Raw genomic sequence first — 108,559 nt, 5'->3', positions numbered from 1 at the left:
GGCACGCCGGTGATGCAGGGACCGGACGGCAAGCCGCTGCTCGTGCTCGCGCGCGAGGGCGAAGGCCGCGTGGCGCTGCTGCTGTCGGATCACATCTGGTTGTGGGCGCGCGGCTATGAGGGCGGCGGGCCGCATCTCGATCTGTTGCGGCGCCTGTCGCACTGGCTGATGAAGCAGCCCGACCTGGAAGAAGAAGCGCTGCGCTTGCTGGTGCAGGGCCGCGACATCACCGTGCAGCGGCAGACCATGGCCGATCAGGTGAGCGACGTAACGCTGACCTCGCCGACCGGACAGAAGCGCACCTTGCAGCTCACCTCCGCCGAGCCCGGCGTCTGGCGCTCGACCGTCACCGCCAACGAACTCGGCCTGTGGCGCGCGACCGACGGCAAGCTGACCGCGCTGGTCAATGTCGGTCCCGCCAATCCGCGCGAATTCCAGGAAGTCACCTCGACCACCGACGTGCTCGGCAAGCTCGCCGCCGCGACCGGCGGCGACGCGCGCCGTCTCGACGAAGGCAGCGGCCTCACCGTGCCGCGCATCGTGCCAGTGCGCTCGAGTTCAACGTTCAAGGGCGAGGACTGGATCGGCTTGCGCATGCGCGACGTCTCGGTCGTGCGCGGCATCGGCGTCCTGCCGGTGTTCAGCGGCCTGATCGGCTTGTTGCTGATGGTCGGTGCGCTGGCGCTGACATGGGCGCGCGAAGGCCGCTAGGCTTTAACCGCGCGCTCGTCGCGATAATGACCGGCGACCGGCATTCACCTCTGCTGCGAGGAACGAATATCCGCATGGCGCGTTAAAACGCGCAGTGTGGAAATGGTTCCGATGCGCATCAAAATGGTTCGCAGTCCTGCGCACTCTTTGTCGACAGCTTCCACCTCATCGTCGTCCGCTCCGGTCCCCCTGTAGCGAGGTCGATCCATGTTTGCGTCCAAGAGCGCCCGCTTTTTCGGCAAATACGCGGCCAGCGATCCGATAAAGTTCCCCGACATGGTCCGCCGCCGCTTGGTCGAACGCTTCTCGGCGCCGCCCGCGGGATTGGTCGCGACGAACTTCCGCTCGGTGAAGTACGAGATCGACATGGATACGCATCGTTTGATGCGGAAGTATTATTTCCATACGCACGAGATGTTCCTGGAGCGGATCTTCGACCGTCATCTCAATCCGGGCGACATCTTCGTCGATATCGGGGCCAATTGCGGCTACTGGTCGGCCTATGCGCTGTCGCGCATCGGTATCCGCGGCGAAGTGCATGCCTTCGAGCCGGTGCCGCATTATTACGCCTTCGTGCGGCGGCTGGCCGAGCTCAATCCGGACTTCCGCGTCTTTGCCAATCCGGTGGCCTGCGGCGCCGAGCCGGCGCAATTGCCGATGGCGGTCGTGCCGCCGCGGCGCGAGAACTTCGAGAACTACAACACCAATATCGGCTCGAGCTCGCTCGCACCTGGCTTCCTCGATCACGCCAAGGCCTTGACCGAGAACATCACCGTGGAGGTGATCCGCTTCGACGATTACGTGGCGCGCCAGAACCTGAACCTCGATCGCGTCGGCCTGATCAAGATCGACGTCGAGGGCTTCGAAGCCGCGGTGTTCGACGGCATGCGCAAGACGCTGGAAAAGCCCGGCCGCAAGGTGCCGATCCTGTGCGAGATATTGACCGATCGCGCGCGGGAGCAGCCGCTCGACGGCGCCGCCATCATCGCGCGGCTCGAACGCGTCGGCTATCGGTGCCTCGACGCCACAAACCTCAAGCCGATCGACAAGGAAACGCTCGGCTTCGAGGAGAACATCCTCTGCGTCTGATCGCCGAGGCGTATACGCGCCAATCTCAATCCGTCATCCTGAGGTGCGAGTGCAACGCGCGAGCCTCGAAAGATGACGGGCACGGACTCCTTGGCCGTTCATCCTTCGCGGCCGCCCACGGCGGGCACCTCAGGATGACGGGACCGAGTCTTCCCAGTCCGGCCGGATGAGACCTTTGACGCCTTCGGCGGCGCCGGGCACGAGCTCGTTGACCAGCAGCCGGCCCGGATCGACGGGCCCCGGCATCTTCATCTGTCCCTTGGGCACGCGCTTGAAGCCGATCTTGCCGTAGAACGGCTCGTCGCCGACCAGCACGACCAGCTTGTGACCCTTGGCCTTGGCGTCCCTCAAGGCGCGCTCGATGAGCGTGCGGCCAATGCCGCGCGACCGGAACGGCGGCTCGACCGTCAGCGGCCCGAGCAACAGCGCCGGCGTGTCGCCGATGCAGATCGGCGTCAGCCGCACCGAGCCGACCAGCAGCGTGCCGATGCGCGCCGTGAACGAGAGGTCGAGCGCGTGGCTGCGGCCCTCGCGGATGCGGAAGGCCGTGCGGGCATAGCGGCCGGGCCCGAAAGTGCGCTCGTGCAGCCGCTCGATCGCCTGGGCGTCGTCGGCCGTCTCGGACAGGATGGTCAGCGCCAGTTCGCTCATTTCTCTTTGGGTATCCCCGGAGTTCCAGCCTGCCGATTAGCATCTGGGCCGGGTCCGGTCCATCGCCGGTGGCGCCGGACGCACGGGCGGCTTAAATGGTCGGTGGAAACACCGGAGAATATGCCCATGGGACTTCTCGTCGACGGCGTCTGGCAGCAAGAGGCGCCGCGCACCAAGGACGGCCAGTTCATCCGTCCCGCGACTCACTTCCGCAACTGGGTGACCGCCGACGGCGGCGCCGGCCCGACCGGCGAGGCGGGGTTCAAGGCCGAACCCGGGCGCTATCACCTTTACGTCGCCCTCTCCTGCCCCTGGGCGCACCGCACGATCATCTTCCGCAAGCTGAAGGGGCTCGAGAACCTCGTCTCGATGTCGGTCGTCTCGCCCGACATGTTGCAGGACGGCTGGACCTTCAACACCGACGAGGGCTCGACCGGCGACACGCTCAATGGCACGAGCAAGCTGTCGGAGATCTACGTGCTCGCCGAACCGAAATACACGGGCCGTGTCACCGTGCCGGTGCTGTGGGACAAACAGAAGAAGACGATCGTCAACAACGAGTCGTCCGAGATCATCCGCATGTTGAATACGGCGTTCGACGCCCACACCAACGTGCATACGGACTACTATCCGCAAAACTTGCGCACCGAGATCGAAAAGCTCAACGACCTCATTTACCCGAATATCAATAACGGCGTTTATCGCGCGGGCTTCGCCACCTCGCAGACAGCTTATGAAGAGGCCTTCCGCAACCTGTTCGACACGCTGGACGAGATCGAGCAGATCCTGTCGAACCAGCGTTATCTCGCCGGCGGCGCCGTCACCGAGGCTGACTGGCGGCTGTTCTGCACGCTGATCCGTTTCGATGCCGTGTACTACTCACACTTCAAATGCAACTGGCGGCACATCTACGAGTATCCGAACCTGTCGAACTACGTGCGCGATCTCTACCAGGTGCCGGGCATCGCCGAAACGGTCAGCCTCGAACAGATCAAGCGCCATTACTACTTCAGCCAGCGGCAGGTGAACCCGACCGGCATCGTGCCCGTCGGCCCGCAGCTCGACTTCTCGGCGCCGCACGACCGGGCAAGGTTCGGCTGAGCGATCGCTCCGCGGCCGGTGATGCCCCGCGAAAGCGGGGCATCCGGTAAAAACCAGCACCTCGGTGCAATCGATACGCCATGAATACTGCACCGCCCGTTGGCGCGGGCGATGACAGCCTCGATCCGTCATCCTGAGGTCCGAGCGCAGCGAGCCTCGAAGGATGATCGGCCGTCGCCCTTCGAGGCTCGGCGCAAGTGCGCCGAGCGCCTCAGGGTGACGGAGAGGGATGACCCGCGCATCCATGATGCGGTGCCAAGCGGATGCTTGTACCGATTTCCGCCGGGCGCATCATCATAGATTTCAGGTCATAAGGCGCTTACGCCCGTCGTCGACGGGATATGCCCGGCAATGACCGTGCACGGCTACGCGTGGCCGGCTTCGTTCGAGAGCATGGCGAGATCGATGCCGATCTTGCGCAGCGCGCGCTCGTATTTGTGCTCGATGTCGGTGCCGAAGATGAGATCGCTGTCGGCGGGGCAATGCAGCCAGCCGTTCTGCTGAATCTCCTGCTCGAGCTGACCCGGCGCCCAGCCGGCATAGCCGAGCGCGAGGATCGCATTGTGCGGCCCGTTGCCGCGCGCGATCGCCTTGAGGATGTCGAGCGTCGCGGTGAGGCAGATGCCGTCGTCGATCGGCAACGTCGAGTTCTCGATGAAGAAGTCGGCCGAGTGCAGCACGAAGCCCCGCCCGGTCTCGACCGGCCCGCCTTTGAGCACCTTCACCGTCTCGGCCTGGTTCGGCAATTGGATGCGTTCGCTCGCCGGGATCACCTCGAGCTGAACCAGAAGATCGGGAAATTTGATGTTCTGCGCCGGCTGATTGATGACGATGCCCATGGCGCCTTCGGTCGAATGCGCACACACATAGATCACCGAGCGCGAAAAACGCTCGTCGGCCATGGCCGGCATGGCGATCAACATCTGCCCGTCGAGATAGCCGCGGGCGGAAGGTTCTTCAGTCGAATTGCGCGTCATCTTCATGGCAAAAGGTTACCCGATCACCCCGCCTTTGCAAACGAACCACGCGCGCCGGAGTTCACGGCGCCGACCGTCATATTCGAGGCGAATTGTGGCGAAATGGCTGCCCTGATTACCATCGGGCCGGCGCTCCTCACGATGAATTCAATGGCCGGGCCGTCCATTTCCCATTAGAGCGGGCGGCCATGCACAATATGCGGCAAATTATTCCAATTCTCCTTGCGGCCTGCGGCGTCGCGGCATCCGTCGGCAACGCACGCGCCGGCGACGCCTCGACGTGGAGCGAAGACACACGGTCGGCGATGCGGCTCATCGCCGGTCGAAATGCAAAGGATGTGCCGCAGCTGCGCGCCGGCATCGAGATCAAGATGAAGCCGGGCTGGCACACTTATTGGCGCTACCCGGGCGACGCCGGCGTGCCGCCGCGGTTCGACTTCGCCGGCTCGACCAACGTGAAAGTCGCCAAGGTGCTGTATCCCGCGCCACAGGTGCACAGCGACAGCGGCGGACAATCGCTCGGCTACTCGGATAGTGTGATCTTCCCGGTCGCGGTAACGCCGAAGGACCCGGGCAAGCCCGCGACCTTGCGCGTCAAAGTCGATTACGCGGTCTGCGAAAAGCTGTGCGTGCCGGCCGAAGGCAATGCCGAGGTGACGCTGAGCGCCGGCGACAGTGCGCAAGACAGCGCCTTGCAGGCCGCCGAAGCACGCGTGCCGAAGAAAGTCGCCGCCGCCGATCTCAGCCTCACCGCCCGCCGCGTCGACGGCGGCGCCAAACCGCTGGTCATGGTCGAACTGGCGCCGCCGGATGGCGGGCCGGTGCAGATCTTCGCCGAAGGCCCGACGCCGGAATGGGCGCTGCCCATTCCGCAGCCGGCGCCGGGCGCGCCGGCCGGACGCCAGCAGTTCTCGTTCGCGCTTGATGGACTGCCGTCGGGCGTCGACCCCAAAGGTCCGTTCGACTTGACCTTCACCGTGGTGAAAGGCGAGCGCGCCTACGAAGTCACGACCCGTCTCGACTAACGCCGCCGGAGAGCGTAATTACCGCTCCCGGGAGAACGACGTAATAATTTCCACACAAGACGAGGACGCCATGACCATCAAGGTTGGTGATCGCCTGCCCGAAACGAAATTCCGCGTGATGACCGATCAAGGTCCGGCCCCCAAGACCACCGACGAGGTGTTCAAGGGCAAGAAGGTGGCGCTGTTCGCGGTGCCCGGCGCCTTCACGCCGACCTGCAGCAACCTGCACATGCCGAGCTTCCTCAACAACCTCGATGCCTTCAAGGCGAAGGGCGTCGACACCATCGCGGTAACGGCGGTCAACGATCCGTTCGTGATGAAGGCCTGGGCCAAGGCCACCGGCGGCGACGGCAAGATCGAGTTTCTCGCCGACGGTAGCGCCGACTTCGCCAAGGCGATCGGCATGGATCTCGATGCGTCGGGCGGCGGCCTCGGCATCCGTTCGAAGCGTTATTCGATGCTGGTCGAAGACGGCGTGGTGAAGCAGCTCAACCTCGAAGAAGCGCCGGGCAAGTGCGAGATCTCCGGCGGCCAGGCGCTGCTCGGGCAACTGTAAGGGTCTCGCACAACCTCTCTCCGTCACCCTGAGGTGCTCGGCGCGCTTGCGCCGAGCCTCGAAGGGCGACGGCCACCGATCTCGGGCCTGCCCGAGATCGGCAAGATAAACTGACACAAGTCGGCTGCAGCCGACTTGCGGTGGCCGCTCATCCTTCGAGGCTCGCTTCGCTCGCACCTCAGGATGACGGGTCGAGGCTGAATTTTCGGCCGATTAATTACTTACTCATCGCGCCTTTGGCGCCCGCGCCACCCCGCAAGCTGTCATCGCCCGCGAAAGCGGGCGATCCAGTATTCACGGCGCTTTGAATTCAACCGAGACATCGGCGTTTACTGGATGCCCCGCTTTCGCGGGGCATGACGCGGATGGAGGCTTTTGGCTCACAGGCCTACGAAGACTTACTCATCGCACCTTTGGCGCCGGCACGCGCCGCGATCAGGCCGTTGCGCGCCAATTCATCAGCACGCTCGTTCATCGGGTGGCCGGCATGGCCCTTCACCCAGTGCCAGTGCACCGTGTGATGATGCAGTGCCGCGTCGAGCCGCTGCCACAGATCCACGTTCTTCACCGGCTTCTTGTCGGCGGTGCGCCAGCCGTTGCGCTTCCATGAGTGGATCCAGCTCATGATGCCGTTGCGCAGATATTGGCTGTCGGTGTGGATGTCGGCGACGCATGGCCGCTTCAGCGCTTCCAGCGCCGAGATCGCGGCCATCAGCTCCATGCGGTTGTTGGTGGTGTGCTCCTCGCCCCCCATGAGCTCTTTCTCATGGTCGCCGAAAGTGAGGATCGCGCCCCAGCCGCCGGGCCCCGGATTCCCGGAGCAGGCGCCGTCGGTGTAGATGGTGACGTGCTGATCGGTCATAGCCCGTAATCCGCCGCGCTCTTCACCGTCTGATGAAAGCGCAGCTTGCGGTGATATTCGAGTGGGTCCTTGGGCTTCACCAGCGCGCCTTCCGGCACCGCGAGCCAATCGACCAGCCGCGTCAGCAGAAAACGCATCGCCGCGCCGCGGCAGAGCATCGGCAAGGCCTCACGCTCGCCGGCATCGAGCGGGCGCACCTTGTTATAGCCGCCGAGCAGCGCGCGCCCCTTGGTGACGTTGTAGGAATGATCCGGCTCGAAGCACCAGGCATTGAGGCAGATGGCGACGTCATAAGCGAGCGTGTCGGTGCAGGCGAAATAGAAGTCGATCAGCCCCGACAACGTATCGCCGAGGAAGAACACGTTGTCGGGAAACAGATCGGCGTGGATGACGCCTTGCGGCAATCCGCGCGGCCAGGACGTCTCCAGCACGTCGAGTTCGGCAACGATCTCGTTGCACAGGCCGGGACGCACGCTGTCGCCACGCGCGCCGGCATGTTCGAACAAAGGACGCCACGCATTCACCGACAACGCATTCGGCCGCGTCATCGGAAAGTCGGCGCCGTCGAGATGCAGGTTGGCGAGCGCCTCGCCGACGCCGGCACAATGCACCGCCGTCGGCTTGCGATGCCACATGCCTTCGAGGAATGTGACCATGGCGGCCGGCCGCCCGGCGACGCGGCCGAGGATGCCGCCGTCCTTGTTCTTCACCGGCTGCGGACAATTGAGCCCGCGCGCCGCCAGGTGCTCCATCAGCCCGAGAAAGAACGGCAGATCGCCTTCGGCGACGCGCTTCTCATAGAGCGTGAGGATGAAGTTGCCGGTCGAGGTGTGAACGAGGAAGTTCGAATTCTCGACGCCTTCGGCGATGCCCTTGTAGGAGAGCAGTTCGCCGATGGCATAGCCTGCGAGGAAGCGGGAGAGTTCTTCCGCCGTGACGTCGGTATAGACGGCCATGCGGAACTACTCCGCCGCCTCGGTCTCCCGCAGCGCGCGGGGCAGAGGGAAGAACATGTCTTCCACGGCGGCGGACACCGTCTCGACCCGCAATTCATAGCGCTCGGCGAACGCATCGAGGATTTCCTCGACCAGCACTTCCGGCGCCGACGCGCCGGCGGTGACGCCGAGCGAAGTGATATTGCCGTAGATATTCCAATCGATCTGGCTCGCGCGGTCGACCAGCGACGCCTTCGAACAGCCGGCGCGCATGGCGACTTCCTTGAGCCGCTGCGAGTTGGACGAATTCGGCGAGCCGACCACGACCATCGCATCGACCTGCGGCGCGACGCGCAGCACGGCTTCCTGCCGGTTGGTGGTGGCGTAGCAGATGTCTTCCTTGTGCGGACCGACGATGTTCGGAAAGCGCGACTTCAGGCGCTCCACCATGGTCGCCGTGTCGGCGACCGAGAGCGTCGTCTGCGTCACGAAAGCAAGGTTGTTCTCGTCGCGCGGCACGAAGCTGTCGACGTCGGCGATGTCCTCGACCAGCGTGATGGCGCCGGCCGGCAGCTGCCCCATGGTACCCACCACTTCCGGGTGCCCGGCATGGCCGATGAGCACGATCTCACGGCCGCGCTTGTGGTGGATCTCGGCCTCGCGGTGGACCTTGGTCACCAGCGGACAGGTGGCGTCGAGCGCCAGCATGTTCCGCCGGCCGGCCTCTTCGGGTACCGCGCGGGGCACGCCGTGGGCGGAAAAGATGACCGGCGCCCCGTTATCGGGCACCTCGTTGAGCTCCTCGACGAAAATGGCACCCTTGGCGCGCAGGCTGTCGACCACGTAACGATTGTGGACGATCTCGTGGCGCACGTAGACCGGCGCTCCGTAGCGGTCCAGAGCCCGCTCGACCGACTCGATGGCGCGCACCACGCCGGCGCAGAACCCGCGCGGCGAGCACAGCAAAACCTTCAGGGGGGGCTTGGTCTGGCCTGGGGCCATCAGGTTCCTCGAAACCTTCGCATTTGCACGGATTTGCGCCCCGACATGGGACGCGTCGGCCTCCCGTGTCAAGCCGGGACGGTTGCGTGCCCGGGGGGCACCCCTTATATTCCGCCTACTTTCCGATCATCGTCGATGATCCAAGAGCTTCGTCCGCGAGGGCGGGCGAAGCATAGAGGAGATTTTGCCCATGGCGACCGCAGCCCCCCTGATGCCGAAGGCGACCGCCGTCTGGCTTCTGGACAACACCGCGCTGTCGTTCGACCAGATCGCGGACTTCTGCAAGCTTCACCCCCTGGAGGTGAAGGCAATCGCCGACGGCGACGCCGCGCAGGGCATCAAGGGCCTCGACCCGATCACGACCGGCCAGCTCACCCGCGAGCAGATCGCGGCGGCCGAGGCCAATCCGGCGATCCGCCTGGCGCTGACCCCGCCGAAGGTCGCGGTCCACACCCCCGAGCGCGGCAAGAAAGGCCCGCGCTACACGCCGGTGTCGCGCCGCCAGGACCGTCCGAATGCGATCCTCTGGCTGGTGCGCAACCATCCCGAATTGAAGGATTCCGCGATCATGCGGCTCGTCGGCACCACCAAGTCGACGATCGCCTCGATCCGCGACCGCACGCACTGGAATTCGGCCAACCTGTCGCCGATGGATCCGGTGACGCTCGGCCTTTGCTCGCAGATCGATCTCGACCTCGAAGTCTCGCGCGCCAACAAAGAGAAGCCGCAGCTCGGCGACACCGGCGCGACTTTGCTGCCCGCCTCCGAGACCACGCGCAAGGAATCCGAAATCGTCACGCCGGCCGAGCCGGAGAAGAAGAGCGACGATCTCGACGTGTCGGCCGTGTTCGCCAAGCTCAAGCAGCTCGGTGGCAAACACGACAAGGACGAGGACGACGAATAAGCATCGGGCTCACTGCATCGCATACGCAAATGACCGGGCTTAGTCCCGGCCATTTTTGTTTCAGCAATCATCCCGGGCGAGTGAGCGCAGCGAACGAGACCCGGGATTCAGTAACCCCTGTCCTCGTCATGCGGATAGACCCGGGTTACTGGATCCCCGCTTTCGCGGGGACGGCAGCAATGGCTGCCCCCACGAACATTTTCTCGCAGCACGACCCCTCCACCGTCATTGCCGGGCTTGACCCGGCAATCCATGACGGCGCGCAACACGGAATACACGTACGGCCTTGCCGTGCTGACTCTCATCATGGATGCCCGGGTCAAGCCCGGGCATGACGAAGTGCGTGGGGTGGCACTTTGTCCCCCACTGTCGTCCGGGCGAGTGAGCGCAGCGAACGAGACCTGGGATCCAGTAACCCCTGTCCTCGTCATGCGGATAGACCGGGGTTACTGGATCCCCGCTTCCGCGGGGATGACAGCAAGGAGCAGCCCACAAACATGGGCTCGCCGCCCCACCTCGCTGTCCGTGCAGCACCGCCTCTCCGCTGTCATTGCCGGGCTTGACCCGGCAATCCATGATGAAACGCCACACTGGATGGACGTACGGCTTTGCCGCGCTGAACCTCATCATGGATGCCCGGGTCAAGCCCGGGCATGACGAAGTGCTTGGGGTGGCACTTTGTCCCCCACTGTCGTCCGGGGCGAGTGAGCGCAGCGAACGAGACCTGGGATCCAGTAACCCCTGTCCTCGTCATGCGGATAGACCGGGGTTACTGGATCCCCGCTTTCGCGGGGATGACAGCAAGGAGCACCGCACAAATGGGCTCGCCGCCCCACCTCGCTGTCCGTGCAGCACCGCCCCTCCACCGTCATTGCCGGGCTTGACCCGGCAATCCATGATGAAACGCCACACTGGATGGACGTACGGCTTTGCCGCGCTGACTCTCATCATGGATGCCCGGGTCAAGCCCGGGCATGACGAAGTGCGCGTGGCTGAGCGAGATCAGACCCGGAAAGCTAATACCCCCTTCGGCCCTCGATCGCGTCGACGTAGCGCGCGACCGATTTCTCCAGCACCTGCTTGCCGTCCTTCTCGATCACGCGATCGAAGTAGTGGCCGTAGATAACGTCGAAGGCATACGGCGCGAGCGCGTTGCCGATCGCCTCGACCTCGCGCTTTGACAGCGGAATGAAGTTCGGGTAGCTGCGCATGAACGACACCCACAGGCGATCGGTGGTGATCGACAGAATATCGCCCGCGCAGGCAATGCCCTTGCCGCCGGCCGCGCCGGCATAATGCAGCACGGTGCCGCCGGGAAAATGCCCGCCGCAACGCACCAGCGTCACGCCGTCCCACAATTGCTTCGACTCGCCATCCCAATACTGGATGACGCTGTCGGGCCGCGACACCCATTCCTTGTCCGCTGCGTGCAGATAGACCGGGCAGTCGAAGGCGCGCGCCCAGTCGACCATCGACGTGTAGAAATGCGGATGCGAGATCGCCATTGCCTTAACGCCGCCGAGCGCCTTCACCAGCGTGACCGTCGCGTCATCCAAGAGCGAGATGCAGTCCCACAACACGTTGCCGCCGGGCGTCTGCACCAGCAGCGCGCGCTGGCCGATGGCGAAGGTCGGATGCGAACCTATGCCGATGATGCCCGGCGCGTATTGGCGGAAGCCGTTCATGCGGTCGATCTTCAGCGCGTCCATCGTCGTCCAGCCCTGGCCGCGCGGCGGCACGTATTGCCGCTCTTCGGTACAGATGCGGCAGGCGGCCGGCGGCTTGTCGCTCTCCGGGAATTGCGTGCCGCAGGCGGTGCAGATGAACAGAGGCATGGCTTTTCCTTGCGCTTCGTAAGGCCGTTGTGTGGGCTGTATTGTTCCGGCGCGGCGCCGAATTTGCAAACCGCATTGCAGCTCTGCGGCGGCCCCGGCCCGCATTGACTTCGTTTGGCACGGGTCTAAATTGGCGGCGTTCCGAGGGGTGCCCGGGTTCCGGGCTGAGAGAGTCCCTTTGAACCTGATCCGGGTCATGCCGGCGAAGGGACGGACGAATGCTTCAGGCACACGTTCAATCACTGCAATCGATCAACGTCATCGGCGCCGGTATCGCCGGTACCTGGCAGGCTTTGCTGTTTGCCAAAGCCGGCCGCGATGTCGCCGTCTACGAGCGCGACGATGCGGCAATGACGCACGGCACCTCGCATTGGGCCGGCGGCATGCTGGCGCCGCACGCCGAAAGCGAAGCGGCCGAGCCGGTGATCACGCGTCTCGGTTTGCGTTCGCTCGACCTCTGGCGCGAGATGCTGCCGGACCTACCGTTCAACGGCTCGCTGGTCGTCGCGCATGGCCGCGACCGCGCCGACTTTGAACGCTTTGCCAGACTAGCGTCGGGCCACGAGCGGCTCGGCGCATCGCAGATCGCGGCGCTCGAACCCGCGCTCGCCGGACGTTTCACCGATGCGTTGTTCTTTGCCGGCGAAGGCCATGTCGAGCCGCGGCGCGTGCTGCCGGCGTTGCACGCGAAGCTGCGCGACGCCGGCGTGCCGATCACCTTCGGCGTCGACGCGCGCCCCCGCGATCTCGACGGTCTCGTCGTCGACTGCCGCGGCATCGCGGCGCGCGATGTCTGCCCGACTTTGCGCGGGGTGAAAGGCGAGACCATCCTCATCGAAACCGCCGAGATCGCGCTGTCGCGCCCGGTGCGGCTCATCCATCCGCGCTGGTCGCTCTACATCATCCCGCGCGCCGACAACCGTTTCCTCATCGGCGCCACCAGCATCGAAGCCGAGGACGAGGGCGTCAGCGTGCGCGCGGCGCTCGAACTGCTGAGCGCCGCCTATGCGGTGCATCCGGCCTTCGCCGAAGCGCGCATCGTCGAGATCGGCGCCGGCTTGCGTCCCGCCTTCCCTGACAACCTGCCGCACGTGACCGTCGACAACAGCCGCATCACCGTGAACGGCCTCTACCGCCACGGCTTCCTGATCGCGCCGGCGGTGGCCGAAGCGACCGTCGCGCATGTCGCCGGCGCGGCCAGCGACACCGAGGTGATCCGATGCATGTGATCGTCAACGGCGAGCGCACCGAGGTCGCGGCGCGCGACGTGGCCGCGCTGCTGACCGAGATGGAATACGAGTTCACGCAGCTCGCCATCGCCGTGAACCGCAAGGTCGTGCCCAAGAAGCGCTGGGCCGAAACCGCGCTCGCCAGCGGCGACGAGATCGAGATCATCACGCCCAGGCAGGGAGGATAGTCCACCGTCATGTGTGATGTTTGCGGTCCCCCACACTCCGTTCGTCCCCGCGAAAGCGGGGACCCAGCTGTGAGTCAGCGCTGGATTCCCGCTTGCGCGGGAATGAACGGAGTATGACGCGAGCGCATAGGGAACGTAACGACATGGTTCAACTCTACGGAAAGCAATTCTCCTCCCGCATGCTGATCGGCACGGCGCTCTATCCGTCGCCGGCGATCATGCAGGCGGCGATCCGCGCCTCCGGCGCGGAGATCGTCACCGTGTCGCTGCGCCGCGAGACGGCGGGCGGCCGCGTCGGCAGCAATTTCTGGGAGCTGATCCGCGAGCTCGATGTCGCCGTGCTGCCGAACACCGCCGGCTGCCGCAGTGTGCAGGAAGCCGTGACCACCGCCGAGCTGGCGCGCGAATTATTCGACACGCCGTGGATCAAGCTCGAAGTCATCGGCGACGACGAGACCTTGCAGCCCGATCCGATCGCGCTCGTCGAAGCGGCCAGCATCCTGATCAAGGACGGCTTCGAGGTCTTCCCCTATTGCACCGAGGACCTGACCGTGGCGCAGCGCCTGCGCGATCTCGGCTGCAAGGTGATCATGCCCTGGGCGGCGCCGATCGGCTCGGCGCGCGGCATCGTCAACCGCGACGCGCTGAAGCTGATGCGCGCGCGCCTGCCCGACGTGACTTTGGTGATCGACGCCGGCCTCGGCGCGCCGTCGCATGCCGCCGAAGCGCTCGAGCTCGGCTATGATGCCGTGCTGCTCAACACCGCCGTCGCCAAGGCCGCCGATCCGGTCGCCATGGCACGCGCCTTCCGTCTTGCGGTCGACGCGGGCCGCACCGGTTACGAAGCCGGGCTGATGGGCCCGCGCGATTTTGCGTCTCCCTCAACCCCTGTCGTCGGGACCCCGTTCTGGCATGCCGTATCCTGATCGCTTCTATCCTGTCGTCGACAGCGTCGCCTGGGTCAGGCGCCTCGCCGGTCTCGGCGTCGGCACCATCCAGCTGCGCGCGAAGGACCTGACGCATGCGCAGGCCGTCGCGATGATCCGCGAGGCACTGGCCGCCGCCGGCAATGCCAAGCTCGTCGTCAACGATTACTGGCAGGCCGCGATCGACGCCGGCGCGCAGCATCTGCATCTCGGCCAGGAAGATCTCGTCGAAGCCGACATCGACGCGGTGCGCAAGGCCGGGCTGACGCTCGGCCTGTCGACGCATGACGAAGCCGAGCTCGACGTCGCCATGTGCCACGATCCCGATTACATCGCGCTCGGCCCGATCTATCCGACGACGCTCAAGGCGATGCGCTTCGGCCCGCAGGGGCTCGAGCGCATCGCGCAATGGAAACAGAGCATCGGTCTCACGCCGCTGGTCGCCATCGGCGGCATCACGCTCGAACGCGCGCCCGGCGTCTATGCCGCCGGCGCCGATTCCATCGCCGTCGTCTCCGACGTCACCCAGAACACCGATCCGGACGCGCGCGTGCGCGCCTGGCTCGCTCTCGAGATTTCTCCGTTCGTCCCCGCGCAAGCGGGGACCCAGTTGTGACTCACAACTGGATTCCCGCTTACGCGGGAATGAGCGGAGCGTGCGAATAGCCCTTCAAGGAATACGAGGAGAACCATCATGAACAAGCCCGTTGCCCCCGCCGATCTCGCCACGCCGAAGGTCACCACCGGTCCCCTGTCCGCCTCGCGCAAGGTCTATTCCATCCCGGAGGCCGCGCCGGACCTGCGCGTGCCGATCCGCGAGATCATCCTCTCCCCCGAGGCCAAAGAGCCGAACCTGCCGGTCTACGACACCACCGGCCCCTACACCGACAACGACGTCGCCATCGACGTCGAGAAGGGCCTCAAGCGCACGCGCATCGAATGGGTGAAGGAGCGCGGCGGCGTCGAGGAATATGAGGGCCGGCCGATCAAGCCGGTCGATAACGGCAATGTCACCGGCAAGCACCTCGCGCGCAACTTCCCCAACACGCCGAAGCCGTGGCGCGCCTTGGACGGCAAGCCGGTCACGCAATACGAATTCGCCCGCGCCGGCATCGTCACCAAGGAAATGATCTACGTCGCCGAGCGCGAGAACCTCGGCCGCAAGAAGATGCTCGACCGCGCGCAGGCCGCGATCGCCGACGGCGAGAGCTTCGGCGCCAACGTGCCGGCCTTCATCACGCCGGAATTCGTGCGCGACGAGATCGCGCGCGGCCGCGCCATCATCCCGTCCAACATCAACCACGCCGAACTCGAGCCGATGATCATCGGCCGCAACTTCCTGGTGAAGATCAACGCCAACATCGGCAACTCGGCCGTCACCTCCTCGGTCGAAGAGGAAGTCGAGAAGATGGTGTGGGCGATCCGCTGGGGCGCCGACACGGTGATGGACCTGTCGACCGGCCGCAACATCCACAACACGCGCGAATGGATCCTGCGCAACTCGCCGGTGCCGATCGGCACCGTGCCGATCTACCAGGCGCTGGAGAAGGTCGACGGCGATCCGGTCAAGCTCGACTGGGAAGTCTACAAGGACACGCTGATCGAGCAGTGCGAACAGGGCGTCGATTACTTCACCATCCACGCCGGCGTGCGGCTCGCTTACGTGCCGCTGACCGCCAACCGCGTCACCGGCATCGTCTCGCGCGGCGGCTCGATCATGGCCAAGTGGTGCCTGTCGCGGCACAAAGAGAGCTTCCTCTACGAGCGCTTCGAGGAAATCTGCGACATCATGCGCAAATATGATGTGTCGTTCTCGCTCGGCGACGGCTTGCGCCCCGGCTCACAAGCGGATGCAAATGACCGCGCGCAGTTCGCCGAACTGGAAACGCTCGGCGAGCTGACGCAGATCGCCTGGAAGAAAGGCTGCCAGGTGATGATCGAAGGCCCCGGCCACGTGCCGATGCACAAGATCAAGATCAACATGGACAAGCAGCTCAAGGAGTGCGGCGAGGCGCCGTTCTACACGCTCGGGCCGCTGACCACCGACATCGCGCCGGGCTACGACCACATCACCTCCGGCATCGGCGCCGCCATGATCGGCTGGTTCGGCTGCGCCATGCTCTGCTATGTGACGCCGAAGGAGCATCTCGGCCTGCCCGACCGCGACGACGTCAAGGAAGGCGTCATCACCTACAAGATCGCGGCGCACGCCGCCGACCTCGCCAAGGGCCACCCCGCCGCGCAACTGCGCGACGACGCGCTCAGCCGCGCGCGCTTCGACTTCCGCTGGGAGGACCAGTTCAACCTCGGCCTCGATCCCGACACCGCGCGCGAATATCACGACGAGACGCTGCCGAAGGAAGCGCACAAGGTGGCGCACTTCTGCTCGATGTGCGGCCCGAAGTTCTGCTCGATGAAGATCACGGCCGATGTGCGCGAGTACGCGGCGTCATTGGGCAACAATGAGCAACGCGCACTGGGCCTCGACTCCCCTCCCCCCGCGAGCAACGCGAGTGGCGGGGAGGGGTCGGGGTTGGGGTTGGGGGGCCTCTCTGCGGCGGACGCGGCGCGCGGCATGGCGGAGATGAGCGACAAGTTCAACGCCATGGGCCAGCAGGTCTACATCGACGCCGATAAGGTCGGGGCGACGAAGGCGACGGCCTCGTCGTCGGAGGCGGAGCATCATGCCAAGAATGCGGGATTGGTGAAGGAGAGCAATAGGGCGTTGTCGTAAGAGGACGCACTCCCCTCTCCGTTCGTCCCCGCGAAAGCGGGGACCCAGTGCTGGATTCCCGCTTGCGCGGGAATGAGCGGAGCAGCGCTCAGACTCCCTACGTCATGGCCGGGCTTGTCCCGGCCATCCACGTGTTATCGTTCGATTCGTAGGGCGGGTTAGCCAAAGGCGTAACCCGCCTTTTCTTTACGCGCCGCGCTCGGCCGGCTGGGCAACAAAGAGAACGTGGCGAGCACGCGACGAGAACGCAGGGTTGGTGAAGGAGAGCAATAGGGCGTTGTAAATTGGCGCCCGGCCATGCGCACACCCACACTCTACAAGAGCGGGCAACACCCCGCCTTTGGCTACTTTACAATATATACCTTTGTTATATTTACTAGTGCGTTTATTTAAAAATAATTCAATCTACCTCTCATTGGAACGAGACAGAGATGACCGGAGCCTACGATAGGTGGCACGAACGCCAAGCCGTAACCGATGAGATGGAGCGTATCGCGCGATCAGATTACGACACACGGGAAGAGTGGGAAGAGGCGCAGAAAGATATTCTTGAATTAAAAGATCAATGGCACGCCATAAGACACCCCGGAAAATTTGACGAAGACGGCGATCAACATCGTCGTATGCGGGAAGCGCTCGATGATTTCTTTGAAGGAAAACGTAAATGGTTAGACGATCGGCGAGCAGCCTTCGAGGCGGCCGCCGACGAAAAGCGCTCGATAGTTGAAGCTGCGAATGATCTCTTGAGACACTACGACTTAAGAGATGCCCGAGAGAAGTACAAAGAACTACAGGCGGAATGGAAAGAAATTAGAGGCGGCGATCCGGACTCGCAGCTTTGGAACGAATTCCGATCTGTCGGAGACGAAATATACTCTCAGACCGAGGAGCGAAGACAGCATTTTGACAACGCGTCATCCTTAAAGCGCGCACTCGTCAAATCAGCAAATGACCTTCCTAGTTGGCCGGATTCAAGAGCGGCGAAGGAGAAATACAAGGGTCTTCAAGCCGAGTGGAAAGGAATTCGAGGTGGAGACCCGGATTCACAACTTTGGAATGAATTCCGATCGATTGGCGATCAATTATTCGCGAAATCTAATGCACGTCAAAATGACAATGCAAACAACGCCCCAACCAGTCCACATTCATCAGAGCTTGAAAGACTAGAGCTAACCTCGAAAATGAAAGAGCTGGCTTTGAGTGATGACCCGAAGTCGAAGACTGCAGAGGCGATAAAACTCCAAAAACGGTGGAAATCGCTCGCGGCAACCAACTCAAACTTAAGTGTCGGCTTGGCTCGGCAGTTCCGGCAAGCGGAAGAGCAATTCTGGGCCAAGGTAAAATCATCGCCTCGCTAGATCAGCGACCCGCAGGATGGGTTGAGCCCTTGCGAAACCCATCGCCTTCTGCCCACATCGCATCACGGTGGGTTTCGCTATACTCAATCCATCCTACGGCCCTTGCAGACTATAAGCGAACGCTGAGAAGCTAAATGTGGGTGTTGAAATTCTTCGGAGCCGTGGCAACTGCAGCACTCGCTGCTCTAAAGCGGCGCAATCGCGATAAAGACGCGGGAAATCCCGAAAAGCTAGAATCCTTGCTTACTGACAACAATCCAACTGCGGCGTCGGCATATCATATTCGACCAACTCGAGCACAGCGAGGCAGATCGCGCCAGCAGATTGCAGCGCGACAAGCTCGACAACACACGAAGGCTAGCCAGAGGCCCAACCGCGAAATAGCCGAGACAGGTAGCAGCTTGATTTCGACGCAATTATTATTGCGCGAAATTCAGTTTCCAAATATGGCGGGGCCTCGATACCGCATAGAGTATACCGATCACGATGGAGTAGTTACCGAAAGAGATATTATCGTGCAGTGGATAAATGCCGGAGCGAAAGGCATTTATGTTACCGCGTTCTGCGAAATGCGTGGCGAAGTTCGATCGTTTAAGGGCGAGCGCATCATTGCAATGACCGACGCCGCATCAGGCTCAAAAATCTCTCATCCGGTTAGATATCTTCATCGCTTGGGCAGAGAATTATAAGCCCATCGCTTTCGTCTCCATCCCATCACGAAGGGTTTCGCTGCGCTCAACCCATCCTACGGGCCACGGGCTCACACCATCATACATCGCGTCGCCCGCCCGGCGGATGATGGCCCACCCCATCCATCCTTTCACCCTGGCCCGCCCGGCCGATTCGCGTAAGCTAGCGGGCCAGACCCGCCGCAAGGACATGAGCCCCGCATGCCAATGACCCGGCCAGCCCCCGTCGCCAAGGTTTTCGCCTGTCTCGCGCTCGCCGCGCTCCTCGCCGGCGCCGTGCCCGCCGCCGCGCGCGCCGCATCGTCCCAGGGCACGGCCGAACAGCGCCGCGCCTGCCGCGCCGATGCGATGCGGCTGTGCCGCGAATTCATCCCCAACGTGAAACGCATCACCGCCTGCATGGAGCGCAACGTCGACAAGCTCAGCCCGCCTTGCCGCGCGCAGTTCAGATGAGCCGGGCGCGGCCTGACAAAACGCGTCGGGCGGACTAGCATTCCCCGGGGCAAGGGCGCGCCGGGACAGGCCGTTCGGGGGAGGGCATGCAGCACATCAGCGGCAATGTCGCGCACACTGTCGATTTCATGCAGGGCGCGATCACCATCATCTTCGCGCTGGCACTCGGCGAGGCGCTGAAGATGTTCGTCTCCGGCCACGACGACACGCCGATGCTGTGGAACAGGTTGCCGGCGCTGCTCTCGTTCCTGTTCGTGTTCTTCCCGTTCTTCCAGAGCATGAGCCAGTATCTCTATCTGACCTATCTCAACGAAGCGACGGCGCCGGCCTTCCGCCCGCGCTATCTCATCTTCGACGGCACGATGTACATCCTGGAGGCGGCCTGCTTCTACGTTATGTCGCGGGCGCTGGCGCCGCATCACTGGCGGCATTTCTACGGCGCGGTGCTGACGCTGATGGCGATCGACATCGTCTGGACCGGCGTCACCTGGCATCGCGGCATGCCGGTCGGCGCCTGGCTGTGGATCGACATCGCCATCGTCGCCGTGCTCGCCGGCACGTGGCTCGCCGCGCACGTGCAGCGCTGGCACGCGCAAGGCCGCCACCGATTGCCGTCCTACATCCTGACGGTCACGCTCGGCGTCACCACCGCGCTCAGCTACTGGCTCGAGGCCGAGATCTATTTCCCGTGAGCGGCGGCCCGGCCCGTCGGCTTGGAAAATGTCACAGAAGATGTTCCGGCCAGAGCTACAGCTCGCGCTCGTCAATCTCGGCCAGCTTCAGCAGGTGCCGCAACAGCCCCGTCTTCAGCGCCGCGTTGCCGTGGATCGGAATCGACAGCCGCACGACGCTACCGGGCTTGCCGTAGATATGATGACTGCCGTTCACGCGCAATAAGCCCCAGCCGCGGCGCTCGACGATGCGCGCCAACTCGCGGCCGGAGACGGATTTCATACGGCGATTTCGAGAACGCGGTCGCCGCTGCCCTTCTTCGGCTCGGCAACATCAACCGACAGGCAGCCTTCGATCGCCTCCTGAATGTTGCTCAGGAGTTCGTCCATCGTGTCGCCTTGGCTGGCGCAGCCGGGAATAGCTGGGACTTCAGCCCAGAACCCGCCCTCCTCCGCCTCGTGCACGACAACCTTGATCTTCATCGGACATCCTTCTCACCGGTCACCGCCAATGTAAGTGCCAACCGGTCGCAAGGCAAAGACGGCTCCCGTAAGCCCGCTACTTCCCGGCGACCTTCCGCAGCGCCGCGTTGATGCGCTCCTGCCAGCCCGGCCCATCCGCCTGGAAGAAATCCAACACCTCGCGGTCGAGCCGCAGGGTCACCTGCTCCTTGGCGCCGGGAACGGATGGCGCGGGCGGCGGCAGGTCCGCCGGCTTGGTGGTGGCTTTCTTGAAAGCCTTCTCGGCTTCGCTGCGGGCATCGCGGAAAGGTGGTCTGGCCATAGTGGAATTATAGCACGGCGGCGCGCGTGTGGACTATGGCCCCGCACCACGCTCCGGCGTCATGCCCAGTCATCCATGATGACGCGCAGCGCGTGAAGCCGCCTTGTTGCCATTCGGGCAACGCCTCATGGATTGCCGGGTCATAAGGGCGTTCACGCCCGTCTTCGACGGGCTATGCCCGGCAATGACCATGGGAAAGGCCTAACCCGGATGAAGCGAGCGTAATCCGGGATCGTCAGCCCCGCGTTCCGCTACGCTCCACGCGGCTGCACCCTCACCGGGCGCAAGCCTACACGAGAAACTGACACTCCTCCTTGACACAATTCCTATAGATTATATTCTTAGCTCGTCCCATCCACCGAAGGGCGTCGTCGCGAGGCGTTACGAGGACGGGGTGGGATGCGGCGCTCGCGCCCGAGGAGGAAGAACGCGCCTCCTCGCACCCGAGCGGCGGCGGTCCCCGCCCGCGGGCACTACGACCCGCTGCGAGGAGCTCGCTGACACCGAGTGCCTCACCGTTTGTCGAGGCCTCCGTTGAAAGCGCGGCCCGCCGCCGGAAGACGCCGCCACGGCGCGCCGGGAGGCGCCCGCGTTTCGTGATGAACGGAGCGCGGCATTACGGACGAACCGTCGCGCCGCTCGGCGCGCCGTCCCCTCGCGTGTTGCGAGGCCGAGAGAAGACAGGCTCACCCCGGGCCTCGCGTAAAGAACAGGGGCGGCGGAGCTTTTTCTTTTGTGTGAACTACCCGCTGCGCACAGGCGCGCAATGAGCCGATACACATCCACGCACTCGGTCATGCGCGGGCTTGACCCGCGCATCCATGATGAAGGGCCACGCATGAGCCAGTACTGCTTTCATCCGGGCGACGCCTCATGGATTGCCGGGTCATCAGGGCGTTCACGCCCGTCTTGGACGGGCTATGCCCGGCAATGACCGTGGGGAATTGCTTTGAACCCATGCTACCCTTCGCGCGACCAAACCTCATCGCGGCCGCTGCAAGGCCGCGCCGCCATTTCGTTCGGGGGGATAGGATGACCTCACTTCGCGCCTTCGCCGTCGCCGGCGCTGTTGCCGGCCTCGCCGCCGCGCTGATGCCGCACATGGCCGCCGCGCAAAACGGCCAGACGCCGTCGCTGACGCAAAAGCTCAACGCCTATGTCGGCTGCATCAACTGCCTGTCGGCGCGCGCCTACCAATCGCGCGAGCGCTATTTCAGCTGGGCGGCCAAAAGCGGCCCGACCGGCAAGGAGCGCATCATCTACGGCACCTACACGATCTACGACACGTCGGATTGCGCCAAGAACGTCGAGAAGGCGAACGCGCTGGAGCCGCGCGACGCCGAGCTCGAGGCGGCGGCGTCGGCTTATGCCGACGCGGTGAGCAAGCTCGCGCCGCTATTGAAGGACGCGGACGACTACTACACGCAGCAGAACTACAAGGACGACAAGATGGCCAAGGGCAAGGCGCTGCATCCGCAGCTCGTCGCCGCCTGGGACCAGTTCGCGGCGGCCGATCGCAAGCTGCGCGACGGCGTCGAGGCCATCAACGACAAACGCGCGTTGGAGCAGCTCGCCGAAATCGAGAAGAGCGAAGGCCGCCAGGCGCGTTATCACGTCGAGGCGCTGATGATCGGCGCCAAGCGCGTGCTGCGCGCCGAGGACAAGGAGAAACCGGATATCGCCGCGATCACGCAGGCGCTGAACGACTACGAAGCGACCGTGAAGGGCGCCGAGGCGTTCACCGGCGCCGGCGGCAAGGCCGAGATCGGCTCGATGTTCATCAGCAACGCCAAGTCGTTCCTCACCACCGCCAAGCAGCTCATGCGCCGCTATCGCGACAAGGTGCCCTATTCGAGCGGCGAGCGGATGATGCTGAACAATCAGGGCGCGGGCTGGATGGTCGAGGGCTCGCCGCCGCGGCTGATGCGCGACTACAACCAGCTCGTCGACGCCTATAACCGCGGCGCGAAGATCTGATGCGCCTGCGCCCGCACAGCCGGCGTGACGCCGTCAGCCGCGCCCTTCTCGCCCTTGCGCCGTTGGTCGCGCTGACGGCGCCGCCCGCCTCGGCCGCGCCGCTCAGCCCAGCCGACCGCGCCTGGATCGCGACCTGCGTCGATCAGCTCAAGGCCGAGCGCGGCACCGAACAATCCAAGCAGCGCTATTGCGCCTGCATGCACGAGAACTTCGACGACAACGCGAAGGTGTCGCAAACCGAGATGGAGCGCATGTTTCCGCCGTTGCACCGCGCCTGTCAGGCGGAAGCCGGGCGCGGCCGGTAGAAGCTCGCCAGCAGCACGGCGGCGATGCCGGTCAGGAAGATGCCGTCGAACGTGCCGGCGCCGCCGATGGAGGCGATCGGCGCGCCGAGGTCGCCGAGGTGACCGAGGTTCATGAGATCGGCGCCGATCAACGTGCCGAGCGAGCCGGCGACATAAGCGAGCGGCGCGGCGCGCTCGCGCGCGAGCAGCAGGGCGACGACGGAGGTGATGATGGCGGGCACGAATACCGGCACGGCAATGCCGAGGCCCGGGATCGGCGTCGCCAGCCAATGCACGACCGCGGCCACGATTGCGACGGCGATTGCGCCCCGCGCCCACAGCCCATGGTGGCCGAGCAGATACAGCGACATCGCGGTCGGGATCGCGGCGCCGCCGATATTGACCGCCAGCACGGTACCCGGCTGATCGAGCAGCACCGGCACTTGATATTGCATGCCGAAGTAATCGACCGCCGCGCCGACGATGACGCGCTGGCCGGGCAGCTCGGCGATCGGGATGTTGAAATAGCTGCCGATCAGCGAGGCGGCGAGCAGCAGCAGCGCCGTGCCCGGCGTAATGCCGAGACGAAGATAGGCGTAGCGAAAGATGCCGAGCTGCACGAGCACGAGCACGGCGATGAAGATGACGACCAGGATCGAGAAGAAGCCGGGCGTCAGCGGCAGGTAATGATAGGGCGCCATGGGCATCGGCGGCTCCTACGGCCGGTTGCGGTTCTCACCACATATGGGGGCCGGCCGCGCGACGCCCAAAAGAAATGGCCGGGGAAAATCCCCGGCCATCGCACCTTGATAGCAAGGAGCGTGCGGCGCCTAGCGGCGCAACGTCAGCGCCAGGCCGCTCAGATCGGCGCTGACGATGAGGCCGGCCTGCTCGCCGGACAGCGTCAGCACCGCGCCGGCCTGGTTGGTCAGCACCACGGCCTGCGCGCCGCGGCCCGCCGCCACGCCGGCGCCGGCCTGGGCATAGACACCCTCGATGTCGGACGGCCGGCGGATGTTGGTCACGCGGCCGCGGAAGCGTGTCTCCGAGGCGCCGATGGTGAAGCCGTAGCTGAGGCCGCCGATCGAGACCGGATAGTTGCGGCCATGGAAGCGCAGCACGCCGCTGCCCGCAGAGCCGCCGACGAAGAAGCCCGCCTTCACGATCCGCAGGCTGATCGAGCCGCTGTCGGCCAGCGCCGAGGACGACAGGCCAATGACCGCCGCGAGCACGACAAGACCTGTACGCACTGCCGATAGAATCCGCATGGTATCCCTCTCTGCGCCTTGAGGCGGCGCGATGTATGATGAATGAAACACTACCCCGCGGCCCGGAACACCGGGCCGCATTCACAATCCGCCAGACCGCAAGTCGTTCCACAAAAAACGCCGTGCGGCGCAGAAAGGCAGCTACCACAAACCGGGCGCTATGGCCCAGTCCCTCACGCGGACTTCCAGTCGCCGAGATAGTCCAGCTTGGTCAGCGGCACGCCGCTGTGGCGCAGGATGTCATAGGCCGTGGTGACGTGGAAGTAGAAGTTCGGCAGCGCGAAATTAAGCAGATAGGCCTGGCCGGCAAGTTCGATGGTGTTGTCGCGCGTCTTGATGGTGATCCTCTTTGCCTCGGTACCGTCGATCTGCTCGCGCTTCAGGCTCTGCAGAAAATCGACCGTCTTGGCGATGCGCGCATAGAGGTCGTCGAACGTCTTCTCGGTGTCGTCCATGCTCGGCGCGTCGACGCCGGCGAGGCGGGCGCCGCACCCCTTCGACGTATCGCTCGCACGCTGCACCTGCCCGACCAAGGTCAGCATGTCCGGCGCAAGCCGCGCATCGACCAGCGTCGGCGCATGCGCTTCGCCCTTCTTGAGCACGGCGGACAAAATGGTCAGCCCGCGCACCAGCGGCGGAATGGAAGCCTGATACATCGAAAGTGACATGAGATCTCCATCGGGATTGGCGGCGCGCCACGACGTGCGCGCGCGGTGAGCGGCGAATGTGGCGACGACGGGACCGGAATGGAAGCCCGGGCGGTCATCGAATTATCGAATGACGTCCATCACAGAGACGAATTTCGGCCGACGCCATCGAGCCTGACGCGAAGAAAAATGCGGCCAAATATTTTCCGGTTTCGCGCCGCGCCGGACACTAGCAGCTCCTCGCGCGATGGCTAACATCCGCGCACGCCAAATGGCGCGTGATCATCAGAGGGGCGACAATCATGAAGAAGACAATCGCAGTGTTCGGTCTCATCGCCGGCGCGATGGTGCTGTCGAGCACGCCGCCGGCCGAGGCGGCGGTGTACTGCAAATACGTAGGCTACCCGAAAGGCTGCGTGGCCAAGCCCGGCGTCGTGCTGCAGCCGATGCCGGTCGTGTATTGCAAGTATATCGGCTACCCGAAAGGCTGTGTCGCCGCGCCTGGCGTGGTCCTGCGGCCAGCGCCGCGCGGCGTCAATCTCGGCGGACCGGTGAACCGCATCGGCGTGCGCTGACGGCGTCTTGCCGCTGCGCAATACACGACTTGCGCGACCATAGCCGGCCGGGGAAAGATGATGCGAGCCGCGCCGGCCTTCGTCCGGCGCGACACCCCGGAGCGGAGCGTGACACGCATGAGCGATCGACATGGTGTGAAGGCACGCGTCGCCGGTCTGCTGCTGTTTGCCTTCGCGTTGGTGCCGCCGTCCGAAAGCCTCGCGTGCTCCTGCTGCACCAACACCGCGCAGCGCCGGATCGGCGATGTACCCCTCGATGCCGGTCGCTTCGATGAGATCGTGCGGTTGCGCTTCGAAGAGGCGGCCGATCTCTATCTGAGTGACGACGACGGCGCGACGGTGACCGGGATCGACAAGCCGGACACGCGCTATCGTCTCGCCGCGGCGTGGCAGGACGGCCGCCTCGCCCTCACCTTCCTCGACACTGCCGGCCGCACCGGCACGCTGACGCTGGCGCGGCCACAAACGATTTCGCTTTTCGAGGTCGATCCGCGTGACCCCGCACCGGCAGGCGGCGTCGGCCCGTTGCTCTACAAAGAATGGAAGCTGACGGCGCCTGCAGCCGGCAACGGCATCTTCGCGAACGGTACCCGCGATGGGCAGACCCTGACGCTGATCCTGCATGGCCGCGGCCACAACTGCGCCAATGCGGAAGACTTCACGCACTGGACGCTGACGACCCAAGGCCCGAAGGCAAACTACATATTCTACGGCGCCTTGCGGGCGGCCAAATAACGCCGCCCGCCGCATCCGCGCAGATCAACGCTTGTACAGCCCCATGATGCTAGCTTTGGCCAACGTCTTGAAATTGAGATTGAAGCCGATCTGCGCCGCCGGCGTGTCTTCCTTGACGCCGAGCACCTCGTTCACCGCGTAGACGGTGAACAGATAGCGGTGCGGATGGTCGCCCTCCGGCGGGCACGGACCGCCATAGCCGGCGAAGCCGTAATCGGTACGCGTCTGCAACGCGCCCTTGGGCAAGGCGCCGCCTTTGCTGCCGGCGCCGAGCGCCAGTTCGGTCACGTCCGGCGGGATGTTCACCACCAGCCAGTGCCAGAAGCCGGAGCCGGTCGGCGCATCCGGGTCGTAGCAGGTGACGGCGAAGCTCTTGGTCCCGGCCGGCGCGCCCGACCAGGCGAGATGGGGCGACACGTTGTCGCCAGCGCAGCCGAAGCCGGCGTCAGCCGAGACGACATGTGTCATCTTAAGATAGTCGCCGTCTTTGAAGCTGTTGCTCGAAACCGTGAAGGCCATGCCTCGTCTCCTCTTCGCCTGAACGCGGCGCAAGCCTAATCCGTCCGCGGCAATGTGCAACGGGGCTGGCGTTCGAAACCAACGACGGCATTGTTGGCAAGCCAGGGAGAATCCGGTGACCGAGAAACCGACACCGACCATCGCCCGCATCTGGCGCGGCCGCGTACGCCGCGAGCGCGCCGACGAATACGCGGCCTATCTCTACGCGCACGGCATCAAGCCGCTCGAGGAGAAGGCGCTCGCCGTGCAACAGTTGCGTGAAGATCGCGAGAACGACAGCGAGTTCATCACCATTTCATATTGGGAGAACGTCGAGGCGATGTCGCGCTTCGCCGGCAAGGATCCGCGGCGCATCCATCATCTCGCGCGCGACGAAGAGTTCCTCATCGAATTGCCGAACAGCGTGCAGGTCCTGCACATCACGGCATCGAAGGGCATGTTCGGCCCGTGATTGCGCACGTTCGCGCGATTATCACAACGAGATGACGGTCCCCGCTCTGCACCGGCGGAGCATTCGCGTCATTTGTCGTATTGCATTGCTGTCCGCGCGCTTTATATCTCGGCCCTTGCGGATTCCGCGCAACGTCCCGGGCCGCTATCCTCTTGTGTCACGAATGATTCGCCGTCGGCCTCGCCAAGGAGCCCGCGTCCATGGACCTTCCCCATATCGTTGCCGCCGGCGGCATTGTCGTTCGGAACGATCCGCAGCCGTGCATCGGCATCGTCCAGTTGCGCAAGAACCGCGCCTGGGTGCTGCCGAAGGGCAAGCTCAGCCGCAACGAAACGGCGTTGGCGGCGGCGCGGCGCGAAGTGCTCGAGGAAACCGGGCACGAAGTGTCGGTGCACGAATTCGTCGGCGCGCTGTCTTACGAATCCCGCGGCCTGCCGAAGGTCGTGCAGTTCTGGCGCATGCAGGCGCTCGACCGGCCGGTGCGCAAGCTGACGCGCGACGTGCGCGCGGTCGAATGGCTGCCGTTGCCGGACGCGATCGAGCGCCTGAGCCGTGCGCATGAGCGCGTGTTCCTGGAGCATGTCGGCCCCGTCGTGCTGCGTGCCGCAGCCGAGAAGAAGCGGTCGCGAACGGTCGTGCGTCGCAAGCCGGCGCGGCCGCGCGTGGCCGCCGCTCCGAAACGGCCGGCACGTGTGCCCGTCGGCATCGAGCCGACATTGCATGCCGAAGCGCCTGCACCGGCGGTGATCGAGAGGCCGACGCTCGGCGAGGTTCGCGCCGAAGCGCCATTGCCGGCGGCGCGGCCGGAAAAGCCGGCGATCGCGCCGCTGGCGACGACCACCAGCAACGAGCCCGCCAGCCGGCCGCGTCCCTGGCTGCGCCGCCAACTGATCGATCGTCTGCTCGGACGCTCAGCCCGCACCATGTGACGGACGCGACGGCATCCTGTGCTGGAACACCAGCACGGGCCCGCGCGTTACGTCTGCGCTTTCGCGCACCCGCCATCCCGGCGGGGGCCATTTATCGTCATATTGCGGGAGACGCCCCCATGCGCCATAGCCTCATGCTTTGCGCCGCCGCCGGTATTACGAGCCTGTTCCTCATGGGCTCCGCCAACGCGGCATCGGATTTTCGAGTGATCAAATGGAGCCTCACTGGCGTCTGCCAGATTTACGACTTCGGCTGGGGCGGAAAGCCAATTCCGTGGGACTATCGCGTTATGACGCGGCACCTGCCGAGCTTCGGCGCGGCGCTGCGCGCGAAGGATCATCTGGCGCGCAGCGGACGCTGCACGCTGTAACAGCGCGCTTCGCGCGCGCATAACCGACGTGGCGCGCCTTTGGCGCGCCTGGCGCGGGGCTATGGCCGGAATCGCATGGCGATCCGCGCTTGGCCCCGCGCTTCTGTGCTATCGCCCCCGCATCAGCTAGACTTGCCCCGTCTTTGTGCTTCGAGGGGCAAGCCATGCGGTGGTTTCATATAGCGATCGTTGTTCTGTTCGCCGGCGCGACTTTGATATTCGCGATCCAGAACTTCCAATCCGTGACGATGTCGTTCCTGGGCGTCAGCCTGCGCCTGCCGATGGCCGTGATGGCGGTCATCGTCTATCTGCTGGGCATGGCGACCGGCGGCAGCCTGTGGTCGCTGTTGCGCCGCTCGTTCGCGGGCGCGCGGCTCTAGGCCAGATCAGAGCCCGGCCGGCGCGTTAAGCGTCGCCCGCGACGGCCGACCGGGGCCGCGCATGTCATGACGCGCATCATGGCAGGTATCATGGCGCGTGGCCTGTCGTGCGCAATGACAGCCGCCTTCGCGGGACCGCGCGCAGCGGGTCCATGCGGCGGACCAGAGCGGTTTATGGTCAGGTTGAAACACTCGATTCCAGCTCAACGAGAGACGCTCTAGTACTGCCAGTTGAGGATGTTGCCGTCGCCGACCTGGCTCGACACGTCGGAGTCCATATCCTCTTCCATCAGCATCGTCGGCGTGAGGGTGGACGGCGCGATGACCGTCGGCGCCAGATCCTTCGGCGGCGAGACCATGTCGCGATAGGTCTTCATCGCGTCCTGATCGCCGACGAACACGCATTTGCAGAAATCGGGATCGGAATAGACGTAGTAGCGCTTGCCATCCTTGGTGCGGGCGATGAACTTGCGCGGCGGGATCATGCGCGCGTGCTTCAACTTCTCCGCCGTGTCGGCCACGCGCATCTTGAAGCCGGCATCCTCCATGCGCATATCGGCGCCTTCCTGGCCCGACGCCGCCGGATCGACGAACATTCCCAGCGCCAGCACGAAGGCCGCACGCGCACCGTTTAACCGCTTGTTCACCATCGCCCCCTGTCCGTGACAAGCGGCATTGGTTCCACCAACGCACGCGCAAGGCAAGCCCCACGCCGCTACCCGCGCGGGCGCCTGCGTTACTCCGCCGCGCGCCGCGCCGCCACGATCTGGTCGGCCGCGCGGCCGGTGAGCTCGGCCATATGGTCGAACTTGAAGGTGAACGAGCCGACGCCGGCGGTGCCCGAGCGCACTTCGATGATGAGATCGCCGATCTCCGACTCCGGCATCAGCGCGCGCACGCAATCCCAACCGTCCCAGCCCTCGCGCGTGTCGAAACCGAGGATCTGCCCGCGCCGCCCGGACAGGATGGCGTTCATCTTGGCGGTGGCATCGGTCGGACAGACGATCTCGACCAAGTGGATCGGCTCGAGCAGCACCGGCTGGCATTGCGGCAAGCCGTCGACGAGCGCGATGCGGCCGGCGGTGCGGAACGCCATGTCGGACGAGTCGACCGTATGGTAGGAGCCGTCGATCAACGTCACCGATACGTCGACGACGGGAAAACCGAGCGGACCGTGCTGGAGCGCGTCGGTGACGCCCTCCTCCACCGCCGGAATGTAATTGCGCGGCACCACGCCGCCGGTGATCTGCTCCTCGAAGGCGAAGCCGGTGCCGCGCGTCAGCGGCTTGATCTCCACCACCACGTCGCCGAACTGGCCATGGCCGCCGGATTGCTTCTTGTGCCGGCCGCGGATCGTGATCGGCTTGCGGATCGTCTCGCGGTAACCGACCGTCGGCGGATGCGTTACGACCGGTACGGCGAAACGGTCGGCGAGCCGCTCGGTGGCGACGCGCAGATGCATCTCGCCCTGGCCCCAGATGATCACCTCGTGGTTCTCGGCATTGTGCACCACCGTCAGCGACGGATCTTCCTCACTGAGCTTGGCGAAGGCCGCGCCGAGCTTGACGTCGTCCTTGCGCTCCTTCGCCTGCACCGCGATGGCGAGCACCGGCGGCAACGGCTTCACGTCGGCGAGCGGCGCATGCGGCTGCTTGCCGCTCGACAAGGTGTCGCCGGTCTTAGCATGATCGAGCTTGCCGAAGGCGACGGTTTCGCCCGCGCTGGCCGGCCCGCGCTTTTCGAACGACGAGCCCATCAGCTTGAACACGCCCGACACGCGATCCGCCGCGCCGGCCGAGGTCGTGAAGGTGGTGCCGTCGCCGGCCTGGCCCGCCAGCACGCGCGCGACCGACATCTTGCCGCCATGCGTCGTGTGGAAGGTCTTGAGCACCAAGGCGACGGCATCGCCGTTCGCTTGGACGCCAAGGCGCACCGCGGTCTCCGCGACGCCGGGCGCCTCGTGCCGCAGCGCCTTCAACAGCCGCAGCACGCCGTTGGCGCGCGTCGCGCAGCCGAGCAGCACCGGGCAGACGATGCGATCGCGCAAATCCCTGGCGAGATCGTCGAACACCTTGTCGCGCGGCGGCTGGATGTCCTCGAGCAGTTGCTCCATCAGCTCGTCGTCGTGATCGGCGAGCGTCTCCAGCATGGTGAAGCGCGCTTCTCTCTCGCGCGAGAGATCTTCACCGGCGAGATCGACGATCTGCGACGGCGCATATTCCTTGTAGACAAAGGCCCGCTCGAGCGCGAGATCGACGAAGCCGGCGATCAGATCGCCCTTCCAGATCGGTATCTGGCGCAACAGCAGCGGCACGCGCGAGGCCGGCTGCAACAGCTTGATCGTCTCGCGGACGCGCTTGTCGGCCTTGTCGATCTTGTTGAGAAACAGAAAGCGCGGAATGTTCTGATCTTCGAGCTCGCGCAGGATCAACTGCAGCTGCGGCACCTTCTTCTCGTCGGCCTCGCACACCACCACCGCCGCGTCGATGGCCGGCAGCACGCTGCGCATGTCGTGGATGAACTCGACGGAACCGGGGCAATCGATAAAGGTGTAACTGTCGCCCATGAACGAGGTGGTCGCGAAGGTCGCTTCCACGCTCATCTTGTGATGACGCGCTTGCGCGCTGGCGTCGCCGACGCTGCTGCCCGCGTCCACGGTACCCTGACGCTGAATGGCGCCGCTGCGCGCCAAGATGGCTTCCAGAAGTGTGGTTTTGCCGCTTTGAAATGGGCCCACCAGCGCGATGCAGCGTGGACCCAGTTTACTTATAGGATTGGCGCCAGGCGCGGGACTTGAGCCGTTGGAACCGTTTTGTCCCATGTGCAAGCCTCCCTTACCGGCCGGGAGGGTCGGACCAACAACCCGGCCCTGCACGTCATCGTCTCAGGAGAGAGCGAAGCTGGCAAGAGGCTGAATATTTGCATCGCGCCGCACAATCGCCGTCATTGCGGCACCGGCGCGCTGCGACTGCCAATCACTTGAGGAAGCTGGAATCGACCACGCCTTGCATGTCAACGCTCTGATCGATCAGACCTTGCGCCTTGTACCATTCGACTTGGCGCGCCACTTCGACCGGATCGAGCTTGCCTTGCGGGTCCATATAATAGGCGCTCGCCTCCACCGTGGCGGCGGACGTGCCGAGCGGCTTGCCCGGATAGACGTAACGCGCGATGAGCGTCGCGATCTTGCGCGACTTCTCCGTCGACACGCGCTTGCCGCGATCGAGCCTCAGCAGCACGCCATAGTCGGTAATGCCGCGCTTGTAGGCGCGCACGAACTTCTCGATCGCCGCGCGCTTGCCTTCGATTGCCTTGGCCGAGGCGAACACCGCACCGAGCTGATGTTCGTCGATCTCGGAATACCAGCCGACGAAGCGTGCCTGGCTGGCGGTCAACAGCTCGCGGGCATATTGCGGCGGCAGCAGCGCGGCGTCGACTTGCTGGGTGCCGATCGCACGCGCGATGGCGTCGAAGTTCTGCAGCGTCTTGAGCGTGATGCTCTTCGGCTCGAAGTGCTTGACCCGCGTGATCTGCCCGACCTGGTAGTGATACAGCGTGCCGAGCTTGTCGATCGCCACCGTGCGGTTGGCGAGCGCATCGAATGAACGCACCCCGTTGGCGAAGGCGACCGTCGAGGCGACCAGCACATTGCCTTCGTAGTCGCGCTTCTCGCGCACCTGCGCGGCGATGGCCTTCATGTAGCCGCGTCCGACGAAATTGAACGCCGCCGGCGTAAAGGCGGCAAGGCCGAGATCGACGCCATTGGCCGCAACCGCTTCGGCGACGTCGCTCTCGGAGGCGTAGGCGATCATGTCGACCTCCAGGCCCTCCTCCTTGAAGTAGCCCTGGGCGTCGGCGAGAAACAGCGCGCCGTTGGCGGTCTGGCGCATGGCGCCGACCCTCACGCGCTCTTGCGCGTGGGCGGAAAAGGCAAGGCTGGCGGTGATGACCAGAAGGGCGAGCGCGCGGCGAATCATGCGCGCAAGGTTAGCGCAGCGGCGTCAGCTTCACGCAAGTTTCGCGCGCATCGGAAGCGCCTAGCCGCGCCGGCCCATGACGATGCCGAGGACGACCGCCAGCGCGACGGTGCCGAACACGGCCTCCCGCGAACCGGTACGCATCGTATTCACGGTGGACTCCAAGGTCGCATTCACGGTGCGCGATTTCAGGTCCGCCGCGCTCTGCGCCAAACCGGGACCGGGCGGCGCCTTTCGCGGCTTCTCACGCCGGCTTCTTTGCACGGCGACCAATAGAAAGACCGCCGCCAGGACGAAAGTGCAGCCACCGACGGCGGCGAGCGCGTTCAGACTCCCATACTGAGGCTGTAAATACACATAGAGCGCGGCGAGCGCTGCCAGCACCGTCAGCAGGGCGAAAATGCCGGCCACGAGCGCCAGGCCGGCAATCAGCGCGAGGTCAAGCGCCTTCTCTTTGACGTCGGCGGTCGTGCGCTCCTTCAGATCGTCGACGTGCGTGCGCAACTGGGCGAGCAGGTTGCCGAGCCCGACGCTTGCGAGTCCCCCCAGCCCCGGCCGCATTAACTGCGGCCTCGCGACAGGAGACCGATCACCACGCCGACCAGCACCGCGCCGCCGATGGTGCCAAGCGGGTTGCGCCGCGCCATGCCTTCGAGCTCCGAGGCGAAGGTCTTGGCCTGCTGGGTCGCGACCGAGGCCGCCTCGCTCGCGATATCGCTGACCTGCGACGTCACGGAGGCGCCGACGTTCTGCGCCGTGCGCGCCGCCTCGCCGGCCGTCGTCGAGATGAATTGCGCCAACGTCTTCTGGATCGCGCCGATGTCGTCGCGCAGCTTGCGCACGTCACCCGCCAGATCGTCGCTGAAATTCGCCGCGTTTTCCGCGACCCGCGCGCCACCCGTTTGCGCTGCGCTCCAGGCGTCACCGCGGCTGGCCTGTTCCGTCGTGCTGCTCATGAACTTTTCCCTCGCATGGCTTCCATGCTCGGCAACGGAAGTCTCAAGGCAAAGTTCCGGCGCGCGGCAAATATACGCGCCCGCCAGCACGGCACGAAAAAGGCCGCGACCTCGGAAGGTCGCGGCCTGTCGAACCGGAACGGCGTCGGTGTTATTTCAGGTTGCCGCAGAAGCGCTGGATGCGACGGCAGGCGTCTTCCAGGTCTTCGGTCTTGGTGGCGTAGGAGATGCGGAAGGCCGGGCCGAGACCGAAGGCCGAGCCGTGCACCACCGCGACGCCTTCGGCTTCCAAGAGCTCGGACACAAAGTCCTCGTCGGTCGCCAGCGTCTTGCCGGTCGGCGTGGTCTTGCCCATCGTCCCGGCGCAGGACGGATAGACGTAGAAGGCGCCTTCCGGCATCGGGCACTTGATGCCGTTCGCCTGGTTGAGCATCGACACGACGAGGTCGCGCCGCTCCTTGAAGACGACGTTGTGCTTGGCGATGAAGTCCTGCGGGCCGGTGAGCGCCTCGACCGCCGCCCACTGCGACGCCGCCGCCGGGTTGGTGGTCGACTGCGACTGGATCATCGCCATCGCCTTGATCAGCGGCTCCGGCCCGCCGGCGTAACCGATGCGCCAGCCGGTCATGCAGTAGGCCTTGGACGTGCCGTTGATGGTCAGCGTGCGGTCGTAGAGCGAGGGCTCGACCTGCGCCGGCGTGAAGAATTTGAAGTCGTCATAGACGAGGTGCTCGTACATGTCGTCGGTCATGACATGCACATGCGGGTGCTTCACCAGCACGTCGGTGAGCGCCTTCAGCTCCGCCTGCGTGTAGGCCGCGCCGGTCGGGTTCGACGGCGAGTTGAGCAGGAACCACTTGGTCTTCGCGGTGATCGCGCGCTCGAGCTGCGCCGCGGTGATCTTGAAGCCGGAATCCATGCCGCAGACCACCTCGACCGGCTTACCGCCGGCGAGCAGCACCATGTCGGGGTAGCTGACCCAATAAGGCGCCGGGATGATCACCTCGTCACCCGGATTCAGCGTCGCCATGAAGGCGTTGTAGAGCACCTGCTTGCCGCCGGCCGAAACGGTGATCTGCGACGGCTTGTACTCGAGGCCGTTCTCGCGCTTGAACTTCTGCACCACGGCGTTCTTGAGCTCGGGAATGCCGTCGACCTGCGTGTACTTGGAGGCGCGGCCCTCGCGGATCGCCTTGATCGCGGCTTCCTTGATGTTTTCCGGGGTGTCGAAGTCCGGCTCGCCCGCGCCGAGGCCGATGATGTTGCGGCCCGCCGCCTTCAGCACGCGCGCTTTATCCGTCACCGCGATGGTCGGCGACGGCTTGATGCGCTTGAGGTGGTCGGCAAGGAAGGCCATTGGCGAGATCTCCGTTTGTGTCGCGGCAGTGATCTAAAGGCCCGCCGGGACGGGGGCAAGCCGCAATCCTTGATCGATTCATCAATCCGGTTGAGGGAAGCCGCCGGCTACAGGTGGCGCTCCGGGTCCATCCGCTCGTGCAACACCCGGACGACGCGAATACCCGCTCCGGACCTCACGTAGAAAACGGTGTGGCGCGCGTGCTCGAAACGGAAATAGCCGGGTCGCAGATGCTCGATCGGACGGCCCAGTTCGGGGAATTGGGCCAATCGGGAGAAGCATTCTTCCAGCCCGAACAGATAAGTGTCGGCCCGATCTGCGCCGAATTGACGGTACGAATAGCGATAGATGTCGGTCAGGTCCCGATCCGCGGCCTCGGATAGCTCAAATCTCGCCACGGCTGAGCTTTGCGCGTGTATCCGCGGCGATCTCGCGGACACTGCGGCGGCTGGTGCCGCTCTTTTCGCCCTCGATCAACGCCTCGACGAGCGCCTCGCGCCGTTCCTGGTCGCGCCGGATCAGATCGCGGACGTAATCGCTGGCGTTGGCGTAGCGGCCGCTTTTGACGCGGTCTTCGACCCAGTCCTTCATCGGTTCAGGCAGCGAGACGTTCATTGTCGCCATGGTCGGACTCCTGCACCACAATGTAGGGATTTTGGCAAAGTTTGCCAACCGCAAACGCTCTCTTAAGCGTCGGCGCGTAGAGATCCGGGCATGCAAAAAGGCGCTTTTCTCGCAGGTCTGCGCTCGGGCGCCTGGGTCACCACCGAACGCATGCGGCTGGTGGCGGGGATGCTGCTCGCCTTCTGTTTGATCGCCGCCGTCTTTCTCGTCACCACCGGCAACGGCCCGAACGACCGCTTCGGCCGGCCTCTCGGCACCGATTTCTCCAACGTCTATGCCGCCGGCACCTATGTGCTGGAAGGCCAGCCTGCCGTGCCGTTCGACCCGCAGCGGCAATACGCCCGCGAACAGGCGATCTTCGGCCAAAACACGCCGTTTTATGGCTGGCACTACCCGCCCTTCTTCCTCGGCCTCGCGGCGCTGCTGGCGCTGATGCCCTACGGCCTGGCGTTGCTGATATGGCAGGGCGTGACGCTGGTGCTGTATGTGCTGGCGATACGGGCAATCCTGGGTGCTCTTATCCCTCCCCCGCTTGCGGGGGAGGGTGGCCAGCGAAGCTGGCCGGGTGGGGGCGATTCAGGGCCCGCCGAAGCCACCCCACCCGGCGCGGTGCGCGCGCCACGCTCCCCTTTCAGGGGAGGGATAAAAAGCCTTTGGCTGCTTCTCGCGCTCGCCTACCCGGCCGTGTTCGTGAACCTCGGCCACGGCCACAACGGCTTTCTCACCGCCGCGCTGATGGGCGGCGCGCTCGTGACGCTGAACACGCGGCCGCTCCTCGCCGGCATCCTGTTCGGCCTCATCGCCTACAAGCCGCAGTTCGGCGTGCTGATCCCGCTGGCGCTGATCGCCGGCGGCTATTGGCGCACCGTGTTCGCCGCGGCGGCCACCGTGATCGCGCTGGCGCTCGCCGTCACGCTCGCCTTCGGCACCGAGGTCTGGACCGCCTTCTTGGCCTCCATGCACTTCACCCGCACCGTGGTGTTGGAACAGGGCGATACCGGCTGGCAGAAGATCCAGAGTGTGTTCTCCTGGGCGCGCATGTGGGGCGGCGGTATCGATCTCGCCTACGCCGCGCAGGGGCTCGTCACGCTGGCGGCCGCCGTCGCGATCGTCTGGCTGTGGCGCAGCCGCGCCAGCTTCGCGTTGAAAGCCGCCGCGCTCGCCATCGCCACGATCCTCGCGACGCCCTACTCGCTCGACTACGACTTGATGGTGCTCGCGCCGGCCATCGCCTATCTCGCGGGCGACGGTCTGACGCGCGGCTTCGCACCCTATGAGAAAACCGTGCTCGCCGCGCTGTGGCTCGCGCCGATCATCGCGCGCCCGCTGGCGCAGGCGACGCTGATCCCGCTCGCTGTTCCTTTGATGCTGCTCTGCTTCCTGCTTTTGCTGCGCCGCGCCATGAACGAGACATCCGTCGCGCGAGCCAGTGGCGTTTTGCGCGTCGAGCCTTAGAATAAGGAGTCAAAGAGCCGGACCACCGGCCGCCACTTCAGCAGGGAGGTGCGCGCTATGAAGCTTTCCGCCGAACAACTCGCCACATTCGACGAGCAAGGCTACATCTTCTTTCCGAACTGCTTCAGCGAAGACGAGATCGCGCTTCTGCGCGCTGAAGCCGACAACATCCTCAAGCTCGATCGCCCCGAAGTCTGGCGCGAGAAAACCGGCGCGCCGCGCACGGCCTTCGCCGCGCATACGTTCAGTCCGGTGTTCGAACTGCTCGCCCGCCATCCGCGTCTGATCGAACCGCTGCGGCAATTGTTCGGCGAGGACGTGTATGTCCATCAGTTCAAGCTGAACGCCAAGGCCGCGTTCGAAGGCGACGTGTGGCAGTGGCATCAGGACTACGGCACGTGGCAGCGCGACGACGGCATGCCCGCGCCGCGCGCGATGAACATCGCCGTGTTCCTCGACGAAGTCATGCCGATCAACGGACCGCTGCTGCTCATTCCGAAGAGCCATAAGCAAGGCGTCTTCGATGCCGGTCATGACAAATCGACGACATCCTATCCGCTATGGACGCTCGACAAGGACACCGTGACGAAACTCGCATCCGCCGCCGCCGATGGCAGCGGCGTCGGCATCGTCGCGCCGACGGGCAAGCCGGGCTCGGTGCTCATGTTCCACGGCAATCTCGTGCACGCGTCGCCGCCCAATATTACCCCCTACCCGCGCAAGATCGTCTATCTCACGCTCTGCGCGGTCTCCAACCACATCACGAAGTTCACCCGTCCGGCGTTCATCGCCCATCGCGACTTCACACCGATCGTACCCGCGGAAGACGACGCGTTGCGCGAATACGCGCGCGCGCACCGTGTCGCCGCGGAATAGACTTGGAATAATTTCGATCATAGCGGCATTGCGAAAGGCTACGCGTTACACACACGCATGTGTGAAGACGTTTTTATGCTCTGCTTATGCGGATGCGTTCCGTGGCCTTGCTATTGCCGGACTTTACGGGCCCTATCCGCGCACTTGCTTCGGGGGCGAGACCACACGATATCGGCTAGGATCATATGACCTCAGCATGAGATCATGCGCGACGGAAGAATGGCATGTACACGCTCTACTCGATGCAGCGCTCCGGCAACAGTTACAAGGTCCGCCTTGCGCTGGCCCGACTCGGCATTCCGTATAAGCAAGTCGAGGTCGACATCCTGCAGGGCGAAAGCCGCACGCCGGAATTCCTGACGATGAATCCGAGCGGACAGGTGCCGCTCCTCGAGGTCGCGCCCGGCCGCCATCTCGCCGAATCAAATGCGATTCTCTGGTACGTCGCCGGCGGCACGCGGCTCGCGCCGGAGGACCGCATCGAGCGCGCGCAGGCGTTGCAGTGGATGTTCTTCGAACAGCACAGCCTCGAGCCCAATATCGGCGCCGCCTATTTCTGGCTGTGCCTGATCAAGGGCGGGCGCGAGTTGCAGCAACACGCGTTGGAGGATTGGATGGAGAACGGCCATCGCGCGCTCGGCGTGATGGAAAATCATCTCACGACGAATCGCTATTTCGTCGCCGGCCATTTCACCATCGCCGACATCGCGCTCTACGCTTACACGCACGTCGCCGAGTCCTGCGACTTCGACCTTTCGCGCTTTCCCGCCATCCGCGACTGGCTGGCGCGAGTCGAGGCCGAGCCCGGTTACATACCGATGGACGAGCAGCAGGAGCCGCTGATCGTGGCCGCGCAGTAGCGTAGAGAGAGGGCGGCGCCCCCGCCTTTTACCTCTCGTTAACCAAAGTCACGAAAACGCCGCCGTTAATCTTTTTGGCCGCCTTAATCGCGACGAAACCATGCCCGGATTTTTGCGTTCTTGTAAGCAAGCGCACTTTTCCGGCTCCACCATGTCAAAGCACATTGAAAAGCCCGGCTTCTCACCTCCCACCGACCGTGTTCTCGGCCGCGAGCGTTACACGGCCACGCTCGCCGCACTCGTCACCACCATCGTGCTGACCATCTGCACGGTGATCGCCGTCACCGTGGTATCGGTCGGCATCGCCCGCGCCGACGCCGGCACCATCATCGATAACGAAGGCAGCCTGTTCGCCATCGCCCTGGTGCTCGGATTGGCTTTCGTGCTGATGGGCGGCCTGAGCGCGCTCACGCTGCCGGGTCACCGCTCCCGCAAGCCCTGAGCCGCCGTCAAAGGAACGCTCCCGGCGTGCTATCGTTGACGCTGGGGAGCCCATCCATGCGACTTGCCGCGGCTTTGATACTCGCCCTGCTGTCGACCGCCGCGCAGGCGGCCGATCCGACGTTCGACACGTCCGCCGGCCAGGTGCGCGTCGAGACCGTGGCGCGCGGCCTCGACCATCCCTGGTCCCTCGCCTTCCTGCCCGATGGCCGCATGCTGGTGACCGAGCGGCCCGGCCGCCTGCGTATCGTCGCGCGCGACGGCGCTTTGTCGCCGGCGCTGGAAGGCGTGCCGAAAGTGTTCGCCCGTTCGCAGGCGGGGCTGATGGACGTGATCCTGGCGCGCGATTTCGCGCAATCTGGCACGATCTTCTTCTGCTACGCCGAAGCCGTATCGGGCGGCGGCCGTATCGCCGTCGCGCGGGCCCGGCTCGAGCAGAGCGCGACGCCCCGTCTCGCCGACGTCACACCGATCTTCCATCAGAAAGGGCCACCGTCGACCGGCCTCAATATCGGCTGCCGCATGGCGCAGGCACCCGACGGCAATCTGTTCGTCACTTTGGGCGACCACTTCGCGCCTAAGGAAGACGCGCAGACGCTCGACAATCACATCGGCAAGATCGTGCGCATCACACCGGACGGCAAAGCGCCCGCCGACAATCCCTTCGTTGGCAAGCCGAACGCGCTGCCGGAGATCTGGGCCTATGGCCTGCGCAACGCGCAAGGCCTCGCCTTCAATCCCGCCAACGGCCAAGTGTGGGAGCAGGAACACGGGCCGATGGGCGGCGACGAGATCAACATCATGGTCAAAGGCGCCAATTACGGCTGGCCGCAGGTCAGCTTCGGCCGCAACTACGACGGCACGCCGGTCGGCACCGGCAAGGCGCACATGGACGGTGTCACCGATCCGATCTGGCATTGGACGCCGTCGATCGCGCCGTCGGGCATGGCCTTCTACACCGGCGATCTGTTTCCGGCGTGGAAGGGCAGCCTGTTCAACGGCGCGCTGAAATTCGCACTGGTGTCGCGGCTCGCGATGAAGGACGGCAAGCCGGCGAAGGAAGAGCGCATGTTGCAGGATCTCGCCGAGCGCATCCGCGACGTGCGCCAGGGGCCGGACGGCGCGCTCTACTTGCTCACCGACAACAGCGCCGGCCGCATCTTGCGCATGGTGCCGGCGCAGCGCTGATCCGCTTCAACTCGGGCGTATGCGGTCGGCCGCGACGGTGATCCGGCGCGTCGCCATCCACAGCGCGAGCGCCAGCAAAGCGATCGCGCCCAAGGCAAGGAAGGCGGTCGAATAGCCGAAAGCGTCCGCCACGGAGCCGGCCACCGCTGTGCTCAGGCTGGCGCCGATACCCTGCATGGTCATCACCGCGCCGAGCCCGGCATTGATATGGCCGGTCCCTTCGAGAATGCGCGCGACCAGCCCCGGCACCGCGACGCTCAGCAGGCCGGCACCGACGCCGTCCAGGATCTGCACCGGCACGAGCCCGGACGGGCCCGTGGCGTAAGCCGCGATCAAGCCGCGAATAGGCAAAGCGAGCAGCGCGAGCCAGAACACCAGCCAGTAGCCGCGCGTGTCGGCGAGCCGCGCCGCGAGCAAGGCCATCGGCACCATCGTCAATTGCGCGATCACGATGGTGGCCCCGGTGAAGGCGCTGCCGTCGCCCGCGCCCTGCGCCACCAGCGACTGGCCGAGCAAGGGCAGCATCGCCGCGTTGCCGAGATGAAACAGCAGCAGCGTCGCGGCGAGCACGAGCAGCGGCTTGCAGGTGACGAGCACCGACCACGCCGAGGCGGCGCTTTCCGTCTCCTGCGCCAGCCCGCGCGCGGCGCGGTAGTCGATGTGGCGCGGGTCGATCCAGGCGAGCGCGATCACCGACGTCACGGCCATCGCAGCCATCACCGCGAACACGGCGCCGAAACCGAGCCAATAACCGAAAGCGCCGGCCAGAGCAGCGGACACCACGTTGCCGGCGTGATTGTACGCCTGATTGCGGCCATTCTGGCGGGCGAAGCCCGCCTGGCCGACAAGACCGAGCGTGATCGCCGAGAGCGCCGGCCCGATCGCCGCCGCCGCGATCCCGGTGACGATCTGCGTCGACGTGACCGCGACGAAGCCCGTCGTGGTGAACACCGCGAACGACGCGAACACAATCGCCAACGCGCCGACGACCACCAGCAGGCGCTTGGCGCGAATATGATCGACCAGCGCGCCGAGCGGCGCCGTCGCCAGCATGCCGGCGAAGCCGCCAATGGTCATCGCCAGCCCGATCTGGCCCGGCGTCCAACGCTGCTGCTGCAGATAGACGCCGAGGAACGGCCCCCAGCCATCGGCAACATCCGCCACGAAGAAGTTGACGGCGCTGAGGGCGGCGAGCGAGCTGTTCATGTGGGCGGGCTCACATCAGCCAGAACAGACCGGCGGCGATGGTGATGATCGTCAGCGGCGCGCCGATCACGAAGTAGGACCAGAAGTCGAGCTCGACGCCGCGCGCCTTGGCCCGCTGCGCGACGATGAGGTTGGCGACCGAACCGACCAAAGTGAAGTTGCCGGCGAGCGTCGAGGTCATCGCGACGATCAGCCAGGCGCGCTGCGGATCCTGCAATTCGACGATGAAGGGCTTGAGCACCAGGACCGCCGGTACGTTGCTGACGATGTTGGAGAGCACCGCCGTCGCGGTGCCGAGCCACACGACGTTGTCGAGATGCAGACTGCCGAGCAAGGCCGGCAGGTTCGGCGCGATCGCCGTCTTCTCGAGGCCGGCGACGACCACGAACAGCCCGACGAACATCACGAGCAGCGGCCAGTCGATCTCCTGATAGATCTTGTGCGGACTGACGCGGCGCGTCAGCAGGAGGAAGGCGCCGCCGACGATCGCAACCTTGGCGACCGGCTGGCCGAGGAAGAACAGCGCGATCATGACCGCGACGACCAGCACGCATTTGATCATGAGCGGCTTATGCACCTGCGCCTCCACCGTCTCCTGCGGCAGCGACGCGCCGTTGAAGAATTCGCGGCGATAGACGGCGGCGATCAGGAGCCAGGTGACGACGAGGCCGAAAGCGGCAACCAGCGCCAGCGTGGCGGTGAAGGTGCTGTAGGGGATGCCCGACAGACTGCCGATGATGATGTTCTGCGGATTGCCGGTGATGGTCGCGACGCTGCCGATGTTGGACGACATGGCGATCGCCAGCAGATAAGGCAGCGGATTGCGCTTGAGCCGGGCGACGACGTCGAGCACCAGCGGCGTCAGCACGAGGCAGATTGTGTCGTTCACCAGGAACGCCGACAACAGGCCGGATGCCAGCACCACCGCCGTCAAGAGACCGAGCGGATGGCGGACATGGGTGACGATCCAGCCATTGACCAGCCGGAAGAAGCCAGACACGCGCAGATTGGCGACGACGATCATCATGCCAAGCAGCAACGTGATCGTGTTGAGGTCGATGGCGCGGTAGGCATCGTCCAGCGACAACACGCCGACGGCCACCATCAGGCTGCCGCCGAGCAGCGCGGCACCGGCGCGGTCGATGCGATAGAGCGGGATCTTGCCGAGCGCGACGACCGTATAGGTCGCCAGGAAGATCAGCACCGCAAGCGCGGTCATGAGATCGGGCATGCGGTCTCCGGGCCGGCAACGCGCCGATCGGCGGCGGCGGTCGAATGGTATGCACGCGACGTAACGCCTGTCGACGGAGAACGGCCGCGCGGAGACCGCATAAATTCTTCGTATCGAAGCCTGTCCACAGCGCGAATCCCGTCACCGGCCTGTCAAACCGGCGCGGTAACAAGAACGGGTACTGCGTTCAACAGTTCCGCGTAGCCCCTTCTTGGCGGTCCCGCCGGCGATCCGCACGGGACCGCTCGTTTTTTGCGCGCAGCCGCGACGCGCCGGGCAACGGCGGCCTGCAAAATTGTGTGATACGGCCGCCACCCCGCCCGCCGGCGCGGTATGATGGCGGCGCGGCATCGGGCCCTGCGCAAAGCCCCGTCCGCTTGGAAGAGGGAGCGACGCGATGCACATTTCACGCCCGGCGGGCTTGGCCGCCGTCCTGCTGTTGATCGGTGCCAGTGGCGCCTTGGCGCAGCCCGCGCCGCGTGGCCAGGCGCCGCAACAACAAGCGCAGCCGCCGCAGCAGCAGGCGCCGCAAATCGCGCCGGCCAAGCCCTACAAGGCAGTGGCGTTCACGCCGCCGGCCGAGATGAAGGATCCGGCGTTCGACGCCTTGCGCAAGCAGCTCGCCGACGCCGCGCAGAAAAAGGATCGCGCCGCGCTGGCGCCGCTGGTGGTGGCGAAGGGCTTCTTCTGGGAAGGCGAAAGCGGCGACCGCGCCGACAGCAAGAAGTCCGGCATCGACAATCTGGCCGCCGCGCTCGGTCTTTCGAACAAAGACAGCGCGGGATGGGACATGCTGGCGAGCTATGCCGACGATCCGACCGCCGGACCGACGGGTCCGCGCAAGGGCGTCGTCTGCGCGCCGGCCGATCCGCAGTTCGACGGCGTCGCCTTCGATGCGCTGCTCAAGGCGACGCAGACCGACATCGCCGAATGGGGCTATCCGGTCTCGCCCAACATCGAGGTGCATGCGAAGGCCGCGGCCGATGCGCCGGTGACCGGCAAGCTCGGGCAGGCCTTCGTACGCGTGATGCCGGAGGAGAAGCCGGCCTCGACCGCCTTCCTGCGCATCGTCACGCCGGACGGCAAGATCGGTTATGTCTCGACCGACAGCATCGCCCCGATCGGCAACGACCAGCTCTGCTACATGAAGGAAGGCAATGCCTGGAAGATCGGCGGCTTCGTCGGCATCGGCGGCGGGCAGTAGCGTATTTAGTTTAGCTGAATCGACTCACATCCCGCTCGTCCCCGCGGAAGCGGGGACCCAGCGCTGGATTCCCGCTTGCGCGGGAATGAACGGAGTTTGTGGCGCGGGCCGGTGAAGAGTGAGTAGCCCGGATGAATCAACGGGTCGGCGCAAAGCGCCACCCGACGATGACGCCGCAAAATCTGCGGACTGCCCCGCGTTTCGCTCCGCGCATGCGGGCGACATCGGCGCAAGCCCCCCTCACCCGTACCGCAGCTTCGTCGCCACGATGGTGAGCATCAGCGCCAAGGTAACGCTCTCCGAGCCGATCAGCGGCCAGTTGTTGAGCGCGATGCCGTAGACGAGCCACAGCGCGACGCCGAGCGTGAAGGCGAGATTGGCCGGCAGCGACAGCGCGCGCGTATCCTTGTCGCGGATCACCTTTACCGCCTGCGGCAACCAACACAATGTCGTGAGCGTGGCGCCGGCTGCGCCGACAAGTTCGATCGTGGCAGGAGACAGCATGGCCATTGCCATAGGCACGATTCGAGAATGGAATGTGACAACAGGAGCCTTCCGCCGATGACCGACGCGTCACGCCTTCCACCCCGGCAACTCGCCTGCGCGCGCTGCGGCGCGACATTCGAATGCCGTCTGGGCGGCGGCTGCTGGTGCAACGACGAAAGCGTCAAGCTGCCGCTGCCGGCGATCGGCGGCGAGGACTGCCTCTGCCCCGCCTGCTTACGCAAAGCCGCCGAGGCGCAACAACAGCAACAGCAATAGCGGCGCGTGAGACAACCTTACCCATCTTCGTCTATACAGACCGGCCCGCGCTCCCGCGGCCTTTTCCGAATGAGAAAATCCCATGATCGACTTTTATGCGCTGACCAGCCCGAACGTGCAGAAGATATTTATCATGCTCGAGGAGTGCGAACTGCCGTACAACTTGAAGACCGTGGACGTGTGGGCGAACGAGCAGTTCACCCCGGAATTCACCAAGATCAATCCGTTGCAGAAAGTCCCGGCGATCGTCGATTCCGAAGGCCCGGGCGGCAAGCCCTACACCGTGATCGAATCCGGCGCGATCCTGCTCTACCTCGCCGACAAGACCGGCAAGTTCGTGCCCAAGGATAAGACCGCCTATTTCGACATGACGCAGTGGCTGATGGTGCAGATGGCCAATCTCGGGCCGATGTGCGGCCAGCTCGTGCACTTCTCGAAATTCGCCGGCCCCGGCCAGGAATACGGCGCCAGCCGCTACCGCACCATGGTCAACAAGATCTTCGACGTCTACGAGCAGCGCCTCACCGGCCGTCCCTTCATCGCCGGCGACGAATACACCATCGCCGACATGGCCGCGTTCCCGTGGCTGCGCAACGCGGCCTTCCTCGGCCTGGACGCCGCCAAGCGCCCGCATGTGAAGGCCTGGGTCGAGAAGCTGGAAGCCCGCGACGGCGTCAAGCGCGCGCTCGCCAAGGTCGCCACCATCACGTCCGCGCGCGACACCGCCACCGACGACCAGAAAGACCGCTACTTCGGCCGCGGCAAATACGCGGTGGCGTGAGGAGCCTGACGCATTCCTTGTCCCGTCATCCTGAGGTGCGGGCGAAGCGAGCCTCGAAGGATGAACGGCCGAGGAGTCCGGGGCCGTCGCCTTTCGAGGGCCGCGCATAGACATGCGCGGCCACCTCAAGGTGACGGGACAAAGGCAGAGACAGTTTTGCTGCCAAGCGCCATGCTGTCGACACGATAGGGGTCTATTTCTTGAGGGAATCGACCCCTGAATGAGCGGCCGCGCGCGACGCCCCCGAGGCGCCGCGCGCGCTCGCGTTGGAAATGCCAGATTACGTGTCATGTTTCGCCTGTTTGAACGCACGCTGAAGCCCACCGCCACGACCGGCGCCACCGAGCCGCCGCCCGGCCTCGTCGCGTTCTATTGGCACTTCGCCCGCCAGGCCAAAGGCCTGTTCATCGGCTTGTTCGCCGCCGGCTTCGTGGTGGCGGTGCTCGACGTCACCGTGCCGGTCTTCATCGGCCGGGTGGTGACGCTGGTCACCAACACCAAGCCGGAAGAGCTTTTCACCGTCGCCTGGCCGATGCTCGCCGCCATGGCCGCGGTGCTCCTGGTCGCGCGTCCGGCCGCCTACATGACGCAGCAACTGCTGATGAACCAGGCGATCGCGGCGAACGTGTCGAACCGCATCCGCTGGCAGAACCACTGGCACGTCGTGCGCCAGTCCTGGGCCTTCTTCCAGAACGACTTCGCCGGCCGCATCGCGACGCGCGTGATGCAGACCGGCCCGGCGATCCGCGAAAGCCTGGTCGCGCTGCTCACGGCCGTCTGGTTCATCATCGTCTACGGCGCGAGCTCGCTGGTCCTGCTCGCCTCCGCCGATCCGTGGCTGGCGCTGCCGATCCTCGTCTGGTTCGCGGCCTACATCGTGATGCTGCGCATCTTCGTGCCGCGCATGCGCGACAAGTCGAAGGTGATGTCGGAAACGCGCTCGATGCTGACCGGCCGCATCGTCGACACCTACACCAACATCGTCACGGTGAAGCTGTTCGCGCGCGCCAAGGACGAGGACGCCTATGTGCGCGAGGCGATCGACCAGCACACCGGCCGCTTCCACGAGTCGCTGCGCCTGAACACCTTGTTCGCGCTGACGCTGATCCTGCTCAACGCAGCTCTGATCACCGCGACCGGCGCCTTCGCCATCGTGTTGTGGCGGCACGGCCAGGTGAGCGTCGGCACGGTCGCCATGGCGCTGCCGATGACGACGCAGATCGTCGCGGCGTCCGGCTGGGTCGCGTGGCAGATCACCTCGATCTTCGAGAACATCGGCGTGGTGCAGGAAGGCATGATGACCATCGCCCGCCCGCACACGTTGGTCGACGCGCCGGAAGCACCGGCGCTCGCGGTCTCGCAGGGCGAAGTCCGCTTCGACGACGTCTCGTTCGGCTATGGCCGCGAGAGCGGGCTGATCGAGAACTTCAACCTCACCGTCAAGCCGGGGGAGAAGATCGGCCTCGTCGGCCGCTCCGGCGCCGGCAAGTCGACCTTGGTCAACCTGCTGCTGCGGTTCTTCGAGGTCGAGGGCGGCCGCATCCTGATCGACGGCCAGGACATCGCCAAGGTGACGCAGGAGAGCCTGCGCGCGCAGATCTCGGTGGTGACGCAGGACACGTCGCTCCTGCATCGCTCGATCCGCGCCAACATCCGCTACGGCAAGCCGGAAGCGACCGAGGCCGAGATCGTCCGTGCCGCGGAGCTCGCGCACGCGCACGATTTCATTCTCGATCTCGAGGATCAGATCGGCCGCAAGGGCTACGACGCCCATGTCGGCGAACGCGGCGTCAAGCTTTCGGGCGGCCAGCGTCAGCGCGTCGCCATCGCGCGCGTGATCCTGAAGGACGCGCCGCTCCTGGTGCTCGACGAAGCGACCTCCGCGCTCGACAGCGAGGTCGAAGCGGCGATCCAATCGAGCCTTGGCACCTTGATGGCCGGCAAGACGGTGATCGCCATCGCGCACCGGCTGTCGACCATCGCGCAGATGGACCGCTTGGTGATCCTCGATCACGGCCGCATCGTCGAACAGGGCACGCACGAGGAACTGCTGCGCGCCAACGGCCATTATGCGGCGTTGTGGCGTCACCAGTCCGGCGGCTTCATCGACCTCGACGATCAACAGGCGGCGGAGTAAGGCACAGCCGGACAAACACCGGCGGCTCTCACTTGCGGCAGCTCGTCATGGATGCCCGGGTCAAGCCCGGGCATGACGGAGAATGTGGGGCGCCCCTCCCTACGGTCATTGCCGGGCATAGCCCGTCGAAGACGGGCGTGAACGCCCTGATGCCCCGGCAATCCATGATGAAGCTCAGCGCGTGATGTCGTTGTAGAGATCACGCCACTGTGGGTTCGACGCCTCGATCAATTGCAGCTTCCACAGCCGTGGCCAGTGCTTGATGTTCTTCTCGCGCTGAATGGCGTCGTACGGCGCATCGTATTGCTCGAAATGCACGAGCATCTTGAGCCCGTAACTTTGCGTGAAGCCTTTCACCAGACCTTCGCGATGTTCGTAGATGCGGCGAACAAGATCGTTCGTCACGCCCACATAAAGCGTGCTGCGCGGATTGTTGGTGAGCAAATAGACCCAATAGGCTGCCATCGCGGGACGGCATCATGGATTGCCGGGTCAAGCCCGGCAATGACCGTGTTGAAAGGCAGCCGCCCCACACTCTCCGTCATGCCCGGGCTTGACCCGGGCATCCATGATGACGTGCCGCAACCGGTAGCCCTACGTTCTCGGCAGGTGCTCACGCCTCTCGCCGGCACGGACCTTTCAACAAATAACCACCCCTTCGTCGCGTCCGGATACCGGCAGGCTCAGTCGTCCACGCCGTTGTCATCGTCCTGTCATCGGCTGGAGAACACTGCGGCACAGCGTCAAACTGCCGCGCAGCGAATAAGAGGACGAAAGCATGCGTACCGCCGACCTTGCCGATGCCCATCCGGCGACCGGGATCGTCTGGATCTATCGCTTCGGTCCGGACGGCACGGCCGCGGCGATTGCCAACGAGCAGGTCGACCAGGCCTTGACCGACCAAGGGCCCGGCTGGACCTGGGTGCATCTCGGGCTCGCCGATACGCGCTGCCGCGCCTGGATCGCGCAGAGCGCGCCGGTGTCGGACATCGCCCGCGAACTGCTCACCGGCCAGGACCGGCATCTGCAGCTCGACATCGTCGGCCAGGAAGTGATGGGCGTGCTGCCCGATCTGCACCAGGAGTTCGCCGAGCCCGGCGAGGATCTCGTCCGGTTGCGCTTCGTGCTGACCGACAAGGTTCTGCTCACCGCCCGCAACCGGCCGGCGCATTCGCTCGACGCCATCCGCCGCGCCGTCGACGCCGGCAAGCGCTTTCCCACCGCGCTATCGCTGCTCGACGCCGTGGTCGACCATTTCGCCGATGCCGTCGGCCGCATGGGCGAGAAGCTCGGCAACGAGCTCGACGATGCCGAAGATCATCTCATGCGCGACGAGCCGATCGGCGACCGCGCCGGCATCGGCCGCGTGCGCTTGCAGGCGGTGCGCGTGCACCGGCAACTGGCGCAGTTGCGCGGCATGTTCGCGCGGCTGGAAGCGCGCGTCGCCGCCGACAACGCGCAGGTCGGCCGCGCCATCCGGCGCCTCGGCCAGAAGCTCGAAGCCATCGATCACGAGATGACCACGCTGCACGAGCGCGCGCGGCTGCTGCTCGACGAGCTCGACTCCAAGATGATGGCGGTGACCAACCAGCGGCTGTTCGTGCTGTCGGTGCTCACCGCGTGCATCCTGCCGCCGACTTTGGTCACCGGCTTCTTCGGCATGAACACCAAGGACCTGCCGTTCCAAAACACCGACGCCGGCACCTGGGTGGCAGCCACCATCGCGCTGCTCGCCGGTCTGGCTTGCTATTGGGCATTGCGGCGGCTGCGCGCGTTCTGACTTCGACCTTTCCATGCGCGCGTGCGCGGCTCATAATGGCGCGGTTGCTTATTTCCACTCGTGAAAGTCCCGTCCATGATCCTTGAAATTGCGCAGATCGATGTGAAGCCCGGCACGGAAGCCGAGTTCGAAAGCGGCGTGCAGAAGGCCGCGCCTTTGTTCAAGCGCGCCAAAGGCTGCACCGGCATGGCCCTGCAGCGCTCGCACGAAAATCCGCAGCGCTATCGTCTCTTCGTGCAGTGGGCGACGCTGGAGAATCACACGGTCGACTTCCGGGGTTCCGACGACTTCCAGGAATGGCGCAAACTGGTCGGTCCGTATTTCGCCACGCCGCCGGAAGTCGAGCACGTGACGGAAGTGTTCAAGGGATTCTAGTCTCGGTCATTGCCGGGCATAGGCCGCCGAAGACGGACGTGAACGCCTTATGACCCGGCAATCCATGATGAGCCGCAACGGGCAAACCAAAATGTAAGAAGGTCATGCACGGAACTGCATCATGGATGCGCGGGTCAAGCCCGCGCATGACAGCGGAGAGGCCCATACCGGAATAGCAGGTTATGAAAGGCTGAAGCCATGCAACGCAGCGTCGACCGCATTCTCACCACGCACACCGGCAGCCTGCCACGCACCAAGGAGGTGGTCGACCTGCTGATCGCCGAGCAGCGCGAGCCGGGGCAACACAAGGCCGCCCTCGCCGCGGCGGTCGACAAGGCGGTGAAGCTCGTCATCGCCAAACAGATCGAATGCGGCATCGACATCGTCAATGACGGCGAGCAGGGCCGCACCGATTATACGGTGCATGTGCTCGACCGCCTGACCGGCTTCGAAGGCGAGAGCGCGCCGCCGATGGGCACCGGCGAGCCGGAGTTTCCCGAGCTGGCCGAAATCCTCAAGCAGTTCGCCTCGCCCTTCCAGCACCGTCCCGCCTGTTCGGGTCCCGTCGGCTGGAAGGATTTCGCCGCCGCCCAGGCCGACATCGATCTCGCCAAGCGCGCGATGGAAGGCGTCAAGGCCGCCGACATCTTCATGACCTCGCCCTCGCCCGGCCAGATCGCGCGCTATCTCAAGAACAACTTCTACAAGAACGACGAGGACTACATCTTCGCGCTCGCCGGCGTGATGCGGCAGGAATACAAGGCGATCGTCGACGCCGGCTTCATCCTGCAGCTCGATTGCCCGGACCTCGCGATGCTGCGGCACATGGTCTATCTCGATCTGCCGCTCGCCGAGTACCGCAAGATCATCGCCACCAACGTCGCCGCGCTGAACGAAGCGGTGCGCGATCTGCCGCCGGAACGCATGCGCATGCATGTGTGCTGGGGCTCGACCATGGCGCCGCGCCACACCGACGTGCCGTTGAAGGACATCGTCGACATCGTGCTCACCGGCCGTCCGGCCGCCGTCTCCTTCCCCGCCGCCAATGCGCGGCACGAGCACGAATGGAAGATCTGGCGCGACGTCAAGCTGCCCGCCGGCAAGACCATCATCCCGGGCGTGATCGACTCCACCGTCAACACCATCGAGCATCCGGAAGTGGTCTGCGACCGCATCCTGAACTTCGCCAGCGTGGTCGGCCGCGAGAACGTCATCGCCGGCGTCGACTGCGGCTTCGGCACCTTTGCCGGCCGCGTGCAGGTCGACACCAAGATCGTCTGGATGAAAATGGCCTCGCTCGCCGAAGGCGCGGCGATGGCGTCGCGGCAATTGTGGAAGAAGGCGGCGTAAGGGGCCCGAGCACGGTCCATCCGCGGCAAGAAACGACAACGCTCCACGCACGCGCCTTTTCACGGGGTTCTCACCCCCGCGCCGGCCGCCGTCGATATTGACAATTACTTGTCATTCTGACATCCTAATACCATGAATGCCGACGCCAAATCCCTCTTGCCGCTGATCGTGGCGGACATCTACGAGCTGGCCGGTCGTTTTCGCGACGGTGGCGAGGCGATCGCCGCGACCGTCGGCCAGACCCAGGCGCGTTGGCAGGTCATGAGCGCGGCCTCCGTCGATCCGCGTACCGTGCCGCAGATCGCGCGACGCCTTGGCGTGTCGCGCCAGAACGTGCAGCGCATCGCAGATCTGCTGGTGAAGGAGAACTGGGCCAGCTTCGAGACCAATCCCGATCACCGCAGTTCGCCCTTCCTCGTGCTCAATGCCCGCGGCCAGGAGGCGCTGGCCAAAATCAACAAGGCCGCCAGCCAGAGTCATGCGCAGATCGCGCGCCAGCTCGCCGGCACGCATGTCGGCGCCCTGCATCGCGGTCTGCGGCGGCTGATTCAGGCTTTGGACGACAGTAACCCCACCGTGTGAGGAGCAACCCCATGAACACCGCCACGATCGCCGAATGCATGACCGCGAGCTTTGCCGACACGCCCTTCCCGCTGGTGGTGCAGAAGCTCGCCGGCGCGGGCGTCGTCAGCTATCGCACCGATCTCATGGCGCTGCGTAACACCTATTACGACGGCGGCAGTGAATCCTTCGACGAGCGCGTGCCGCTTGCCGATGCGCCGGCGATCGCCGCGACCTTCGATGCCGGTGGCGTCGCCGAGACCGTGAAGGCGATCCAGCGCCGGGAAATCGGCTACGCCGAATTCCTGCGCCGGATCATGGCGGCCGGCTGCGCGAGCTACGAGGTCTTCTTCGGCGGCCGCAAAGCCGTCTATGTCGGACGCGACGGCAACGCCTATGTGGAGCCGTTCCCGGCGGCGAAGACCTGAGCGCGCTTATTGCGTGCTGATGCCTGCTTGCCGCGCCACCGCGGTCCAGCGCGCGACCTCCGACTTGAAGAAGGAGTCGAAGGCCGCCGCGCTGGTCGCCATCGGTTCGACGCCGACCGCGGCGACGCGCTGACGCGTCTCCGGCTGCGACATCGCGTCGACAACGGCGCGGTTGAGCGTCGCAACGATCGGCGGCGGCGTGCCGGCGCGCACCAGCACGCCCTGCCACGCCTGCACCTCGAGATCGTTGCCGAGGCCGACCTCGCCGATCGCCGGGATATCCGCGTAAGCCGGCAGGCGCGCTTGCGTCATCACGGCGAGCGCCCGCAATTTGCCCTGCGTGATGAAATCGCGCATGGCCGGCGTCGGCGTATCCCAGAGCATCTGCACCTGCCCGGCGATCAGCGCCTGCAGCGCAGGCGCGCTGCCTCGGAACGGCACGTGAATGAGGCGGATGCCGGCGCGCCGCGTGAACAGTTCGGCCGCCATATGCGCCGAAGAGCCGACGCCACCCGACGCATAGGTGATCGTGTCGGGCGCGGCTTTGGCGGCGGCAACGAGATCGGCGACGCTGCGGTACGGCGCGTTGGCGGCGGTGAGCATGAACAGCGGTACGCTCGCGACCTGCGACACCGCCGTGAGATCGCGCGTCGTGTCGTAGCTCAGCTTGGTCAGCGCGGGCGCGACCGCCAGCGAGAAGATGCCGAACAACAGCGTGTGCCCGTCCGGCTCGGCGCCGATCGCCGCATTGGCGGCGATGCTGCCGCTGCCGCCCGGCTTGTTCTCGATGATCACCTGCTGGCCGAGGATCGGGCTCATGCCGTTCGCGAGCACGCGCGCCACCGAGTCGACGGTGCCGCCGGCGGCGAAGCCGACGAGAATGCGCAGCGGCCGGTTCGGGAAGGCGGCGCGCGCGCCGCGCGGCAGAGCGGCGGTGGCGGCAGCGGCAGCCATCGCCGACAGCGTCAGGCTGCGACGCGAAAACAGGCGCGATGTCACGAAGGCAACCTCCTGGCGCGGAATCGATGACTGCGACAGACGGCGCCGCAGCCAAGACAAACATCCGACCGCCACACGGTCAATCGGCGTCGCCCGTGGCGCTCTCTGGGGCGGATGAAATCCCCGGCGCTTCTTTCTTTGGCCAAGGACTCGCCCCATATTCCGGCCATGGCGAAGTCCCCCGACACATCGAAGCCCAAAAAGTCCAAAGACCCCGCGAAACCCACGCGCTCCAAGGCGGCGCGGCCCGAGGAGCCGGCGACGCCGGACGATCTCGCGGCGCTGCTCAACCCGGGCATCGCGCGTGGCACCGCGGGCCTCGGCTCCGGCACCAATATCCAGCCGCCGGCGGACAATTCGTGGGACCGCCGCACCGGCAACGCCGCGGAACATCTGGCGCGGAAATCGACCAAGGGCTTCGACGAAGCGTCGCAGGCCGACTACACCGGCTCGCCGATCACCGGGCTCGATCCGGCGCTGGCGCAGGAACTCGGCCTCAGCGATGAACTGAAATATCGGCTGCCGCGCGCCGACCTGCCGAAGCCGGGCCACGGCCTGTCGTCGATGGGCGTCGAGGCGACCGCGCAATCCCTGGAACGCCTGCTGCGCGAGGGCCGGCCGGAATTCGCCACGGCGGAGGCCGCCTGGACGCCGCACCGCCCGCCGCGGCCGGAGAAGTCCGAAGGCGGCATCCCGCTCAAGATCAAGTCGGACTTCGAGCCCAAGGGCGACCAGCCGCAAGCGATCAAGGAACTGGTCGAGGGCGTGAAGCGCCACGACCGCACGCAGGTGCTGCTCGGCGTCACCGGCTCGGGCAAGACCTTCACCATGGCCAAGGTGATCGAGCAGACGCAGCGCCCCGCGCTCATCCTGGCGCCGAACAAGACTTTGGCCGCGCAGCTCTACGGCGAGTTCAAGTCGTTCTTCCCCGACAACGCCGTCGAGTACTTCGTCTCGTATTACGACTACTACCAGCCGGAAGCCTACGTTCCGCGCACCGACACCTATATCGAGAAAGAATCGTCGATCAACGAGCAGATCGACCGCATGCGCCACGCCGCGACGCGCGCGCTCTTGGAACGCGACGACGTCATCATCGTCGCCTCGGTGTCGTGCATCTACGGTATCGGCTCGGTCGAGACCTATTCGGCGATGACATTTACGTTGAAGCAGGGCGGGCAGATCAGCCAGCGCCAGCTGATCGCCGATCTCGTCGCCCTGCAATACAAGCGCGTGCAGCACGACTTCTCCCGCGGCACCTTCCGCGTGCGCGGCGACACCATCGACCTGTTCCCGGCGCACTATGAAGACCGCGCCTGGCGCATCCATCTGTTCGGCGACGAGATCGAGAAGATCGAGGAGATGGACCCGCTCACCGGGCAGAAGACCGACGAGTTGGCGTTCGTGAAGATCTACGCCAACTCGCACTACGTCACGCCGCGCCCGACGCTGATCCAGGCGATGGACTCGATCAAGGCCGAGCTGCGCATGCGGCTCGACCAGCTCAACGCCGCCGGCCGCCTGCTCGAAGCGCAACGGCTCGAACAGCGCACGCGCTTCGACCTCGAAATGATGGAAGCCACCGGCTCCTGCGCCGGCATCGAGAACTATTCGCGTTATCTCACCGGCCGCCGGCCGGGCGAGCCGCCGCCGACGCTGTTCGAATACGTGCCGGACAACGCCCTCGTCTTCTGCGACGAGAGCCACGTCACCGTTCCGCAGATCGGCGCCATGTTCAAAGGCGACTTCCGCCGCAAGGCGACGCTCGCCGAATACGGCTTCCGCCTGCCCTCCTGCATGGACAACCGGCCGCTGCGCTTCGAGGAATGGGACGCGATGCGCCCGCAAACGGTCGGCGTCTCGGCGACGCCCGGCGCCTGGGAGCTCAACGAATCCGGCGGCGTGTTCGTCGAGCAGGTCATCCGGCCGACCGGCCTCATCGATCCGCCGGTCGAGATCCGCCCCGCGCGCCTGCAGGTCGACGATCTCGTCGGCGAGGTGCGCGAAGTGTCGCGCAAGGGCTATCGCACGCTCATCACCGTGCTCACCAAGCGCATGGCCGAAGACCTCACCGAATATCTGCACGAGCAAGGCATCCGCGTGCGCTACATGCACTCGGACATCGACACGCTCGAGCGCATCGAGATCATCCGCGACCTGCGCTTAGGGGCCTTCGACGCGCTGGTCGGCATCAACCTGTTGCGCGAGGGCCTCGACATTCCCGAATGCGCGCTGGTCGCCATTCTCGACGCCGACAAGGAAGGCTTCCTGCGCTCGGAGACGTCGCTGGTGCAGACCATCGGCCGCGCCGCGCGCAACGTCGACGGCAAGGTGATCCTCTATGCCGACCAGATCACCGGCTCGATGCAGCGCGCCATGGACGAGACCACGCGTCGCCGCGAGAAGCAGCTCGCTTACAACGCCGAGAACGGCATCACGCCGGAGAGCGTGAAGCGCGGCATCGCCGACATTCTCGACAGCGTCTACGAGCGCGATCACGTGCTGATCGCGACCGCCGAAGGCAAGGCCGGCGAATTCGCCGAGGCGGCGACCATCGGCCACAATCTCGAAGCGGTCGTCGCCGACATGGAAACCAAGATGCGCGAAGCCGCCGCCGATCTCGACTTCGAGACCGCCGCGCGCCTGCGCGACGAGATCAAGCGTTTGCGTCAGACCGAGATGGCGGTGCTCGACAATCCCACGGCGAAGGCTCTTCCCTCCCCCCTTGCGGGGGAGGGTGGCCGCGCGAAGCGCGGCCGGGAGGGGGGTAGCGGCAAAGACACCTCCCGCCCGCACAAACCGCATCTCGACGAGATGGGCATCGCCACCTGGCACGAGTTCAAGCCGGCGCGCGATGAAAAATCCAAACCGCGCAAGCCGAACCTCGATGAAATGGGCCCGGGCGTCGAGAGCGTGCCGGCCAAGCGCGGGCCGTCACTCGAAGGCGGCCGCTCGACCATGGGACGGCCGGGCCAGCACGGCGGGTTCAAGGCGAATAAGAAGCGGCGGTGACGGTGCATGCGAATGCCGCTTGTCTGCGCTGAATGCATGAGAATCGACGTATCGAGCGCGCGCTTTATCGCCACAGCTCAGATCGAAGATAGCGGACTTTATGACGTTCAATGCCCGAAAGGACATCGATCTTACACTATACTCCAACAGCAGAAATTTGAACTTCTATTCGACATAGGGGCTTGCGCCATTCTTGACGGATATTTCCGCGAGGCTGTGAGTTCATTCGCTTCTAGTCTGGAGCGAACTTTTGAGTTCTTTGTGTGGGCAGCACTGCTAGCTACAGGTCACGTCGCTTCCGAAGTGGAGGAGTTTTGGAAATCCCTCTCTAAACATTCGGAGCGACAACTCGGTGCCTATGCATTGTTATTCTTCCAAGAGACATATGAGTCTCCGCCGATGCTCACCCGCCAGAACGTGGAGTTTAGAAACCAAGTAATCCATCAAGGACGCATTCCCACCCGGCAAGAAGCTATCGATTTCGGGAATGAGGTGCTCGCAATAGTGCGGAGAGTGATTGCCACCGGCCGAGAGCGCCACAAAAATGGGATCGAGCTGATGATTGGGAGGCATGTGATCGCCGCCCGTCAGCGAGCCGTAAGCGATCGCGCGCTGGCAGTCAGCCACATGCCGACCATCATCGGTATCGGCATAGAAGACAAAGACCACCACTTACGCAGTTTAGAAGAGGCACTTCAAAAACTCACGATGTGGAACTGGAAGCTTTGAGCACATCGACAAAACCAGCAATGGCACGACGCCACAATTGAGATTTCAACCTCCTTCAACCCCGGCGAAATCCTGCGCGAGGAGTTCTTGCGTCCGCTCGGGCTCTCTCCGGGCGCATTGGCGAAGGCGATGGGCGTGCCGCGCACGCGCGTCGCGCGCATCGCCGCCGAGACGACGGGCATCACCGCCGACACCGCGCTGCGTCTGAGCAAGGCCCTCGGCACCTCGACGCAGCTTTGGCTCAATCTGCAAAACCGTTTCGACGTTGAGACGGCCGAACGCGCGATCGGCAAAGAGCTCGCCAAGATCACGCGCGTGACCGACACGGCCTAAAGCCCCTCCCCGCCTCATCCTGAGGAGCATCGCCATCAGCGCGTTTACGCGCGTCCTCAAAGCACTATGGCGATGCGTCTCGAAAGATGGGGCGGCCCCCGGGCAACGCGCGGCGCTCACCGTAAAGAGCGGTGAAGATAAAGCGCCTCACGTATCGACAATCTCACTGAGCCTGATTTTTCTTACGCGTGAAACGGTTCTGCTCTGGCGGAAGAGGCGGCGCGTTTAGGTAGCTTCTTAACGACGCGACGTTCATCACCAAACTGCGTTGGAATCTCTTTCAGCGGTCTCGGAGAGCCCTTTCGATATGTCCGCAAGTCGTTCTTAGTTTTCTCCGGTTTTGGGTTCGCTTCAAAGCCCGGATCACAAATCAGAAGTCTTTGATTTTGCGACGGAAACGTGTCCCAAACACGCGACTCTTGTAATCTTTTCAAGTACTTAGTATATAGAGGCCGTGACACGCCGCCGGTGAGACGACGACGTGCCACGGTTCTTCATGTCACCCTATTATGGGTTGCATGTTGCACCTCCAGTTCCCGACGGTCGCCGTGTCGACCGCCGGGCAGTTGTGACCCCTCCGCGAAGAGAAGCCGTGCCGGACTATTCCGGCTGCCGACTGCAACGGGCATGCACGGCCCCAATGCAATCGGGATATTGAGAAACGCTCTCCGAAAAATCGGCGGGCGCTTTCTTTTTAGCCCTTGGCAAATCGGACGACGTTGTCTCCGTCCGTCTTGTCGCCCAGAGCTAATTCCTTCTGACGTAACTGCCCTTCTTTCTTCAGTTCTCGCTGCCTGACGCCATACTGATAAAGCGTCGGAATTGCGATGCCTAAGGCGCGGCAAGTCTCTCTCAAAGTCATGCCGCCTCGCATCATTTCTTTGGCGCGCTCGACTACTTCGGGAGTAGCTTTTTTATCGCGTCCCCACTTTTCGAGTCCCTGGCTACGGCGCTTCGCAATACCTTCCGCAGTACGCTGTCCGTGCTCTTTGGTTGAGCGGCCGCCAGTACCATTAGTTTTCGCAAACGCCTTTTCGATTTGCCTTGTTTTACGAGTCGATTTCGACCTGAGGTAATATTTGGCCCATCCAGCCGTGTAGACATCGTGGTTTGTAGCCATCGCCTTTTTGAGAGCGGCGCGGACAGCGCGCACCGGATTGTCACTCTCAAATTCCCGGCCGGCGCGCTTCAGAGTAGCCACGATCTCCTTGGCGGTCTGTGGTTCGTCGCTCAGAGCCAAGACGACAGGCATGGCGTCGGGGAGCGGCCATTTAACCAGCCGCACATCATCAGGGGTAATTTCGGTCGCCGGGAGCGTCGGGGCGGGCGCGCTCACAAGTTCTCTTTCCTTCTCTTCAAGAAGGTCGAGATATTCTCGGGTCACCCGAATGCGCTCAGCGCGCACCTCTTCGAGCGTCATATCCGATACGGTCTTACGGCCCGACATAGGTTCACCAAAGCGCGCGACGATTCGCACCCCTGGAAACACGAATAACGCCGATACCGCCTAATTGCAAGAATAGGCCGATCACGGCCTGACTTTTTCCGTTATATTTCTAATTTATGTTGCCTTTACAATGGCTTATGAGAAAAGCGGTGGAAAATCCCGCTATCTAGTATCAAATTCGTAATTAGGACTATTGACCTTTCCGCATTTAAGATCATAATCCTCTCCATCCCACCCACCAAGGGGCGTCGTCGCGAGGCGTTACGAGGACGGGGTGGGATGCGGCGCTCGCGCCCGAGGAGGAAAAACGCGCCTCCTCGCACCCGAGCGGCGGCGGTCCCCGCCCGCGGGCACTACGACCCGCTGCGAGGAGCTCGCTGACACCGAGTGCTTCGGCCTTGATGAAGCCTCCGTTGAAAGCGCGGCCCGCCGTTGGAAGACGCCGCCACGGCGCGCCGGAGGGCGCCCGCGCTTCGTGATGAACGGAGCGCGGCACAGGACGAAGACCGTCGCGCCGCCCGGCGCGCCGTCTCCCCTGCTTTATGCGGGGGTCGACTCCCCCGGACCCCCTGGGTGCGGGGACTTCAGGAAGGCGGGCCACCCCGGGCCCGGACAAACAACAGGGACGGCGAAGCTATGCGCGCTGCGAAGCCTCATCCGGAGGAGCCACGCGCAGCGTGGCGTCTCGAAGGATAAGGCGGACACATCGGCCTCATCCGTCGAGACGCGGCCTGCGGGAAAAACGCCGCGCTGTTTGACAATCGCATCCAGCTCACACCGCCGCCGCGCTTACGGCGACGGCGCCTCGAAGCCGAAGCCGTGCCGGCGCGCGCAGGCGCGCAGCCACGACACCGCGCCCTGCACCGGAAACTCCATGCCGCCGATCTTCGATTTGAAACTGAAGCGTTCGGCATCGTCGAGCGCGCGCGCGAGCGCGAGGCCGTGTTGCGGGAAGATGCCGATCTCGTCGGCGCTGAGCATCTGCGCGGTGAAGCCGGTGAACGGTTTGCCGCCGAACGACAAGGTGGCGTCGATCGTCTCGCCGCCGCGCTGCTTGAGGCCCGAGTCCTTCAGCATCATGATCAGGCCCTTGGTGCGGCTCGCCATCAGGAAGGTGCCGAATTGCCGCGCGTCCTTCCCCGCGCCAGTGACGTAATGGCGGCGGATGACGCAGATGACGACCTTGCCGTCGGGCCCGCGCAGTTCGGAAGCGTCCCAGCCGCTGATCTTCTGTTTGTCCTCGATGCCGGCGGGACCGGCGGCCGTCGGCCGGCCGGAGGCGATTTCGGGCGAACGCGGCCGCGGCGCCGGCAGTTCGGGCGCTTTCGGATCGGTCGGCCGGTCGATGGCGATGGCGAACGTGTTGCCGCAAGCGATCAGCCAGGCGAGCGCCGCGGGCGGCAGGTCAAGCGCGATCGCGCCGGTGTCGATGCCGGCGCCGGCCGAACGCAGCCGCACTGTCTTGGCCGTCGCGAGGCCGGCGAGCACCGCCGCGGCGTCGCCGGGATGGAAGGCGAAGGCGGCCGGCACCACGTCGAAGCCGACGGCCGGTATCGATGCGCCCTCGTCGAGAACGATCTCGGCCTCGTCGTCCATCACGCGCTCGCCGGGCAAGGCCTTGTCGCCAAGGCCAAAGGCGAAGCCTGCGCCGCGGCCGATCGCGAGGCTCAGCCGCGTCTCGACCGTGCCGCTCGTGTCGTTGCGCGGGCGCAGCGAGACGAGCACGCACTGGCTCACTTTGCCGTCGCGCAGCTGCGGCACGCCGGACCAGGTGCCCTGGGCGAAACGCACCTGCTGGCCGGCAACCGGCTTCTCGGTTTCGACCGCCGCTGCCGCCGCGCCGGCCGTCGCCAAACCGGCGGCGCCGCACAGCACAACGGTCCGCAATGTCCGTTGAAGGATCGTCATCGCCCGCCCCCCAAGACCCCACCCGCGGCTATGGGGCCAAGGCGGCCCGCGCGGGTCAATAGGTCTTGGTCAGGCGAAGGGCGCCGGTCACCCCGGCCTGCGCCGCCGCGACTACGCAGTTACCACGTTGAGCAGCGCGAAGAACTGATCGTTGCTCATGGCGTCGATCTGCGGCTGGGTGAAGGCGTTGCCCTGCTCGGTGGTCAGCGCGTTGATGTCGTCGACGCTGATGCCGGCGATCGCCGCGACGCTCAGCGACGGGATGCCGGCGGAAGCCGACAGCGACGAGAATTGCGTCGTCGTCAGGCCCGCGATCTGCGTCGAGGTCAGCGCGCCGGCCTGATCGGCGGTCAGGTTGCCGATCTCGGTCGTCGTGAACACGCCGACCTGACCGGCCGACAGGTTCGCGACCTGATCGGCGGTGAGCGAACCGATCTGGCCTTCGGTCAGTTGCGAAATGACCGTGGTCGTGAGGCCCGAGGTCTGCGTCGTCGACGCCTTGCTCACGTCGAGCGCGTTGAGCATGTCGGTGGACAGGCCGTTGAGCTGATCGGTGGTCAGGCCCTGCAGCTGCGACGTGCTGAGCGCGCCGAGCTGGTCGCTCGAGAACATGCCGAGCGCCGTGTCCGTCATGCCGCCGAACTGCGTGCCGGTGAGCGCGCCGAACTGATCGGCGGTGAGATTGCCGATCTCGGTCGTCGTCAGCGCGCCGATCTGGTCGGCGGTGAGGTTCGCCACTTGATCCGTGGTGAGCGCCGCGACCTGTGCTTCGGCGAGCGCGCCGATCGCCGTCGTCGTCAGGCCGGCGATCTGCGTGGTCGAGGCCTTGCTGAGGTCGAGCGCGTCGAGCTTGACCGTCGACAGGCCGTTGAGCTGATCGGTGGTCAGGCCCTGCAGCTGCGTCGTCGACAGCGACGCGAGCTGGTCGCTCGAGAACAGGTCGAGCGCGCCGGCCGTCAGGTCGCCGAGCTGCGTCGCGGTCAGCGCGCCGATCTGGTCGGGGCTGAGGATGCCGACCTCGGTCTCGGACAGGACGCCGATCTGGTCGGCCGACAGGCTCGCGATCTGGCTCGTGGTCAGCGCGGCGATCTGCTCCTCGCTCAAAGCGCCGAAGGCGGTCGTGGTCAGGCCGGCGACCTGCGTCGTCGTCACCTTGGTGACGTCGACGGAGTCGAGCACGTCGGTCGTCAACGAGTTGAGCTGGTCGGCGGTCAGACCCTGCACCTGCGCCGTGGTCAGCGCGGCGATCTGATCGCTCGAGAACAGGCCGATGGCGGAGGTCGTCAGGCCGCCGAGCTGGCGCGCCGTCAGCGCGTTCACCTGCGTCGTCGAGAAGGCCTGCACCTGCGTCGACGCCATGGCGCCGATCTGCGTCGTCGACAACAGCGCGATCTGCGAGCTGGTCAGATCGCCGATCTGCTCTTCGTCCAGTTCGCCGATGGCCGTCGTGCTCAGGCCGCGCACCTGATTCCAGGAGAGCTTGGCGGCATCGATCGACTGGAACTGCTCGGTGTCGATCGCATTGAGCTGCGTCGTCGTCAGGCCCTGCACCTGCGTGGTGCTGAGGGCGTAGATCTGGTCGCTCGAGAAATTGGCGAGCGCCGTGGTCGTCAGGCCGCCGAGCTGCGCCGCGGTGAAGGCGCCCACCTGCGTCGTGGTGAAGGCCTGAATCTCGGTCGAGGTCAGCGCGCCGATCTGCGCCGCCGACAGGCGCGAGATCTGCGAGGTCAGCAGCGAGCCGACCTGCGTTTCGCTCAGCAGGCCGACCGCTGTCGTCGACAGGCCGGCGATCTGGCCGGCCGTCGCCTTGGTCACGTCGATGGCGTCGAGCAAGTCGGACGACAGCGCGTTGAGCTGCGTCGTCGTCAGGCCCTGCAACTGCGTGGTCGACAGTGCGCCGATCTGGTCGCTCGAGAAGTTGCCGAGCGCCGTGGTCGTCAGGCCGCCGAGCTGGCTCGCTTTCAGCGCGTCGAACTGCGTCGTGGTGAAGGCCTGGATCTCGGTCGAGGTCAGCGCGCCGAGTTGCGCGGCGGACAGAACGCCGACCTGCGTCGAACTCAACGACGAGACCTGCGCCTCGCTCAAATCGCCGACCGCGGTCGTCGACAGGCCGGCGACCTGGCCGGTGGTGACCTTGGTGAGATCGATGGCATCGAGCAGATCGGTCGACAGCGCGTTGAGCTGCGTCGATGTCAGCGCCTGCAACTGCGTGGTGGCGAAAGCGCCGACCTGTGTGCTCGAGAAGTTGTTGATCGCGGTGGTCGAGAGGCCGCTGATCTGGCTCGCCTTGAGCGCGTTCGCCTGCGTGGTGGTGAAGGCTTGAATTTCGGTCGAGGTCAGCGCGCCGAGTTGCGCCGCGCTCAAGAGGCCGACTTGCGTCGAGCTGAACGCCGCGACCTGCGCTTCGGTCAGGAGGCCGATCGCAGTGGTCGACAGACCGGCGACCTGCGTCGTCGTCGTGCGGGTGACATCGACCGCATCCAGCAGATCGGCCGAGAGCGAGTTGAGCTGGGTCGTGGTGATCGCCTGCAACTGGCCGGTCGACAGCGCGCCGATCTGCGTGCTCGAGAAGTTGCCGATCGCAGTGGTGGTCAGGCCGCGGATCTGCGCCGAGGTCAGCGCATTGGCCTGCGTCGTCGTGAACGCCTGGATCTCGGTCGACGACAGCGCGCCGAGCTGCGAGGCAGTCAGGATGGCGACCTGCGTCGAGGCCAAACCGGCGACCTGCGTTTCGGCCAGATTGCCGATCGCCGTGGTGTTGAGGCCGGTCAGCTGCCCCGCCGACAGCCGGCTCAGGTCGAGCGCATCGAGAATGTCGCTCGACACCGCATTGAGCTGCGCCACGGTCAGCCCCTGCACCTGTGTCGTCGCGAGGCTACCGATCTGCGTGGTCGAGAAATTGCTCAGCGCGGTGGTGCTGAGGCCGCCGATCTGGCTGCCCTTCAGCGCATTGAACTGCGTCGTCGTGAACGCTTGGATCTCGGTCGAGGACAGCGCCCCGAGCTGCGTCGCGGTCAGCACGCCGACCTGACTCGCGTTCAGCGCCGCGACCTGCGCGTCGGTCAGCGTGCTGATCGATGTCGTCGACAGGCCGGCAACCTGCGTCACGGTCGCCTTGCTCACGTCGACGGCGTCGAGCAGGTCGCTGGACAGCGCATTGAGCTGCTGCGTCGTCAGGCCCTGCAACTGCGTCGTGGAGAGCGCGCCGATCTGCGTGCTCGAGAAGTTACCGACCGCCGAGGTCGTGAGACCGCGCAATTGCGCGGCGGTCAGCGCGTTGAACTGGGCAGTCGAAAAGCCCTGGATCTCGGTCGACGACAGCGCCCCGAGCTGCGCGGCGGTGAGCACGCCGACCTGCACCGCGGTCAGCGACGACACCTGCGTTTCCGTCAGGTTGCCGATGGTCGTGGTCGTGAGGCCCCTAATCTGCGGCGTCGCGGCCTTGGTGAGATCCACGGCGTCCAGCGCGTCGGTCGACAACGAATTGATCTGCGTCGTCGTCAGACCCTGGAACTGGGTGATGGTGAGCGCGCCGATCTGGGTGCTCGAGAAATTACCGAGCGCGGTCGTGGTCAGCCCGCCGAGTTGCCGGCTGCTCAGCGCCCCGAACTGGGCGGTTGTGAACGCCTGGATCTCGGTCGAGGTCAGCGCGCCGAGCTGCGCCGTGCTCAGCGCCGCGACCTGCGTCCCGGCCAGTGCGCCGACCTGCGTCGTCGTCAGATTGCCGATCGTGGTCGTGGAAAGCCCGACGAACTGACCGGTGGTCAGCATGGTCGGATCGATGGCGCCGAGAATATCGGTCGAGACGGCGTTGAGCTGCGCCGCCGTCAGGCCGCGGACCTGCGTTGTCGTCAGCGCGGCGATCTGGGTCGTCGAGAAGTTGCCGAGCGCCGTGCTCGTCAGGCCGCCGAGTTGCCGCGAGGTCAGCGCGCTCGCCTGCGTCGTGGTGAAGCCCTGAATCTCCGTGGACGACAGCGCGCCGATTTCGGCCGCCGTCAGTGCACCGACCTGCGCGGCGCTGAGCGCGGCGATCTGCGTGTCGCTCAATTGGCCGAACGTCGTCGTCGTCAGGCCGGCGATCTGCGCCGTGGTCGCCTTGGTGATGTCGAGGACATCCAAGGCGGCGTTCGACAGCGCGTTGATCTGGGCCGTGGTCAGACCCTGGAATTGCGTCGTCGACAGCGCCGCGATCTGCGTCGTCGAGAAATTGCCGACGGACGTGGTGGAGAGGCCGCGAAGCTGCGTCGTGGTCAGCGCGCTGAATTGCGTGGTCGAGAAGGACTGGAGCTCGGTCGAAGACAACACGCCGAGCTGCACGGCGGTCAGCGACGCGATCTGGCTGCCGCTCAATGCCCCGACCTGGGTGTCCGTCAGGTTGCCGACGGCGGTCGTCGACAGACCCCGCAGTTGGATGCTCGACAGCTTGGTCACGTCGATCGCATCGAGAACGTCGCTCGAGACGGCGCTGAGCTGCGCGGCGGTCAGGCCTTGCACCTGCGTGGTCGAGAAAGCGCCGAGCTGCGTGGTCGAGAAATCGGTCAGGGCCGTCGACGTCAGGCCGGCAAGCTGGCGGCTGGTCAGCGCGTCGAACTGGGTGGTCGTGAACGCCTGGATTTCGGTCGTGGACAGCGCGCCGATCTGCGCCGCGCTGAGAAGACCGACCTGCGTCGACGTCAAGGTCGAGACCTGCGTTTCCGACAGGTTGCCGATCGTCGTCGTGCTCAGGCTTCGAAGCTGGACGCTCGACAGCTTGGTCAGGTCGACGGCACCGAGCACGTCGGTGGATACGGCGTTGAGCTGTGCCGCCGTGAGGCCCTGCAACTGCGCGGTCGAGAGCGAGGCGATCTGCGTGGTCGAGAAATTGCCGAGCGCCGTGGTCGTCAGCGCGCCGAGCTGCCGGCCGCTGAGCGCATTGAATTGCGTGGTCGTCAGGCCCTGAAGCTCGGTCGACGAGAGCGCGCCGATTTCGGTCGCGGTCAGCGCGCTGACCTGCGTCGCGGTCAGCGCGGCGATCTGGGTGTCGAGGAAAGTCTGAAGCTGGAGCGTAAGCAGATGGCTGATGACCGAAGCCGACAGCGCGGCGACCTGCGTGCTCGCCAAATACTGGAGGTCGGTCGACTCCATCGCGTTGACCTGGGTCGCGGTCAACGCGGCGGCCTGCGTCGTCGTCAGTTCGGAAATCTGGGTGGTTGTGAGACCGGCGATGACGGTCGTGGTGAGCCCGGAGATCTGCCGCGGGCTGAGCAAAGAAATGGAGAATGCCATCTGCCGGTCCGACCGATCTCTATGTCACACGTTATCGACTCGGTGCGTGCATGCGCCGAGGCATTCGTCCTGGAAGTTATTGGAAGTCGGTTGACCCAACCCGCGACCATCGACACCAGCAATGCGTCGCCCGGGAAGGCGAACATCGTTGGTCTGCGACAGTTTGACGAGCCCGGGCTAACGCCGCGTTAAAGGGTTCCGCCCGGTCTGGCCGGCTGCGGACGCGCTCAATTGCGGGTTAATGGGGGGATGGGATCTCGCGTTAAGAAGTGCTGAAGACGCAGCTGTCGGCTTCGCTGCGCCGGGACCCATGGCACCGTGCGTGGGTGCCACCAACGGAAAACGGCACCATGGGTCCCTCGCCTCGGCGGGGCGGACGGTGACTCGTGGACAAGGTCCGGATCTCTGCTTCCGGCACCCTCCGGTCAGATCGTCTCGCCCTCGCCCTCCATCACCGCGTACTGCACAAGTCCGGACACCGGCTGCCAGCCGCTGCCGTTGAAACCAGCCACCACATTGATGCGCACGACCTGCACCAGCTTGTCCGCGACGGGCTTGGAATCGAGTGTCGCGTCCCGCATGAATGCGATCGCGGCGAGACCGCAGGCGTGCGGATCCTTGGCCTCGTCGTTGACTGCCGCCATCGCCTTGTCGGGCGCCGAACCTTGCGCGCGCAACGCCACGAAACGCTCGGCCTGCTGGGAAGTATTGCAGATCATGCCGACGCCGACGGCTGTATCGTGGTCCGCCACCGGAGCTGCGTCGGCACGTGCCATGCCACTCAGTACCAACGCCGCCGCAGCCGCCCCGATGAAAATCCGGTGGGAAAAGCCCGATGTACCGCGCATCCTGTGCTCCGCATGTTTTGCGCCATCCCGCATCCGGCCAACGCGCGGCCTGCACGGTGGTTCGCCCCTGCGCACGGGTTTGTGAGCGGCGGGTCACAGATTCGCCTTGAAGGAACGCGCTGTGGAAGCGCATCACACCCGCATTTCGCATTCGCACCCAAGCGGCGGCCATGCCATAAATCCGCCGCGCCACCTTCGAGCAACCTCGTCATAACGACTGACCGGAAATTACAACGATGACGCCGTCCCGCCTTTTCATCCGCCATGGCTTCACCGCGCTTGCACTCGTCCTCGGCACTGCGCTGCTCGCCGGCTGCGAGACCACCGCCCCCGGCGCCACGCCGGCCGCCACGGCTCAGGCCGAACCGCCGATGACGCATGCGCGCGCTGCAGAACTCTGCTGGATGAGCACGGAGAAAGGCGCCGGCAGCATGAACCTCGATAAGCGCGCCGACGTCGTCGACAAATGCATCGACGACAAGATGAAAGGCGCACCAGCGCCCAAATCATAAGCGCGGAAGACGCGGAGTTTACGCCGAATTTATATCGGCCTCTTGCCGGACGGGTGCGACTGGCTCACCATTGCCTCCTCATTCGATTCCTCATGGAGGTCATCATGGCGAAAGGCCAGACGCGTCCGGCAAAGGAAAAGAAGAAGCCGAAGGCGGACAAGGACAAGCCCAAGCACATGTCCGCCTACAAACTCAGCCAGCAAAGCACGCCGTCCATGACGGCGGCACCTAAGAAGTCCTGACCTATCGCTCGATCATACCACCGCGGTTGAGGCTCTCGTCGGGCAACTCGGCCGCGGCTTTGGCCAGTTCGAGACAGGTCAAGAGTTCGACATAGCTGGGCGAGCCACCGAGCGACGACAGACGCACGCAGTGGCCGCGCTGGTTTACGTTGTAGTGACTCCAGTCCTGCTTCAGTTTGTCGAGGGCCGTGTTCTCATCGGCCGTGCACGCCTTCTCGTCGCGGCTGGCGGTGACAGCGGCCGTCGCGGCCGCCTTGCAGCTCGGCCCAATGTTGAACCGGGGGACCTCGTCGGCAGCCGGCGCGACTTGGGTGCCGGCCAACATCAGCGCGCCGGCGATAAGGGCCGGCCGCAACGCAGACAACGCGGGCATGGTTTCCTCCTTCGGAAATGGTCGCTGTACTAATACACAGTCGCGGGAACTGGTTGCAGTCCCCGCCACCGCGGCGCCGCATTTGGGGGCAAGAAACCCCGCCCCACAGCATGAACCTTCAAGCCTCTTCGGCCGACCCATGCGAGATGGTTGGGGAGGAGAGTGTCGTGCTCAAACGTTTCTTAGTCGCTCTCGCGATTTTCGTGGGCCTTATCGTTCCTGGCGCCTTGATGATGGCGCTGCTCGCCGCCTCGGCCTATCCGGCGCCGGCGGATGCCGACGATGGCTATGCGGTCAATCGCGTCCTCGCCGAGCGCAGCCGATAGACCGGCGTCCCCCGCGCACGCCGCCTTATTGATCACGACCAAAGCCTAGGCTCCCCTGGCGCAAATTTGCGCACGCGTTTTCACACGTTTGCCCCAGTTCCGTGGCAAGGCTGACTTATTCGGGCAACTGGTAAGGGAAATGGGGAACATGGGCCTGCGCTCCTGCGCTCGGTTGGCGACAGTTGTGCTCGCGCTCGGTGCCGCGCCCGTCGCGGCGCAAGAGCAGAGTGTCCAGTTCGACGCCGCAGAACAATCCGCCCCACTCGGTGCTGACGAGAGCGCGTTGCTTGGCCGCGCGCTGCAATACGATCCTGCGACGCTTGGCGACGCGTCCGGCAAGTCGCTCAAGGTGCCGACGCTGAAGCGCGACAAAACCTTCGATATCAGCCGCGCCAGCGCGGAGCCCGATGGTTCCGGGACGGTCGTCGTGCGCCAGACCCTGTCGCCGGAATGGGGCGCCAAAGTCGGCGCCGACCTCAATCTCTCCGGCAGCAATCCCGTTAGCTATCAGCCGCAAGCCCCGCTCGACGCCTACAGCCGCCGGACCGGCGGCGGCGCGGCCTGGGCTTCCATCGACGTGACCGATGCCGCGACCATCGACGCGCGTGTCGATCCGAACAACGACCAGGGCCGGCTCGCCGGAACCGTGAAGCATTCGATGCCGGTCGGGAGCGCATTATCCGTCACCGTGCAGAACAGCCTTTCGGTCACCGACACCTACGGCACACAAGGCCCCTCGGCCCCGGCCGGACTGCCGATGATGGCGCTGCCGCAAGACAGCGGCAGCGGCCGATCGCAGGTGTTCGGCAACGAGCAGGCGGTGAAGTTCAACGTGGTGCCGACGGGAACGACGCTCGCGGCCGCGCTTGCCTCGACGTCCGACGATCCGGTCACGCACAACACGTTCAGCGCGTCGCAGAAGCTGCTCGGCCCGCTGTCGGTGACGACCAGCGTCAGCGATGTCGGCCAAGCCACGGTGAACAAGAGCATCAGCGCCGGCTTCAAGCTGAATTGGTGAGAGGGTTAGCCGTCTCTTAACGGCTTAAATCATCCACCGCGCCCCGCTCGCGCCATTCCCCTGCCCCATCGCTGCCCAAGTCGCATGCGGCAATCCACATGCGACGACCGGTCAACGCGCAGTGATTGCGCCTTCTGTAGGAGTGAGAGAATGACGGCCATCAATCGGCTTGGCGAGGGGGAAAAGGCGGGCGCCGAAAAGTCCGGGCCCGAGAAATACGCTCCTCCGGATAGACGCCCACCCGAAAAGCTCGGCGACGTCGATCAGGCCGCGGCGAATGCTTTCGAAGGTGAGATCCGCGAGTTTGTCCGCCGCGACATCGCATTCCTGCGCCGTCCGCGCGAGGAAGGAGACGCACAACAGGATCAGCCGGTGGCAGAGAACTTGAACGCACTCATCCGCCGCGTCTCCGGCGCGTCGATGGACGAGATCGACCGCGTGATCACCGAACTGCAGAGCGTGCGCGAAATGCTGCGGGCCGAAGGCGAGCGGGTGAACCGTGAAATCGCCGGCTATGCGAGCTTGAGCCATGCGGCGATGACAGCGATGAAGGTCATCGGCGACAGCCTCACGCAATGGAAGGCCGCGCCGAACAAGCAACCCCGTCCAGCCCGGCCGGCCGAATAAGCGTTTAATGGGGTGAGGGAAGCCATCGCCGGCCGTTGTCGGCGGTGGCTTTTTTTTGCCGGCAACGCGATCGAGACAACGGCCGCCGCTCAGCGAACCGATGACGCGGCAACGGTGCTGATGGGCATGCTGTCTTCGAGCTGCAGGCGGCCACTCAAGTGATCGCTGATCACCCACGCGCCGACCGACGCTACCATGATGGTCGCCATGCCCAGCATCAGACCGATCATTCCCAAAGCAGTTCTATCGGCCATGTGCCGGCTTCCATTCCATGAGCTTGCCCTTCAAGCGGCCAAATAACGCGAGGACGGGCGCGGTGTTCCCACCGCCGCATCGCGGACGATTCATTTTCACGGAAATGTCAGATTAGTTGGCCGCGGCCTTGGCCGGCTTAGCCGCCTTGCGCGGCAAGGGATAATCTTCGCTCTCGTAAAGCTCGCGGATGCCGTTGCCGTCGAACCGGCGCTCTTCCACCTCGAGATAGGCACCGAGCAGCAATTCCGCCGGCAATTCCTCCATGGCGAAACGGATCGCTTCGGCGGCGGTCGGAAAACGCTTGTAGCCCATCGGGCGGCGAGATTTGCGGCTGCGGCTGGGAAAGAGTTCAGACGGCGCCCGATAATTAATGATCGCCATAACGCTACTCCTCAGCAGACACTATGCGCCGAGGCCGGAAAATCCACCACACGCATGACGTGTAGCGCGCAAACAGCGCGACAATGCTGCTTTTTAGAGCACATAAGAAAGCCGGCCCGGCGGGGTGCCGGACCGGCTTTCATGGACGATACGCGCGCGGATCAGTCGGCCAGTTCTTCCACCACTTCGCTGGTGGTCGGGTCGACGAGCACAACCCGATTATTCACGGTCATGTATTTGTAACGGCGGATCGCGGGCACTTCGACCGCTACCGATTCCGGCACGCTATAGAGTTCGACGTTGGCAGGCACCCGCGTACCGACGCTATACTCGACTGTCGGGGCCGGCGCCGGCGCGGCACGCTCGCGCACGATGGTGCGATACACCGTATGACGCTGGACCGGCGTCAGCGTCAGCGGCTCCTCGGTAACCACCGTCCGTCGCTCCACGGGTTCACGCGTGATGACGGTGGTCTGCGCATAAGCTGTTGTCACACTTGCGGCGAGCGCGGTCGCAGCCGCGGCCAAGATCGCCTTTTGGCGAAACTGTGTCATGAGTTCCTCTCCTGCCTGTTTCCCTGCGAACGACCTGCAACGCGGTGCCTTGTCTGATCGTTCCTCATGGATTGAACCGGAGTTCCTCACGCAGTGTGCGGCGGCTCGCTCATCAGCTTAAGTTTGGCTCTAAGGACAGTGATGCGGCGCGCCGCTTCCGTCTGTGTCAGCGCGCGGCTGAACGCTTCCGGCTCCCGCGCATCTTTCGACAGTTCGCGCAGAGTCCGCTCCTGATCCTCGCTCATGGGCGCATCCGCACCGGTGCTCAGGATGGCGTCAGGCCCGCCTTTGGTTGAATCCGATGTGGTCATGGTCGTTCAACGACAGCGGCCGATATCGGGTTCCATGCTGAAAATGCGAGTCGTTTGAATCGTTTAGCGTGAGCCGGCGCATTCGCCGCCTCGACATAACGACCCGACCACCCATCGCAACGCGAAGTTTTACGTGCGGCGCCGCGTCAGTTGCGGTACGCCTGATGCAGGCAACCGATTCGCCCAAGGCTCAACGATGATTCTGAAATCGATTTTCGGATTGTCGCTTGTGTTGCATGCGTCTCTCGACTCCCAAGTTTCCCTGAAGATCGACCACGGTGCGTGGCAGCAGCTTTCCGCCCCACAACGCGAAGCCGCGCTGTTGCCCGCCGTGCAGCGCGCGACCGATTGCATCGTTCAGAAGTTCGTGGGCGACCCACGTTATCGCGCCGACTTACGGGCCGACGAGGTCAACGACTTGATCGTCGATTCGATTGCCGGTTGCGGCCCGACGGTCCGCGCGATGATCGATGCCCATGATCGCATCTACGGTGCCGGCTCGGGCGAAGCCTTCCTGCTCGGACCTTATCTCGACGTATTACCGTCGGCGGTCGTGCATCAAGTCAAAGCAAGGGCGCCCGCCCACTGAGCGCTCAGGGCATGTCCGGCCGTCGTTGCACGAACACCGTGCTGACGAACGAGATCACGCGTTCGCCTTTCTGATTGTCGCCGCTCGCGAACGACACGACGAGACCGGACTCCGGCCGGCTCTGCGATATCCGCGTCTCGATCACCTCGGCGCGATACGCGATGGTGTCGCCGGCGTACACGGGCTTCAGCCATTTCAGTTCGCGGAAGCCAGCCGCGGGACCCCATTGCGCCACCGGCTCACCACGGATGATCGCCGCTTCCGCCTCGCGGCGGCGCTGATCGGCCGCGAGGCGCATCCACATCGACGCCGTATGCCAGCCGGACGCGCAAAGCGCGCCAAAATGCGAGCGCGCCGCCTCTTCCTCATCGATATGAAAGCGCTGCGGATCGAAACGATGCGCGAACGACTTGATATCGTCGGGCGTGAAGGTGTAGCGGCCGAGTTCGTCAACGTCACCGACCAGCACGTCCTCGAAGAACTTCATGCCGCTGTCCCCGGCACACGCCGCAAGACCATCAGCGGCGTGGTGATTGTGGTCAGCACCGTGTCGGTCTCGTCGATCATCTCGAACAGATAGTTCACGAAGCCGCGGTCGGGCCGGCTGTTGGAGGCACGCTTGTCGACAATGGTCGCGCGCAGACGCACCTGCGTGCCTGGCCGCAGCGGCTTGAGCCAGCGCACCTCGTCGACTCCGGGAGACCCCATCGACGCCGCGTCCAGCACGAAACCGTCACAGATCATGCGCATGGTCAGCGCACAGGCGTGCCAGCCCGAAGCGGCAAGTCCGCCAAGGAGGGTCGCGCTCGCCGCGACTTCGTCGAGATGCATCGGCTGCGGATCGAACTCGGCAGCGAAGGCGATGATCTCTTCGCGGGTCACCAGCCGGGGGCCGTAAACGGCGACGGCACCCGGCTCGAAGTCTTCGAAATACAGTTTGGGCTCCGGCATGCCGCTATCATTTCGCAAAGCGGGCGGCCGCGTAAAGCCTCTTTTTCGTCGGCTCAGTTCGCGAAGCGGAAATGCATCACGTCGCCGTCGGCCACGACATAGTCCTTGCCCTCGAGGCGCATCTTGCCCGCGTCGCGGGCCCCGGCTTCGCCATTGAGCGCGACATAGTCGTCGCAGCTGATGGTCTCGGCGCGGATGAACCCTTTCTCGAAGTCGGTATGGATGACGCCGGCGGCCTGCGGCGCCTTGGTGCCTTTGGTGATGGTCCAGGCGCGCGTCTCTTTCGGGCCGACGGTGAAGTAGGTCACCAAGTGCAGGAGCGCGTAGCCGGCGCGGATAAGACGATCGAGACCGGTCTCCTTGAGGCCGACCGCCTCCAGATATTCGGCGCGTTCTTCCGCCGGCAGCGTGGCGATTTCGGATTCGATCTTGGCCGAGATGACGACGCTCACGGCGCCCTCTTCCTTCGCCCGCGCTTCGACGCGCTTGGAGAATTCGTTGCCGGTGGCCGCCGCGCCTTCGTCGACGTTGCACGCGTAAAGCACCGGCGCGGAGGTCAAAAGGCCGAGCGAGTGGAAAAGCTTTTCTTCTTCGGGCTTGCGTTCGACCATACGCGCCGGCTTGCCGTCGCGCAGCAGCACCAGCGAGCGCTTGACGAGGTCGAGCATCTCCTTGGCGACTTTCGCATCTTCGCCGGAGCCCTTGGCCTTCTTCTCGAGATTGTCGACGCGCTTTTCGAGGCTTTCGAGATCGGCGAGCATCAGCTCGGTCTCGATGGTCTCGATGTCGGCGATAGGATCGACCTTGCCCTCGACGTGCGTGACGTCGGAATCCTCGAAGCAGCGCACGACGTGCACGATGGCGTCGACCTCGCGAATATTGGCGAGGAACTTGTTGCCGAGCCCTTCGCCCTTCGACGCGCCGCGCACGAGACCGGCGATGTCGACGAAGGTGATGCGTGTCGGGATGATCTGCTCGGACTTGGCGATGGACGCCAGCTTTTCCATGCGCGGATCCGGCACCGCGATCTCGCCGACATTCGGCTCGATGGTGCAGAAGGGATAGTTGGCCGCTTGCGCCGCCGCCGTCTGCGTCAGCGCGTTGAAGAGCGTCGACTTGCCGACATTCGGCAGGCCGACAATGCCGCATTTGAATCCCATGAGAACTTCCGCGTCGTCTCGTTGCTTAATTCATCGATCGGAGCCGGCCGGCTCCTTCTCCTCGCCGAAGCCTTTCGCGACCATGGCGAGGTGCACTTTGTTCTGGAACGTCGAGTCCTTGCCGTCGGCAATGAGATCGGCGTTGTCGGCGATGATGTCGCACAGCGCCTCCACCCAGGGCTTCTCGCTCTTGGCGAAGTCGCTGAGCACGTGCTGCGGCACGAGCTCCTTTTGTTGAGGCTTGCCGACGCCGATACGCACGCGCTTGTAGTCGTTGCCGACATGGGCCGTGATCGAGCGCAGACCGTTGTGACCGGCGACGCCGCCGCCCACTTTCACGCGCAGCTTGGACGGCGGCAAATCGACCTCGTCATGAAAAACAACGATGTCGCCGACGCCGATCTTGTGGAAGCGCGCGGCTTCCTGCACCGCGCGTCCGGACTCGTTCATATAGGTGCCGGGCAACAGCAGCATTACGCGCTGGCGCGCGATGCTGCCCTCGACGGCAAGGCCCTGAAATTTGCGGCGGAACGGGCCGATGTCATGGCGGCGGGCAATCGCCTCGACCGCCATGAAACCGATGTTATGCCGATTGCCGGCGTAGCGCGGGCCAGGATTGCCGAGACCGACGAACAGCAGCATGGCGTCGCCGCCCTCTCACGCAATCCCCGGCCCAACGCCTCACTTCTTGCCAGCGCCACCCGCGGCCGGAGCCGCAGCCGGAGCGCCACCCGCGGCGGGAGCAGCACCACCGGCCGGCGCAGCACCGGCGGCAGGAGCCGCAGCAGCGGCAGCGGCCGCGTCGGCGGCAGCCTTCTGCTCTTCGGCGTAACCCGACGGCGGCACGATCGTGACCAGCGTGATGTCGCCGTGCGCGATCACCTTCACGCTCGGCGGCAGCTGCACGTCGGACAGATGCTTCGAATGGCTGATCTCGAGATCGCCGATGTCGACCTCGATCGCACCCGGAATCGCGTCGGCCGGGCACATCACTTCCACCGTGTGCGTCACGATGTTGACCGCACCACCGCGCTTCACGCCCGGCGAGGTTTCGCCGTTGCGCACGTGCACCGGGATGTTAACGCGGATCGAGGCGCCTTCGGCGACGCGGAGGAAGTCCACGTGCATCGGGAGATCCTTGATCGCGTCGAGCTGGAAGTCGCGCGGGATCACGCGATGCTTGGTACCGTCCACCTCGAGATGGAACAGGGTGGTCAGGAAGCGCCCCGCATAAATGCGCTTGCGCAGTTCGTCGTGCTCGATGAGCACCATCATCGGGGGCTTGTTGTCGCCATAAACCACGCCCGGCACTTTGCCGGAGTAACGTGCTGCCCGGCTGGCCCCCTTGCCAGCTTTCGGGCGCAACGTCGCCTTCATCTCTTGGACGTTCGCCATTTCGGTATCCTCGTTAAGCCAATGGAAAAAGGCGGCTTTTTCGGCCGCCCGCGAACGCGGCAAGCCTCCAGGGGTGCCGGGGGCCGCGTTTCGGCCGGGGTTATAGCGGCGGGGGCCCGAAAGGGCAAGGAAAGCGGGGCTTCTGCTCCCCTCCCCCGCGAGCCCTTGCGCAACCGAAGTCGGGCCTGCCCGAGTTCGGCGCTAAATGCGGTCGAAGTCGGGTAGACCCGACTTCGACGTTGGGGAGGGGTCGGGGTTGGGGGCTCTTACGCCGCAGCCCCCCACCCCAGTCCGTCATCGCAAGCGCTGGCGAACCGATCCTCCCCACCGCTTCGCGGGGGAGGGTAAGGAAGATTACTTCCCGAGCGGCGGGGTGCTCGGCGGCTCGGCCGCCGTCTCGACCTTGGCCTTTTTACCGCCCTTGGCCTCAAGGGCCTCGATGCGGGCCTTCAGCGCTTCGTTCTCCTCGCGGGCGAGGCGCGCCATTTCCTTGACCGCCTCGAACTCCTCGCGCTGAACCACATCAAGCTCGCGCAGAATGCGCTCGGCCTGGGCCCGAAAGAGGGTATCGAACTCGCGCCGCACGCCCTGCGCGACACCGGCGGCGTCGTTCATCAGGCGCGCCATCTCGTCGAACAGGCGATTATTGGTCTGCGTCATGAACCCCTCCGCACAATTGCTGGCAGGACAATGGCGAGCCCCGCGCGTGATCGCAAGGGGTGCCGAGCGCGGGAGGGAACCCTCTGATGCAAGCCGAGTTTAACCGCTTGGCGTATTGGATGGGGGTTGGGGTGAGAGATATCAGCGACTCGGCTCCGGCAGCTTTCGACGGCCATGCCGCGCCGTCGCGGGCGGACGGCGGCGGGCCGGACGGGAAGTTCGACTTCCTCGCCGGCGGCGGTGAACTCGGCGCGCGCATGCGCGATTTCGATTGGGCGTCGACGCCGCTCGGGCCGCCGGAGAACTGGCCGCAAAGCCTGAAGATCTCCATCCGCATCATGCTGACATCGCGCCAGCCGATCTGGGTCGGCTGGGGACCCGATCTGATCTTTTTCTACAACGATCCCTACAAATCGATCATCGGCGGCAAACATCCCTGGGCGCTGGGCCGGCCGACCAAGGAAGTCTGGAGCGAGATCTGGGCCGATATCGGTCCGATGCTGGCGACCGCTCTCGGCGGCGACCAGGGCACCTATGTCGAGTCGCAGCTCCTGATGATGGAGCGCCACGGCTATCCCGAAGAAACCTATTACACGTTCTCGTACAGCCCGGTGCCGAACGAGGCCGGCGGCGTCGGCGGCATCATCTGCGCCAACAGCGACGACACCCAGCGCGTCATCGGCGAGCGCCAGCTCGCCCTTCTGCGCCACCTCGCCGCCGAAGCAAGCACCGCGCGCAATTGGCGCGACGCCTGCACTGCCAGCGCGCGGGCGCTGTCGACCAACACGCGCGACCTTCCCTTCGCCATGATCTATCTGGCCGAGCCCGACAGCCCGGTTCTCTCCCTCGTCGGCACGAGCGGGATAGAGCTGGGCCATCCGGCCGCGCCGCGAGAATTCTCGACCAGCGGCGCGGCGCTGTGGCCGATCAACGAGGCTATCCGGACGCACGACGTTCAGATCGTCAGGGATCTGTCGGTGCTTAACCTCGGCCAATTGCCTAAGGGGCCGTGGCCGCAGTCGCCCGCGCAGGCGGCGGTCATCCCGCTGCTGCCGACGGGCGACACAGGCCGGCTCGGTGCGTTGGTCGTCGGCCTCAATCCGTTTCGGCTTTTCGACGAGAACTATCGGAGCTTTCTGAGCTTGGCCGCGGGCCAGATCAGCGCCGCCGTTGCCAATGCTCAAGCTTACGAGGAGGAGCGGCGCCGTTCCGAAGCACTCGCCGAACTGGACCGGGCCAAGACCACGTTCTTCTCGAACGTCAGCCACGAATTCCGCACGCCGTTGACGCTGATGCTGGCCCCGATCGAGGACGCCCTCAACGACGACAGCGGACATGCCTTGAGCGATGTGCAGAAGGAGCGCATCGAACTCGCGCATCGCAACAGCCTGCGTCTGCTCAAACTGGTGAACTCGCTGCTTGATTTCTCGCGCATCGAGGCTGGGCGCGTCGAAGCGAGTTACGAGCCCACCGACCTGGCGCGGCTCACTTCGGCGCTCGCATCGAATTTCCGCTCGGCGACGGAGAGGGCCGGACTGACGCTGAACATCGATTGCGAGCCCCTGCCGCAGCCGGTCTTCGTCGACCGCGACATGTGGGAAAAGATCGTCCTGAATCTCGTCTCGAACGCGTTCAAATTCACCTTTCATGGCGAGATCGCCGTATCGCTGCGCACCGCGGACGATGCCGTCATTCTCACCGTCCGCGATAGCGGCGTCGGCATCCCCTCACACGAGTTGCCGAAATTGTTCGAGCGCTTCCATCGCGTCGAAGGCCAAAGGGGTCGTTCCTTCGAAGGTTCGGGCATCGGTCTGGCACTCGTGCAGGAATTGGTGAAACTGCATGGCGGCGCCATCAATGTGGAAAGCACGGTCGACGTCGGCACGGCCTTCCACGTGTCCATTCCGTTCGGCAGCGCGCATCTTCCCGGCGACCGCGTCGCGGCGCCGAAAACGCGGGCGCTCACGTCGTTGCGCGCCGAAGCCTATGTCGAGGAAGCGTTGCGCTGGCTGCCGAACAGCGGCGACGGCCTCGAGCAAATCGGCAGCGACGGCGAAGAAGACGACCTGCTGCTCGCGCTACGCGACGACGGCGTCCGGCGTATCGTCGTCGCCGACGACAATAGCGACATGCGGGATTACATCTTCCGGCTGCTTGGCAAACGCTGGGATGTCGAGGCGGTGGCCGATGGCGCCGCAGCCCTCGACGTCATCAAGCGGCAAAAGCCGGATCTCGTTCTCAGCGACGTCATGATGCCGAGCATGGACGGCTTCGGTCTGTTGCGTGAGATCCGCTCCAACCCGCAATGGCGCGATATTCCGGTCATCCTGTTGTCCGCGCGCGCCGGCGAGGAAGCGCGCGTCGAAGGCCTGGAGGCCGGAGCCGACGACTATCTGACGAAACCGTTTTCGGCGCGCGAATTGATCGCGCGCATCAATTCGAATCTCAAACTCGCGCGGCTACGGCAGGAGACCACACGCGGACTGCGCGAAAGCGAAGAACGCTTTCGCAACATGGCCGATCATGCGCCGATCATGATGTGGGTCAGCGATGCCGACGGCGCCTGCAATTATTTCAACCGCGTCTGGTACGAGTTCACCGGTTTCACGGCGGAGCAGGCGCTGGGCTTCGGCGCGTTCGATGCCGTCCACCCCGAAGATCGCGGCGCGCTGGAGGAAAACTATCGCGTCGTGCACAAGGACCACACGCTCTTCCACCGCGAATTGCGTCTGCGGCGAAGCGACGGCGTCTATCGCTGGGTCCTCACCGCCGCAGCGCCGCGGTTCGACGGGGACGGCGGCTTCGTCGGCTACATCGGCTCCATCGTGGACATCACGGACCGCAAGGAGGCCGAGGCCGTCCTGCAGCAGGCGAACGACGATCTGGAGAAACGCGTCGCAGCCGCGCTCGCCGAGCACGCTGAAACGGCGGCGCAGTTGCACCAGGCGCAGAAAATGGAAGCCGTCGGCAAGCTGACCGGCGGCGTCGCGCACGATTTCAACAACGTGCTGCAAATCATCGGCGGCAACCTCCAGCTCCTGCGCAAAGACGTTGCCGGCAATCTGCGCGCCGTGCAGCGGCTGCAGATGGCGCTCGACGGCGTCATGCGCGGATCGAAGCTTGCGTCCCAGCTCCTCGCCTTCGGCCGCCGCCAGCCGCTCGCGCCGAAGGTCGTCAATCTTGGACGGTTGATCCGCGGCGTCGACGACATGCTGCGCCGCGCGCTCGGCGAAGGCATCGAAATCGAGACCATCGTCGCCGGCGGCCTCTGGAATACCTTCGTCGATTCAATGCAGGTCGAAAACGCCTTGCTGAATCTCGCAATCAATGCGCGCGATGCCATGAACGGTCAGGGCAAGCTCACCATCGAGATCGTGAACGCCCAGCTCGACGACGGTTATGCCGCCCGCCACCCCGACGTGGTGCCGGGGCAATATGTGATGCTGGCGGTGACCGATACCGGCGAGGGCATTGCGCCCGACGTCATCGACCGCGTGTTCGAGCCGTTCTTCACCACCAAGCGCGAGGGCCAGGGCACCGGCCTTGGCCTCAGCATGGTCTACGGCTTCGTCAAGCAGTCCGGCGGTCACATCAAAATCTACAGCGAGCCAAGCCAGGGCACGACCGTGCGCCTCTATCTGCCGCGCGCAAAGGAGAAGGAGGACATCCCGGTCGATACCGACACCGGCCCCCTCTCCGGCGGCAGCGAAACGATCCTGGTCGTCGAGGACGACGAAGACCTGCGGACGACCGTCGTCGACATGCTGTCCGAGCTCGGCTACCGGGTGCTGAGGGCAAAGGACGCGGTCAGCGCCCTGGCCATCGTCGAAAGCGGCGCCCCGATCGATTTGCTCTTCACCGACGTTGTCATGCCGGGGACCATGCGCAGCCCCGAACTCGCCCGCAAGGCGCGGGAGCGCCTGCCGGGTATCGCGGTGCTGTACACCTCGGGCTATTCCGAGAATGCGATCGTGCACGGCGGACGGCTCGATGAAGGCGTCGACCTGCTGAGCAAGCCGTATACGCGCGAGGCTCTCGACCGCAAACTGCGGCAATGCCTGCGCGATCAGCAAGCGCGCAACGTGACGGCCGAAGCAGGACGGCGGCCGCCCGGCGCCTAGCCCGAACAGCCTCGACGTTTGAGGAGAACGCCAAACCGGTCATCCCGCTGCAAGGCGGGGCATGCTACCAGTCGCCTATGGCGACTCTCTTACGGCGGCGCGCGGGGGCGCGCACCTGGCCGTGTATCCGGACTCCAGCATGCCCTTGCTCGTAATTCCCTACCCGACCTTCGACCCGGTGCTGATCCACATCGGCCCGCTCGCGATCCGCTGGTACGCGCTCGCCTACATCTTCGGCATTCTGATCGGCTGGGCCTATGCCCGCGTGCTCATCCGCTCGGAGCGGCTGTGGGGCGGCAAGGCGCCCTTTACGGTCGTCGTGTTCGACGACTTCGTGCTGTGGGTCACGTTCGGCATTATTCTCGGTGGCCGCATCGGCTACGTGCTCTTCTACAATCTGCCGTTTTTCGCCGCCCACCCGCTGGAGATCTTTCAGCTCTGGCAGGGCGGTATGTCCTTCCACGGCGGCTTCACCGGCTGCGTGCTGGCGGTGGTGCTGTTCGCCCGCAAGCGCGGCTTGTCGATTCTGTCGCTCGGTGACCTGACCTGCGCGGTCGGGCCGATCGGGCTATTCCTTGGCCGCATCGCCAACTTCATCAACGGCGAATTGTGGGGCCGCCCCGCCGACGTGCCGTGGGCCATGGTGTTTCCGACCGGCGGACCGATCCCGCGCCACCCGAGCCAGCTCTATGAGGCGACGCTCGAGGGTCTCGTCCTGTTCATCGCCCTCGCGGTGATGATCCGCATGGGCGCGCTCAAGCGCCCCGGCCTGATCGTCGGCGCTTTCGCCACGCTTTATGCGATCGCCCGCTCGACCTGCGAGTTCTTCCGCGAACCGGATGCGCAGCTCGGCTTTCTCTGGGGCGGCGCCACCATGGGCCAGTTGTTGTCGATTCCGCTGTTCATCGCCGGACTTGCCTTTATTGCTTACGCAATGAAGCATCCGGCGCGGAGCCCCTGATGACCGACCCAACGCCGCTCGAGATCGAAATTCGCCGCCGCATCAAGGCGGCCGGTCCGATGCCGGTCAACGAGTACATGGCGCTCTGCCTCAGCCATCCTCAGTACGGCTATTACACCACGCGCGATCCGCTCGGCGCCCGCGGCGATTTCGTCACCGCGCCGGAAATCAGCCAGATGTTCGGCGAGCTGATCGGACTATGGATGGCGGCGACCTGGAAGAAGATGGGCTCGCCGGAGAACGTCCGGCTGATCGAGCTCGGGCCCGGCCGCGGCACCTTGATGAAAGATGCGCTGCGCGCGCTCAACGTCATGCCGGGTCTGCGCGAAGCCGCCGTGGTGCATCTCGTCGAAATCAATCCGATCCTGCGCGTGCAGCAGGAGCGCACGCTGCAAGGCCCCGCGACGCCGATCTTCTGGCACGACACGCTCGAGGATGTGCCGCCCGGGCCGGGCATCATCGTCGCCAACGAATTCTTCGATGCGTTGCCGGTGTGCCAGGCCATCAAGACGGCGCGCGGCTGGCACGAGCGCTGCATCGATATTGATGCGGAGGGCAAGCTGGCCTTCTGTCACGCCGCCGATCCACTGCCAAAGTTCGAGACGATCCTGCCGAAGTCCGTGCGCGACGCGCCGGCCGATGCCATTTTCGAATGGCGCGATGAGCGCGCGGCCATGAGTCTCGGACGCCGTGTGGCCAAGAACGGCGGCGCTGCCCTGGTGATCGACTACGGCCATGCCGAAAGCGACGTCGGCGACACGCTGCAGGCGGTCGGCCGGCACGCATATGCCGATCCTCTGACGTCGCCGGGCGAGATCGATCTCACCGCGCATGTCGACTTCCAGGCCCTCAAGCGCGCGGTCGAGGCGATGGGGCCTGCCGGTTATGGGCCCATCGACCAGGGCGAGCTGTTGCGCCGCCTCGGCATCGAGACACGCGCGGCGCGATTGCGCGAGCGGGCGCAGCCGGGGGCCGCCGCGCAGATCGATTCGGCGCTGGAGCGGCTGACAGGCTACGGCCGCAGCCAGATGGGCGGCCTGTTCAAGGCTGTTGCCTTTGCGCCGAGGGCCCTCGGCGTGCCGCCCGCCTTCGACTGAGTGGCCGAAGCCCACCGCGACTCTTATATTGCGGCCATGATCCAAGCACCGACCCTCACCCAGCTCCCCCGCATCCGCCACGCCTTCTTCACGCGCGACGGCGGAATTTCGGAAGGCATCTATGCCTCGCTGAACGGCGGCGTCGGCTCGAACGATGCGCCCGAGAGGGTAGCCGAAAACCGCGCCCGGATGGCGGCGGCGCTCGGCGTCGCGCCGAACCATCTGATCACGCCCTACCAAATCCATTCGGCCGAGGTCGCCGTGGCCGACGCGCCGTGGACGGCCGAAACGCGGCCACGCGCAGACGCGGTCGTCACGCGCAAGCCGGGCCTCGCCATCGGCGTGTCCACCGCCGACTGCGGCCCGCTGCTGTTCGCCGACGCCGATGCCGGCGTGATCGGCGCGGCGCATGCGGGCTGGCGCGGCGCATTCACCGGGGTAATCGAAGCGACGCTGGCGGAAATGGAGAAGCTCGGCGCCGATCGGTCACGCATCGTTGCCGCGCTCGGACCGACCATCAGCCGGCCGAATTACGAAGTGGGTCCGGAATTCGTCGAGCGCTTCCTCGCCGCCGATGTCGACAACGCGCGCTTCTTCACCGACTCGGAGCGGCCGGGCCACGCGATGTTCGACCTCAAGAGCTATATCGCCGACCGCATGGCACGCGCTGGCGTCGGTAATTTCACAGATCTCGGCCTGTGCACTTACGCCGAGCCGGACCGGTTCTACAGTTACCGGCGCACCACACAGCGCGGCGAGCCCGATTACGGGCGGCACATCAACGCCATCGCCCTCGGCGAATAGCCCCTCTGCACCCCGGCACATCGTCGCATGCTCGGCGGCTGGACGGCGGCCGACCTTAACAGTATTTTAATCATACGCGGGGGCGTCGGCTAAGCAGGCTGCGGGGGTGCTGGATGAAGTGGAGCTTAGGCGGTCGAGCCATAAGCCACGCATTGCTGACCGTCGTCTGCGCGGCGGCACTCTCCGGTTGCAACGAGAACGGCGCACAGCCCATGACAGCCATGCCGCGCGGCGCCACTGTCGCCTTCGAATCCATCGACGGTCCACCGCAGACGCAATTCGCCACATTGGTGCAGAACCTGAGCGCCGAGGCGCAATCGCGCCAACTCGCGGTCATTTCGCGCGAGCAGCAGTCGGTCTACCGTGTGCGCGGCTATCTCGCGGCCAACGTGGCGAAGGATCGCACGACGATCTCCTGGGTCTGGGACGTCTTCGACAAGGACGAGAACCGCGCCCTGCGTATCACCGGCGAAGAGACCGCCAAGAGCCATCCGCGCGACGCCTGGACCGTCGCCGACAGCGCAATGCTGAAGCGAATCGCGCAAACGAGCATGGATCAGCTCGCCAGCTTCCTCACCTCGCCGGAAGTAGCCCCCGGCACGGCGCCGGCCGCGGCCCCGGCCGACCCGCCAGAAGGGACGCTGGTCAGCGTCAACGATTCCTCACCGGAGGCCTCCGGTATTTTCCGCATCCCGCAAGCCAAGGTCGATCCGGCCCAGGGCGGCACCGGCACGCCGAGCGCCTCGCTGTCGGACACCGAGACGCTGTCGCTGTCGGCCCTCAGCCGCTAGGGCTAAGGCTGCATTTATCCTGTCGAAAACTCGCGTGGGACAGCGATTTCGGGGCGTATTGCCGCATGCCTTTCACCTTGTTATGACCACGCCGCATTTCGCAAAAGCAGTGGGGTTTTCCGGATGACGGGCAAGAACGGGGCGATCAAGCTCGTCGCCGGCAACTCGAATCCTGCGCTCGCACAAGGGATCGCGGCGCATCTCGGTCAGCAACTGACCAAAGCAGTGGTCCGGCGTTTCGCCGACATGGAAATCTTCGTCGAGATCCAGGAGAACGTCCGCGGCGCCGACGTCTTCGTGATCCAGTCGACGTCGTTTCCCGCCAACGACCACCTGATGGAATTGCTGATCATCATGGACGCGCTGCGCCGCGCGTCGGCGCGCCGCATCACGGCGGTGATCCCCTATTTCGGCTATGCCCGCCAAGATCGTAAGCCGGGCCCGCGCGCGCCGATCTCGGCCAAGCTCGTCGCCAATCTGATCACCCGCGCCGGCGCCGACCGCGTGATGACGCTCGACCTGCACGCCGGGCAGATCCAGGGCTTCTTCGATATTCCGACCGACAACCTCTATGCCTCGCCGCTGATGGTGCGCGACATCAAGGAGCGCGAGCTCGAGAACGTCATGGTCGTATCGCCCGACGTCGGCGGCGTTGCGCGCGCGCGCGGCCTAGCCAAGCGCATCAACGCACCGCTCGCCATCGTCGACAAGCGCCGCGAGCGGCCCGGCGAATCCGAAGTGATGAACGTGATCGGCGAAGTCGCCGGACACACCTGCGTGCTGGTCGACGACATCGTCGATTCAGGCGGCACGCTGGTGAACGCGGCCGATGCGCTGCTCAAGCAGGGTGCCAAGGCGGTGTACGCCTATATCAGCCACGGCGTGCTGTCGGGCGGCGCGGTCGAGCGCATCGGCAAGTCGCGCCTGAAGGAGCTGGTGATCACCGACTCCATTCAGCCGACCAGCGCCGTTCTGGCGACGCCGAACATTCGCATTCTGTCGATCGCGTCGCTGATCGGCGAAGCGATCGAGCGCACGGCGTCCGAAGAGTCGGTGTCGAGCCTGTTCGACTGAGACCGTTGTCATTCGGGGACGCCTCGAAGGCGCGAGCCGAATGACGAGAGGGTTATCCACGGGCAGTTCTCCACATGCCCCGATAGTCTGTGGAGATTCAGCCCCTGCCGGGTTGCGCGGATTCCGCAAATCACGGCTCACTCCCCCTCGACGTTGCCTTTGGCGAGCGGAATCGAGCGGGTTATAGTCAAATAGCCTCGTGATTCGCTCTCGCCGTCAAGGGCAGCTCGTAACCTCAGTTTCAACGCGGTTTTGGACTCCGTTCGGAGTCGAATCTTAACCGCGCGCGTGTGGTGGCGTGCGTTTCCCCTCGCTCCATTCGGCAATGTGGAGACGTTATGTCCCTCACGAGCTACACGGACGATTCCCCGATCAACCCGCTCGACGTGGTCGAGCGCTTGGCGAGCGGCAATGATTGGTCGTTCGAACGGTTGGGTGACGACGAGATCACCATTCTCGTTACCGGCAAGTGGACAGATTATCAGCTGTCCTACACCTGGATGTGCGACATCGAGGCGCTGCACCTCGCCTGCGCTTTCGACCTCAAGGTACCGGAGCGCCGCCGCGCCGAAGTGCAGGCGTTGATCTCGATGATCAACGAGCGGCTGTGGGTCGGGCACTACGATCTTTGGATCAAGGAAGGCATCGTGATGTTCCGGCACGCGTTGGTGCTCGCCGGCGGCGTGGAGGCCTCGGGCCGTCAGTGCGAATCCCTGCTCGGCACGGCGGTCGATACCTGCGAGCGCTATTTCAGCGCCTTCCAGTTCGTGGTGTGGGCCGGCAAGAGCGCGAAGGAAGCGCTCGACGCCGCGATGTTCGAGACCTCCGGCGAGGCGTAGCGCCTCACACTGTCATACTCCCTCTTGTCATGCCCCGCGAAAGCGGGGCATCCAGTACATCGGGGCGCCGATTATCGATCGTAGCGCCGGCGCTTACCGGATTGCCCGCTTCGTGGGCGATGACGGCGGAGAGATAGATGGCTCGCAAACCCAACACCAAACCGCTCGCCAAATTCAAAGGTCCGCTGCTGCTTGTCGGCGCCGGCAAGATGGGCCAGGCCATGCTCGACGGCTGGCTGGCGCGCGGCCTCGCGCCGAAGAAGACGGCGATCATCGAGCCGCAGCCGGGCAAGGCCATCAAGGCGCTCGGCAAGCGCGGCGTGACCGTTAATCCGAAAACCGGTCCCAAGGCGAAGGCCGCCGCGGCCGGTGCCATCGTCATCGCGGTGAAGCCGCAGATCGCGCCGGACGCCGTGCCGCCGCTCGGCCTTCACGTCGGCAAAGGCACGCTCATCGTCTCGATCATGGCCGGCCGCACCTTGGCCTTCCTCGAGGACAAGCTGCCGAAGGGCACCGCCATCGTCCGCGCCATGCCGAACACGCCGGCCGCGATCGGCCGCGGCATCACCGTGGCGGTCGCCAACAAGAATGTGTCGCGCGCGCAGCGCAAGCTCGCCTCGGATCTCCTCGCCGCCATCGGCACCGTGGAATGGGTCGACGACGAGCGCTTGATGGATGCCGTCACCGCCGTGTCGGGCTCCGGACCCGCTTATGTCTTCCTGCTTGCCGAAGCGATGGCGCAGGCGGGCGTCGCCGCCGGCCTGCCGGCCACGCTCGCGGCGAAGCTCGCGCGCGAAACCGTGGCCGGGTCGGGCGAATTGCTGCACCGCTCGCCGCTCGATGCGGCCACGCTGCGACAGAATGTGACCTCGCCGGGCGGCACGACGGCCGCCGCGCTCGAAGTCCTCATGGGACCGGGCGGCTTCGACGCCTTGCTGACGAAAGCCATCGCCGCTGCAACCCGGCGTGGGCGCGAATTGGCCGGCTGATCTGCCCTGGTGGCGCCCCTTTCGCGTTCCTACATTTCTGGGAAGCGAACAAAAAGGGAGAGCGCCATGGCCCGCCGACCGTCCAGAAAAGCGCCTGCATCGCCACCGCCGCCGCGCGGCACCTCCGACCGCGACAAGGCCATGGATGCCTTGATGGCGCTGCTCGCCGAGCGTCCTCTGGAGGAGATCGGACTGGCGGAGGTCGCCGGCCGCGCCGGCCTGAAGCTCTCGCAGCTGCGCGCCGCGTTCGGCTCGGTGCTGGCGATCTACGCCGGCCACATCAAGGATATCGACAACAAGGTCCTGTCCGGCAGCGAAGACGACATGAGCGAAGAACCGCCGCGCGAGCGGCTGTTCGACGTGCTGATGCGCCGCCTCGAGGTCCTCGCGCCCTACAAGGAAGCCATGCGCTCGGTGATGTATTCGGCGCGACGCCATCCCTCTCTCGCGCTCGCTCTCAACGCCATGGCCGTGCGCTCGCAAAGATGGATGCTGGAAGCCGCCGGCATCAGCGCGGCCGGCCCGCGCGGCGCCCTGCGCGCGCAAGGCGGGGCATTGATGTTCGCGCGCGTGCTGAGCGTGTGGGTCGACGATGAATCGGAAGGCCACGACCGCACCATGGCCGCGCTCGATCGCGGGCTCGCGGCGGCCGAACGCTGGGACGGCTTCATCGGCGATCTCTGCGCCATCCCGTGCGCGCTGCGCGGCCCACGGCGCCGCCGGCGTTATCGCTACGAGGACGAAGAGCCCGAAGTCGACGCGGCGTAAACCGTTGATGTCATAGCCGGGCATAGCCCGTCGAAAAATTTCTACACAGGCACCCTGACCGTCGCGCGCAGTCCGCCCAACGGACTGTCGCCGAGCGAGATATCGCCGCCGTGCGAGCGTGCGATATCGCGCGCGATCGCCAAGCCGAGCCCGGTGCCGCCCTCATCCTGATTGCGCGCATCGTCCAGCCGCAGGAACGGCTTGAACACTTCCTCGCGCTGATCCACCGGGATGCCCGGCCCGTCGTCGTCCACCGTCACCGTCAGATAGCGGTGATCGCGATGGCCGGTGATGGAAATCGACCGCGCGTAACGCGCGGCGTTCGACACGAGATTGCCGAGACAACGCTTGAACGCGGCCGGCCGCACGGTGACGATCGGCGTGCCGTGAAACACCACGGTGGTCCGGTGGCCGTGGCGCTCGGCGTCGAGCTTCAGCTCTTCCAAGAACTCCGCCATGTCGGTCGGCGCCGCGCTCTCGCCGAGATCGCCGCGCGCGAAGGCGAGATACGCCTCCAGCATGCGCGCCATTTCGTCGACGTCGCGCTTCATCGGCTCGGTCTCGGGACTGTCGATCAGCGCCAGTTCGAGCTTGAAGCGGGTCAGGATGGTGCGCAGGTCATGGGACACGCCGGCGAGCATCGCCGTACGTTGCTCCATCATGCGCTCGACACGCGTCTTCATCTCGATGAAAGCCTGTGCCGCGCGCCGCACCTCGCGCGCGCCGCGCGGGCGGAAATTCGGCACGTCGCGGCCTTTGCCGAAACTTTCGGCGGCGTCGGCAAGCCGCAGGATCGGCCGTATCTGATTGCGCAGGAAGATGATGGCGACCGTGAGCAGCACCGTCGAGGTGCCCACCATCCACATCAGAAAGATTTCGGAGTTCGACGCATAGGCGGCACTCCGCCGCGCGAAGATGCGCATGACGGTGTTGTCGAGCTGCACGCGGATCTCGACCAGCGCCGATTTGCCGACGGTATCGATCCAGAACGGGCGGGCGATCTGCTTGCGCATTTCTTGCGACAAGGTCTGATCGAGCAGCGAGAAGAACGGCTTCGGCCCCGGCGGCGGCAGATCGCCCGACGGCAGGAAATCGACCACCAGGCCAAGCCGGTCCTGCGCGATCTTGCGCAGCTGCGTGCGATCGGCGTCCTGCGGATAGACACGGTACACGTCGACCAGCGCCGCGATATCGTGCACCACGTCAGCGGAGAGCCGTTGCGTCACCAGGTTCCAGTGCCGCTCCATGAACACGAAAGCGATCACGGACTGCAGGATCACCATCGGCGCGATGATGATCAGCAGCGCGCGCGCATAGAGGCCCTTCGGCATGACGCCGTTGAGCCATCGGCTCATGCGGCGCCAACCGTCCGGAACTTGCGCGAGCTGGGCGTGGATGCGCCGGATCGGCGGAATGTTGTCGTACCAAAGCCACGCATCGACAACCCGGTCGCGCGCCGTGCGCAAGGTATTGCCGATGTCGAGACTGGTCATGTGGCGATCACCAGCCGGTAGCCGATCCCGCGCACCGTCTGCACGAACAACGGATCGGCCGGATTGCGTTCGATTTTACGGCGCAGACGATTGACCTGCACGTCGACGGCGCGCTCGCTCACCGAGCCGCCATTTCCCGCGAGCGCCATGCGCGACACCGTCTCACCCGGCGTCGCGGCGAGGATGCGCAACATCTCGCGCTCACGATCGGTGAGGCGGATGACCTCGTCGCCCTTGCGCAGTTCGCCGCGCCCGAGGTGATAGATGAAAGGCCCGAAAGATACCTGCTCGGCCGGCGGCGGCGGCACGGCCGGCTGCGTGCGTTTCAAGATACTGGCGATACGCAACGACAGTTCGCGCGGCTCGAACGGCTTCGAGAGATAATCGTCGGCGCCCATCTCGAGGCCCTTGATGCGGCTCTCGGCGGCGTCCCGCGCGGTCAGCATCAAGATCGGCACTTGGGACGTGCCGCGCAGTGATTGGGCAAAGTCGAAGCCGTTTTCGCCCGGCATCATCACATCGAGCACGATGAGATCGAAGCTCAGGCTCTTGAGCTTGCCGCGCGCATCGGCCGCGGTGTCGGCCGTGCTGACGCGATAGCCTTCGCTGTTGAGGAAGCGCGACAACAGATCGCGAATACGGCGGTCGTCGTCGACCACCAGAAGATGCGGCGCGTCGTCGGGCAGATTGGCCGGCGCGATCATCAGTTGCTACTCCCGCGCCTTGGCCGCCCGGTCGGCGCGCGCGATGAGACGCAGCACGCCGTCCCGGTTATCGCCATCGATCATGGCCGTAAGAAAGCGGCGCGCGGCATCGTGCGCGCCCGGACCGAGCTCGGCGAACGCGCGCATGATGCGGCGCGTCTGCAGGTCGTCGAGCTTGCGTGACAGAGCCTCTCCCTTCGGCGTCCCGTAGAGCAGCCGCTGGCGGCGATCCTGATCGCCCTCCTTCTGCAACACATAACCCTCGTCGACGAGCTGCTTGAGCACGCGCGACAGCGATTGCTTGGTGATGTTCAGGATGTCGAGCAGATCGGCGACCTTCATGCCCGGGTTGCGGCTGACGAAGTGCAGCACGCGGTGATGCGCCCGGCCGAAGCCGAACTTGGCCAACACCTCGTCGGGATCGCCGACGAAATCGCGGTAGGCGAAGAACAACAGCTCGATGATGTCCCAGATCGGCTCCGGGCCGTCAGCGGCCGCGCCCCCGGGGGCCGACGGACGGTCGGCGGAGCCGGCGGCGGCGGGCGTTTTGCCGGATAAATTTATGTCAGCCATGTTGACATATTTTGGTTTTATGTTACAAAAACTGCGCGACCGACGAAATGATCGTGCCCGACGGCCCCCTGTCCTGAGCCCTCCACGGCTCTATACCGACAGCGCTTTGACCGATGAGCCGAGTCATACCGGGTGTCGTCCCACGACGCAAAGTATTGGCATTAGCGCCAAAAATGCGCCATCACAGCGGCACAAGCGGCCGCGAAGGTCCAGTTGGTTCGAGTCCGAGGAGGAAATTATGGCTGCGCAGTCCTATGACCGTCTTGAGGGGGTCATCTGGTACGACGGCAAGTTGGTGCCCTGGAGCGACGCCAACATGCACGTGCTCAGCCATGGCCTCCACTACGCAAGCTGCGTGTTCGAGGGCGAGCGCGCCTATGACGGCCAGATCTTCAAGAGCCAGGAACATGCCGAGCGGCTGAAGCGCTCCGCCAACGTTCTGGATTTCGACATCCCTTATTCCGCCGCCGAGATCGTCGCCGCCAAGAAGCTGGTGGTCGACAAGAACGGCAAGAAGAACGCCTACGTCCGCCCGGTCGCCTGGCGCGGCTCGGAGATGATGGGCGTGTCGGCGCAGGACAACCAGATCCACCTCGCCATCGCGAGTTGGGAGTGGCCGAGCTATTTCGACCCGGCGCAGCGCCTCAAGGGCATCCGGCTCGATCTCGCCGACTATCGCCGGCCCGATCCGAAGACGGCGCCGTCGACCGCCAAGGCGGCCGGCCTCTACATGATCTGCACCATCTCCAAGCACCGCGCCGAGCGCAAAGGCTATGCCGACGCGATGATGCTCGACTGGGAAGGCCGCGTCGCCGAATGCACCGGCGCGAACATCTTCTTCGTCAAGGACGGCAAGATCCACACGCCGATTGCCGACTGCTTCCTCGACGGCATCACGCGGCAGACCGTCATCGCACTGGCGCGCCAGCGCGGCATCGAGGTGATCGAACGGCGCATCATGCCGTACGAGCTCGACGAGATGTCGGAATGCTTCATCACCGGCTCGGCCGCCGAAGTGACCGCGGTGGCTGAGATCGCCCAGTGGAATTTTAATCCAGGCGGCATCACCAAGCAGCTCATGGAAGACTACACCGCCGAAGTGCAGCCGAAGGCGGCCGCGGCGTAAGCCTCGCTCCGTCATCCTGAAGTGCGCGCCGTTTGGCGCGCCTCGAAGGATGACGGCCACTCGCTCTCGGGCCGCCGCCCTTCGAAGCTCGCTTCGCTCCCACCTCAGGGTGGCGGGTCAGAAGCGTCACACCACCGCACTCTCCGCCCACGGCTCCTGCGGCCGCAGCACGGTCACGCGCTTGACGCGCGTGCGAACGATGAAGCGCGCGAGGTCTTCATCCAGCACGCGCTGACGGCTCTTGGCGGCGTGGCGCAGCCACAATTTGCCGCCGGGCGAGACGACGATGAAGCCGGTGTGGAAGTAATCGAGCCCCGGCCGCTCCGACAAGAAGCCGATGATGTCGCCGGTCGCGAGGCGGTCCATATGCGCGGCAAGGCTCGCACGCGGAATGGCGGTGAAGGAAGCCTGCCGCGCGCCAAGCCCGCGCTCGTAAGTCAGCATCTTGTCGATGGCGACGCCGCCCGGCAGCATCACGGCGCGGCAGACGCCGTTGGCGATGTTGAACTCGCTCCAGTCGGAGAAGTAATGGTTGCGTTCGCGCCAGGCGACGTCGCCGTTGCGGTAGCGGATCTGACGCAGCGCCTCATCGAAATCGACGGCTCGCGACACGCGCGCCGCGGCCAGCACGGTCTCGCAGAAGGTGACGCAATCGAAGCCGTCGTCACGGATGACGAACTCCTCCTGCTGGTGCGGGCCGCCGATCAACGTGAAACCGCGATAAGGCAGCCCCAACAGCGCATGCGAGATGAAGCCGATGCGCTGCGCCACCGTCGGCAGATTGCTGGCGCGCTCGATCAGCGTGCCGATGCGCGTCTCGCCGGCGCTGGAGGGCCGTATCGCAACCGCGCAGGAGAGAGCCCCCACCATCGCCCGCAGCACGTCGCGGCGCGCGAGGCGGCGCATCTCAGTCTCGCACCACCACGAGCCGGTCTGTGCCGGACTCGGCGCCCCACACCTCGCCGTGCTGTCCCAGCAACTGGCGCACCGAGGCGCCGCTCTTGTTGCTCGTGAAGGTGTCGAAGCGCTCCGTCACCGGATCGAAGCGATGGATGGCATTGGCCAGGAAGTCGGAGATCCAGACTTTGTCATTGTCGTCGACATAGATCGCGTAGCAACCGCCTTTGCTCTTCGGCAGGCCCCACGTCTTCCAGACTTTTGCCTGCGGGTCGTAGCGGCCGATCTCGCCGGAGGTCCAGAAGCTCACCCAGAGGAGCCCCTTCGAGTCCGGCCAGATGCGGCGCGGCCCGACGCCCTGCCGCGGCGGCGCCACCACCAGCGCGTCGCCGCTCACGGTATCGATCTTGGCAATGTGATCGCCGGCGAGCGAGGCGTACCAGACGTCGCCATTCGGCGTCGTGGTGATGCCGTAAGGCCCCGCTCCTTTCGGCGCCTTCCAGGCATCGACCTGGCCGCTCGCCGGATCGACCCGGCCATAGACGCCAGCCTGGCCGGTGAACCAGAGAATGCCCTTGCGGTCGAAGGTCGCGGTGTTGAGATTTGCCGCGGGAAAGCTCGCCGGCAACGGATAATGCTTCACGGCGTGCGTTTCGGGATCGACACGCACGATCGCGTTGAGGCCGCCTTCGGTGACCCAGGCGGCGCGGTCGGGGCCGATGATGACGCCATGCGGCGCGGCGCCCTGGCCGAGCGGAATCTGCACGGTCTTACGCGACTTCGGATCGAGGATGCCGACGGCGCCCTGGTGCTGCGCGGTGTACCAGACGGTGCCGTCCGGCGCCGGCGCCACATCGTGGGGGTGCGCCCCCTTTGGCACGTCGTAATAGGAAACCTGCGCCGCGGGCGCCTCGCTCACCGCGAGCGCCACAACGGCCACAGCCGCGACCATCATGGGAATCATCTTGTCCTCCGGCGCCCCAGTATAGCGCCTTCTGCTCACTCCGCGGCAGCGCGGCCCGGCGCTTTCCAGCGCTCCGCCGCTGCGTCATCGGTCGCCTTCGCCTCGACCCAGGTCTTCCCGCCGACCTTTTCCACCTGCTTCCAGAACGGCGCGCGGGTCTTGAGGTAATCCATCAGGAACTCGGCCGCGGCGAACGCCGCCTCGCGATGCGACGAAACGGTGACGACCATCACGATGTCCTCGCCCGGCACGATGCGGCCGTGCCGGTGAATGACGGTGACGCCGATGAGCGGCCAGCGTGACACGGCCTCGGCGACGTGCCGCTCGATCTCCGCCTCGGCCATACCGGGATAATGCTCGAGGGTCAGCGCGGCGATCGGCTCGGTCCCCTCGGCGCCACGGCAGATGCCGGTGAAGGTGACGACCGCGCCCGCGTCGTCGCGGCCCTGCGTGAGCTTTTTGGTCTCCGCGGCGACGTCGAACGGCTCGCGCTGAATGCGCACGGTGGTCTGGACGGTCATGGCACCAATGTAGTGCAGATTTGGACGCGTTGGAATTGCAGCGACGCCACGAGCACCGAGGGCTCCCTCTCCCCGTTGGGCTGGGGTGAGGGGGTTCCTGACTCTCGACGTCTGTAACCCCTCACCCGACGCACTTCGTGCGCCGACCTCTCCCTATGGGAGCGGCGAAGAGAGCAAGAGGCATGGCGATGCCCTTACCCGCCCGTCATCGGCGGGAAGAAGGCAATCTCGCCCGCGCCGGCAATGCGGGTGTCCGGCTTCACGTGGCTCTTGTTGATGGCGGCGCGGATCACCTTCGGGTTCTCGAAGGCATAGGCATATTCCTCGCCACGCCCGGCCAGCCAGGCAATCAGCTCGGCAACGGTCGCGACATCGACCGGAGGCTCGATGTCCTCTTCCGGCTTGCCGATGCGTTCCCGGACCCAGGCGAAATAGCGCAGCTTCATACGTTCTCGTCGATCATGTAGCGCAAACCGGCGCGCATATAGTCATAGCCCGTATAGAGCGTGAGGATCGCCGAAGCCCACAACAGGCCGATGCCGATCTCGCTCACCACCGGGACGACCCGGTCGCCGGCCTCGCCGGCGATGAGAAACCCGATCGCCACCATCTGGGCGCTGGTCTTCCACTTGGCAAGCCGCGTGACCGGAACGCTGACGCGCAGCTCCGCGAGATATTCGCGCAGGCCCGACACCAGGATCTCGCGGCAGAGGATGACCACGGCCGCCAGCAGCGTCCAGCCGCGGACCGACTCCTCGGCGGCCAGCATCAGCAGGCAGGACGAGACCAGAAGCTTGTCGGCGATCGGGTCGAGCATGCGGCCAAGCGAGGAATGCTGCTGCCACGCCCGCGCCAGATAACCGTCGAGGAAATCGGTCACACCCGCGCCGATGAAAATGACCAGCGCCACCCAGCGCAGCCAGAGCGGCCCTTCGAAGATGCTCTGCCAAAAGAGGAATCCCACCACCACCGGAACGGCGGCGATCCGCGCATAGGTCAGGATATTCGGCAACGCGAGCGGGCGCGCCGGCAGCGGCCTGGAACTAAAGGCATTCATGGCGGCAAAGGAACACCCCAGGCGGCGGAAGGTCAACCGCGAGAATCAATAACCTGTCATTCCGGCGCGCCTGTTCTATTCGTGGCGCCCCGGAATGACGGTGCTCACCGCTATTTGATCGGCGGCTTGGGCAGCTTGGCAATACCGGGCTCCATAACGAAGGTCTGATCGAGCGAATACCAGTCGCCTGTCACATCGGCCGCTGGCGCCTTGTCCGTGTGACGGACGTAATTCGCGATCAGCGCGCGCGTGACGCCGAACTGCACGTCCGTCTCCAGTTTGTCATCGTCATTGGAGTAGATTTGCGAGATCAGCGTCTTGAAGCCTTCCTTGAAGATCAGGAAGTGCAGATGGGCGGGCCGGAAATTGTGACGCTTGCCGGCGCGGACGAGATCGCCGACCGGACCGTCGACCGGGATCGGATAGCCGGCGGGCTTGACGCTGCGAAACCAGAAGCGCCCGTCGGCGTCGGTGACGAACTTGCCGCGCAGGTTCATGTCGGCCTGCTTCGGATCCTGCTGTTCGTAGAAGCCTTCGGGCGACGAATGCCAGACATCGACTTCGGCGCCGGCGATCGGCTTACCGGTCTGGTCCTTCACCTGGCAGTTGACGAAGATCGCCGGACCCGGCGTCGGCGAGCGCACCAGCGAACCGCCGTTCTCGGTCGCGGGCGAATGCATCCGCCAGAACGGACCGAGCAGATTGGCCGTCGTTTCGGTCTGGCCGTTGTTGCCATTGTTGAGCAGACACACGAGCGCCGAGAAGCCGAGCGAGCCGGCCATCAACACCACTTCGTTGTGGGTGTCGTTGCTCATCTGGCCCATCTTGGCGATGATGCGCGTTGCCGCCTGGAATTCTTCTTCAGTGAGATGCACATCGCGCGCGAAGGCGTGCAGATGCTTGACCAGGGAGGCGACGATCTCGCGCAGCCGCGGATCGTCGATGTTCTTGTAAGCGTCGAGCACCTTCGGAGTGACGTCTTCTTGGCTCTTGATGATCATTTCCTACCCCTAGTCTCTGAATCTGTCCCGTCACCCGAGACGCTCGCCGTAGGCGAGGCTCGAAGGACGAGGGCCCCGACCATGCCCCGTCATCCTTCCATCTCCGGTTTACCCGAGATGGAGTTTAAGTGCGCAAGTCGGCGACAACCGACTTGCGATGGCGCGCGCGCTGCGCACGCTCGCGCCTCAGGACGCCGGATCGAGGTCAGCGGGCGCCCTGCTCGTGGAAGAACTCATATATCTTCCGCGCCGTCTCCGCATTAATTCCGGGCACGTTGGCGAGGTCTGGCAGCGATGCGCGTTCGATCGCTTTCACCGTGCCGAAATGCCGAAGCAGCGCGCGCTTGCGCGTGGGGCCGATCCCCGGGATCTCCTGCAAACCAGCCTCGCGGATGTCCTTCTTACGGCGGGCGCGGTGGGAGCCGATGGCGAAGCGGTGCGCCTCGTCGCGCAGCCGCTCGATGTAATAGAGCAGCGGATCGCGCGGCGGCAGCTTGAACGGCGCCCTGCCCGGCATGAAGAAGGTTTCGCGGCCGGCTTCGCGGTCCATACCCTTGGCGATCGACACCAGCGGCACATCGGTGATGCCCATCTCGGTCAACGTGTCGACGGCAGCCTTGAGCTGTCCTTGCCCCCCGTCGATGAGCACGAGATCGGGCCAGGGGGATTCGTCACGCTCGTCGCTCTCAATGTGATCATCGGGTGCCACTTGCTCTCTTTCCCTCTCCCCTTGCGGGAGAGGGTGGCCGAGCGAAGCGAGGGCGGGTGAGGGGTCGGTGCCAATAACGAACGCAGACCCCTCACCCGGCTCGCCGCGGAGTTTATCATCGGGCCGCGCTTCGCGCGGACCCGTTGGCGGCTCGCCCCCCTCTCCCGCAAGGGGAGAGGGTTGCTCAGCGCCCTTTGCCCGCGGCGCTTCATCCAGCAGCCGCTTGAACCGCCGCTGCAACACCTCGCGCATCATGCCGTAGTCGTCGCCCGGCGTGAGGTCGGTCGAGCGGATGTTGAACTTGCGGTACTGGTTCTTGCGGAAGCCCTCGGGCCCCGCGACGACCATGCCGCCGACCGCATTGGTGCCGGCGATGTGGCTGTTGTCGTAGACCTCGATCCGGCGCGGCTCACGCGGCAAACCGAAGGTCTCCGCCAGCCCTTTCAGCAATTTCTGCTGCGACGAGGTATCGGCGAGCTTACGCGCCAAGGCTTCGCGCGCATTGGCGAGCGCGTGCTGCACCAACTCCTTGCGCTCGCCGCGCTGCGGGACGCTCACCTCGACCTTGCGCCCGGCCTTGGTCGTCAGCGCGTCGGCCATCAGCTCACGTTCGTCGAAATCGTGCGAGACGAGCACCAGCCGCGGCGGCGGCTTGTCGTCGTAGAACTGCGCCATGAAGGCACTGAGCACTTCGCCTTCCGCCAATGCCCGATCGGCCTTGGGGAAGTAAGCGCGGTTGCCCCAGTTCTGTCCGGTGCGGAAGAAGAAGACCTCGATGCAGTTGTAACCGCCCGCCTGGTGCACAGCGAAGACATCCGCCTCCTCCACACTGCGCGGGTTGATGCCCTGATGCGACTGCACGGCGGACAAAGCGGCGAGGCGATCGCGAAAGATCGCCGCGTGCTCGAAGTCGAGCGCTTCGGACGCCTTGTCCATCGCCTGCGCCAGTTCCTTCTGCACCGTCCGGCTGTGGCCGGACAGAAACTCGTTGGCCTCGCGCACCAGCTCGGTGTAACCGGCGAAATCAATCTCGCGGGTGCACGGCGCCGAGCAACGCTTGATCTGATGCAGCAGGCATGGCCGCGTACGGCTCTCGAAGAAACTGTCCGAGCAGGAGCGCAACAGGAACGCGCGCTGCAACGCATTGATGGTGCGGTTGACCGCGCCGGCATTGGCGAACGGGCCATAGTAATGACCGGGCCGCGTGCGCGCGCCGCGATGCTTGAGGATCTGCGGCGCCCAGTGATCGGACGTGATCAGGATGTAAGGGAACGACTTGTCGTCGCGCAGGAGCACGTTGAACCGCGGGCGCAGGCGCTTGATGAGGTTCGCCTCGAGCAGCAGCGCCTCGGTTTCGGTCTTGGTGGTGATGAACTCCATCGACACCGTGCCCGAAATCATGCGCGCGATGCGGGCGTCGTAGGCGACCGGGCGGGTGTAGTTCGTCACCCGCTTCTTGATGTTCTTGGCCTTGCCGACGTAAAGCACATCGCCCTTTTCGTCGATCATGCGATAGACGCCGGGCGATGACGGCGCATGCTTGACGGCGCGCGCGATCGCAGCGCGCCCGGCGGCGAGCGTGCCGGCCGGCGCGTCGGTGAGCTCGAGCTCGGGCAGCGTCTGCTCGTCTTCCTCCTCGCGGAGGTCCTCGCTCGCGGTGTCGATGTCTCGTTTGCCGTTCATGGCCGATAGATAGGGATTACTCGGCGACTTCGCTGTCGGCGGTGCGCCAGGCGAGATGCTGGCCGCCGTCGACCGGGATGGTGACGCCGGTGACGCTGTCGGCACCGGCGAGATAGAGCACAGCCGCGGCAATGTCCTGCGGCGTCGGCCCGTGCTCGAGCGGCAGGCTTGCGGCCTGCGCGGCGAAATCCTCCGGACGCTGACGCGGGCTCGGCAATGTCGGGCCCGGCGCCACCGCGTTGACGCGCAGCTTCGGCGCCAGCGCCTGCGCCAAGGTGGCGGTCGCTGTGTAAAGCGCGTTCTTGCTCAGCGTGTAGGAAAAGAAGAGCGGCGTCGGCTTGAGCACGCGCTGATCGAGCACGTTGACGACCGACGATCCCGCCGGCGCCTGCGCCGCAAAGGCCTGCGCCAGGAACAACGGCGCAGCCAGGTTCACCGCCATCGCGCGATCGAAGCCCGCGCGTGTGAGCGTCGCGATATCGTCCTGCTCGAACTCGCTGGCGCTGTTGACGAGGAGCGTGAGCGGCCCGAACACCGCCGCCGCGGCCGGCACGAGTTCCTCCACAGCCGCGGCATCGGCGAGATCCCCGAGCATCACGTGCGCCTTGCCGCCCGCCTGCGCGATTTCGCCGGCGAGTTGCTCGGCCTCCGCGCGCGAGTGCCGCGCATGCAGCACCACGGCGTATCCCGCGCCGGCCAGGGTGCGCGCGATCGCGGCGCCGATGCGGCGTCCCCCGCCCGTGATCAGCGCCGCGCCGCGTACCAATTCGCTGTTGTCGTTCGTCATGAGGCGACAGTCATACGCGGTCGGCCCCGCGGCTGTCATCTCTCATGGTAAATGGAAGCTCACGAGATGTGGTAAATAGAACGGCTGTAGAAACGCCGGCCTCTAACAGTTCTTTAGGGATAACAATCGCTGATGCTTAGCGATTCATAACCGTTTAACTTAAAAGGCTCGATAAATCCTCCGCGAATTTGGCTCTTTCCGCGCCCGCGTCGGGCACTGAAAGACGTGTAACCGCGGCGCTTTACGCGCCACGGAAAGTGTGTGGAGGCTCTCATGAAGAATTCCATCCGGGCGCTCGCTGCCCTCCTGCTGGCCGGCGCAACGGGCGTCGCGACCGCGGCGGATTTCCCGCGCGGCGGCGGCAGCCCGTACTACGCGCCGACGCCGATGGTTTACAACTGGGCCGGCTTCTACGTGGGCGGCAACATTGGCTATCAGTGGGGCAAGGTCACCAACAGCAGCATCAATCCGAGCGGCGTCGCCGGTGGCGTACAGGCCGGTTACAACTGGCAGAACGGCCAGTTCGTGTTCGGCGCCGAGACCGACCTTCAGCTTTCGGGCGCCGACGACACCTTCGCGCCGTACAAGTTCTCGAATCCGTGGTTCGGAACCCTGCGCGGCCGTATCGGCTATTCGTTCAACAACATCATGCCGTACGTCACCGGCGGTCTCGCTTACGGTAACGTCAAGTCCGAAAACGGCAACTTGAGCGAGAACAAAACACAGCTCGGCTGGACCCTCGGCCTCGGCGCCGAAGTGGGCCTGACGCAGAACTGGTCCGCCAAGGTCGAGTATCTCTATATGGATCTCGGCCAGCGGCACTACTCGATCACCAACACCGACAACGCGTTTCAGTCGAGCGTGTTTCGCGTCGGCGTGAACTACCACTTCTGATCCGCGCGCACGTCGCGAACAAAAACCCCGAGCCATGGCCCGGGGTTTTTCGCTTTGGCGCGCCGCAAAGCCGCCGGCCCACGCGACTTAAGTACCTAGTAATCATGACCGTCAAGAAGATGACGAAATCAGTATAGATCAAGGCAATAACGTGGCGAATGCATGCCGCAATTGCGTCGATACCATCCATGACGAGTTGTTCGCTGTGGCTTTTACGCACTAGACGCAAATCCGAAATTGAATACTTTGCGCGCATGGAATTTGGGCTGGGGGCCCGTTTTGGAGGTTCGTAAATGAAGCGCGTGATTTGGGCGGGCATCGGTGCACTCGCCATGGTGTCGATGATGGGTGCGGCGAATGCGGCCGATCTCCCGCGTCGCGAGGTAATGCCGGCCAAGGCGCCGATGTATGCGCCGGTTTACAATTGGACCGGCTTCTACCTCGGCATCAACGGCGGTGGCGCCTGGGGCCGTTCGAAGTGGTCGGGTCCGGTCGGTAACACCGGCGACTTCAACGTCGACGGCGGCGTGGTCGGCGGCACCATCGGCTACAACTGGCAGATGCCCAACAACTTCGTGTTCGGTCTCGAGGGCGACCTCGACTGGGCCAGCATCCGCGGCAGCACCAACGCTGCTGTCTGCGCCGGCTCCTGCGAAACGAAGAACGACTGGATGGGCACCGTGCGCGGCCGTATCGGTTACGCGTTCGACCGCTTCATGCCGTACATCACCGGCGGTCTCGCCGTCGGCGACATCAAGGCCAACCTTGGCGGCGCCGGCTCGACCACGAAGACCAACGCCGGCTGGACGCTGGGCGGCGGTGTCGAGTTCGCGATCGCCGGTCCGTGGACGGCCAAGGTCGAGTACCTCTACGCCGACCTCGGCAAGGGCAGCTGCGACACCTGCCTCGGCGGCGCCGATGTCGATTTCCGCACCAGCCTGGTGCGCGGCGGTATCAACTATCGCTTCTAATCGACCCGTAACGTAGCGTAGCGTTTGTGAAGGCCCCGGAACGGAAGTTCCGGGGCCTTTGCTTTTGGCGCGCGGTCGCGGGCGACATATTCAATGCGCCCTCCGCGTCAAAGCACGGCACCATCGAGAGTTTGTGAAGGAACGTTGACCTGATGACAGCGTTTGTCTGTCAATCGGGGGACGAGACGTGCTGCGCTCGTTCCGGACACATTCGGATCTAACGGGTGAGGTGCGTGATGAAGAAGATTCTTCTCGCCAGCATTGGTGTTATTGCGCTCGGCGTTGCATCGGCGTCGGCTGCGGATTTGTCGCGCGCACCGATGCCGATGAAAGGGCCGGCTTACATGCCGCCCCCGCTCTATAACTGGACGGGCCTGTACGTCGGTATCAACGGCGGCGGCGGCTGGGGCCATTCGGATTTCTCCGGCCCCTTCACCAGCGGGTCGATCAATCCGTCGGGTGGACTGGTCGGCGGGACAGTCGGCTATAACTGGCAACTGCCGAACCAATTCGTGCTCGGCCTCGAAGGCGACATCGACTGGAGCAACATCCGCGGCAGCTCGGCCTGCGGCATCACCTCCTGCGAAACACGCAACGATTGGCTGAGCACGGTGAGAGGCCGCATCGGTTACGCCGGTCTTTGGGATCGCGTGATGCCTTACGTCACCGGCGGCCTCGCGCTCGGCAACATCAAGACAAACGTCGCGGGCCTCGGCTCGTCGGACGAAACCAAGGCCGGCTGGACGGTCGGCGGCGGCATCGAAGCGGCGATCGCCGGACCGTGGACGGCCAAGGTCGAATATCTGCACGTCGATCTCGGCAGCACCAGCAGCGTGCTCGGCTCCAACGTGAACTTCAAAACCGATATCGTGCGCGCGGGTTTGAACTACCGCTTCTAAGCAATAACAGGCGTCAAACAAGAAACAAGAAGAAGGCCCCGCGGCGCAAGCAGCGGGGCCTTTCTCATGCGCGTATCGAAGAGGTCACGCCTCGGGTTTGGTCGCGGCGAAAGCCGGCACTTGCGCAGCGAAGGCATCGTGCCACGCGTGCAGGCGCGGATGATCTTTGCGCCAGCCCGGATCGAAGCGCAGATCGCGATACCCGAGCACGCAAGCCAACGTGATCTGACCGACATGCGGCAACGTCTTGCCGTCGAGCGACGGCGGCGCCGCTTCCAACGCGGCAAGGCCGCGTTCGGCCTTGCCCGCCTGGCGCGCAAGCCAGCTCGCGACTTTCATCTCCGCCGGACGATAGCGGCCCTCATAAACCTGCAAGATGCACGCATCCAGTATGCCATCGCACAAAGCCTGCAGACGCATGGCATCCAGGCGCGCTTTCGGCTCGTGCGGCACGATGCGGCCGCCGCCGGCGCGATGATCGAGATACTCGAGGATGACGCGCGAGTCGTAATAGCAAGTGCCATCCTCGGCGACGAGCGCCGGAATCTTGCCGAGCGGATTCTGCGCGTGAAGGCTATCGGCCGGATCGTCGAGCGCGACCGGCGTCTCTTCGACGTTACTGTCGAGGCCGAGCAGCCGCGTGGCGATGCGCACCTTGCGCGCGAACGGCGAGGAAGGCGATGAGCGAAGGATCATCATGTGAAAAATGTCTGCCTTGGCAGATGACGCGCGCGGCGCGCGGCCGGCCACGCGGTACGAAATAGAAAACGGGCGTGCGAATTCAATCGCACGCCCGTCGCGTTCAGATCAACCGGTGATGACCAGATTGACGGCCTTCGGACCCTTGCCCTTCTTGTCAGGCTCGACGTCGAAGCTGATCCGCTGTCCTTCATTCAGGCTCTTGAGGCCGGCTTGTTCGACCGCGGTGATGTGAACGAACACGTCGCGTCCGCCATCGTCCGGTTTGATGAAGCCATAGCCACGTTCGCCGTTGAAGAACTTAACGACACCTGCTTGTGCCATCGGGAAAACTCCTCTCCCCTCTGCTCCGCCGCCGGCCCCACGCACGGCGGCTCGGCTGGACATTCACAGTCGGGGAAAGCGTCGGCCGCTAGGCCTCAGTCAACTCCGCCGGCCCCCGCAAGGAGGCGGAACGTCACTGCCAATGGCGGAACTACACACCAACTGTGACGCTGTGGAAAGAGCCAACATGTCATTGGCCGCCGGGCGTTTCACCGGCAAGCCAGTCCAAGGTGATGCTGCCCTTGCCTTGCCGTCCTAAAATACCGGCCAATTTCGGGAGCATGAAAGTAAGCTCTTCGTGCAGGCGCCACGGCGGATTGACGATGATCATGCCCGAGCCATTGAGGCGCGTCGGATCGCTCAGCGGTGTAACGATCAATTCGGCCCGTAGAATCTTACCAATCCCAAGCCGGCGCAATCGCTTAGCCAAGGTATCGGCGTCCGGCCGCCCTTTGATCGGGTACCAGAGCGCGTAGATGCCGGTCGCCCATTTGCGGTGCGCCGCAGCAAAATCGTGGACCAAGCGGGTGAAATCGCTCTCCCGCTCGAACGGCGGATCGACCAGCACGAGACCGCGCCGCTCCTTCGGCGGCACATAGGCCGACAACGCGGTCCATCCGTCGATCTCCAAACACTTCACGCGGTGATCGCGCTGCAGGTGATAGGCGAGAGATCGGGCGGCGTTGGGCTCGAGTTCGCAGGCAATGAGCCGGTCCTGCGGCCGCAGCCAGGCGCGCACGAGCGCCGGCGAGCCGGGATACGCGGTGAGGCGGTCGCTGTCGTTGAGCGCACGGATCACATCGAGATAAGGCGCGAGCAGCTCGGCCAACTTCTCCTGCAAGGTCGCCGCCATCAGCGGTTCGATGCCGTCGTGCCATTCGCCGCCACGGCTCGCTTCCGTGCCGGTCAGATCGTAGAGGCCGGCGCCCGCATGCGTATCGAGGACGCGGAAGGCGGCCGGCTTCTCGCGCAGATGATGAAGAATACGGCAGAGCACCACGTGCTTGAAGACATCGGCGAAGCTGCCGGCATGAAAGGCGTGACGATAGTTCACACAAATACCCGCGTCAGACAGAGCTTGAACCGCGCGAAGCGGCGCAATGCTTATGCCACAACGCGCACGCCAATGACGAACGGGGGCGACGCCACCGTTTACCGATGCCGGAAACCAGGGATCCGATCGCGCGCTTTAGGGCTCGGCGGCATTGGCGGCACCGCCGCGCACCGCCGGCATCGTCACTTTGTTCAGACGACAGGCGCGGCGCGTGATCTCGCCGCAGTCGCGAAAACCGAACTCGCGCGTCAGGCAGACGCGGACCTCGGTGAGCCGCTTACGATCGCAACCGACCGCGATATTGGAGCGCGTCAGCCCGGGGTTGGCCTCGAGAAAAGCATCGACGACCTGGCCGGGATTGACGGTGATCGGCTTTGCCAGGGCGAGATAATCTTCGGGAATCTTCACGACCGCGCGCGCCTTGCGCATCGCTTCGAAATACGCGTTCGGCGAAAGTCCCGAACAGGTGCCGTGACGATCCCACTCGTGAAAAACGAGCCGCGGGCTCGGCATCATTTCAAGCGCGCTGCCGACGATATTGCGATTGAGCCGCGGCGCCGGCACCTGACAATACGAAGGAAAGCCCTTTTCGTATTGCGGCCACAGACCGTGCACCACGAAGGAATACGGACGCCCGGCGCATTGTTGATCCGGTGCGCGATCCGGCGAGCGTTCGCGCGCGGCTTCGCAATAGGACGGTGACCACGACAGAGACAGCACATAGAAATCGAACTGCCCCGGCGCGTTCTGGCGGCGATCGGTCTGGGCGAAGGCGACGACGGCAAAGAGAAAAACGAAGCTGACAGCGATTGCCGTGCTTTGAACCGCCAAACGAATGCGGCGACGGAGCATCGAACGCCTCCCCCACTGACCCGCCGGACAAGAACAAACCGGCAATTGATTTAACGCAATGGTTCCTATCAAGGCTACCCTGTTAACATGAACATTACAAGAACAAAATAGACACTAATTGTGGCGGCTCCTCTTTGCGGTCACCGGCTCTCCGAACCGTGAGCGCGATATCAGAGCGGGATGGGAACCGAATGAGTAAGTGACGCATTTCACGTCCGACCGCCAGACTAGGAACCCGGGGCAGGAAATGCCGATGCATCGTGGCCGAGGACCGCTTGCTCGCGGTGAGCGATTGCAGATCATGCTGTCGCCTGAAGAGCTGGCGGCGGTCGACGATTTCCGCTTCCGCAACCGGATGCCAAGTCGCGCCGCCGCCGTTCGCGAACTCTTCCGCTTAGGGCTCGCCAGCGCCGGCCTTGTGAATTCGGACGGTCGCAGGTCGGCGGATTTCGGCGTCTTGGATTCTTGATCGTCTTGCGCGCGGCCAAGTCGCCCCCTAAGCCGCTAAATTAGTGAGTCGCTCTTAGACTACGTCACTCTCGCATGCCGTCTCCCATCGCGCGACACTATCACCAGATATGACGCACGAAGGAATATGGAGAAAGGCGATGCCTGACCTGTCCAATGCCGCCGAACTCAGACGTCTGGCCATGCAATGTTCCGCACGCGCGGAGCGCGCCAGCTGCAGTGCAAGCGAACGCGAGCGCCTTTTGAAGATGCGTGAGGCCTTGCTCGATCTTGCGCAGAATGCCGACTGGCTAGCGGGACGCCGCGCCGCCTGACGTGTCAATCTGTCTGGAACGTTAGTCGCGCCTCAGGGGCGCGCCATCTTGCACGCTGGATTGTAAGCCCAGTTGCGGTCGAGCCCGACCACGCACCATTCCACGCCCCATGTGGCGCCGATCGGACCGGTGTCTTCGCCGATCGAGTAGTAGACGCCGTGCTTGCGTCCGTCGCTCACCAGCGCCGTCGCCTGGCAATAACGCCGCGGAATCGTACCGAGCGCCCACGGGCTGTAGGCGACCTCACGCACGCGCTCGAAATCGAGAATCTGCAGGCTCGAATTCCAGAAGCGGCCTTCCTTCTCGGCAAAGCGGGACGCGATCTTGCCGAGCCCGGCTTCGCACGGCGGCAGCACGCCGTCGTAATTCGCACCGCTCATGTAGAACGTCTTCTCGAGCCAGTTTGCCGCCTGTGCCGGTGCCAGCGCCGGAAGGGCCAGCAACATCGAGAGGAAAGCGGCGCGCAACAACGAAGCAGCAGAGGCCATGACCGGTACTCCCGTAACGAGTGGCTCACATTAGCACAGGTTGTTGCGGCGCGGCGCTACTGGATTCACAGATTTGCACCTGTTCGAACTCGTCCGTTCAGGCGCACGATTTCACCGGCAGATCCGCCCGAAAGGCGTCGGCGTGGCGACCGGCCGGCAACCCCGTCGCCGTGTTCGGCCATCGTCACGGCGCGTCGCGCCAATCTCCCAGTACCGCCTGCACCACGGCGAGCGCGGCCACCGCGGCGGTGTCGGCCCGCAGAATGCGCGGGCCGAGCGACAGGCGCACGGTGTTCGGACGCTTGAGCAGCGTCGCGCGCTCCGCCTCGGAGAAGCCGCCTTCGGGCCCGATCAGCACCGCGATCGGGACCGGCCTGCGCACCGCTTCGAGCGCGGCCACCGGATCCTTCACCTCGGCATCCTCATCGCAGAACACCAGCAGACGATCATCGGCGGCCGCCGCGCGCTCGAAGCTCAGAGGCTCGCCGATCTCCGGCACCGCCAGCACGCCGCATTGCTCGGCCGCCTCGATGGCATTGGCCTGCATGCGCTCGCGATTGATGCGGGTGACTTGCGTGTGCTGAGTCAGCACCGGCTGGATGCGCGATGCGCCCATCTCCACGGCCTTCTGCACCATGTAGTCGAGACGGGCGTGCTTGAGCGGCGCGAACAGGAAATGCAGGTCGCCCGGGCGCGGTTGGCCGCGCAGTTGCTCTTCGGGCGTGGCCGCGAGCGCGCGCTTGCCGGCGAACGTCAGCCGCGCGCCCCATTCGCCGTCACGCCCATTGAACAGCAGCACCGCGTCGCCGTCTTTCAGCCGCAGCACATTGGCGAGGTAGTTCACCTGCTCGCGGTCGAAGGCGACCGCCTGCCCGGCGGTAAGCGGCGCTTCGACGTGGACCCGGGGTGTGCGGAAATCGTAACGGGGCATCGGTTGGACTGGCGCTCGGTCTTAGGATTTTATATCGGTCTGACGGAGTATCGGCTTACGCAGCGGGACGGCTCGAATTACTGATTTTTGGCAACTGCCGCCTTCCCGACGCATTCGACAGGTTGTTATAAGCGCCAAACGAAGCGTTCGGCATGTATCATGCCGTGAGGGGACACTCGAAAGGATTCATCATGATGTTGCGCCGGGCCATGTGCATTGCCGCGTGCCTGGTTCCCGTTATGGCCGGATCGGCCGCGGCCCAGATGCCGCCGGCGGGTGGCGGACAGGCGCCGCCGTGTTTCGAGGAATTCGGCAAGCTGCGCGATGCCACCGAGAAGCGGGCGCTGGCGATCCGCGAAGCGAGCCAGCGCAAGGCCGATCCGAAAGAGGCCTGCGGCCTGTTCAACGCCTTCGTGGCAGCCGAGGCCAAGATGATCAAGTACGCCACGGACAATCAGGTCTGGTGCGGCATTCCGGCGCAGATCATCGACGGCATGAAGAAGGGCCACGTGCAATCGACCGGCATCCGGACCAAGGTCTGCAAAGCCGCTGCCGCGCCAGCCCGACCGGCCGCCCCGACCTTGAGCGACGCGCTGACCTCGCCGGTGCCTGACTCGAACAACATCAAGACCGGCCGCGGCACCTACGACACGCTGACCGGCTCGCCGCTCGGCTCGCGATGAGCGGCATCGCCGGACGGGTCGCCGATTCGACCGGCAACTGGGTCGACAGCCTCGCGCCGGCCGTCACGCGGCCCTATCTGCGCCTCGCCCGCCTCGACCGGCCCATCGGCTCGTGGCTGCTGCTGATGCCCTGCTGGTGGTCGGCGGGACTTGCCGGCATGCACGAAGGCCGCCTCCCGAGCCTGTGGCATATCGTCCTGTTCTTCGTCGGCGCCTTCGCCATGCGCGGCGCCGGCTGCACCTGGAACGATCTCGCCGACCGCAATCTCGACGGCATGGTCGAACGCACGCGCTCGCGGCCCATTCCCTCCGGTCAGGTGAGCGTGAAGCAGGCGCTGGTCTTCCTGCTGGCGCAGGCGCTGGTCGGCCTGCTGGTGCTGCTGCAGTTCAACGGCTTCACCGTCTTCATGGGCTTCGCATCGCTGCTCGTCGTCGCGATCTATCCGTTCATGAAGCGCATCACCTATTGGCCGCAGATTGTCCTGGGCCTCGCCTTCTCCTGGGGCGCGCTGATGGGCTGGCCGGCGGCGTTCGGCCGTCTCGATTGGCCGGCGGTGATCCTCTACCTCGGCTCGATCTGCTGGGTGATCGCCTACGACACGATCTACGCGCATCAGGACCGCGAGGACGACATGATGATCGGCATCAAGTCGACGGCCCTGCTGTTCCAGGAGCGCACGCAGCCGATGCTGGCGAGCTTCTACGCGGCCGCCGTAGTGCTGATCGCCGTTGCCGGACTGATGGCCGGCGGCGGCACGATCTT

The 108,559-nt window shown here is 65.0% G+C and carries 121 protein-coding genes and 1 riboswitch (2 of these 122 running past the window's edge); of the genes, 63 read left to right on the top strand and 58 right to left on the bottom strand.

Going from position 1 to position 108,559, the window contains the following annotated elements:
- Positions 1–711 carry the 3' portion of a hypothetical protein gene (locus DW352_RS24170; RefSeq protein ID WP_115693726.1) on the top strand. Its footprint begins 1,356 nt before the window's first position, so 711 of the gene's 2,067 nt are visible here — the last part of the coding sequence; its start codon lies beyond the left edge, outside the window; the stop codon is at positions 709–711.
- A 207-nt stretch (positions 712–918) separates the two neighbouring features.
- Positions 919–1,800, top strand: a complete 882-nt coding sequence (locus DW352_RS24165) for an FkbM family methyltransferase (RefSeq protein ID WP_115693725.1) — start codon at positions 919–921, stop codon at positions 1,798–1,800.
- 129 nt (positions 1,801–1,929) lie between these two features.
- Here the strand turns inward: DW352_RS24165 and DW352_RS24160 are convergent, their stop codons facing one another.
- Positions 1,930–2,451, bottom strand: a complete 522-nt coding sequence (locus DW352_RS24160; RefSeq protein ID WP_115693724.1) for a GNAT family N-acetyltransferase — start codon at positions 2,449–2,451, stop codon at positions 1,930–1,932.
- A 126-nt stretch (positions 2,452–2,577) separates the two neighbouring features.
- Here DW352_RS24160 and DW352_RS24155 point away from each other — a divergent pair, with 126 nt between their 5' ends.
- Positions 2,578–3,552: a glutathione S-transferase family protein gene (locus tag DW352_RS24155; RefSeq protein WP_115693723.1), complete on the top strand. Its 975-nt coding sequence runs from the start codon at positions 2,578–2,580 to the stop codon at positions 3,550–3,552.
- A gap of 365 nt (positions 3,553–3,917) precedes the next feature.
- Here DW352_RS24155 and DW352_RS24150 read toward each other — a convergent pair whose 3' ends face one another.
- Entirely contained in the window at positions 3,918–4,535 is a 618-nt protein-coding gene (locus tag DW352_RS24150) for a YqgE/AlgH family protein (protein WP_115693722.1), read from the bottom strand.
- Between the two features lie 182 nt (positions 4,536–4,717).
- Here DW352_RS24150 and DW352_RS24145 point away from each other — a divergent pair, with 182 nt between their 5' ends.
- Together DW352_RS24145 and DW352_RS24140 are read left to right on the top strand one after the other, a co-directional pair.
- Positions 4,718–5,554, top strand: coding sequence for a protein-disulfide reductase DsbD domain-containing protein (locus DW352_RS24145; protein WP_115693721.1), 837 nt, complete (start codon positions 4,718–4,720; stop codon positions 5,552–5,554).
- Between the two features lie 70 nt (positions 5,555–5,624).
- Positions 5,625–6,110, top strand: a complete 486-nt coding sequence (locus tag DW352_RS24140) for a peroxiredoxin (protein WP_115693720.1) — start codon at positions 5,625–5,627, stop codon at positions 6,108–6,110.
- Positions 6,111–6,498: 388 nt separating this feature from the next.
- Here DW352_RS24140 and rnhA read toward each other — a convergent pair whose 3' ends face one another.
- The 3 genes from rnhA to ispH are packed head-to-tail and all read right to left on the bottom strand — an operon-like array spanning position 6,499 to position 8,909.
- A complete protein-coding gene (gene rnhA, locus DW352_RS24135; protein WP_115693719.1) occupies positions 6,499–6,972 on the bottom strand; it encodes a ribonuclease HI in 474 nt (157 codons plus the stop codon).
- On the bottom strand, positions 6,969–7,928 hold the full coding sequence (locus DW352_RS24130; protein ID WP_115693718.1) for a homoserine kinase: 960 nt from the start codon (positions 7,926–7,928) through the stop codon (positions 6,969–6,971). Before DW352_RS24130 ends, rnhA begins: the two co-directional genes overlap by 4 nt.
- A 6-nt stretch (positions 7,929–7,934) precedes the next feature.
- Entirely contained in the window at positions 7,935–8,909 is a 975-nt protein-coding gene (gene ispH, locus DW352_RS24125) for a 4-hydroxy-3-methylbut-2-enyl diphosphate reductase (protein ID WP_115693717.1), read from the bottom strand.
- A 190-nt stretch (positions 8,910–9,099) separates the two neighbouring features.
- Between ispH and DW352_RS24120 the strand changes: the two genes are divergently transcribed.
- Positions 9,100–9,813 (top strand): DUF1013 domain-containing protein, encoded by a 714-nt coding sequence (locus DW352_RS24120; protein WP_115693716.1) that lies wholly within the window; start codon positions 9,100–9,102, stop codon positions 9,811–9,813.
- A 1,016-nt stretch (positions 9,814–10,829) separates the two neighbouring features.
- Here the strand turns inward: DW352_RS24120 and DW352_RS24115 are convergent.
- Positions 10,830–11,648: an MBL fold metallo-hydrolase gene (locus DW352_RS24115; protein ID WP_115693715.1), complete on the bottom strand. Its 819-nt coding sequence runs from the start codon at positions 11,646–11,648 to the stop codon at positions 10,830–10,832.
- Positions 11,649–11,782: 134 nt separating this feature from the next.
- Positions 11,783–11,876: riboswitch (TPP riboswitch) on the top strand.
- On the opposite strand from DW352_RS24115, the gene DW352_RS24110 reads away from it, so the two are divergent.
- The 9 genes from DW352_RS24110 (at position 11,867) to DW352_RS24070 (ending at position 19,917) form a co-directional block, all read left to right on the top strand.
- On the top strand, positions 11,867–12,877 hold the full coding sequence (locus DW352_RS24110; protein ID WP_115693714.1) for an FAD-dependent oxidoreductase: 1,011 nt from the start codon (positions 11,867–11,869) through the stop codon (positions 12,875–12,877). Its footprint overlaps the riboswitch before it by 10 nt.
- Positions 12,868–13,065, top strand: a complete 198-nt coding sequence (gene thiS, locus DW352_RS24105; RefSeq protein ID WP_115693713.1) for a sulfur carrier protein ThiS — start codon at positions 12,868–12,870, stop codon at positions 13,063–13,065. Before DW352_RS24110 ends, thiS begins: the two co-directional genes overlap by 10 nt.
- A 143-nt stretch (positions 13,066–13,208) precedes the next feature.
- The gene (locus DW352_RS24100) at positions 13,209–13,991 is read left to right on the top strand and encodes a thiazole synthase (protein ID WP_115693712.1); all 783 of its coding nucleotides are present in this window, start codon (positions 13,209–13,211) and stop codon (positions 13,989–13,991) included.
- Entirely contained in the window at positions 13,978–14,607 is a 630-nt protein-coding gene (locus tag DW352_RS24095; protein WP_115693711.1) for a thiamine phosphate synthase, read from the top strand. The genes DW352_RS24100 and DW352_RS24095 overlap by 14 nt, the downstream gene beginning before the upstream one ends.
- 78 nt (positions 14,608–14,685) lie before the next feature.
- On the top strand, positions 14,686–16,725 hold the full coding sequence (thiC, locus tag DW352_RS24090; RefSeq protein WP_115693710.1) for a phosphomethylpyrimidine synthase ThiC: 2,040 nt from the start codon (positions 14,686–14,688) through the stop codon (positions 16,723–16,725).
- 431 nt (positions 16,726–17,156) lie between these two features.
- Entirely contained in the window at positions 17,157–18,083 is a 927-nt protein-coding gene (locus tag DW352_RS24085; RefSeq protein WP_115693709.1) for a DUF349 domain-containing protein, read from the top strand.
- 134 nt (positions 18,084–18,217) lie between these two features.
- Positions 18,218–18,772 carry a hypothetical protein gene (locus DW352_RS26995; RefSeq protein WP_162827174.1) on the top strand — a complete coding sequence of 185 codons (555 nt, stop codon included), beginning with the start codon at positions 18,218–18,220 and terminating at the stop codon, positions 18,770–18,772.
- A 201-nt stretch (positions 18,773–18,973) separates the two neighbouring features.
- Positions 18,974–19,225 (top strand): hypothetical protein, encoded by a 252-nt coding sequence (locus DW352_RS24075; RefSeq protein ID WP_115693707.1) that lies wholly within the window; start codon positions 18,974–18,976, stop codon positions 19,223–19,225.
- A gap of 86 nt (positions 19,226–19,311) precedes the next feature.
- Entirely contained in the window at positions 19,312–19,917 is a 606-nt protein-coding gene (locus DW352_RS24070) for a hypothetical protein (protein WP_115693706.1), read from the top strand.
- Positions 19,918–19,972: 55 nt separating this feature from the next.
- On the opposite strand, the gene DW352_RS24065 is transcribed toward DW352_RS24070, so the two are convergent.
- The 3 genes from DW352_RS24065 to DW352_RS24055 all read right to left on the bottom strand — a co-directional run bounded on the left by DW352_RS24065 (position 19,973) and on the right by DW352_RS24055 (position 20,680).
- Positions 19,973–20,179, bottom strand: coding sequence for a type II toxin-antitoxin system HicA family toxin (locus tag DW352_RS24065; RefSeq protein WP_115693705.1), 207 nt, complete (start codon positions 20,177–20,179; stop codon positions 19,973–19,975).
- Positions 20,176–20,379, bottom strand: coding sequence for a type II toxin-antitoxin system HicB family antitoxin (locus tag DW352_RS24060; protein ID WP_115693704.1), 204 nt, complete (start codon positions 20,377–20,379; stop codon positions 20,176–20,178). Before DW352_RS24060 ends, DW352_RS24065 begins: the two co-directional genes overlap by 4 nt.
- A 76-nt stretch (positions 20,380–20,455) precedes the next feature.
- The gene (locus DW352_RS24055) at positions 20,456–20,680 is read right to left on the bottom strand and encodes a BrnA antitoxin family protein (RefSeq protein ID WP_115693703.1); all 225 of its coding nucleotides are present in this window, start codon (positions 20,678–20,680) and stop codon (positions 20,456–20,458) included.
- Between the two features lie 1,032 nt (positions 20,681–21,712).
- On the opposite strand from DW352_RS24055, the gene DW352_RS24050 reads away from it, so the two are divergent.
- Both DW352_RS24050 and DW352_RS24045 read left to right on the top strand, forming a co-directional pair.
- Positions 21,713–22,657 (top strand): YiiG family protein, encoded by a 945-nt coding sequence (locus tag DW352_RS24050; RefSeq protein ID WP_115693702.1) that lies wholly within the window; start codon positions 21,713–21,715, stop codon positions 22,655–22,657.
- Positions 22,657–22,962, top strand: a complete 306-nt coding sequence (locus DW352_RS24045; RefSeq protein ID WP_115693701.1) for a hypothetical protein — start codon at positions 22,657–22,659, stop codon at positions 22,960–22,962. The genes DW352_RS24050 and DW352_RS24045 overlap by 1 nt, the downstream gene beginning before the upstream one ends.
- Here the strand turns inward: DW352_RS24045 and DW352_RS24040 are convergent.
- From DW352_RS24040 to DW352_RS24030, 3 genes are all read right to left on the bottom strand, one after another.
- Positions 22,935–23,648 (bottom strand): DUF1614 domain-containing protein, encoded by a 714-nt coding sequence (locus DW352_RS24040; RefSeq protein WP_115693700.1) that lies wholly within the window; start codon positions 23,646–23,648, stop codon positions 22,935–22,937. The two genes, DW352_RS24045 and DW352_RS24040, sit on opposite strands and share 28 nt — an antisense overlap.
- Before the next feature lie 123 nt (positions 23,649–23,771).
- Positions 23,772–24,209 carry a lipid-binding SYLF domain-containing protein gene (locus DW352_RS24035; RefSeq protein WP_115693699.1) on the bottom strand — a complete coding sequence of 146 codons (438 nt, stop codon included), beginning with the start codon at positions 24,207–24,209 and terminating at the stop codon, positions 23,772–23,774.
- A gap of 173 nt (positions 24,210–24,382) precedes the next feature.
- Positions 24,383–24,877, bottom strand: a complete 495-nt coding sequence (locus DW352_RS24030) for a DUF1993 domain-containing protein (RefSeq protein WP_115693698.1) — start codon at positions 24,875–24,877, stop codon at positions 24,383–24,385.
- A gap of 281 nt (positions 24,878–25,158) precedes the next feature.
- Here DW352_RS24030 and DW352_RS24025 point away from each other — a divergent pair, with 281 nt between their 5' ends.
- Positions 25,159–25,431, top strand: a complete 273-nt coding sequence (locus tag DW352_RS24025) for a hypothetical protein (RefSeq protein WP_115693697.1) — start codon at positions 25,159–25,161, stop codon at positions 25,429–25,431.
- Between the two features lie 117 nt (positions 25,432–25,548).
- A complete protein-coding gene (locus DW352_RS24020) occupies positions 25,549–26,166 on the top strand; it encodes a hypothetical protein (protein WP_162827173.1) in 618 nt (205 codons plus the stop codon).
- Between the two features lie 24 nt (positions 26,167–26,190).
- Here the strand turns inward: DW352_RS24020 and DW352_RS24015 are convergent, their stop codons facing one another.
- Positions 26,191–26,685 (bottom strand): YbhB/YbcL family Raf kinase inhibitor-like protein, encoded by a 495-nt coding sequence (locus DW352_RS24015; protein WP_115693695.1) that lies wholly within the window; start codon positions 26,683–26,685, stop codon positions 26,191–26,193.
- A 115-nt stretch (positions 26,686–26,800) separates the two neighbouring features.
- On the opposite strand from DW352_RS24015, the gene DW352_RS24010 reads away from it, so the two are divergent.
- The 4 genes from DW352_RS24010 to DW352_RS23995 all read left to right on the top strand — a co-directional run bounded on the left by DW352_RS24010 (position 26,801) and on the right by DW352_RS23995 (position 28,816).
- Positions 26,801–27,136 (top strand): hypothetical protein, encoded by a 336-nt coding sequence (locus DW352_RS24010; RefSeq protein WP_115693694.1) that lies wholly within the window; start codon positions 26,801–26,803, stop codon positions 27,134–27,136.
- 200 nt (positions 27,137–27,336) lie between these two features.
- Positions 27,337–28,065 carry an NUDIX hydrolase gene (locus DW352_RS24005; protein ID WP_115693693.1) on the top strand — a complete coding sequence of 243 codons (729 nt, stop codon included), beginning with the start codon at positions 27,337–27,339 and terminating at the stop codon, positions 28,063–28,065.
- A gap of 119 nt (positions 28,066–28,184) precedes the next feature.
- Positions 28,185–28,436 (top strand): hypothetical protein, encoded by a 252-nt coding sequence (locus tag DW352_RS24000; protein ID WP_115693692.1) that lies wholly within the window; start codon positions 28,185–28,187, stop codon positions 28,434–28,436.
- A 164-nt stretch (positions 28,437–28,600) separates the two neighbouring features.
- Positions 28,601–28,816, top strand: a complete 216-nt coding sequence (locus DW352_RS23995) for a LapA family protein (RefSeq protein ID WP_115693691.1) — start codon at positions 28,601–28,603, stop codon at positions 28,814–28,816.
- Between the two features lie 218 nt (positions 28,817–29,034).
- Here DW352_RS23995 and DW352_RS23990 read toward each other — a convergent pair whose 3' ends face one another.
- The 8 genes from DW352_RS23990 to DW352_RS23955 form a co-directional block, all read right to left on the bottom strand.
- A complete protein-coding gene (locus DW352_RS23990; RefSeq protein WP_162827172.1) occupies positions 29,035–29,463 on the bottom strand; it encodes a hypothetical protein in 429 nt (142 codons plus the stop codon).
- Between the two features lie 89 nt (positions 29,464–29,552).
- The gene (locus DW352_RS23985; RefSeq protein ID WP_115693689.1) at positions 29,553–31,637 is read right to left on the bottom strand and encodes an elongation factor G; all 2,085 of its coding nucleotides are present in this window, start codon (positions 31,635–31,637) and stop codon (positions 29,553–29,555) included.
- Between the two features lie 154 nt (positions 31,638–31,791).
- Positions 31,792–32,793, bottom strand: coding sequence for an ABC transporter substrate-binding protein (locus DW352_RS23980; protein WP_115693688.1), 1,002 nt, complete (start codon positions 32,791–32,793; stop codon positions 31,792–31,794).
- A 60-nt stretch (positions 32,794–32,853) separates the two neighbouring features.
- On the bottom strand, positions 32,854–33,354 hold the full coding sequence (locus DW352_RS23975) for a phage holin family protein (RefSeq protein ID WP_115693687.1): 501 nt from the start codon (positions 33,352–33,354) through the stop codon (positions 32,854–32,856).
- Positions 33,354–33,749 (bottom strand): DUF883 family protein, encoded by a 396-nt coding sequence (locus DW352_RS23970; protein ID WP_115693686.1) that lies wholly within the window; start codon positions 33,747–33,749, stop codon positions 33,354–33,356. The genes DW352_RS23975 and DW352_RS23970 overlap by 1 nt, the downstream gene beginning before the upstream one ends.
- 151 nt (positions 33,750–33,900) lie before the next feature.
- Positions 33,901–35,106 carry a pyridoxal phosphate-dependent aminotransferase gene (locus tag DW352_RS23965; protein WP_115693685.1) on the bottom strand — a complete coding sequence of 402 codons (1,206 nt, stop codon included), beginning with the start codon at positions 35,104–35,106 and terminating at the stop codon, positions 33,901–33,903.
- 107 nt (positions 35,107–35,213) lie between these two features.
- Positions 35,214–35,504 (bottom strand): type II toxin-antitoxin system RelE/ParE family toxin, encoded by a 291-nt coding sequence (locus tag DW352_RS23960; RefSeq protein WP_162827171.1) that lies wholly within the window; start codon positions 35,502–35,504, stop codon positions 35,214–35,216.
- Positions 35,491–35,730 (bottom strand): type II toxin-antitoxin system ParD family antitoxin, encoded by a 240-nt coding sequence (locus DW352_RS23955; protein ID WP_115693683.1) that lies wholly within the window; start codon positions 35,728–35,730, stop codon positions 35,491–35,493. The genes DW352_RS23960 and DW352_RS23955 overlap by 14 nt, the downstream gene beginning before the upstream one ends.
- Positions 35,731–35,820: 90 nt before the next feature.
- Between DW352_RS23955 and DW352_RS23950 the strand changes: the two genes are divergently transcribed.
- From DW352_RS23950 to DW352_RS23930, 5 genes are all read left to right on the top strand, one after another.
- Positions 35,821–37,185 carry a glycosyltransferase family 87 protein gene (locus DW352_RS23950; protein ID WP_115693682.1) on the top strand — a complete coding sequence of 455 codons (1,365 nt, stop codon included), beginning with the start codon at positions 35,821–35,823 and terminating at the stop codon, positions 37,183–37,185.
- 57 nt (positions 37,186–37,242) lie between these two features.
- The gene (locus tag DW352_RS23945; protein ID WP_115693681.1) at positions 37,243–38,061 is read left to right on the top strand and encodes a phytanoyl-CoA dioxygenase family protein; all 819 of its coding nucleotides are present in this window, start codon (positions 37,243–37,245) and stop codon (positions 38,059–38,061) included.
- 224 nt (positions 38,062–38,285) lie between these two features.
- Positions 38,286–38,921 (top strand): glutathione S-transferase family protein, encoded by a 636-nt coding sequence (locus DW352_RS23940; RefSeq protein WP_115693680.1) that lies wholly within the window; start codon positions 38,286–38,288, stop codon positions 38,919–38,921.
- A gap of 151 nt (positions 38,922–39,072) precedes the next feature.
- Positions 39,073–39,363, top strand: coding sequence for a hypothetical protein (locus DW352_RS23935; RefSeq protein ID WP_115693679.1), 291 nt, complete (start codon positions 39,073–39,075; stop codon positions 39,361–39,363).
- A gap of 56 nt (positions 39,364–39,419) precedes the next feature.
- The gene (locus tag DW352_RS23930; protein WP_115693678.1) at positions 39,420–40,550 is read left to right on the top strand and encodes a PQQ-dependent sugar dehydrogenase; all 1,131 of its coding nucleotides are present in this window, start codon (positions 39,420–39,422) and stop codon (positions 40,548–40,550) included.
- Between the two features lie 6 nt (positions 40,551–40,556).
- Here the strand turns inward: DW352_RS23930 and DW352_RS23925 are convergent, their stop codons facing one another.
- Together DW352_RS23925 and DW352_RS23920 are read right to left on the bottom strand one after the other, a co-directional pair.
- On the bottom strand, positions 40,557–41,756 hold the full coding sequence (locus tag DW352_RS23925; protein WP_115693677.1) for an MFS transporter: 1,200 nt from the start codon (positions 41,754–41,756) through the stop codon (positions 40,557–40,559).
- Positions 41,757–41,766: 10 nt separating this feature from the next.
- Entirely contained in the window at positions 41,767–42,987 is a 1,221-nt protein-coding gene (locus DW352_RS23920) for an ArsB/NhaD family transporter (protein WP_115693676.1), read from the bottom strand.
- A 397-nt stretch (positions 42,988–43,384) separates the two neighbouring features.
- Here DW352_RS23920 and DW352_RS23915 point away from each other — a divergent pair, with 397 nt between their 5' ends.
- Positions 43,385–44,191, top strand: coding sequence for a hypothetical protein (locus tag DW352_RS23915; protein ID WP_115693675.1), 807 nt, complete (start codon positions 43,385–43,387; stop codon positions 44,189–44,191).
- 240 nt (positions 44,192–44,431) lie between these two features.
- Here DW352_RS23915 and DW352_RS23910 read toward each other — a convergent pair whose 3' ends face one another.
- On the bottom strand, positions 44,432–44,695 hold the full coding sequence (locus DW352_RS23910) for a SemiSWEET family sugar transporter (RefSeq protein ID WP_245434233.1): 264 nt from the start codon (positions 44,693–44,695) through the stop codon (positions 44,432–44,434).
- 57 nt (positions 44,696–44,752) lie between these two features.
- On the opposite strand from DW352_RS23910, the gene DW352_RS23905 reads away from it, so the two are divergent.
- From DW352_RS23905 to DW352_RS23895, 3 genes are all read left to right on the top strand, one after another.
- Positions 44,753–44,953 carry a cysteine-rich CWC family protein gene (locus DW352_RS23905; RefSeq protein ID WP_115693673.1) on the top strand — a complete coding sequence of 67 codons (201 nt, stop codon included), beginning with the start codon at positions 44,753–44,755 and terminating at the stop codon, positions 44,951–44,953.
- An 82-nt stretch (positions 44,954–45,035) separates the two neighbouring features.
- Positions 45,036–45,734 carry a glutathione S-transferase family protein gene (locus tag DW352_RS23900; RefSeq protein WP_115693672.1) on the top strand — a complete coding sequence of 233 codons (699 nt, stop codon included), beginning with the start codon at positions 45,036–45,038 and terminating at the stop codon, positions 45,732–45,734.
- Between the two features lie 289 nt (positions 45,735–46,023).
- Positions 46,024–47,871, top strand: coding sequence for an ABC transporter ATP-binding protein (locus DW352_RS23895; RefSeq protein WP_115693671.1), 1,848 nt, complete (start codon positions 46,024–46,026; stop codon positions 47,869–47,871).
- Between the two features lie 174 nt (positions 47,872–48,045).
- On the opposite strand, the gene DW352_RS23890 is transcribed toward DW352_RS23895, so the two are convergent.
- Positions 48,046–48,336: a GIY-YIG nuclease family protein gene (locus tag DW352_RS23890; RefSeq protein WP_115693670.1), complete on the bottom strand. Its 291-nt coding sequence runs from the start codon at positions 48,334–48,336 to the stop codon at positions 48,046–48,048.
- A 313-nt stretch (positions 48,337–48,649) separates the two neighbouring features.
- On the opposite strand from DW352_RS23890, the gene DW352_RS23885 reads away from it, so the two are divergent.
- From DW352_RS23885 to DW352_RS23865, 5 genes are all read left to right on the top strand, one after another.
- Positions 48,650–49,651 carry a CorA family divalent cation transporter gene (locus tag DW352_RS23885; RefSeq protein ID WP_115693669.1) on the top strand — a complete coding sequence of 334 codons (1,002 nt, stop codon included), beginning with the start codon at positions 48,650–48,652 and terminating at the stop codon, positions 49,649–49,651.
- 75 nt (positions 49,652–49,726) lie between these two features.
- Positions 49,727–50,026, top strand: coding sequence for an antibiotic biosynthesis monooxygenase family protein (locus DW352_RS23880; protein WP_115693668.1), 300 nt, complete (start codon positions 49,727–49,729; stop codon positions 50,024–50,026).
- Between the two features lie 198 nt (positions 50,027–50,224).
- Complete coding sequence (locus tag DW352_RS23875) at positions 50,225–51,376, top strand: cobalamin-independent methionine synthase II family protein (RefSeq protein ID WP_115693667.1); 1,152 nt, start codon at positions 50,225–50,227, stop codon at positions 51,374–51,376.
- 132 nt (positions 51,377–51,508) lie between these two features.
- Positions 51,509–51,958, top strand: a complete 450-nt coding sequence (locus tag DW352_RS23870; protein WP_210209888.1) for a MarR family winged helix-turn-helix transcriptional regulator — start codon at positions 51,509–51,511, stop codon at positions 51,956–51,958.
- An 11-nt stretch (positions 51,959–51,969) separates the two neighbouring features.
- The gene (locus tag DW352_RS23865; RefSeq protein ID WP_115693666.1) at positions 51,970–52,365 is read left to right on the top strand and encodes a DUF1398 domain-containing protein; all 396 of its coding nucleotides are present in this window, start codon (positions 51,970–51,972) and stop codon (positions 52,363–52,365) included.
- A 6-nt stretch (positions 52,366–52,371) separates the two neighbouring features.
- Here the strand turns inward: DW352_RS23865 and DW352_RS23860 are convergent, their stop codons facing one another.
- A complete protein-coding gene (locus DW352_RS23860; protein ID WP_162827170.1) occupies positions 52,372–53,364 on the bottom strand; it encodes a tripartite tricarboxylate transporter substrate-binding protein in 993 nt (330 codons plus the stop codon).
- 168 nt (positions 53,365–53,532) lie between these two features.
- Between DW352_RS23860 and uvrB the strand changes: the two genes are divergently transcribed.
- From uvrB to DW352_RS23845, 3 genes are all read left to right on the top strand, one after another.
- Positions 53,533–56,376 (top strand): excinuclease ABC subunit UvrB, encoded by a 2,844-nt coding sequence (uvrB, locus tag DW352_RS23855; RefSeq protein WP_115694581.1) that lies wholly within the window; start codon positions 53,533–53,535, stop codon positions 56,374–56,376.
- A 36-nt stretch (positions 56,377–56,412) separates the two neighbouring features.
- Positions 56,413–57,105, top strand: a complete 693-nt coding sequence (locus DW352_RS23850) for a hypothetical protein (protein ID WP_115693664.1) — start codon at positions 56,413–56,415, stop codon at positions 57,103–57,105.
- Between the two features lie 87 nt (positions 57,106–57,192).
- Positions 57,193–57,438, top strand: a complete 246-nt coding sequence (locus tag DW352_RS23845; protein WP_425374620.1) for a HigA family addiction module antitoxin — start codon at positions 57,193–57,195, stop codon at positions 57,436–57,438.
- A gap of 694 nt (positions 57,439–58,132) precedes the next feature.
- On the opposite strand, the gene DW352_RS23840 is transcribed toward DW352_RS23845, so the two are convergent.
- The 4 genes from DW352_RS23840 to DW352_RS23825 all read right to left on the bottom strand — a co-directional run bounded on the left by DW352_RS23840 (position 58,133) and on the right by DW352_RS23825 (position 66,906).
- Entirely contained in the window at positions 58,133–58,885 is a 753-nt protein-coding gene (locus DW352_RS23840; RefSeq protein WP_115693662.1) for a helix-turn-helix domain-containing protein, read from the bottom strand.
- 789 nt (positions 58,886–59,674) lie between these two features.
- Positions 59,675–60,793 carry a hypothetical protein gene (locus tag DW352_RS23835; protein ID WP_162827169.1) on the bottom strand — a complete coding sequence of 373 codons (1,119 nt, stop codon included), beginning with the start codon at positions 60,791–60,793 and terminating at the stop codon, positions 59,675–59,677.
- 111 nt (positions 60,794–60,904) lie between these two features.
- Positions 60,905–66,058, bottom strand: a complete 5,154-nt coding sequence (locus tag DW352_RS23830; RefSeq protein WP_115693660.1) for a beta strand repeat-containing protein — start codon at positions 66,056–66,058, stop codon at positions 60,905–60,907.
- A 425-nt stretch (positions 66,059–66,483) separates the two neighbouring features.
- Positions 66,484–66,906: a hypothetical protein gene (locus tag DW352_RS23825; RefSeq protein ID WP_162827168.1), complete on the bottom strand. Its 423-nt coding sequence runs from the start codon at positions 66,904–66,906 to the stop codon at positions 66,484–66,486.
- Between the two features lie 236 nt (positions 66,907–67,142).
- Between DW352_RS23825 and DW352_RS23820 the strand changes: the two genes are divergently transcribed.
- Both DW352_RS23820 and DW352_RS27110 read left to right on the top strand, forming a co-directional pair.
- Entirely contained in the window at positions 67,143–67,418 is a 276-nt protein-coding gene (locus tag DW352_RS23820; RefSeq protein WP_115693658.1) for a hypothetical protein, read from the top strand.
- A gap of 104 nt (positions 67,419–67,522) precedes the next feature.
- The gene (locus DW352_RS27110; RefSeq protein WP_170153530.1) at positions 67,523–67,660 is read left to right on the top strand and encodes a hypothetical protein; all 138 of its coding nucleotides are present in this window, start codon (positions 67,523–67,525) and stop codon (positions 67,658–67,660) included.
- Between the two features lies 1 nt (position 67,661).
- Here DW352_RS27110 and DW352_RS23815 read toward each other — a convergent pair whose 3' ends face one another.
- On the bottom strand, positions 67,662–68,033 hold the full coding sequence (locus DW352_RS23815) for a hypothetical protein (RefSeq protein WP_115693657.1): 372 nt from the start codon (positions 68,031–68,033) through the stop codon (positions 67,662–67,664).
- 167 nt (positions 68,034–68,200) lie between these two features.
- On the opposite strand from DW352_RS23815, the gene DW352_RS26990 reads away from it, so the two are divergent.
- From DW352_RS26990 to DW352_RS23805, 3 genes are all read left to right on the top strand, one after another.
- Entirely contained in the window at positions 68,201–68,359 is a 159-nt protein-coding gene (locus DW352_RS26990; protein ID WP_162827167.1) for a hypothetical protein, read from the top strand.
- Between the two features lie 148 nt (positions 68,360–68,507).
- Positions 68,508–69,377, top strand: a complete 870-nt coding sequence (locus DW352_RS23810) for a hypothetical protein (protein WP_162827166.1) — start codon at positions 68,508–68,510, stop codon at positions 69,375–69,377.
- Positions 69,378–69,461: 84 nt separating this feature from the next.
- Positions 69,462–70,004: a hypothetical protein gene (locus DW352_RS23805; RefSeq protein ID WP_162827165.1), complete on the top strand. Its 543-nt coding sequence runs from the start codon at positions 69,462–69,464 to the stop codon at positions 70,002–70,004.
- An 89-nt stretch (positions 70,005–70,093) separates the two neighbouring features.
- On the opposite strand, the gene DW352_RS26985 is transcribed toward DW352_RS23805, so the two are convergent.
- The 4 genes from DW352_RS26985 to DW352_RS23790 all read right to left on the bottom strand — a co-directional run bounded on the left by DW352_RS26985 (position 70,094) and on the right by DW352_RS23790 (position 71,439).
- Complete coding sequence (locus tag DW352_RS26985; protein ID WP_162827164.1) at positions 70,094–70,258, bottom strand: hypothetical protein; 165 nt, start codon at positions 70,256–70,258, stop codon at positions 70,094–70,096.
- Between the two features lie 112 nt (positions 70,259–70,370).
- Positions 70,371–70,640, bottom strand: coding sequence for a hypothetical protein (locus DW352_RS23800; protein WP_115693654.1), 270 nt, complete (start codon positions 70,638–70,640; stop codon positions 70,371–70,373).
- 161 nt (positions 70,641–70,801) lie between these two features.
- Positions 70,802–71,194: a DUF1236 domain-containing protein gene (locus tag DW352_RS23795; protein ID WP_115693653.1), complete on the bottom strand. Its 393-nt coding sequence runs from the start codon at positions 71,192–71,194 to the stop codon at positions 70,802–70,804.
- An 86-nt stretch (positions 71,195–71,280) separates the two neighbouring features.
- The gene (locus DW352_RS23790) at positions 71,281–71,439 is read right to left on the bottom strand and encodes a DUF3072 domain-containing protein (RefSeq protein ID WP_162827163.1); all 159 of its coding nucleotides are present in this window, start codon (positions 71,437–71,439) and stop codon (positions 71,281–71,283) included.
- Between the two features lie 199 nt (positions 71,440–71,638).
- On the opposite strand from DW352_RS23790, the gene DW352_RS23785 reads away from it, so the two are divergent.
- Positions 71,639–72,094 carry a hypothetical protein gene (locus DW352_RS23785; protein WP_162827162.1) on the top strand — a complete coding sequence of 152 codons (456 nt, stop codon included), beginning with the start codon at positions 71,639–71,641 and terminating at the stop codon, positions 72,092–72,094.
- Between the two features lie 4 nt (positions 72,095–72,098).
- Here the strand turns inward: DW352_RS23785 and DW352_RS23780 are convergent, their stop codons facing one another.
- From DW352_RS23780 to DW352_RS23755, 6 genes are all read right to left on the bottom strand, one after another.
- Positions 72,099–72,581, bottom strand: a complete 483-nt coding sequence (locus tag DW352_RS23780; protein ID WP_115693650.1) for a MaoC family dehydratase — start codon at positions 72,579–72,581, stop codon at positions 72,099–72,101.
- Positions 72,578–73,045, bottom strand: coding sequence for a MaoC family dehydratase (locus DW352_RS23775; protein WP_115693649.1), 468 nt, complete (start codon positions 73,043–73,045; stop codon positions 72,578–72,580). Before DW352_RS23775 ends, DW352_RS23780 begins: the two co-directional genes overlap by 4 nt.
- Before the next feature lie 53 nt (positions 73,046–73,098).
- The gene (gene ychF / locus DW352_RS23770; protein ID WP_115693648.1) at positions 73,099–74,205 is read right to left on the bottom strand and encodes a redox-regulated ATPase YchF; all 1,107 of its coding nucleotides are present in this window, start codon (positions 74,203–74,205) and stop codon (positions 73,099–73,101) included.
- Between the two features lie 30 nt (positions 74,206–74,235).
- Positions 74,236–74,847 carry an aminoacyl-tRNA hydrolase gene (gene pth / locus DW352_RS23765; RefSeq protein WP_115693647.1) on the bottom strand — a complete coding sequence of 204 codons (612 nt, stop codon included), beginning with the start codon at positions 74,845–74,847 and terminating at the stop codon, positions 74,236–74,238.
- Positions 74,848–74,886: 39 nt separating this feature from the next.
- On the bottom strand, positions 74,887–75,600 hold the full coding sequence (locus DW352_RS23760) for a 50S ribosomal protein L25/general stress protein Ctc (protein ID WP_115694580.1): 714 nt from the start codon (positions 75,598–75,600) through the stop codon (positions 74,887–74,889).
- Positions 75,601–75,954: 354 nt separating this feature from the next.
- Entirely contained in the window at positions 75,955–76,260 is a 306-nt protein-coding gene (locus DW352_RS23755) for an accessory factor UbiK family protein (RefSeq protein WP_115693646.1), read from the bottom strand.
- Between the two features lie 131 nt (positions 76,261–76,391).
- On the opposite strand from DW352_RS23755, the gene DW352_RS23750 reads away from it, so the two are divergent.
- The 9 genes from DW352_RS23750 to DW352_RS23710 all read left to right on the top strand — a co-directional run bounded on the left by DW352_RS23750 (position 76,392) and on the right by DW352_RS23710 (position 87,704).
- Positions 76,392–80,381 carry an ATP-binding protein gene (locus DW352_RS23750; RefSeq protein WP_245434232.1) on the top strand — a complete coding sequence of 1,330 codons (3,990 nt, stop codon included), beginning with the start codon at positions 76,392–76,394 and terminating at the stop codon, positions 80,379–80,381.
- 139 nt (positions 80,382–80,520) lie between these two features.
- On the top strand, positions 80,521–81,342 hold the full coding sequence (gene lgt, locus DW352_RS23745; RefSeq protein ID WP_115694579.1) for a prolipoprotein diacylglyceryl transferase: 822 nt from the start codon (positions 80,521–80,523) through the stop codon (positions 81,340–81,342).
- Entirely contained in the window at positions 81,342–82,439 is a 1,098-nt protein-coding gene (locus DW352_RS23740) for a class I SAM-dependent methyltransferase (protein ID WP_115693644.1), read from the top strand. The genes lgt and DW352_RS23740 overlap by 1 nt, the downstream gene beginning before the upstream one ends.
- Positions 82,440–82,475: 36 nt before the next feature.
- The gene (gene pgeF / locus DW352_RS23735) at positions 82,476–83,243 is read left to right on the top strand and encodes a peptidoglycan editing factor PgeF (RefSeq protein ID WP_115694578.1); all 768 of its coding nucleotides are present in this window, start codon (positions 82,476–82,478) and stop codon (positions 83,241–83,243) included.
- A 212-nt stretch (positions 83,244–83,455) separates the two neighbouring features.
- On the top strand, positions 83,456–84,034 hold the full coding sequence (locus DW352_RS23730) for a hypothetical protein (protein ID WP_162827161.1): 579 nt from the start codon (positions 83,456–83,458) through the stop codon (positions 84,032–84,034).
- Positions 84,035–84,157: 123 nt separating this feature from the next.
- Entirely contained in the window at positions 84,158–85,108 is a 951-nt protein-coding gene (locus DW352_RS23725) for a ribose-phosphate pyrophosphokinase (RefSeq protein ID WP_115693642.1), read from the top strand.
- A gap of 338 nt (positions 85,109–85,446) precedes the next feature.
- Positions 85,447–85,947 (top strand): type III secretion system chaperone family protein, encoded by a 501-nt coding sequence (locus DW352_RS23720; protein ID WP_115693641.1) that lies wholly within the window; start codon positions 85,447–85,449, stop codon positions 85,945–85,947.
- 137 nt (positions 85,948–86,084) lie between these two features.
- Positions 86,085–86,936 (top strand): pyrroline-5-carboxylate reductase, encoded by an 852-nt coding sequence (gene proC / locus DW352_RS23715; protein ID WP_115693640.1) that lies wholly within the window; start codon positions 86,085–86,087, stop codon positions 86,934–86,936.
- Between the two features lie 66 nt (positions 86,937–87,002).
- Positions 87,003–87,704, top strand: a complete 702-nt coding sequence (locus DW352_RS23710) for a TetR/AcrR family transcriptional regulator (RefSeq protein WP_162827160.1) — start codon at positions 87,003–87,005, stop codon at positions 87,702–87,704.
- Between the two features lie 41 nt (positions 87,705–87,745).
- Here the strand turns inward: DW352_RS23710 and DW352_RS23705 are convergent, their stop codons facing one another.
- Genes DW352_RS23705 through DW352_RS23695 form a run of 3 tightly spaced genes read right to left on the bottom strand, consistent with a single transcriptional unit; the run spans position 87,746 to position 90,474 of the window.
- A complete protein-coding gene (locus DW352_RS23705; RefSeq protein ID WP_245434231.1) occupies positions 87,746–89,197 on the bottom strand; it encodes an ATP-binding protein in 1,452 nt (483 codons plus the stop codon).
- Complete coding sequence (locus DW352_RS23700; protein ID WP_115693638.1) at positions 89,194–89,901, bottom strand: response regulator; 708 nt, start codon at positions 89,899–89,901, stop codon at positions 89,194–89,196. The genes DW352_RS23705 and DW352_RS23700 overlap by 4 nt, the downstream gene beginning before the upstream one ends.
- 6 nt (positions 89,902–89,907) lie before the next feature.
- Positions 89,908–90,474 carry a MarR family winged helix-turn-helix transcriptional regulator gene (locus DW352_RS23695; RefSeq protein ID WP_115693637.1) on the bottom strand — a complete coding sequence of 189 codons (567 nt, stop codon included), beginning with the start codon at positions 90,472–90,474 and terminating at the stop codon, positions 89,908–89,910.
- Between the two features lie 238 nt (positions 90,475–90,712).
- Between DW352_RS23695 and DW352_RS23690 the strand changes: the two genes are divergently transcribed.
- On the top strand, positions 90,713–91,600 hold the full coding sequence (locus DW352_RS23690) for a branched-chain amino acid aminotransferase (RefSeq protein ID WP_115693636.1): 888 nt from the start codon (positions 90,713–90,715) through the stop codon (positions 91,598–91,600).
- A gap of 126 nt (positions 91,601–91,726) precedes the next feature.
- Here the strand turns inward: DW352_RS23690 and DW352_RS23685 are convergent, their stop codons facing one another.
- The 8 genes from DW352_RS23685 to DW352_RS23650 form a co-directional block, all read right to left on the bottom strand.
- The gene (locus DW352_RS23685) at positions 91,727–92,506 is read right to left on the bottom strand and encodes an N-acetylmuramoyl-L-alanine amidase-like domain-containing protein (protein WP_115693635.1); all 780 of its coding nucleotides are present in this window, start codon (positions 92,504–92,506) and stop codon (positions 91,727–91,729) included.
- Between the two features lies 1 nt (position 92,507).
- Positions 92,508–93,461, bottom strand: coding sequence for a Vgb family protein (locus DW352_RS23680; protein ID WP_162827159.1), 954 nt, complete (start codon positions 93,459–93,461; stop codon positions 92,508–92,510).
- 35 nt (positions 93,462–93,496) lie between these two features.
- Positions 93,497–93,982, bottom strand: coding sequence for a molybdenum cofactor biosynthesis protein MoaE (locus DW352_RS23675; protein ID WP_115693634.1), 486 nt, complete (start codon positions 93,980–93,982; stop codon positions 93,497–93,499).
- 194 nt (positions 93,983–94,176) lie between these two features.
- Positions 94,177–94,428: a molybdopterin converting factor subunit 1 gene (gene moaD / locus DW352_RS23670; protein ID WP_115693633.1), complete on the bottom strand. Its 252-nt coding sequence runs from the start codon at positions 94,426–94,428 to the stop codon at positions 94,177–94,179.
- Complete coding sequence (gene pgsA, locus DW352_RS23665) at positions 94,425–95,039, bottom strand: CDP-diacylglycerol--glycerol-3-phosphate 3-phosphatidyltransferase (protein ID WP_115693632.1); 615 nt, start codon at positions 95,037–95,039, stop codon at positions 94,425–94,427. The genes moaD and pgsA overlap by 4 nt, the downstream gene beginning before the upstream one ends.
- 110 nt (positions 95,040–95,149) lie before the next feature.
- Positions 95,150–96,040: a dioxygenase family protein gene (locus DW352_RS23660; RefSeq protein ID WP_115693631.1), complete on the bottom strand. Its 891-nt coding sequence runs from the start codon at positions 96,038–96,040 to the stop codon at positions 95,150–95,152.
- Between the two features lie 205 nt (positions 96,041–96,245).
- Positions 96,246–98,432, bottom strand: coding sequence for an excinuclease ABC subunit UvrC (gene uvrC / locus DW352_RS23655; RefSeq protein WP_115693630.1), 2,187 nt, complete (start codon positions 98,430–98,432; stop codon positions 96,246–96,248).
- Between the two features lie 16 nt (positions 98,433–98,448).
- Positions 98,449–99,219 (bottom strand): SDR family oxidoreductase, encoded by a 771-nt coding sequence (locus tag DW352_RS23650; protein ID WP_115693629.1) that lies wholly within the window; start codon positions 99,217–99,219, stop codon positions 98,449–98,451.
- 273 nt (positions 99,220–99,492) lie between these two features.
- Here DW352_RS23650 and DW352_RS23645 point away from each other — a divergent pair, with 273 nt between their 5' ends.
- The 3 genes from DW352_RS23645 to DW352_RS23635 all read left to right on the top strand — a co-directional run bounded on the left by DW352_RS23645 (position 99,493) and on the right by DW352_RS23635 (position 101,983).
- Positions 99,493–100,113 carry an outer membrane protein gene (locus tag DW352_RS23645; RefSeq protein WP_115693628.1) on the top strand — a complete coding sequence of 207 codons (621 nt, stop codon included), beginning with the start codon at positions 99,493–99,495 and terminating at the stop codon, positions 100,111–100,113.
- Between the two features lie 293 nt (positions 100,114–100,406).
- Positions 100,407–101,084, top strand: coding sequence for an outer membrane protein (locus DW352_RS23640; RefSeq protein WP_115693627.1), 678 nt, complete (start codon positions 100,407–100,409; stop codon positions 101,082–101,084).
- Between the two features lie 236 nt (positions 101,085–101,320).
- A complete protein-coding gene (locus DW352_RS23635; protein WP_115693626.1) occupies positions 101,321–101,983 on the top strand; it encodes an outer membrane protein in 663 nt (220 codons plus the stop codon).
- Between the two features lie 84 nt (positions 101,984–102,067).
- Here the strand turns inward: DW352_RS23635 and DW352_RS23630 are convergent, their stop codons facing one another.
- The 4 genes from DW352_RS23630 to DW352_RS23615 all read right to left on the bottom strand — a co-directional run bounded on the left by DW352_RS23630 (position 102,068) and on the right by DW352_RS23615 (position 104,912).
- On the bottom strand, positions 102,068–102,682 hold the full coding sequence (locus tag DW352_RS23630; RefSeq protein ID WP_115694575.1) for a glutathione S-transferase family protein: 615 nt from the start codon (positions 102,680–102,682) through the stop codon (positions 102,068–102,070).
- A 108-nt stretch (positions 102,683–102,790) separates the two neighbouring features.
- Positions 102,791–103,006, bottom strand: a complete 216-nt coding sequence (locus DW352_RS23625; protein WP_115693625.1) for a cold-shock protein — start codon at positions 103,004–103,006, stop codon at positions 102,791–102,793.
- A gap of 190 nt (positions 103,007–103,196) precedes the next feature.
- Positions 103,197–104,060: a 23S rRNA (adenine(2030)-N(6))-methyltransferase RlmJ gene (locus DW352_RS23620; RefSeq protein WP_115693624.1), complete on the bottom strand. Its 864-nt coding sequence runs from the start codon at positions 104,058–104,060 to the stop codon at positions 103,197–103,199.
- Positions 104,061–104,195: 135 nt separating this feature from the next.
- Positions 104,196–104,912 (bottom strand): ribonuclease T2 family protein, encoded by a 717-nt coding sequence (locus tag DW352_RS23615; RefSeq protein WP_115693623.1) that lies wholly within the window; start codon positions 104,910–104,912, stop codon positions 104,196–104,198.
- A gap of 253 nt (positions 104,913–105,165) precedes the next feature.
- On the opposite strand from DW352_RS23615, the gene DW352_RS23610 reads away from it, so the two are divergent.
- Positions 105,166–105,381, top strand: a complete 216-nt coding sequence (locus DW352_RS23610; protein ID WP_115693622.1) for a hypothetical protein — start codon at positions 105,166–105,168, stop codon at positions 105,379–105,381.
- Between the two features lie 139 nt (positions 105,382–105,520).
- Positions 105,521–105,694, top strand: a complete 174-nt coding sequence (locus DW352_RS26980) for a hypothetical protein (RefSeq protein WP_162827158.1) — start codon at positions 105,521–105,523, stop codon at positions 105,692–105,694.
- Positions 105,695–105,726: 32 nt separating this feature from the next.
- Here DW352_RS26980 and DW352_RS23605 read toward each other — a convergent pair whose 3' ends face one another.
- Together DW352_RS23605 and DW352_RS23600 are read right to left on the bottom strand one after the other, a co-directional pair.
- Complete coding sequence (locus DW352_RS23605; protein WP_115693621.1) at positions 105,727–106,182, bottom strand: hypothetical protein; 456 nt, start codon at positions 106,180–106,182, stop codon at positions 105,727–105,729.
- A 184-nt stretch (positions 106,183–106,366) separates the two neighbouring features.
- The gene (locus tag DW352_RS23600) at positions 106,367–107,113 is read right to left on the bottom strand and encodes a 16S rRNA (uracil(1498)-N(3))-methyltransferase (protein WP_115693620.1); all 747 of its coding nucleotides are present in this window, start codon (positions 107,111–107,113) and stop codon (positions 106,367–106,369) included.
- Between the two features lie 191 nt (positions 107,114–107,304).
- Between DW352_RS23600 and DW352_RS23595 the strand changes: the two genes are divergently transcribed.
- Positions 107,305–107,796: a hypothetical protein gene (locus DW352_RS23595; RefSeq protein ID WP_162827157.1), complete on the top strand. Its 492-nt coding sequence runs from the start codon at positions 107,305–107,307 to the stop codon at positions 107,794–107,796.
- A protein-coding gene (gene ubiA, locus DW352_RS23590) for a 4-hydroxybenzoate octaprenyltransferase (RefSeq protein ID WP_115693618.1) crosses the window boundary here: on the top strand, positions 107,793–108,559 show its 5' portion. 154 nt of this gene lie beyond the right edge of the window; 767 of the gene's 921 nt are visible here — the first part of the coding sequence; its start codon is at positions 107,793–107,795; its stop codon lies beyond the right edge, outside the window. Before DW352_RS23595 ends, ubiA begins: the two co-directional genes overlap by 4 nt.

It is taken from the genome of Pseudolabrys taiwanensis (genome assembly GCF_003367395.1).
GTDB lineage: Bacteria > Pseudomonadota > Alphaproteobacteria > Rhizobiales > Xanthobacteraceae > Pseudolabrys > Pseudolabrys taiwanensis.
This window is presented reverse-complemented; position numbering and strand designations above follow the sequence as displayed.

What these genes read in the sequence shown, in the direction of transcription:
- DW352_RS23690 (WP_115693636.1), top strand. Translation starts at nt 90,713, where the DNA reads ATGGCTGCGCAGTCCTATGACCGTCTTGAGGGGGTCATCTGGTACGAC.
- DW352_RS23925 (WP_115693677.1), bottom strand. Translation starts at nt 41,756, where the DNA reads ATGAACAGCTCGCTCGCCGCCCTCAGCGCCGTCAACTTCTTCGTGGCG.
- DW352_RS23780 (WP_115693650.1), bottom strand. Translation starts at nt 72,581, where the DNA reads ATGAAGTTCTTCGAGGACGTGCTGGTCGGTGACGTTGACGAACTCGGC.
- rnhA (WP_115693719.1), bottom strand. Translation starts at nt 6,972, where the DNA reads ATGACCGATCAGCACGTCACCATCTACACCGACGGCGCCTGCTCCGGG.
- DW352_RS24145 (WP_115693721.1), top strand. Translation starts at nt 4,718, where the DNA reads ATGCACAATATGCGGCAAATTATTCCAATTCTCCTTGCGGCCTGCGGC.
- thiC (WP_115693710.1), top strand. Translation starts at nt 14,686, where the DNA reads ATGAACAAGCCCGTTGCCCCCGCCGATCTCGCCACGCCGAAGGTCACC.
- DW352_RS23865 (WP_115693666.1), top strand. Translation starts at nt 51,970, where the DNA reads ATGAACACCGCCACGATCGCCGAATGCATGACCGCGAGCTTTGCCGAC.
- DW352_RS24140 (WP_115693720.1), top strand. Translation starts at nt 5,625, where the DNA reads ATGACCATCAAGGTTGGTGATCGCCTGCCCGAAACGAAATTCCGCGTG.
- DW352_RS24115 (WP_115693715.1), bottom strand. Translation starts at nt 11,648, where the DNA reads ATGCCTCTGTTCATCTGCACCGCCTGCGGCACGCAATTCCCGGAGAGC.
- DW352_RS23910 (WP_245434233.1), bottom strand. Translation starts at nt 44,695, where the DNA reads ATGCTGTCTCCTGCCACGATCGAACTTGTCGGCGCAGCCGGCGCCACG.
- pgsA (WP_115693632.1), bottom strand. Translation starts at nt 95,039, where the DNA reads ATGAATGCCTTTAGTTCCAGGCCGCTGCCGGCGCGCCCGCTCGCGTTG.
- DW352_RS23890 (WP_115693670.1), bottom strand. Translation starts at nt 48,336, where the DNA reads ATGGCAGCCTATTGGGTCTATTTGCTCACCAACAATCCGCGCAGCACG.
- DW352_RS23790 (WP_162827163.1), bottom strand. Translation starts at nt 71,439, where the DNA reads ATGAGCGAGGATCAGGAGCGGACTCTGCGCGAACTGTCGAAAGATGCG.
- DW352_RS23625 (WP_115693625.1), bottom strand. Translation starts at nt 103,006, where the DNA reads ATGGCACAAGCAGGTGTCGTTAAGTTCTTCAACGGCGAACGTGGCTAT.
- DW352_RS24160 (WP_115693724.1), bottom strand. Translation starts at nt 2,451, where the DNA reads ATGAGCGAACTGGCGCTGACCATCCTGTCCGAGACGGCCGACGACGCC.
- DW352_RS24100 (WP_115693712.1), top strand. Translation starts at nt 13,209, where the DNA reads ATGGTTCAACTCTACGGAAAGCAATTCTCCTCCCGCATGCTGATCGGC.
- DW352_RS24040 (WP_115693700.1), bottom strand. Translation starts at nt 23,648, where the DNA reads ATGCCCATGGCGCCCTATCATTACCTGCCGCTGACGCCCGGCTTCTTC.
- ychF (WP_115693648.1), bottom strand. Translation starts at nt 74,205, where the DNA reads ATGGGATTCAAATGCGGCATTGTCGGCCTGCCGAATGTCGGCAAGTCG.
- DW352_RS24025 (WP_115693697.1), top strand. Translation starts at nt 25,159, where the DNA reads ATGAAGAAGACAATCGCAGTGTTCGGTCTCATCGCCGGCGCGATGGTG.
- DW352_RS23875 (WP_115693667.1), top strand. Translation starts at nt 50,225, where the DNA reads ATGCAACGCAGCGTCGACCGCATTCTCACCACGCACACCGGCAGCCTG.
- DW352_RS23885 (WP_115693669.1), top strand. Translation starts at nt 48,650, where the DNA reads ATGCGTACCGCCGACCTTGCCGATGCCCATCCGGCGACCGGGATCGTC.
- DW352_RS23880 (WP_115693668.1), top strand. Translation starts at nt 49,727, where the DNA reads ATGATCCTTGAAATTGCGCAGATCGATGTGAAGCCCGGCACGGAAGCC.
- DW352_RS24165 (WP_115693725.1), top strand. Translation starts at nt 919, where the DNA reads ATGTTTGCGTCCAAGAGCGCCCGCTTTTTCGGCAAATACGCGGCCAGC.
- DW352_RS24065 (WP_115693705.1), bottom strand. Translation starts at nt 20,179, where the DNA reads ATGAAATCCGTCTCCGGCCGCGAGTTGGCGCGCATCGTCGAGCGCCGC.
- DW352_RS23945 (WP_115693681.1), top strand. Translation starts at nt 37,243, where the DNA reads ATGAAGCTTTCCGCCGAACAACTCGCCACATTCGACGAGCAAGGCTAC.
- DW352_RS23975 (WP_115693687.1), bottom strand. Translation starts at nt 33,354, where the DNA reads ATGCGGCCGGGGCTGGGGGGACTCGCAAGCGTCGGGCTCGGCAACCTG.
- DW352_RS23900 (WP_115693672.1), top strand. Translation starts at nt 45,036, where the DNA reads ATGATCGACTTTTATGCGCTGACCAGCCCGAACGTGCAGAAGATATTT.
- thiS (WP_115693713.1), top strand. Translation starts at nt 12,868, where the DNA reads ATGCATGTGATCGTCAACGGCGAGCGCACCGAGGTCGCGGCGCGCGAC.
- DW352_RS23895 (WP_115693671.1), top strand. Translation starts at nt 46,024, where the DNA reads ATGTTTCGCCTGTTTGAACGCACGCTGAAGCCCACCGCCACGACCGGC.
- DW352_RS24030 (WP_115693698.1), bottom strand. Translation starts at nt 24,877, where the DNA reads ATGTCACTTTCGATGTATCAGGCTTCCATTCCGCCGCTGGTGCGCGGG.
- DW352_RS23795 (WP_115693653.1), bottom strand. Translation starts at nt 71,194, where the DNA reads ATGACACAGTTTCGCCAAAAGGCGATCTTGGCCGCGGCTGCGACCGCG.
- DW352_RS26980 (WP_162827158.1), top strand. Translation starts at nt 105,521, where the DNA reads ATGCCTGACCTGTCCAATGCCGCCGAACTCAGACGTCTGGCCATGCAA.
- DW352_RS23850 (WP_115693664.1), top strand. Translation starts at nt 56,413, where the DNA reads ATGAGAATCGACGTATCGAGCGCGCGCTTTATCGCCACAGCTCAGATC.
- DW352_RS26985 (WP_162827164.1), bottom strand. Translation starts at nt 70,258, where the DNA reads ATGGCCGATAGAACTGCTTTGGGAATGATCGGTCTGATGCTGGGCATG.
- DW352_RS23730 (WP_162827161.1), top strand. Translation starts at nt 83,456, where the DNA reads ATGACAGCCATGCCGCGCGGCGCCACTGTCGCCTTCGAATCCATCGAC.
- DW352_RS24120 (WP_115693716.1), top strand. Translation starts at nt 9,100, where the DNA reads ATGGCGACCGCAGCCCCCCTGATGCCGAAGGCGACCGCCGTCTGGCTT.
- DW352_RS23675 (WP_115693634.1), bottom strand. Translation starts at nt 93,982, where the DNA reads ATGACCGTCCAGACCACCGTGCGCATTCAGCGCGAGCCGTTCGACGTC.
- DW352_RS24020 (WP_162827173.1), top strand. Translation starts at nt 25,549, where the DNA reads ATGAGCGATCGACATGGTGTGAAGGCACGCGTCGCCGGTCTGCTGCTG.
- DW352_RS23710 (WP_162827160.1), top strand. Translation starts at nt 87,003, where the DNA reads ATGGCCCGCCGACCGTCCAGAAAAGCGCCTGCATCGCCACCGCCGCCG.
- DW352_RS23815 (WP_115693657.1), bottom strand. Translation starts at nt 68,033, where the DNA reads ATGCCCGCGTTGTCTGCGTTGCGGCCGGCCCTTATCGCCGGCGCGCTG.
- DW352_RS23720 (WP_115693641.1), top strand. Translation starts at nt 85,447, where the DNA reads ATGTCCCTCACGAGCTACACGGACGATTCCCCGATCAACCCGCTCGAC.
- DW352_RS24095 (WP_115693711.1), top strand. Translation starts at nt 13,978, where the DNA reads ATGCCGTATCCTGATCGCTTCTATCCTGTCGTCGACAGCGTCGCCTGG.
- DW352_RS24075 (WP_115693707.1), top strand. Translation starts at nt 18,974, where the DNA reads ATGCCAATGACCCGGCCAGCCCCCGTCGCCAAGGTTTTCGCCTGTCTC.
- pgeF (WP_115694578.1), top strand. Translation starts at nt 82,476, where the DNA reads ATGATCCAAGCACCGACCCTCACCCAGCTCCCCCGCATCCGCCACGCC.
- DW352_RS23740 (WP_115693644.1), top strand. Translation starts at nt 81,342, where the DNA reads ATGACCGACCCAACGCCGCTCGAGATCGAAATTCGCCGCCGCATCAAG.
- DW352_RS26995 (WP_162827174.1), top strand. Translation starts at nt 18,218, where the DNA reads ATGTGGGTGTTGAAATTCTTCGGAGCCGTGGCAACTGCAGCACTCGCT.
- DW352_RS27110 (WP_170153530.1), top strand. Translation starts at nt 67,523, where the DNA reads ATGGCGAAAGGCCAGACGCGTCCGGCAAAGGAAAAGAAGAAGCCGAAG.
- DW352_RS23940 (WP_115693680.1), top strand. Translation starts at nt 38,286, where the DNA reads ATGTACACGCTCTACTCGATGCAGCGCTCCGGCAACAGTTACAAGGTC.
- DW352_RS23985 (WP_115693689.1), bottom strand. Translation starts at nt 31,637, where the DNA reads ATGGGACAAAACGGTTCCAACGGCTCAAGTCCCGCGCCTGGCGCCAAT.
- DW352_RS23645 (WP_115693628.1), top strand. Translation starts at nt 99,493, where the DNA reads ATGAAGAATTCCATCCGGGCGCTCGCTGCCCTCCTGCTGGCCGGCGCA.
- DW352_RS23955 (WP_115693683.1), bottom strand. Translation starts at nt 35,730, where the DNA reads ATGGCGACAATGAACGTCTCGCTGCCTGAACCGATGAAGGACTGGGTC.
- DW352_RS23600 (WP_115693620.1), bottom strand. Translation starts at nt 107,113, where the DNA reads ATGCCCCGTTACGATTTCCGCACACCCCGGGTCCACGTCGAAGCGCCG.
- pth (WP_115693647.1), bottom strand. Translation starts at nt 74,847, where the DNA reads ATGCTGCTGTTCGTCGGTCTCGGCAATCCTGGCCCGCGCTACGCCGGC.
- DW352_RS23595 (WP_162827157.1), top strand. Translation starts at nt 107,305, where the DNA reads ATGATGTTGCGCCGGGCCATGTGCATTGCCGCGTGCCTGGTTCCCGTT.
- DW352_RS24130 (WP_115693718.1), bottom strand. Translation starts at nt 7,928, where the DNA reads ATGGCCGTCTATACCGACGTCACGGCGGAAGAACTCTCCCGCTTCCTC.
- DW352_RS23630 (WP_115694575.1), bottom strand. Translation starts at nt 102,682, where the DNA reads ATGATGATCCTTCGCTCATCGCCTTCCTCGCCGTTCGCGCGCAAGGTG.
- DW352_RS23605 (WP_115693621.1), bottom strand. Translation starts at nt 106,182, where the DNA reads ATGGCCTCTGCTGCTTCGTTGTTGCGCGCCGCTTTCCTCTCGATGTTG.
- ispH (WP_115693717.1), bottom strand. Translation starts at nt 8,909, where the DNA reads ATGGCCCCAGGCCAGACCAAGCCCCCCCTGAAGGTTTTGCTGTGCTCG.
- DW352_RS23805 (WP_162827165.1), top strand. Translation starts at nt 69,462, where the DNA reads ATGCGGCAATCCACATGCGACGACCGGTCAACGCGCAGTGATTGCGCC.
- DW352_RS23810 (WP_162827166.1), top strand. Translation starts at nt 68,508, where the DNA reads ATGGGCCTGCGCTCCTGCGCTCGGTTGGCGACAGTTGTGCTCGCGCTC.
- DW352_RS23820 (WP_115693658.1), top strand. Translation starts at nt 67,143, where the DNA reads ATGACGCCGTCCCGCCTTTTCATCCGCCATGGCTTCACCGCGCTTGCA.
- DW352_RS24015 (WP_115693695.1), bottom strand. Translation starts at nt 26,685, where the DNA reads ATGGCCTTCACGGTTTCGAGCAACAGCTTCAAAGACGGCGACTATCTT.
- DW352_RS24005 (WP_115693693.1), top strand. Translation starts at nt 27,337, where the DNA reads ATGGACCTTCCCCATATCGTTGCCGCCGGCGGCATTGTCGTTCGGAAC.
- DW352_RS23635 (WP_115693626.1), top strand. Translation starts at nt 101,321, where the DNA reads ATGAAGAAGATTCTTCTCGCCAGCATTGGTGTTATTGCGCTCGGCGTT.
- DW352_RS24150 (WP_115693722.1), bottom strand. Translation starts at nt 4,535, where the DNA reads ATGAAGATGACGCGCAATTCGACTGAAGAACCTTCCGCCCGCGGCTAT.
- DW352_RS23920 (WP_115693676.1), bottom strand. Translation starts at nt 42,987, where the DNA reads ATGCCCGATCTCATGACCGCGCTTGCGGTGCTGATCTTCCTGGCGACC.
- DW352_RS23725 (WP_115693642.1), top strand. Translation starts at nt 84,158, where the DNA reads ATGACGGGCAAGAACGGGGCGATCAAGCTCGTCGCCGGCAACTCGAAT.
- DW352_RS23835 (WP_162827169.1), bottom strand. Translation starts at nt 60,793, where the DNA reads ATGACGATCCTTCAACGGACATTGCGGACCGTTGTGCTGTGCGGCGCC.
- DW352_RS23640 (WP_115693627.1), top strand. Translation starts at nt 100,407, where the DNA reads ATGAAGCGCGTGATTTGGGCGGGCATCGGTGCACTCGCCATGGTGTCG.
- DW352_RS24035 (WP_115693699.1), bottom strand. Translation starts at nt 24,209, where the DNA reads ATGCGGATTCTATCGGCAGTGCGTACAGGTCTTGTCGTGCTCGCGGCG.
- DW352_RS24085 (WP_115693709.1), top strand. Translation starts at nt 17,157, where the DNA reads ATGACCGGAGCCTACGATAGGTGGCACGAACGCCAAGCCGTAACCGAT.
- DW352_RS23830 (WP_115693660.1), bottom strand. Translation starts at nt 66,058, where the DNA reads ATGGCATTCTCCATTTCTTTGCTCAGCCCGCGGCAGATCTCCGGGCTC.
- DW352_RS23840 (WP_115693662.1), bottom strand. Translation starts at nt 58,885, where the DNA reads ATGTCGGGCCGTAAGACCGTATCGGATATGACGCTCGAAGAGGTGCGC.
- DW352_RS24060 (WP_115693704.1), bottom strand. Translation starts at nt 20,379, where the DNA reads ATGAAGATCAAGGTTGTCGTGCACGAGGCGGAGGAGGGCGGGTTCTGG.
- DW352_RS23870 (WP_210209888.1), top strand. Translation starts at nt 51,509, where the DNA reads ATGAATGCCGACGCCAAATCCCTCTTGCCGCTGATCGTGGCGGACATC.
- DW352_RS23930 (WP_115693678.1), top strand. Translation starts at nt 39,420, where the DNA reads ATGCGACTTGCCGCGGCTTTGATACTCGCCCTGCTGTCGACCGCCGCG.
- DW352_RS24055 (WP_115693703.1), bottom strand. Translation starts at nt 20,680, where the DNA reads ATGGCCAGACCACCTTTCCGCGATGCCCGCAGCGAAGCCGAGAAGGCT.
- DW352_RS23970 (WP_115693686.1), bottom strand. Translation starts at nt 33,749, where the DNA reads ATGAGCAGCACGACGGAACAGGCCAGCCGCGGTGACGCCTGGAGCGCA.
- lgt (WP_115694579.1), top strand. Translation starts at nt 80,521, where the DNA reads ATGCCCTTGCTCGTAATTCCCTACCCGACCTTCGACCCGGTGCTGATC.
- DW352_RS23695 (WP_115693637.1), bottom strand. Translation starts at nt 90,474, where the DNA reads ATGGCTGACATAAATTTATCCGGCAAAACGCCCGCCGCCGCCGGCTCC.
- DW352_RS23610 (WP_115693622.1), top strand. Translation starts at nt 105,166, where the DNA reads ATGCATCGTGGCCGAGGACCGCTTGCTCGCGGTGAGCGATTGCAGATC.
- DW352_RS24045 (WP_115693701.1), top strand. Translation starts at nt 22,657, where the DNA reads ATGCGCCTGCGCCCGCACAGCCGGCGTGACGCCGTCAGCCGCGCCCTT.
- DW352_RS23995 (WP_115693691.1), top strand. Translation starts at nt 28,601, where the DNA reads ATGCGGTGGTTTCATATAGCGATCGTTGTTCTGTTCGCCGGCGCGACT.
- DW352_RS23965 (WP_115693685.1), bottom strand. Translation starts at nt 35,106, where the DNA reads ATGGCCTTCCTTGCCGACCACCTCAAGCGCATCAAGCCGTCGCCGACC.
- DW352_RS23615 (WP_115693623.1), bottom strand. Translation starts at nt 104,912, where the DNA reads ATGCTCCGTCGCCGCATTCGTTTGGCGGTTCAAAGCACGGCAATCGCT.
- DW352_RS23915 (WP_115693675.1), top strand. Translation starts at nt 43,385, where the DNA reads ATGCACATTTCACGCCCGGCGGGCTTGGCCGCCGTCCTGCTGTTGATC.
- DW352_RS24070 (WP_115693706.1), top strand. Translation starts at nt 19,312, where the DNA reads ATGCAGCACATCAGCGGCAATGTCGCGCACACTGTCGATTTCATGCAG.
- uvrB (WP_115694581.1), top strand. Translation starts at nt 53,533, where the DNA reads ATGGCGAAGTCCCCCGACACATCGAAGCCCAAAAAGTCCAAAGACCCC.
- DW352_RS23685 (WP_115693635.1), bottom strand. Translation starts at nt 92,506, where the DNA reads ATGCGCCGCCTCGCGCGCCGCGACGTGCTGCGGGCGATGGTGGGGGCT.
- uvrC (WP_115693630.1), bottom strand. Translation starts at nt 98,432, where the DNA reads ATGAACGGCAAACGAGACATCGACACCGCGAGCGAGGACCTCCGCGAG.
- DW352_RS23825 (WP_162827168.1), bottom strand. Translation starts at nt 66,906, where the DNA reads ATGCGCGGTACATCGGGCTTTTCCCACCGGATTTTCATCGGGGCGGCT.
- DW352_RS24050 (WP_115693702.1), top strand. Translation starts at nt 21,713, where the DNA reads ATGACCTCACTTCGCGCCTTCGCCGTCGCCGGCGCTGTTGCCGGCCTC.
- moaD (WP_115693633.1), bottom strand. Translation starts at nt 94,428, where the DNA reads ATGAAGCTGCGCTATTTCGCCTGGGTCCGGGAACGCATCGGCAAGCCG.
- DW352_RS23980 (WP_115693688.1), bottom strand. Translation starts at nt 32,793, where the DNA reads ATGATTCGCCGCGCGCTCGCCCTTCTGGTCATCACCGCCAGCCTTGCC.
- DW352_RS23680 (WP_162827159.1), bottom strand. Translation starts at nt 93,461, where the DNA reads ATGATTCCCATGATGGTCGCGGCTGTGGCCGTTGTGGCGCTCGCGGTG.
- DW352_RS23935 (WP_115693679.1), top strand. Translation starts at nt 39,073, where the DNA reads ATGTCAAAGCACATTGAAAAGCCCGGCTTCTCACCTCCCACCGACCGT.
- DW352_RS23660 (WP_115693631.1), bottom strand. Translation starts at nt 96,040, where the DNA reads ATGATCATCAAGAGCCAAGAAGACGTCACTCCGAAGGTGCTCGACGCT.
- DW352_RS23775 (WP_115693649.1), bottom strand. Translation starts at nt 73,045, where the DNA reads ATGCCGGAGCCCAAACTGTATTTCGAAGACTTCGAGCCGGGTGCCGTC.
- DW352_RS23800 (WP_115693654.1), bottom strand. Translation starts at nt 70,640, where the DNA reads ATGGCGATCATTAATTATCGGGCGCCGTCTGAACTCTTTCCCAGCCGC.
- DW352_RS23705 (WP_245434231.1), bottom strand. Translation starts at nt 89,197, where the DNA reads ATGACCAGTCTCGACATCGGCAATACCTTGCGCACGGCGCGCGACCGG.
- DW352_RS23755 (WP_115693646.1), bottom strand. Translation starts at nt 76,260, where the DNA reads ATGACGCAGACCAATAATCGCCTGTTCGACGAGATGGCGCGCCTGATG.
- DW352_RS23950 (WP_115693682.1), top strand. Translation starts at nt 35,821, where the DNA reads ATGCAAAAAGGCGCTTTTCTCGCAGGTCTGCGCTCGGGCGCCTGGGTC.
- DW352_RS24000 (WP_115693692.1), top strand. Translation starts at nt 28,185, where the DNA reads ATGCGCCATAGCCTCATGCTTTGCGCCGCCGCCGGTATTACGAGCCTG.
- DW352_RS23760 (WP_115694580.1), bottom strand. Translation starts at nt 75,600, where the DNA reads ATGGCGAACGTCCAAGAGATGAAGGCGACGTTGCGCCCGAAAGCTGGC.
- DW352_RS23905 (WP_115693673.1), top strand. Translation starts at nt 44,753, where the DNA reads ATGACCGACGCGTCACGCCTTCCACCCCGGCAACTCGCCTGCGCGCGC.
- DW352_RS24110 (WP_115693714.1), top strand. Translation starts at nt 11,867, where the DNA reads ATGCTTCAGGCACACGTTCAATCACTGCAATCGATCAACGTCATCGGC.
- DW352_RS24155 (WP_115693723.1), top strand. Translation starts at nt 2,578, where the DNA reads ATGGGACTTCTCGTCGACGGCGTCTGGCAGCAAGAGGCGCCGCGCACC.
- DW352_RS23700 (WP_115693638.1), bottom strand. Translation starts at nt 89,901, where the DNA reads ATGATCGCGCCGGCCAATCTGCCCGACGACGCGCCGCATCTTCTGGTG.
- DW352_RS23650 (WP_115693629.1), bottom strand. Translation starts at nt 99,219, where the DNA reads ATGACGAACGACAACAGCGAATTGGTACGCGGCGCGGCGCTGATCACG.
- proC (WP_115693640.1), top strand. Translation starts at nt 86,085, where the DNA reads ATGGCTCGCAAACCCAACACCAAACCGCTCGCCAAATTCAAAGGTCCG.